This is a genomic window from Pseudomonas sp. MUP55 (assembly GCF_034043515.1).
Taxonomy (GTDB): domain Bacteria; phylum Pseudomonadota; class Gammaproteobacteria; order Pseudomonadales; family Pseudomonadaceae; genus Aquipseudomonas.
Genome location: NZ_CP138214.1, coordinates 1,715,745 through 1,831,087 on the forward strand (window position 1 = coordinate 1,715,745; position 115,343 = coordinate 1,831,087).

Genomic DNA, 115,343 nt, shown 5'->3' on the forward strand with positions numbered 1-115,343 from the left:
TAAAGGAATTCGGGCCTCACAGGTTGATCGCACGTTGCAAGGGCTCGGGCCGCAATGTCTATAGCCTGTCGATTGCCTTGGAGGATGCACCATCCCGTTTGACGGGCATCAGGTGTGTGTGTTCTTGCCCGGTGGCGACCAATTGCAAGCACGCGGCTGCGGTCTTGTTTACGTTGACTGTGCTGTACGAAGAGCTGAACGAGCCGAAAAAGCCGGTGGCTGATCGCCTGAGTCCGCAGCTCGAAAACTGGCTTGAAAGTATCCCCAAGCCCACCCCGCCAGGTGAGGCTGCGCCCAAGAACACCGGTACTTGTTTGCTGTACCAAGTCACTCCCGAGGTTTATTCCAGTGGCTGGACATTCGAGGTGTACCGGGCGCGCGTGACCAAAAAAGGTGAGTACAGCGATATCAAGCCCTTGTACTCGATGGATGAGACATTACGGCGTGCACCAAGCTACATGCATGAGCTGGATACGCGCATTGGTCGATTATTGTTGTTGGGCCGATCTTATGGCAGCTACGGCAGCAGTTTTCAGTTGGCCGGCGAAACGGGGGCCGAAATTCTCCAATTGGCGTTAAAAACCCAACGCCTGTTTCTTGAGCTGGGCCCAAGACTAGCGCTTAATCCCGGTCCGGCTCGCGCCGGTCGTTTCGATTGGGCGGTGACACCCGATGGCGATTACATCCCCCGCTGGACCAGCGATGGCCGTGAGTTGGATGATATGTTTCCGCTCAAACCGCTTCACTATCTTGACCTCGACAACATGGAAGTCGGGGTGCTCGAGCATGGTCTGGATGAGAATCTGGCCATGCATCTTTGCGGCTTGCCGCTCATTCCAGCTGATCAAGCCGCGTTATTCAGTCAACGCATCAGTGCGGTGTCCAAGGTGATTCCTCCACCGCTGGAGCTGACCGAGCGCGTCGTGGATACGTTAGAACCCCAAGGATGTCTTACCTTGGGAAGCGACGAAGCCTACGGTTACGGCCGGTTCCATTGGGAGCATCGCGCTGCGTTGGCTTTCCGCTATGACACCAGCCTGACCAGCGGCAAGGGCACTGAGGATATCCAGCTTCTCAAGGGCACCGAAACCCAGCGTATCCAACGCAAGCCGGCGGCTGAAAAAGCGCTGCGCAAGGCGCTCACCAAGATCGGATTCAAAGCGATCAATCGCCAAACTCGCGCGCTGCCTGAAAGCGCTGGGGAAATGTTCGATCTCCCCACCGATGAAGCCTGGCTGGGTTTCGTTGAAAACGATCTGGCGGCTTTGCGTGAAGCAGGGTGGGACATTGTCGTCCAACCGGGCTTTTACTACGACGTGGACGCGGTGGACCATTGGTATGCGGACATCGAAGAAGCGTCGGATAATGAATGGTTCGATCTTGAGCTGGGCATTGAGGTCAATGGCGAGCGGCATAGCCTGTTGCCAATCATGCTCGACTTGATGCGACGTCAGCCCAAGCTGCTCGATGCCGCCCACTTGGCCGAACGTAACGACGATGAGCGCGTGTTGGTGAGTTTGGGCGCCCGCACTCAAACAAAGGTTGCGTTGCCTTACGGGCGACTCAAGCCCCTGATGGCAACCCTCGGCGAACTCTACCTGGGCGCAACCGAAGGTGATGCATTACGGCTGAGTGCGCCCGATGCGGCTCGGCTCAGTCATCTGGAGACAATGCCCTTGGTGTGGCGGGGTGGCGAGCGACTGCGTGATTTCGCCAGGCGCCTCAAGGACTCCACCCATGCCCAGGTATCTGCTCCGGAGGGCCTGAACGCCGAACTTCGTGGCTATCAGCTCGAAGGCCTGAACTGGATGCAGACTTTGCGCGAGCTGGAAGTCGGCGGGATTCTAGGGGATGACATGGGCCTGGGCAAAACTCTGCAAGCTCTTGCGCACCTGCTCCTGGAAAAACAGGCAGGTCGATTGCAAACGCCCGCATTGGCCGTAATGCCTACCAGCCTGATCCCGAACTGGATCGACGAAGCCGCACGGTTCACGCCACAGCTCAGAGTCCTGGCGCTGCACGGTGCACAGCGTCAGGCTGACTTCGCACGCTTGACCGATTACGACCTGGTACTCACCACCTACGCGCTGCTGCCACGAGACCTTGAAGTCTTGCAGCCTCAGCGCTGGAGCGTGCTGATCCTCGACGAAGCGCAAAATATCAAAAATCCCAACAGCAAGGCGGCCCAGGCCGCTCGCCAACTGGATGCCGGCCAGCGGCTGTGCCTGAGCGGGACGCCGTTGGAAAACCATTTGGGCGAACTCTGGTCGCTGTTTCATTTCCTGTTGCCGGGGTGGCTGGGTGACAGCAAAACCTTCAATCGCAATTACCGCACACCGATTGAAAAGCACGGTAATGCGCAACGCATGCAGCACCTGACGGCGAAGATCAAACCCTTCCTGTTGCGCCGTAAAAAAGAACAGGTCGCCACCGAGTTGCCGCCCAAGACCGAGATCGTGCATTGGGTGGACTTGAGCGACGCCCAGCGTGACGTGTATGAAACCGTGCGCGTGGCGATGGACAAGAAGGTTCGCGACGAGATTGCCCGGCAAGGTGTCGCCCGCAGCCAAATCGTCATTCTCGAAGCGCTGCTCAAGTTGCGCCAGGTCTGCTGCGACTTGCGCCTGGTCAAGACTGCACCAGCGTCCAAACTGGCGCGAGCGGGTACCGGCAAACTTGGCAGTTTGATGGAAATGCTCGAAGAATTGCTCAGCGAAGGGCGGCGCGTCCTGCTGTTCTCGCAGTTCACCTCGATGCTGGCGTTAATCGAAGAGGAACTGAAGCTGCGTGAGGTCGACTATTCAATCCTGACCGGTGAAACCCTGGACCGGCGCACCCCCGTGAAAGACTTTCAGGACGGCAAGACGCCGTTGTTCCTGATCAGTCTGAAAGCGGGCGGAACGGGCTTGAACCTGACGGCGGCGGATACGGTGATTCATTACGACCCGTGGTGGAACCCGGCTGTGGAAAACCAGGCCACGGACCGGGCTTACCGGATCGGGCAGGATAAGCCGGTGTTTGTTTACAAGATGATTGCCAGGGGCACGGTGGAAGAAAAGATTCAGGCGCTGCAATTGGAAAAGGCAGCGCTGGCCGACGGCGTGCTTGAAGGGGGCTCCAGTGCTGGCTGGAAGCTGGAGCAGCGAGATATTGAGGCGCTGTTCGCGCCGTTGCCTTAAGCCATAATGCCAGTAACGCTTTTTGTAGGAGCGAGCTTGCTCGCGAAGAACTCAGGGCCACCGCGTTTATCCAAAATGAACGCGTTGCCTGGATTTTTTTCGCGAGCAAGCTCGCTCCTACAGAAAACCACTTTCGCTTAACTGGCTCAGCGCTTCTCTTGCTTGTTGGGCAGCGGTGCAAACAGCGCCTCGATATCCTCATTGCCCAACTGCCAGTCCCCAGTCGTTCGTCCATCCAGCACGCCCGCAGCCAGATCGGATTTTTCCTTCTGCAGGTGCTGAATTTTCTCCTCCACCGTGCCTCTGGCAATCATCTTGTAGACGAACACCGGCTTCTCTTGCCCGATGCGGTACGCACGGTCGGTGGCCTGATTTTCGGTTGCCGGGTTCCACCAGGGGTCGTAGTGGATCACGGTGTCGGCTTCGGTCAGGTTCAGACCGACGCCGCCCGCTTTCAAGCTGATCAGGAAAATCTGCAGCGTGCCGCTCTGGAACTCCTTGACGGGGGTGCGCCGGTCACGGGTCTGGCCGGTCAGCAGCGCGTAGGCGATCTGGCGTTTCTTCAGTTCAGCCTCGATCAGGCTCAGCATCGAGGTGAACTGCGAGAACAACAGAATGCGCCGCCCCTCGGCGAACAACTCGTCGAGCATCTCCATCAAGCTGTCGAGCTTGCCCGAGCTGCTGCCACGGGCGGGCAGGGTGGCGTCGTTGACCAGGCGCAAATCGCAGCACACCTGGCGCAGCTTGAGCAGCGCCTCAAGGATGATGATCTGGCTGCGCGCCACGCCCTTGCGGGTAATCTCGTCGCGCACCTTTTTATCCATGGCCAGGCGCATGGTTTCGTACACGTCGCGCTGGGCTTCGTTAAGGTCGACCCAGTGGATAATCTCGGTCTTGGGCGGCAGTTCGGTTGCCACCTGTTCCTTGGTGCGGCGCAGCAGGAACGGCTTGATCCGACCGTTGAGGTGCTGCAATCGCACCTCGCTGGCGCGTTTTTCGATGGGGACGCGGTAATCACGGTTGAAGCTTTTCACATCGCCGAGCCAGCCTGGCAGCAGGAAGTGGAACAACGACCATAGCTCACCCAGGTGGTTTTCCAGCGGCGTACCGCTCAGGCACAGGCGCTGGCGCGCATCCAACTCGCGCGCTGCTTGAGCCGCCTTGCTGGTCGGGTTCTTGATGTACTGGGCCTCATCGAGAATCAGCACATGCAAAGGCTGGGCGGCGAGGGTGTCGATGTCTTTGGGCAATAGCGCGTAGGTGGTCAACAGCAGGTCAAAGTCCTGCAGATTGGCGAAGTGTTTCTTACGCCCTGCGCCGTACAGGGCCTGCACTCGCAGTTGCGGGGTGAAATGCGCGGCTTCATCCAGCCAATTGGGAATCAGGCTGGTGGGCATGACCACCATGCACGGCCGATCCAGGCGTCCGGCATTCTTCTCCGTAAGAATATGCGCAAGGGTCTGCAAGGTTTTACCCAGGCCCATGTCGTCCGCGAGAATCCCGCCCACGTCCAGCTGGCGCAGCGACTGCATCCAGCTCAAGCCTTCCAGTTGGTAGGGGCGTAAGGTTGCATTCAGCCCTTCAGGCGCAGCACAGGTGAAATCCTGGATATCGCGCAGGCGCTGGGCGAAATGGCGAATTTTCTCGCCGCCTTCCCATTGCAGCGGCAGGTCTTCCAACGGGTTCAAGCGGATTGCATCGGCCTTGGCCAGGCGCAAGGCCGTGGTGCCCGGTTCCTGCAGGTAGAACTCGCCCAAGGTGGCCAGTACCGGCTTCAAGCGTCCGTAGGGCAGCGCCACTTGCAGCGGGCCGTGGCCGTTGGGCAGGCCGGGAATATTCACCAGGATCAACTCATCATCGCGGCGCCGTGCGAGCTTTTCCGGGTTGAGGATTTCGGTGTGGGAGCGCATCAGGTTCAGCAGGATCGGCAGCAGGCTCAGCCGCTCGCCGTTGACGATAATACCCAGCTCCAGGTCGAACCAGTCGCGCTCGGGGGCTTCATCGACGCTGGCGTACCAGTCGTCCACGGGGCTGAGGTCGAAGCCGAAGTCTTCATCGATTTGCAGCTCCCAACCTTCGGCCCGCAGCGTAGGCGATGAGTTGAGGGTGAAATTCAGCCAGGCGCTGTCATTGACCATCTCGAACAGCTCGCCGGCACTTTCCGGCAAGGCCTTGCTCTGGCGCGTGGCGATCTTGAAGCCGAGCAGGCGCAGTTGCTCGCGATAACGCTGTTCCAGTTCGGGGTGGCGCTTGATCCGCAGGCTCTGGGTTTCCTGGCGCACGATGATATCGGCGTTCTTTTGCCCGCTGACATAATTGCCCAGGTAGTTGAACGACAGCGCCGCACGATGCTGGATGTAACGCTGCATCTTGCCGTTGCGCGGCTCGAACGCGCTGAACTCCACGCTGGCCAGCCACAGGCGCGGCACCGGGTGCACGTCCTCCATGACCACCTGCGGCAGTACCTCGCGCTTATCCAGTACGGCCTGGAGTTTGCCCAGCAGCTCGGCATCCTGGGCCGCCGCCGGGTAGGCGAGGGTTTCCTGGACCTTGAGCAGCACCGCGGCGATATGTTTGCAATTGATGTGCACCGGACAGGTACAGCGGCTGTCGACCAGAATCAGCATGCCCTTGGCCGATTCGCGCAACGAAATGGTCTGCCGGTAAACGTTGCCACCCGAACCTTCGCAGTAGGCCGTGATGGTGCTGTCGCCGGACTCGACGATGCGCACCCGGTTCTCCAGCGCATAACGCCGCCCACGCTCCAGGCTTTGCTCTTTGAAGCGATTGGCCCAGGAAGGCGCCAGGGGTTTGGTCAGTGGCGATGTCAGGGGCATGGCGCTGGATCAGTCCTGCATGTCGGGCGGTGGTGCGCTGGGAGGCTTGGCGGTCAGCGAGGTGATCTTGATCAACAGCGCCAGGTGGCCGCCGTCCAGGTAATTGAGCTGGTTGTTCTTGGTGCGCACGTCCTTTTGGCTCAAATGTTCGCTGGCGATCACGCTGCCGTTGCCGTCGAACTGGTTGATCCAGAAATCGGCGTCGATGTCAGTGAAGCGGCCCAGTTGCAGGTTCAAGACGCCTTCGATGGGGAACTGACCGAATTGCTCCTGGCCGTCGGTGATCGCGATTTTCACTGGCTGCTCGCCCAGGCTCTGTTCCCAGGCTTTGTGCGCGAGCACGGTGTAGTTGGCGTCGGAGCGCAGTTTGTCGACGATGTTGCCCAGGCGTGGCGGGCTCATCCGCTCGCCCAGGCGCTGCGCGCCGCCATCCCAGTCTTCCGGGGCGGCGCGGCTGTTGATCACCGGCTCTGCATTCTGGCGCACCAGGATCATTTCCACCTGGTAAGGGCTGTCGGCAAATGCCGAAGGCGCAATGACCACCAACATCAGGCTCAGAATGCGGAACATGCGCATGGGGCGTCCTTCAAGCAGATTTCGGAATGAGGCGCTCGAACAGCGCCTCCAGGGTGTTGAAGCGTTCTTCGGCGCGTTCCATCGGCACCATGAACTTGAACAGCGTAGCCCCTTCGAACTTGTAACGGTTGGGCTGGCCCTGGATCAATTTGATCAGCACCAACGGGTCCACCGGGGTCTGCGCTTCGAATTCGATACGCCCGCCTTGCGGCCCGGCGTCGACTTTCTTGATGCCCAACTGCTCGGCCTGCAGTTTAAGCAGGGTCAGGCGCACCAGGTTCTTGGTCGGTTCCGGCAGCAGGCCGAAGCGGTCGATCATTTCCACCTGCAAGTCCTTGAGGCCTTCTTCGTCGGTGGCCGACGCGATGCGCTTGTACAGGATCAGTCGTGCGTGCACATCCGGCAGGTAGTTCTCGGGGATCAATGCAGGCAAGCGCAGGTTGATCTCCGGGCCACCGCCCAGCGGTTGATCGAGGTTCGGCTGTTCGCCCTTGCGAATGGCTTTCACCGCGCGCTCGAGCATTTCCATATACAAAGTGAAACCCACCGCCTGGATCTGGCCGCTCTGGCCGTCGCCGAGCAGTTCGCCGGCGCCACGGATTTCCAGGTCGTTGGTGGCCAGCACAAAGCCGGCGCCGAGGTCCTGGGTGTTGGCGATCGCTTCCAGGCGTTTTTCCGCGTCGGAGGTGATCTGCTGGCGCGGTGGCGTCAGCAGGTAGGCATAGGCCTGGTGGTGACTGCGTCCGACCCGGCCGCGCAGTTGATGCAGTTGGGCCAGGCCGAACTTGTCGGCGCGCTCGATGATGATGGTGTTGGCGCTGGGCACGTCGATGCCGGTCTCGATGATGGTCGAGGCGATCAGGACGTTGAAGCGCTTGTGGTAGAAGTCGCTCATCACCTGTTCGAGTTCGCGCTCGCGCATCTGCCCATGGCCGATGGCGATACGCGCTTCGGGCACCAGTTCGGCGAGGTCGGCGGCGCACTTTTCGATGGTCTTCACGTCGTTGTGCAGGTAATACACTTGGCCGCCGCGCAGCAGTTCACGCAGCAGCGCTTCCTTGACCGTGCTTTTGTTCTGCTCCATCACGAAGGTGCGCACCGACAGACGGCGCGCCGGTGGCGTGGCAATGATCGACAAGTCGCGCATGCCCGATACCGCCATGTTCAGCGTGCGCGGAATCGGCGTAGCGGTAAGGGTAAGAATGTCGACTTCGCTGCGCAGGGCCTTGAGCTGTTCTTTCTGGCGCACGCCGAAACGGTGTTCTTCGTCGATGATGACCAGGCCCAGGTTCTTGATCTTCACGTCGTCCGACAGCAGCTTGTGCGTGCCGATCACGATGTCGATCTTGCCTTCGGCCAGATCAGCGACCGCCGCGTTCACCTCCTTGGCGGACTTGAAGCGGCTCATCACTTCCACGGTCACCGGCCAGTCGGCAAAGCGGTCGCGGAAGCTGTTGTAGTGCTGCTGGGCGAGCAGGGTGGTCGGCACCAGGATCGCCACCTGCCGGCCACCGTGCACCGCAATGAAAGCGGCACGCATCGCCACTTCGGTCTTGCCGAAGCCGACGTCGCCACACACCAGGCGGTCCATCGGCTTGGGCGCGAGCATGTCGGCACGCACTGCTTCGATGGTGGTTTGCTGGTCGGGAGTCTCTTCGAAGGCGAAGCCGGCGCTGAATGTGGCGTAGTCGGCTTTCGGGTCGGCGAACGCATAACCTTCCCGCGCCGCACGACGCGCATAAATGTCGAGCAATTCGGCGGCGACGTCGCGCACCTGTTCGGCGGCCTTGCGCTTGGCTTTCTGCCAGGTCTCGGAGCCCAGGCGGTGCAGGGGGGCCAATGCGTCATCGCTGCCGGTGTAGCGCGCGATCAGGTGCAGGCTGGCCACCGGCACGTAGAGTTTGGCGCCCTCGGCGTATTCCATGGTGAGGAATTCGGCGGCCTGGTTGTCGATCTCCAGGGTCTGCAGGCCGAGGTAGCGGCCCACGCCGTGGTCGATGTGCACCACCGGCGCGCCCTCACGCAACTCGGTGAGGTTCTTGATCACCGCGTCGTTGTTGGCGTCGGCGCGTTTTTCGCGACGGCGGCGCTGCATCACGCGCTGGCCGAACAACGGGCTCTCGGCGATCAGCGCCAGGGCCGGGTCGTCCAGCAACAAGCCCTCATCCAATGGCGCGATGGTGATCGCCAGGCGCTCTTTGCTGCTGACAAAGTCCGGCCAGCTATCGACCGTTTTCGGGCGCAGCTTGAGACGTTCCAGCAGCTCCAGCAGCACTTCGCGGCGCCCGGCGGATTCGGCGGTAAACAGCACGCGGCCGGGGAAATCGCCGAGGAAGTTGGACAATGCTTCCAGCGGTTGCGTGGCTTTGGCCTGGATCGCCAGGTCCGGCAACGTGCCGGCCGGGAAGCGCTCGCGGCCACTGCCGGCGTCTACATCCTGCTGGCTGGCGACCACGCGTGGCCAGTTTTTCAGGCGGGCGAAGCAGTCTTCCACCGGCAGGAACAATTCGGCGGGTGGCAATAGAGGCCGAGACGGGTCGACGCGGCGCTCTTCATAGCGGTTGCGCACGTCGTTCCAGAAGTTTTCCGCGGCCTGCTCGATACCCGGCAGCGAGAACACCTGGGTGTCCTGGGGCAAGTAATCGAAAAGGGTCGAGGTTTCATCGAAGAACAGCGGCAGGTAGTACTCGATACCGGCCGGTGTAATCCCGCTGCTCAGGTCCTGGAAGATCGGGCAGCGACGGAAGTCCACATCGAAGCGTTCACGAAAGCGTGCCTTGAAGCGGGTGACCGCATCTTTTTGCAGCGGGAATTCACGCGCCGGCAGCAGCTTGATCGAGTCGACCTTGTCGATGGAGCGCTGGTTTTCCGGATCGAAGGTGCGCAGGGTCTCGATTTCATCATCGAACAGGTCGATGCGGTACGGCAGTTTGCTGCCCATCGGGAACAGGTCGATCAACGCACCGCGTACGGTGAATTCGCCGTGCTCGTACACCGTGTCGACATAGCGGTAGCCGGTGGCTTCCAGGCGCGTGCGCATCTGCTCCACGTCGAGTTTCTGGCCGACATCCAGCACCAGGCTGCTGCCCAGCAGGAACTTGGTCGGCGCCAGGCGGTGCAGCGCCGTGGTGATCGGCACCACCAGCACGCCGTGGGCCAGTTCCGGCAGGCGGTACAGGCTGGCGATGCGCTGGGAAATGATGTCCTGATGCGGCGAAAACAGGTCGTAGGGCAGGGTTTCCCAGTCGGGAAAGTGCAGCACCGGCAAATCCGGGGCGAAGAAGCTCAGCTCCTGCTCCAGCCGTTCGGCGCTTTGGCTGTCGGCGGTGAGCAGCAGGGTAAAGCGCTTGGCTGCGCTGGCAGCCTCGGCAATGGCCAGGCTCAGGGCGGCACCGGGCAGGTTGCCCCAGTGCTGTTTACCTGCCGCGGCAGGGAGTAGCGGTAGACGCAGAACGGGCACGGAAGGTTGAGCTCCAAGCGTTGCGACAAAGTCGGTAATTGTAACGGCCAGAGGTGCCGCCTGTCAGTTGCTGACTGTGCCTATTACGGTTTGTAGGAAATGTAGTGGCTAAGACAAACAATCGTTGGTTTTGACTCAATATGTAGTGCCAAAACGCGCGAATGTTTAGGAGGGTTACGGACAAGTTGGCCGCCTCGCCAAACTAGTGGCCTTCTGGAACCCGCGTGTTTCCTGGGCTGTAGCGTGGTGGTATTTTTTTGCAAGGGCTTTTTGTTGCCTGACGCGCATTGCTCAACCGGCACTCGGGCGACATAATGTAGCCCCTTTTTTCTGCCCCTACATGTGGAAGGTTCCCGTGACTCAGAAGCCCGACCAGTGTCTTGGTGAATGGATCGACCGTGAAGCACTCGCAGAAGCGATGATTCCGCTTATCGGCCAGCTGTACCGCAATAACAATGTGGTGAGCTCGATCTATGGCCGCAGCCTGATCAACCAGTCCGTCATCGCGATTCTCAAGGCTCACCGCTTTGCGCGCCATCGCTCTGCCGACGACAGCGAACTCTCCGTCCACGAAACATTCCCACTGCTTAAAGCCATGAGCGAGCTCAAGCTCGGCGCGGCTTCGGTAGACCTGGGCAAGTTGGCGTACAAATTCCGCAAAGAAGGCGCTGGCCGCAGCGCCGAGCAGTTCGTGCGTGAAGAAATGGCCGATGTGGTCGGCCAGCAGAACGCCGCTGCCCGAAAAGGCACTGACGTGGTGCTGTACGGCTTCGGTCGTATCGGCCGTCTGCTGGCTCGCATCCTGATCGAAAAAACCGGCGGCGGCGACGGCCTGCGCCTGCGGGCCATCGTGGTGCGCAAAGGCGCCGAGAACGACCTGACCAAGCGTGCCAGCCTGCTGCGTCGCGACTCGGTACACGGTCCGTTCAACGGCACCATCGTCATCGACGAAGAAAACAACACCATCACCGCCAACGGTAACCTGATCCAGGTGATCTACGCGAAGAACCCGTCCGAGGTGGACTACACCCAGTACGGCATCAAGGACGCCCTGCTGGTGGACAACACCGGCGTATGGCGTGATGCCGAGGGCCTGGGCCAGCACCTGGCCTGCCCGGGTGTCGACCGCGTCGTGCTGACCGCGCCTGGCAAGGGCAAGCTCAAGAACATCGTGCACGGTATCAACCACGCCGAAATCACCGCTGACGACAAGATCGTGTCCGCCGCTTCCTGCACCACCAACGCCATCGTGCCGGTGCTCAAAGCCGTGAATGATAAGTTCGGTATCGTCAATGGCCACGTCGAAACCGTTCACTCGTACACCAACGACCAGAACCTGATCGACAACTTCCACAAGGGCGACCGCCGTGGTCGCAGTGCCGCGCTGAACATGGTGATCACCGAGACCGGTGCCGCCACTGCTGCCGCCAAGGCGCTGCCTGAGCTGGCCGGCAAGCTGACCGGTAACGCGATCCGTGTGCCGACGCCAAACGTGTCGATGGCCATTCTCAACCTGAACCTTGAAAAAGCCGCCACCCGTGAAGAGATGAACGAGTACCTGCGCTACATGGCGCTGCACTCCGATCTGCACAAGCAGATCGACTTCGTCAATTCGCAGGAAGTGGTGTCCACCGACTTCGTCGGCTCGCGCCACGCCGGTGTGGTGGACGCCGAAGCGACCATCAGCCAGGACAACCGCGTTGTGCTGTACGTGTGGTACGACAACGAGTTCGGCTACAGCTGCCAGGTGGTTCGCGTGATGGAAGACATGGCTGGGGTCAACCCGCCGGCGTTTCCGCGCTAAGCATCAGCAGTAAATGAAAAAGCCCCGACTGGTTCGGGGCTTTTTTATGCTTGGGGTTTGTGCTGTGGCTGAAGGCCCTATCGGGGGCAAGCCCCCTCCCACCTTTGAATGTGTTCACAGATCAAAATGTGGGAGGGGGCTTGCCCCCGATGAGGGTGGTGCAGTCGACTCACTTCAGCAGCTTGCCACGCAACTCATCCGACAACCCCTTGGGCCCCAACCAGATACCCAGATAAGCACGCGCCAGTGCGTCGTTGCGACTGCTGAACACCACCTGCCCATTGATCTGCAAATTCAAGCCCCGGCCCGGCCGAAAATCCAGCGCATAGCGATCGCCACTGCGGATGTTGCGAAAGCTGGCGTGCAGCTGCTCCAGTTCCTGCTTCAATTCGGCGCTGGCCTGCTGGCGCTCCAGGGTGGTGTTGGCGGCCTTGATCACGTCATTACGGTCTATGTCGCGAAAGTAATACAGCTCAAGTCGCAGCGCCTGCTGCTGGTCCCAGGCCTGCTTCGCTGGGGTGGCGGCTGGCGCATACAGCGCAGCGGCGTACACATCCGCCCAAAGATAAGTGAGCACTGCCTGATTTTTCAGGGTCAATTCCTGAGACTGTCTGGGGAAGTTGGCCTGCTTGAGTCGGTCCGCATCGCTGGCGTGCGCGGTGATCGACAGCAACAGCATCAAACAGATAAAGAGTTGTCGCATAATGGCTCATCCTGAAATCGGCGCTGATTTGCGTGCTGTTAGTATGGCAAGACTGGCCTGCGACGCGACCAAGGGTTAATGTGCGCGGCGTTGAGGCTTATATAGACTGTGCCCCGGTTCACACACTTGAGCCAAATTGTCCTTCATGCCCGCTGGCCGCGGCATGATTTAGCCCGGCGTCCAACCGTACGCCTGGCCTGTTCTGAGGAGTACGCATGGCTGTCTACAACTATGACGTGGTGGTACTGGGTTCCGGCCCGGCTGGAGAAGGCGCGGCGATGAACGCTGCAAAGGCAGGGCGCAAGGTGGCGATGGTCGATAGCCGTCGCCAGGTCGGCGGTAACTGCACCCACCTGGGTACCATCCCGTCCAAGGCGTTGCGTCACTCCGTGCGCCAGATCATGCAATTCAACACCAACCCGATGTTTCGGGCCATTGGCGAGCCGCGCTGGTTCTCGTTTCCGGACGTGTTGAAGAGTGCTGAAAAGGTCATCTCCAAGCAAGTCGCTTCGCGTACCGGCTACTACGCCCGTAACCGCGTCGACCTGTTCTTCGGCACCGGCAGCTTCGCCGACGAGCAAACCGTCGAAGTGGTCTGCGCCAACGGCGTGGTCGAGAAACTGGTGGCCAAGCACATCATCATCGCCACCGGTTCGCGCCCGTATCGCCCGGCGGATATCGATTTCCACCACCCGCGTATCTACGATAGCGACACCATCCTGAGCCTGGGCCACACCCCGCGCAAACTGATCATCTACGGCGCCGGCGTGATCGGTTGCGAATACGCGTCGATCTTCAGTGGCCTGGGTGTACTGGTGGAGCTGGTGGACAACCGTGACCAGTTGCTGAGCTTCCTCGACTCGGAAATCTCCCAGGCGTTGAGCTACCACTTCAGCAATAACAACATCACCGTGCGCCACAACGAAGAGTATGAGCGCGTCGAAGGCTTGGACAATGGTGTGATCCTGCACCTCAAATCCGGCAAGAAGATCAAGGCCGACGCCTTGCTGTGGTGCAACGGGCGCACCGGCAACACCGACAAGCTGGGCATGGAAAACATCGGGGTCAAGGTCAACAGCCGTGGCCAGATCGAAGTGGACGAGAACTACCGCACCTGCGTGCCGAACATCTACGGCGCCGGTGACGTGATCGGCTGGCCAAGCCTGGCCAGCGCCGCCCATGACCAGGGCCGCTCAGCCGCCGGCAGCATTGTCGACAACGGCAGCTGGCGCTACGTGAACGACGTGCCGACCGGGATCTACACCATTCCCGAGATCAGCTCGATCGGCAAGAACGAGCATGAACTGACCAAGGCCAAGGTGCCTTACGAAGTGGGCAAGGCGTTCTTCAAGAGCATGGCGCGTGCGCAGATCGCCGGTGAGCCGCAAGGCATGCTGAAGATCCTGTTCCACCGCGAAACCCTGGAAGTGCTCGGTGTGCATTGCTTCGGCTATCAGGCTTCGGAAATCGTGCACATCGGCCAGGCGATCATGAATCAGCCGGGTGAGCAAAATACCCTGAAGTATTTCGTGAACACCACGTTCAACTACCCGACCATGGCGGAAGCCTATCGGGTAGCGGCCTACGACGGCCTCAACCGGCTTTTTTGAGCGGCTCCGGCCGGTGGCCTGAGCCGGCCGGGGAGACCGATTTCAGTAATTCCCGAGGGTGGCAGTGGCCAAACCGGGAAAGTCTGTAATCAGGCTATCTACGCCGAAGTCGGCGAGCCTGCGCATCAGCGCGGGTTCGTTGACCGTCCACACCGACACGTGCAGGCCCTGGCGCTGGGCTTTCTCCAGACGCTCAGGGGTGCACAGCGTCCAGTTCAAGGCCAGGAATTCACAGCCGTAGTTCTGCGCGACCTTCAACGGGTCGAGCCAGGCGTACTCGGCCACCAGCCCGCGTGACAGGTCTGGCGTGAGTTCAACCGCCGCTTTCAGGACTTCCCGCGAACTTGAGGTCACCGTGACCTTGTCCATCAGGCCATAACGCACGGCCATCTCGCGGATCGCCAGCACCGTTGTGGCGGCGCGGGTGCGCGAAGCACTTTTGACTTCCAGCTGCCAGTGATCAAAGTCGCATTTTTCGAACAGCTCTTCCAGGCGCGGGATCGGGCAGGGGCTGACCCAGCCTGGGCCGCCTTTGCGCGCGTCCATCTTCACCAGGTCCGCCGCCGAGTACTCGACGACCTTGCCGCGCCGGTCAGTGGTGCGCTTGAGGGTAGGGTCATGAATGACCATCAGCTCGCCGTCCATGGACAGGTGCAGGTCCAGTTCGCAACGGCGCACGCCGTGTTTGAGGCATTCCTGAAAGCTGGTCAGGGTATTTTCCGGTGCTTCGCCTTTGGCACCGCGATGGCCGTAAATCAGGGTCACAGTTGCTCCTTTGCGCCAGGATGGCTGGCGTCGTGAATACGCATTCAGAGATCGTCGCTTTGTTCTCGTGCCAGGCGGCGTTCCTGGGCCTGTTTCTGCAGGATGTAGCGCGCCAGCAGCTGGCGTTGGGCATCGGTCATGAATTCGAATTCGGTGCCCACGTCAAAGCCGTCGCCCTCGGGGTCGCAATGGGTGACCCGCGCCCGCAGCAGCAGGCCGAGTGCCTGGGGCATCAGCACCAGTTTGACCGCCAGGTGCGTGTCGGGGGCCAGCGGCGCAGGGTGGTGGAAGTCGATGCCGCCTTCGGACAGGATCACCGGCTGCGGCGCGCCGACTTCGCTGAGCAGCCCGCGCGCCATGACCTGGCTGAGCAGGTCCAGGCGTTTGTTCTGCACTTTGAGGAACGCTGCCAGGCTGCGGTCTTTTTCGTTGATCTGGCGCAGCAGGTGCTGGGCTTCGAATTCGCTCAGGTGCAATTCACTGAGCAGATTGAACAGCGGCGAATCATCCAGCAACACTTCCTTGCTCGCCGCATCGGGGGCCGAGAGGCTTTTGATTTGGAGTGCGATCATGTCGTCGATACGGTAGTATTCGCGGCGCTCTTCTTCATCTAATGTCGACATGGCGAACCCCAGGTAACGGTAATGGTCTGAGTGTAAAGCTGCTGACCAGACCCCGCCACCGGGACGTCTTCTTTTCCTCCGAACAAGCCCCGACATGTTCAGACCTCTCTTCGTATTTATCGGCACGCGTTATACCCGTGCAAAGCGTCGCAATCATTTTGTGTCGTTCATTTCCCTGACCTCGATGATCGGTCTCGCCCTGGGCGTGGTCGTGATGATTGTGGTGCTGTCGGTGATGAACGGCTTCGATCATGAGATGCGCACCCGCGTGCTGGGCATGGTGCCCCACGCGACCATCGAGGGCGATGCGCCCATCAGCGACTGGCAAAGCCTGGCCGACAAGGTCAGGCAGAACCCCAAGGTGGTGGCCGTTGCGCCGTTTACCCAGATGCAGGGGTTGCTGACCAACGACGGCAAGGTGCAGAAAATCCTGCTCAATGCGGTCGACCCGGCCCAGGAGCGCAACGTCTCGATCATCGACAAGTTCATGCTGCAGGGCAAACTCGACGCGTTGGCGCCCGGGAGTTTCGGCATCATCATCGGCGACAAGGCCGCGGCCAAGCTCGGTGTGAGTGTCGGCGACAAGCTGACCTTCGTCGCGCCGGAGGTCACCGTGACCCCGGCCGGCATGTTCCCGCGCATGAAGCGGTTTACCGTGGTCGGCACCTTCCATGTCGGCGCCGGCGAGATCGACGGCTACCTCGGCTTGACCAACCTCACTGACCTGGCGCGCCTGCATCGCTGGCAGCCGGACCAGGTGCAGGGCCTGCGCCTGAAGTTCAACGACCTGTTCGACGCCCCGCGCGGCGCCTGGGAAATCGCCCAGCACCTGGGCGAATCGCAGTATTACGCCCGCGACTGGACCCGAACCCACGGCAACCTGTACCAGGCCATTCGCATGGAAAAAGCCATGATCGGCCTGCTGTTGCTGCTGATCGTCGCCGTAGCCGCCTTCAACATCATTTCCACCCTGGTGATGGTGGTGAACGACAAGAAGGGCGACATCGCCATCCTGCGCACCCTTGGCGCCACGCCGGGGCAGATCATGGCGATCTTCATGGTGCAGGGCACGGTGATCGGCGTGGTTGGCACCCTGATCGGCACCGCCGTGGGGATCCTGGCCGCACTGAATGTCAGCGCCGCCATCGCCGCGCTGGAAAACGTGCTCGGCCACAAATTCCTCAACGCCGACGTCTACTTCATCGACTACTTGCCGTCCCAGGTTCAGGCCCAGGACGTGCTGATGGTGGGCGGCGCCGCGTTGGTCCTGAGTTTCCTTGCCACCCTGTATCCAGCCTGGCGCGCGGCACGCACCCAGCCAGCACAGGCATTACGTTATGAGTGAATCGGGCATGAGTGAAAAAGCAATCCTGAGCTGCCGCAACCTGGGCAAATCCTATGAGGAAGGCCCGGAATCCGTGGTGGTGCTGGCCAACCTGCAACTTGAGCTGCACCCCGGCGAGCGCGTGGCGATCGTCGGCAGTTCCGGTTCCGGCAAAAGTACCTTGCTCAACCTGTTGGGCGGCCTCGATACGCCGTCCCAGGGCAGTGTGTGGTTGGCCGGTGAAGAACTGTCGGCCTTGAATGAAAAGGCCCGCGGCCAGTTGCGCAACCGTTCGCTGGGTTTTGTGTACCAATTCCACCACCTGTTGCCGGAATTCACCGCCCTGGAGAACGTGTGCATGCCGCTGTTGATCGGCAAGACCGCCATTGCAGAAGCGCGCCAGCGGGCCACGGCCTTGCTGGAACGCGTCGGCCTGGGCCATCGCCTGGAGCACAAACCGGCCGAGCTGTCCGGTGGCGAGCGTCAGCGCGTGGCAATCGCCCGTGCCTTGGTGAACAACCCGGGCCTGGTGATGCTCGATGAGCCCACCGGCAACCTGGACTCGCACACGGCCCAGGGCATCAAGGACTTGATGCTGGAGCTGAGCACCCAGATGCGCACCGCGTTCCTGGTGGTGACCCATGACATGAGCATGGCCCGTCAGATGGACCGTGTACTGCATCTGCAGGAAGGTCATCTGGTCGCTATCTGACCTGTTGCAAGCCCGTGTTCTGAAACCGGGCTTTTTCATTTTTTCAGGCGGTGCAAGCGAATGTTCAGACCGTTATCGATTTTCATCGGCACGCGCTATACCCGCGCCAAGCGCCGCAACCGTTTTGTCTCGTTTATTTCGATGACCTCGATGATCGGCCTCGCCCTGGGCGTGTTGGCGATGATCGTGGTGCTCTCGGTGATGAACGGCTTTCAGCGTGAAATGAGCTCGCGCATCCTGGGCATGGTGCCCCACGCCACCATCGTGGGCGTGAACCCGATTGACGACTGGCAACCGGTGGCCGCCGCTGCACTGAAGAACCCGCAAGTCACCGCGGCGGTGCCCTTCACACAGATGGACGGTATGTTCTCCTACAAGGGCGCGATGCAGCCGATCGAGATCAGCGGCGTCGACCCGGCCCAGGAAGGCAAGGTGTCGATCGTCGCCCAGCATATCGTGCGCGGCAAACTGGAAGACTTGAAAGCCGGCGAATTCGGCGTGGTGATCGGCGACATCACCGCGCGTCGTTTCCGCCTGAACGTGGGCGACAAACTGACGTTGATCGTGCCGGAAGTCAGCACCGCGCCGGGGGGCATCACCCCGCGCATGCAGCGCTTGAACGTGGTGGGTATCTTCAAGGTGGGCGCCGAGCTGGACGGCTCCATGGCGTTGATCAACAGAGCTGACGCGGCTGAGATACAGCACTGGCAACCGAACCAGGTACAAAGCGTGCGCCTGGCGGTAACGGATCTGTACGCGGCGCCCAAGGTTTCGGCGGACGTCGCTGCCAGCCTCGGCGCCGGGTATAAGGCGGATGACTGGACCCACACCCAGGGCAGCCTGTTCAGCGCCATGAAGATGGAAAAGACCATGATCGGCCTGTTGCTGCTGATGATCGTCGCCGTGGCCGCGTTCAACATCATCGCCACCCTGATCATGGTGGTGAACGACAAGGGCGCGGACATCGCGATCCTGCGCACCATCGGCGCCACGCCGCGCCAGATCATGGCGATCTTCATGGTGCAGGGCACGGTGATCGGCGTGGTCGGCACCTTGATCGGCGGCGTGCTGGGCGTGATTGCGGCGCTGAACGTGAGTGAACTGGTGGGCTGGCTGGAGCGGGTGAGCGGGCAGCATATCTTCAGTTCGGATGTGTACTTTGTCAGCAACCTGCCTTCGGAATTGCAAGGCGGTGACGTGCTGCTGATTTGCTCGGCGGGGTTTGTGTTGAGCTTTCTGGCGACGATTTACCCGGCGTATCGGGCGGCGAAGATTGAGCCGGCGCATGCGTTGAGATATTCGTAATAGTTGAGACCGCTATCGGGGGCAAGCCCCCTCCCACAGTGGCCCTCATTTACAGGAAGAATGAGGTCAATATGTGGGAGGGGGCTTGCCCCCGATAGGGCCGGCCCAGCCAGCATCAATCCCCCTTGGGCAACTCGATCACAAACCGCGCCCAGCCCACCTCGGATTCACAAAAAATCCGCCCCCCATGTGCCCGCACAATCGACTGGGTAATCGCCAACCCCAGCCCCGCATGCTCGCTGCTGCCTTCGCGACGCGCCGGATCGGCCCGGTAAAAGCGATCAAACAACTTCGGCAGCACCTCTGCCGGGATGCCTTTCCCGCTGTTCTCCACCGTCAGCCTCACACCCCGTTCATCCTCTGCCAGGCGCACCCGTACTTCACCGCCCGCCGGGGTAAACCTGAGGGCGTTTTCCAGCAGGTTGGACAAGGCCCGGCGCAACATGCCGCGATCACCCGTTGTGTGGGCCTGGCCTTCGCACCCCAGTGACACCTGCGCGTCTTCGGCCAGCAACGCAAAAAACTCCAGCACTGCCTCAACCTCATCGGCCAACGCCAACGGCTCACTCTTGGGCGTGAGCAAACCGTGATCGGCTTTGGCCAGGTACAGCATGTCGTTCACTAACTGCGCCATCCACTGCAACTCCTCCAGGTTGCTGTGCAGCGCTTCGCGGTAATCCTCCAAGGGGCGCGGCTGGGTGAGGATGACCTGGGTCTGGGTCAGCAGGTTCGACAGCGGTGTGCGCAGTTCGTGGGCGATGTCGGCGGAGAACGCCGAGAGGCGCTGGAACGCGTCGTCCAGCCGGCCCAGCATGGCATTGAAGGTCTGCGCCAGCTCCGCCAGTTCCGCCGGCATTTGCTGCTGCGGCAAGCGCTGCGTCAGGGAGTGCGCGGACACCCCGGCGGCGACTTCGCCCATGCGCCGCAAGGGCCGCAACCCGCTGCGCGCCGCCCAGGCGCCGAGCAGTGCGGTGGCCAGGGCCGAGAGGCCGACGGTCAGCCAGATCAGGCGCTGCATGCGTTGCAGGAAATGCTGGTGGTGGGTGATGTCGAGTATCAGGGTCAATTGCGCTGAGCCGGGTTGCTCAGGGTTCAATGGAGCGTTATACACGCGATAGGCAGTGCCTGCGTTTTGCAGGCTGTGCAGGCCGGGGGCATCGGGCAGCGCCATGCCCGGCGCATCGTCGAGCCAACGCTGGCCGGCCGCGGTGATGCGTAAGGTAAGGTCGGGTTGATGGCTGAGGTCGGCGCGCAGCTGGGGTTCGCGTTGGGCGAAGGCCTGCGGCGAGTCGACGCCCTGCAAGGTACTGCGCAGCGCCACCAGCTTGCTGTCCAGTTGCTGCTGGTCCAGCTCGATGAAGTGCGCCTCACTGGCGTGGTTGAACAGCACGCCGGCCAGCAGCGAGACCACGGCGGTGCAGCCGGCAAACAGCAGCGCCAGGCGGCTGGCGAGGGACAGGCGCTGGATCACGTGAAACGCTCCTCCAGTACGTAGCCCATGCCGCGTACGGTGTGGATCAGCTTGTTGGGATAAGCATCGTCGACTTTCAGGCGCAGGCGGCGAATCGCGACTTCGATGATGTTGGTGTCGCTGTCGAAATTCATGTCCCAGACCTGCGAGGCGATCAGCGACTTGGGCAGCACTTCACCCTGACGGCGCAGCAGCAGCTCCAGCAGGGAGAACTCCTTGGCGGTGAGATCGATACGCTGACCGCTGCGTTCGACACGGCGGCGGATCAGGTCCAGGCGCAGGTCGGCCAGTTGCAGGTGGGTTTCCTGCGGCGCACTGCTGCCACGCCGTAACAGGCTACGCACGCGGGCGAGCAGTTCGGAAAAGGCGAACGGTTTGACCAGGTAATCGTCGGCCCCCAGTTCCAGGCCATGCACGCGGTCCTCCACTGCGTCGCGCGCGGTCAGGAACAATACCGGAATGTCCAGGCCGGCACTGCGCACCGCCTGCAGGATTTGCCAGCCATCGCGACCGGGCAGCATCACATCGAGGATCAACAGGTCATAGTCGCCGGTCAGCGCCAGGTGCTGACCGGTGGTGCCGTCGGCCACCAGTTCCGTGGTAAACCCCGCTTCGGCCAGGCCCTGGCGCAGATAATGGCCGGTCTTCGGTTGGTCTTCGACAATCAGCAGTTTCATTCAAGGCTCTTGGTAGTCGGGTACAGGACTATGTAGGAGCGAGCTTGCTCGCGAAAAACGCCAACGATAACGTGGGCTGTCTGACTTAACGTGTCGTGCTTAAGCCCTTCGCGAGCAAGCTCGCTCCTACAAAAAACATCGGGCTTTATACCGTGGGTTTCAGGGTATGGGCGCAACCTGACAAAGTTGTAATCTAGCAGTCAGTTGGCTGGCAGCGAGGCCATCTTAAAGTGCCATTCAAACGAGTCACCCATTTTGGAGCGTGAAAGATGGCGTTGCGTACACCTCTGTTCCTGGCCGGCTGCCTGTTGGCGCTGAGCTTCGATGCCATGGCCGATGCGGCTCACGCTTATGCATTCGGCCAGCCAGCGGCGGCTGATAAAGCCACGCGCACGGTGGAAGTGGTGCTGCAGGACATTTCTTTTTCGCCCACGTCTCTCGACGTCAAGGCCGGTGAGACGGTGCGTTTTGTGCTGATCAATAAAGGTCGGTTGCTGCACGAGTTCAACCTCGGCGACGCGGCCATGCACGCCGCACACCAGAAGGAAATGTTACAGATGCAGGCCAGCGGCATGCTCACGGCCACCGGTATGGGCGAAATGGACCACAGCAAGATGGACCATGGCGCCATGAAACACGATGACCCGAACAGTGTGCTGGTCGAGCCCGGCAAAACCGCCGAGCTGACCTGGACGTTCTCCAAGGCTACCGGCCTTGAGTTCGCCTGCAACCTCCCTGGGCATTACCAGGCGGGCATGGTCGGCAAACTGACCGTTGAGTAAGGCGTTCCTTAAGGGCGGGAGCAAAGGCTGGTAGACTGGCGCGGTTTATTTAGCCAGGTTTCCGCCATGCATCCCGCAGCCGAACATTCGCCGCTGGGCAAGTCCAGTGAATACATCTCCACTTACACCCCTTCGTTGCTGTTCCCGATCCCTCGCGCCGCCAAGTGGGCTGAGCTGGGCCTGAGCGCCGAGACCTTGCCTTACAAGGGCGTGGACTTCTGGAACTGCTTCGAACTGTCCTGGTTGCTGCCGTCCGGTAAGCCGGTGGTGGCCATCGGTGAATTCAGCATCCCGGCCGACTCGCCGAACATCATCGAGTCCAAGTCGTTCAAGCTGTACCTCAACTCGTTGAACCAGACCGCCTTTGCCGATACGCAGCGCCTGGAAGCGACCTTGCGCGAGGACCTCAGTGCTGCCGCGGGCAAGCCGGTCAGCGTGCGCATTCGCAGCCTGGCCGAGGTCGAGGCTGAAGGGGTGATGGCGCTGCCGGGCGTGTGCATCGACGAATTGGATATCAACGTCAGCAGCTACGAGCACCCGCGTCCGGAATTGCTGCGCTGTGATGATTCGCGCGTGGTGGAGGAGAGCGTGCACAGCCACCTGCTCAAATCCAACTGCCCTGTTACCAGCCAACCCGATTGGGGCAGTGTGGCGGTGGAATATCGCGGTGCGGCGCTGGATCACGCCAGCCTGTTGGAATACCTGGTGAGCTTTCGCCAGCACTCGGATTTCCATGAACAGTGCGTGGAACGCATCTTCCTGGACCTGCAGCGTTTGCTCAAACCTGAGAAATTGACCGTGTATGCGCGGTATGTGCGGCGGGGCGGGTTGGATATCAACCCGTATCGCAGTACCGAAGACGTGGCGTTCCAGAACGTACGCCTGGCGCGTCAGTAGCTTTCACGCAAAACAAATGTGGGAGGGGGCTTGCCCCCGATAGCAGAGGTTCAGGCACAGATACTGTGACTGACACTCCGCTATCGGGGGCAAGCCCCCTCCCACATTTTGCTTTTGTGCCGGACTTGGGTTCAGGTTAGATGCCGATGTTGCCCAGAGTGGTCATGATATTGCGCAATGCCGCAGAAATGACGGGGTGCTCAGCGTCGAACTCTATGGCCGCTTGATTCACGTCGTCGGAGATGCTGGGCGTCTGGGTGGCAGGTTCCAATTCCAGTTGCACGTCGAATCTGGCAATCAGCTCTTCAAGTGCTTGACGTTTTTCAGCGGGCAACTCTGGATTATCTTCCAGCTGCTTGCGCACGATATCGGCCTGCTGTTGTAACTTCTCGCGATCAGGCATGACATTCTTTCCTTTTATCGATAGGCACTGGCATAGACCGCGGCACGCCGAGAAAGGTCTACGGGCTGGATTGTAGATTAATCCACGGCGGCCAAGCGTGCATGATCTCGATCAGGGCTTCTCGCCTTTGAGCCGGCGCAGGCGGATGTCGGCCAGGCAGGTGCCGAGTTCACCGAGGTGATCAATGACAGAGTGCACGCCCAATCCATAGAGTGCCACGGTGGCCTTGCCGCGTTTGTGCTCGCGTTCCTTATCGCTCAGTGCCTGCCACTGCTGCGGTGCCACGCCGCAGAGCGAGCCGCAGGAGGCGAGGCCAATGGTCCACAATCCCGCATTCAGACCCGCTTGCAAAAGGCGCGGCTCGCCGCTGACCAGTACGCAGCCCTCCAGACGTGCGATGTTCAGCTCCATCAAGGCGTGCCAGCAGGCGTGGGGCGCCGGCCAGCGGATGGCGCAGGGCGAGGCGGCCTTGAGCCAGGCGGGCAGGGTGGCGGCCAGCGGCGTTGTGATGGAGGCGGGCAACTCATCCAGCCAGGCGCAGGGCACGCCTTGCTCCTTCAGGCTGCGCAGGATTTTCAGCGCCCCAGGTGTGGCCTGGGAGTCGGGAGAGGGGGCGTCGCTACGGGCCCGGGAACCGAAATCCACCAGGCAGCCACTCAGCCCAAACAACACGGCGGTCAACGCGGGGGCAGTGGCGACGGCTATCTCGGCATGTGGCATCTGAACGTCCCTGAAATAGTTGCAACGCTATCGGGGCGGCATGACAGGTGCATGACATCGGTGGAGTTTGTAGGAATTTTGTGCAAATCATGAAAGTCGTTTCCTTGCGACTGCCTAAATCGACACTTCCGTCATATACTGACGGCCTTATTCAGGGCATAGCGCCCATGACAGACCATCCAAGGAGCAAAAGCTATGCGCTGGAGCCAGTATTTCGCTCAGCTGTCGGTGTGTGCCACCGTCCTGTTGGCACCGTTCGCCGCTCAAGCAGCGACGGAAGACGACCCATGGGAAAGCGTCAACCGCCCGATCTTCACCTTCAACGATACCGTTGACACCTACGCCCTCAAGCCACTCGCCCAGGGCTATCAGTTCGTCACCCCGCAATTCGTGCAGGACGGCGTTCACAACTTCTTCCGCAATATCGGCGATGTCGGCAACCTGGCCAACAACGTTCTGCAGCTCAAGCCGCACAATGCTGGCGTTGACACGGCCCGTCTGCTGGTCAACACCACGTTTGGTGTACTGGGCTTCATTGATGTCGGCACCAAAATGGGGCTGCAGCGCAGCGACGAAGACTTCGGCCAAACCCTCGGCTACTGGGGCGTCGGCAGCGGTCCCTACGTGATGATCCCGTTGCTGGGCCCAAGCACCTTGCGTGACGCGCCGTCCAAGTACGTGGACAGCTACACCCAACCGTACCGCTACATGAACGATATCGGCTGGCGCAACAGCACCTTCGGCCTGAACATCGTTGATGTGCGTGCCAGCCTGCTCGACAGCGAAAAGCTGATCAGCGGCGACAAGTACACCTTTATCCGTAACGCCTACCTGCAGAACCGTGAGTTCAAGGTCAAGGACGGCAAGGTCGTCGACGACTTTTAAGCTGTGACGTTTTGAAATAAAAAAGGCGACCCGTGCAGGTCGCCTTTTTTATGCGCGCTGATCAGCAGACCTCTGATCGTTCCCTCGCTCCGCGTGGGAATGCATCCCGTGACGCTCCGCGTCACCATTGCGCAGAATTTCTGGTTTATGCACTTAAAGCAGGACGCGGAGCGTCCCCGGCGGCATTCCCACGCAGAGCGCGGGAACGATCATGTACTGTCGCCTTTTTTTGTGCGCGCTATCAGCGCATTTTCAGAATCTTCAGGCCCAGGTGCTGCTCATCGCCTGCGGCCTTGGTCCACACCACCTCGGTATCGGCCTCAAGCCCCGTGAGTGCAGCGTGCTCTGAATCGATGCGCACGGTCAGCAAGTCGCCCACGCTGAACTGGCGAGGTGCCTGCACCTGCATGCCGGAGCTGGAAAGGTCCAGGCAGACCCCTGCAATCTCCTGCCCGGCGTGGATCAATGACACATCGGCATCCACCCGCATGCGGATGAAATCGCGTTTTTCGGCGTGGTCGCGCTCATGTTCGCTCACAGCATCCATCCTTACTTTGCGTTGTGGTGGTGAGCGTTCTTATAACTCCCGGTGATTTGCGGTGTAAAGACGTCCGGCGACCATCGGCATGAGCTTGAAACCCCTCACGGATGGGAGTACCGTCTGCGCCTTAGAAGGGCACCTCTGCTTTACCGTTGTGCATGGGCTAAATCCCAATGCTTTGTAGGACAGAGAGGCTAGAAAGCGAATCCAGTACGTGAGCCCGGCCATTGTCGAGCCGCCTACGCCAACCTAATTCTGGCGCCGTTTGCCCACATGCAAAAAACCAGTGCCACGCTGCTGATAATCGATGACGACGAAGTAGTGCGCGCGAGTCTCGCGGCCTATTTGGAAGACAGTGGCTTCAGCGTCCTGCAGGCCGGCAACGGCCAACAGGGTCTCCAGGTATTCGAGCGCGACAAGCCCGACCTTGTGATCTGCGACTTGCGCATGCCCCAAATGGGCGGCCTTGAGCTGATTCGCCAGGTGACCGAGCTCGCCCCGCAGACGCCGGTGATTGTCGTGTCCGGTGCCGGGGTCATGAATGACGCCGTTGAAGCCCTGCGCCTGGGTGCCGCCGATTACCTGATCAAACCCCTGGAAGACCTTGCCGTGCTGGAGCACTCGGTGCGCCGCGCCCTGGACCGTGCACGGCTGCTGGGGGAAAACCAGCGCTACCGCGAAAAGCTCGAAACCGCCAATCGCGAACTCGAAGCCAGCCTGAACCTGCTCCAGGAAGACCAGAACGCCGGTCGCCAGGTGCAGATGAACATGCTGCCGGTCAGCCCGTGGACCATTGACGAGTTCAAGTTTGCCCACCAGATCATCCCGTCGTTGTACCTGTCGGGTGATTTTGTCGACTATTTCCGTGTGGACGAGCGACGTGTGGCGTTCTACCTGGCCGACGTCTCCGGCCACGGTGCTTCCTCAGCTTTTGTTACCGTGTTGTTGAAATTCATGACAACGCGGTTATTGTTTGAATCCAAGCGCAACGGTACCTTGCCGGAGTTCACCCCCTCCGAGGTGCTGGGCCACATCAACCGGGGCCTGATCAGCTGCAAGCTGGGCAAGCACGTGACGATGGTGGGCGGCGTGATCGATGAAGAAACCGGTCTTTTGACCTACAGCATCGGCGGTCACCTGCCGATGCCGGTTTTATACACTCCAGACAGTGTGCGTTACCTGGAAGGGCGTGGTTTGCCGGTGGGCTTGTTCAATGAAGCCACCTACGAAGACCACATCCTGGAACTGCCGCCGACCTTCAGCCTGACGCTGATGTCCGACGGTATCCTGGACCTGCTTCCAGAGCCTACACTCAAAGAGAAAGAAGCCGCCTTGCCCCAAAAGGTCAAGTCGGCGGGCGGCAGCCTGGATGGTCTGCGGCAGGTTTTTGGATTGGCCACGCTAGGGGAGATGCCGGATGATATCGCCCTATTGGTGTTGAGCAGGAATCTTTGATGAGTACCGGAAGAATCCAATTCGCCGAGCAAGACGGGACCTTCGTCCTGAAGTTCGTCGGTGAAGTGCGCCTGACCCTGTGTTCGGCGCTGGATGCGACGATTGAGCGGATCTTCACAGCGCTGAACTTCTCGGCGATTGTGATCGATCTGACCGAAACCCGCAGCATCGATAGCACCACCCTGGGCCTGTTGGCCAAGTTGTCCATTCTGTCTCGGCAGAAGGTTGGCCTGTTGCCGACCGTCGTCACCACCCACGAAGACATCACCCGGCTGCTGCAGTCCATGGGTTTTGACCAGGTGTTCAACATCGTTGACCGCCCGATCCCGTGCCCTGAATGCCTGACCGACCTGCCTTCCCAGGATCAGTCCGAGGAAATCGTACGGGTCAAGGTGCTGGAAGCGCACAAGATTCTGATGGGCTTGAACGAGTCCAACCGCGAAGCCTTCCACGACCTCGTCAACGCCCTCGAACGCCACTGACCCCCACTTTTGAAATGCAATCAAAATGTGGGAGGGGGCTTGCCCCCGATAGCGATGTGTCAGTTATGAATAAGCTGGCTGACACTCTGCCATCGGGGGCAAGCCCCCTCCCACATTAACCTGCGACAGGCTTGAAACCGGCGCCCACAAAAAAGGGCGGCACCCGCCAAGGTGCCGCCCTTTTTGCCGTCTTCGCTTTTACAGCTTGGCCGACAACAACGCCTCCAGCTTCTCCTGGTCCCGAGCAAACTGACGAATCCCCTCCGCCAGCTTCTCAGTCGCCATCGCATCCTCGTTGGACTCCCAACGGAACTGCGCTTCAGTCATGTGCACCCGCGCTTCACCGGCATGGCCTGGCGACAACTTGCGTTCCAGCTTGCCTTCATCGGCCGCCAGCTTCTCCAGCAAGTCCGGGCTGATGGTCAAGCGATCGCAACCGGCCAGCTCCTCGATCTGGCTCAGGTTACGGAAGCTCGCACCCATCACCACGGTCTTATAGCCATTGGCCTTGTAGTAGTTGTAAATACGCGTCACCGACTGCACGCCCGGGTCATCGGAACCGGTGTAGTCGTTGCCGTTGGCCTTCTTGTACCAGTCGTAGATACGGCCCACGAACGGCGAGATCAGGAATACACCCGCTTCAGCACACGCCACGGCCTGAGCGAAGGAGAACAGCAGCGTCAGGTTGGTCTGGATGCCTTCTTTTTCCAGCTTTTCCGCGGCGCGGATACCTTCCCAGGTGGAAGCGATCTTGATCAGCACACGGTCACGGCTAACGCCGGCCTTGTCGTACAGCTCGATCAGACGGTGCGCACGCTTGAGAATCGCGCCTTCGTCGAACGACAAGCGGGCATCCACCTCGGTGGAAATACGGCCCGGCACCACTTTCAGAATTTCCTGACCCACCGCCACCGCAAAGCGGTCGCTGGCCAGACCAACGTCGCCGTTGCAGTCCTGCACACACTCATCCAGCAACTTGGCATAGCCCGAAATCGACGAGGCCTTGAGCAGCAGGGAAGGGTTGGTCGTAGCGTCTTGCGGTTTGAGTTTGGCGAGCGTGGAGAAATCGCCGGTATCGGCTACAACGGTGGTGAGTTGCTTGAGTTGTTCCAGCTTGGAAGTCATGGGCGTGCTCTGTCCTGTGGGTCTGATGACATTACCCGAGCGCTGGCAGGCGCTCAAGGGCGCAAATGCGTTAGGTCGTTTGCGAGGGCAATAACCTGAAAACAGCCGTTTGAATGGCGGCCGTACTGCTCAATAGGAGGCCAAAACCGTTGGCAGGTTCAACCCAATTGCCCGATAGCGCCTTCATAGCCACCGAGATCTCCCCTGGCACACACCGGACCCAATGTGGGAGGGGGCTTGCCCCCGATAGCAATGTGTCAGTCAATCCAAAACTATCTGACCCTCTGCAAGCCAACCATTCACCGCCCTTCCAACAGCTCCCCAGCCTGATCCAGCAATGCCAACGGATCCGCCGCCTTATGAATATCCACCGACAACAACTGCCTGAACTTGCGCGCCCCGGGGAACCCGGTACCCAACCCCAGCACATGCCGAGTAACGTGATGCATCGTCCCACCACCGGCCAAATGCTCAGCAATGTACGGCCGCAACTGCGTCAACGCCTCCGCCCGGCTAATCACCGGCGCCTCACTGCCAAACAACCGCTGATCCACCTCCGCCAGCAGATACGGATTGTGATAAGCCTCCCGCCCCAGCATCACCCCGTCAAACGTCTGCAAATGCTCCTGGCACTGCTCCAACGTCTTGATCCCACCGTTGAGATTGATCTCCAACTCCGGAAAGTCCCGCTTCAACTGCCCCGCCACGTCATACCGCAACGGCGGAATGTCGCGATTCTCCTTCGGCGACAACCCCTCCAGAATCGCAATCCGCGCATGCACGGTAAAACTGGTGCAACCCGCGTCCTTCACCGTGCCGACGAAATCACACAGCTCGGCATAACTGTCCCGGCCATTGATGCCGATACGGTGCTTCACCGTCACCGGAATCGACACCGCATCGCGCATCGCCTTCACGCAATCGGCAACCAGGGTAGGGTGGGCCATCAGGATCGCGCCGATCATGTTGTTCTGCACACGGTCGCTGGGGCAGCCGACGTTCAGGTTCACTTCGTCGTAACCGGCGGCCTCGGCCATGCGGGCGCAGGCGGCCAGATCGGCGGGAACACTGCCGCCCAACTGCAGCGCCAAGGGGTGCTCGGCTTCGTTGTGACGCAGGAAGCGCTCGTGATCGCCATGGAGGATCGCGCCAGTGGTGACCATCTCGGTGTAGAGCAGGGCGTGCTTGGAGAGCAGGCGCAGGAAGTACCGGCAGTGGCGGTCGGTCCAATCCATCATCGGGGCGACGGAGAAGCGGCGGGAGAGAGGAGCGGATTGTAGGGGCATTGGGGGTCTGAGCTAGCGGGCAGAAAGGCGAGCAGTTTATCAGGGATGCTTGTCAGGTACCCGGCGGGTTCTCATGGCTAGTTACTTAATCTTGAGTGACACCTGGAGCGTGTGCCGGGTAGGGTCTCGACGTAAACCTTGTGTTGGCTATTTATTGTGGCTACGATAATTTATGCAGATTACCTATGATCCAGCCAAAGACGCTCGCAACGTTTCAGAGCGTAGTCTTCCATTTGCGCTGGTGCGAGACTTTGAATGGTCTACTGCTTTGATCCTGGAGGATGATCGATTCGACTACGGCGAGCGTCGTTATCGGGCGATGGGGTACATAGGGGATCGGCTGTATGTCGTAGTGTTTACCCCACGGGGTGATGCGGTCCACGTCATCAGCTTTCGTAAAGCCAACAAACGGGAGGTCAAAAATTATGACCAAGAAACCCAGTCCTGAAATGGTCGATACGGCAAACCCCGAATGGTCGGCCGAGGACTTTGCCAAGGCCAAACCAGCCAGCGAAGTGCTTGTTGGGTTGTTTGGCAAGGCTCAGGCGAAGGAAATGCTCAAGCCAAAGCGTGGCCGGCCAAAGTCGGCTGCGCCTAAAGAACACGTGAATGTTCGTTTTGATGCTGAGGTGCTGGAGAAATTCAGGGCTTCTGGACCGGGCTGGCAAACGCGAATGAACGCTGCTTTGGCCGATTGGCTCAAGACGCATACGCCGGATGAATTGAAGGCTTAGTCGCCAGAGATTATTGCCAAAACAATTAGCCGCCTGTGAGAAGGTTTTTGCTGTCTGATGATTAGCTTTGTTTCGGTAATGGGAGAATAGGGTTCAGACCACCATTATTGGAAACGAGAAATAGGGGGCAGACCACCATTATTGAAAACGTGCTCTGACCCTGTTCTCCGAATCGGCCGGTCGCCGTGAGACGTGTCTGGGAGTGAATCGTTTGCTTTTCCTCTGCCAACTCAAAGTCGGGTATCGTGGTCTGACCCCTATATCTGCGGAGCCCCTGTCGTGCGTTGAATATTGTGGTCTGACCCCAATATTCCTCGGGCTTGTGGTTTTTGCTGTTTATGCATACAGTATTTTTGTCTTTTAGGCTATTCTGGATACGTCGCTACTCGCGGTACGCAGCGCTAAGTGACACTCGGCTCCGCTGGCTATGCAGAATTTACTAACGCTCGTATGATGAAGTCTTTTTGCTATCACGCGCTTTCAAAATAAAACGTGATTATCTCATTCGCTAGGAGCACGTATGGATACGAAAGTAAATTTTGCTGTAGTACACGAACTGGTTAAAGAACAATATAAAGATATTCTTGATTCTAATATTCGAAATGTTGTCTTTGATTTAGCTGTCCCAGCGGTATCGAAGCTGATAGAAGGTGCAGTAGGTATATACGGCAAAAAAAATAACAACGCTCACTATGGTACTTTTGCAAAAAAAACTGCAAGCGAGTATCCGAAAGACTTTCATGCATATTTTTCTCGGCCCGATCTTGTAGAAAAGTCATTCATGGAGCTGACGCAATCTGCAATGGCGGAATTGCACGCGACTGCAAAACCACTGCCAGCTGCTTCTGGCGGGTATATTTTGTTTGTAGACTATGAAAGTGCTCAAGGTCGGTTTTTTTTGATAGCTATGCTTAAAAAGCGAGACGGTCTGCGCCTAAATGAGAATTTAGAACCAGAGGAATTGATTGAGCTTGATTTGAACAGCCTTTATCAAGCTGCGCGAATAAATTTCGAGCGTTACGGTAAATATGTGGCAGCTGATGAAGGTGAGCGTCTTGAGTTAAACTACCTAAGTTTCTTAAGTCAGACATCGGGTCGTTCGGCGGCGGGTTATTTTGTTAATTCTTTAGGGTGTATGGTCGGTAGCGCGTCCTCCCAATCGACTAAGAACTTAATTTTGGAAAGCACACAGTTTTTTAGAGAAAGGCCAGATCTTTATCCGCATCGATTGGAGATGAAAGACCAAGTGTTACATTACTTGGACAAGAAAAGGGAGTCAGGTGACTCTGTCAAGCTAACTGAAGTTGAAGCTATAGCCAGGCAGTTTTTCCCCGCTACCTACGAGGGGCAAGCAGATGATCTGGCTGGTGAGTTTGTAGCACATTTAAATAGCGAGGCTGTAGGGGTTCCAGTTGAGTTTCCGCTCAGTAAAGCAATGTTGCAGAAATATACCCATGTTTCTTTTAAGGCTGAGAATTGGCAGTTAAAATTTGATCGAGATGCATTAGGTGAGGATGTCAATTCTGAGGTTCTTTTTTTAGAAAAGGATCGCAAATTGATACTTAATAACTTGTCAGAGGAAGCTGTAGTAGTCATACGTGCTGCCATCAATGAAAAGAAAGATGAAAAGGTGAATAAGTAAAATGGCTTCCTCCGTGAGATTTGCAAAGGCCTATCGTGCTTTGGGTAAACCAAAGCTGCAAACGAAAAGCTCGTTCTGCTTTCTTGCGGAGCAGTTCAACGCGGAGGTAGGTCCTGCAGTATTGGAGCTTGTTGCGTCACAGACCGGTCGGTTTGATGAGATTCTGATTGATGGAAAAGAAATTGATGCCGCTACAATCGAGATTCCAGACGTTTGGTCAAAATTTGAATTTACTTATAAGCTAAGTAGCACTGGCGAGGCTGACGTTTATCAGGGCTTCCAGCAGTTGCTGATTGAGTGTAAGGCAATTGCGCGCGGTAAACTTCCAAAAGAAATATATCTAATTGATGAAGATGTTTGTTCTCAAGGAGAAGAGTTTTTAGATTCCCGTTTAAGGAATCTTAATTCCATTTGTCAGCTGATCGTGTGTCTTGCGGATCTTGCTCATTATCATGATGAGAAGTTGAGAGGTGAAGAGTATAAGCTCATTTTTGTTGAGGATGATGGAGCTAAAGGCGCAAAAACCATAGCTTTGCAACCAAGTATAGATTTAGAGCTATTGAAATATAGCGTAAATTCAGATTTACTTACTACTCTTTTAGAGTCAAATTTTGATAAGAATCCACATCTTGTTAAAGAGCGATCTATTTTCCGAGCTTCGCTTGTGGAGTTTTCTAAAGATTCAGCTGATGCGAGAGAAAGATTTAAGTTTTTGGTTTTAAGGTGGGATGAGTTTTTAAGACTTTATAATAATAATTTGGATACTTACTTGAGTGGCTTTTCCTTTCATAAGGCCAAGCAGGAAGTTGGTTCGGCTGAGTTGAGTATTGCGGATCAATTGTCAAAGCTAATAAGCGATATTAGTGGTAAGGTTTTGAGTATTCCTATTTCGCTAGTTATCTTGATTGCCATTGCAAAAGCTGAAAATGTGTTTGAGAGTACTATTTTGGTACTGGGTGTTACACTCACTTCTTTTATAATGGCTGAGACTATCGCTGCACAGAGACTGCAATATAAACGAATCTGTCACTCAAGAATGCTGTTGTTTTCCTCCCATGAAAAAAAGATTGAAATTTATCCTGAGGATCTTAGGGTTTATTTACGATCAGCTATTCGTGGACTAAAAAAGAACGAAGGGGTGCTGGGGCGATCTCTTTGGGCACTTAGATTTTTGGCTTGGATTCCTGCTATCGCAGCTGTGTCTCTACATTCGTTTATTTATATAAACGAACTTGACGCCTCTTGGCGTAACATAATGGTTGCCGCACAAGAGCTATTTGGAAGGACGTTTTGTTTGTGATGTTTGTGATGTTTGTGATGTTTGTGATGTTTGTAATCGTGCGTGGATGTGCTCAGGTAGACTCAGTAACTATCGCTCTTAAGGTAGAGATGTTCAGTGCCCAAAATTAGTTCGGTAAAACAAGCTGAGTACAGCTCTCTATGATGTATGAGAAACTTCCCACACTTTTCTCAGCTTGCCGCTCAGCCCCCCCCTAGCTAACCTCCTCAAGCCGCTGCCAATCCAGCGGTCGGATGTGGAAGTCCGTACCAAGCTAAGACGCAATCGTCACAAACACCTATCGGCGTTTTTTTACGTCTGTATCATGTGTTTCGGCGGCTGTGCGCGGGGCACTTCGGTGCGCCGGGTCCTTAGCCCTGGTCTTCCACACCTGCGTACAGCTGCCACCTCTCATGTGGAAGTGAGACTGGTAGTTCCTAAATAGTTAAGGAGCTTTGCCATGTACAAGGTCACACCTAATCCGCCTTTTGCTTCAAACGCTGCATCTTCTGATCCCAAGCTTCAAGCCGCAGCCCAGCGGGCAATCCATCATCACCTGCCCCCATCCGACGGCGCTACCTCCGTCGACCGCCCAAGCAACAACCTCTTCCTCGTCAACCCAACCCTCGACCCGGAAACCCTCCTCGCCAACGCCGCTGAAAACCTCGCGTCCGCCACCGAAATGGCCGCCACCTTGGCGTTCAACCTCGACGACTCCCAACGCGCCATCGCCCTGGGCATTCAGCAGCTAATCGAGTTGAGCGCGTTGCTCGTTGACCGAGCCCAAGAGCAAGTCGCCCCTGTAGCCGGTGCGACCGCAGCCTGACAACCCAACCCGCCGCCTTACCCCAAGGCGGCAACCTGAACCCATGCTGTCCCGCAGCGAAGTTTCATAATTCCCTGCGCCGTTGAGGCCTACGATTCCCTGCAAGAGAGGACCCCAGCGTCTCCAGCCTACAGGGAACTGAGACCATGATTTCGAACCTCGTCAAAGTCGTGATGATCACCGGCACGTTGTTGTTGAGCGCTTGTTCCTCTTCACCCGCGGTGAGCAGTGACCCGTGCTTTTCAGGCGGATGTCAGGCATTCGGCGACCACAGCCCCAACAAAGTCACCAGGATGAATTTTGGTGGCAGTGGGCTGGGCAGCAGTTATGGAGAGTATGGATCGGGGTTGTTGCATGATGATTGAGGGGGGTGAGGCAGTCACTGGTGTGGTGACTGGCTCATTGCTATCGGGGGCAAGCCCCCTCCCACATGGGATCTATGATCGGCGCGAGACTTGTGGCGTTAGTTGCCGCCCTTCATACGGCGCGCGATCAGGTAGAGGCCCAATCCGATCAGGGCTGTTACCGCGCCGATGTAGCCGGTGCTGGTCCAGCCAAACCCAGCGGTAATCGCCATGCCGCCAAACCACGGCCCCAGCGCGTTGGCCAGGTTGAACGCGGCGTGGTTGGACGCTGCCGCCAGGCTGGGGGCTTCGTGGGCGATGTCCATCAGACGGATTTGCAAGGGCGCGGCCAGGGCGATCATGGTGCCGACCAGGCCGATGCCCAGCAGTACGCTCCACAGCGAACTGGCGGCGAAGGTGAAGAAGATCAGCACGGCCATCGACCACACCAGAATCCAGCCCACGGCGCGAAATTGCATGCGGTCGAACAATTTGCCGCCGGCGATGTTGCCGATGATGCCGCCCAGGCCAAACGCGGCGAGGCCGAACGGAATCCACTGCGGCGACACTTTGGTCACTTCCAGCAGGGTTGGCGCCAGGTAGCTGAACACGCAGAACATGCCGGCAAACCCGATCGCGCCGATGGACAGTGCCATCCACACTTGGGGTTTGGTGAAGGCGCGCATTTCCTTGCGCGGGTCGCTGCGTTCTTCATCGTGGCGGTGGGGGACGAATTGCCAGACCAGTGCGATGGTGCACAGCGCGATGACGCTGACCAGCGCGAACGCCGAGCGCCAGCCCAGGTGTTGGCCGAGGAAGGTGGCGATGGGGTTGCCCAGCAGCATCGCCAGGGTCAGGCCCATCATCACCCGGGCCACGGCGCCGGCGCGTTTGTCGCTGGGTACCATGCTGGAGGCGACCACGGCGGCGATGCCGAAGTACGCGCCGTGGGGCAGGCCGCTGATAAAGCGGAAGGCTACCAGCGAGCCGAAGCTGGGGGTGAAGGCGGTGGCGAGGTTGCCGAGGGCGTACAGGCCCATCAGCAATAACAGCATGTGTTTGCGCAGCAGTTTGGCGCCGAGGATGGCCAGCAGCGGGGCGCCAACCATCACGCCCAGGGCATAGGCGCTGATGGCGTGGCCGACTTGCGGTTCGCTCAAGCCCAGGTTCTGGGCGATGTCGGGCATCAGGCCCATGATGGCGAATTCGCCGGTGCCGATTGCGAACGCGCCCACGGCCATGGCCGCTTCCATTTTGGCGGCACTGCGCGCGGGCAACACGTGCCCGGGTGTTTGCTGGATAGACATGGATTGCTCTGTTGGATGAGGTGCACGAAAGACAATCGCCGATGCTACGCATGCGACGGTGAGGGTGTCTAGAACAGCCAGGTCCAGCAGAGTTCCAGGCCTGTGACCCCACGTCGCGGCTGGCCGCCTTGACACCCGTGGGACAAATCCCGCGATTTAGCGGTGTCAATTGGCCAAACGGCGCATAAACGCGGTTTGGCGTGATATTCTGCGCGCCGTCCTGGTCTAGTCTTTCCCTGGTGCGTACACCCGTATACGTCCCAGCGGTTGGCTGTCGCCCAGGTAGCTGAAGCCAATAATGATAAGAAGTCAGCGCAGAAGGGACATAACAGTGAGGTCGATCCATCGGCCTTGTGTGCCCACCCTGCGGTCCTCATGTGAATGCGTAGACCCCGCGGTACGTTGCCTGACGTAGCGTGATCGAAGGTCACCCATGATCAGGGGCAGTAGGGCGGATGGCGTTTTATCATAGGTGCTACTGATGTTTAAGAAAGTAAACACTGCCCTGCTGGGGCTGGCTTTGTCGATGGGGATCACGTCCGTTCAAGCGGAAGAGGCAAAGAAAGTCGATGTGCTGCTGATCGGCGGCGGCATCATGAGTGCGACCCTGGGTGTCTGGCTCAACGAGCTGGAACCGGACTGGTCGATGGAAATGGTCGAGCGCCTCGATGGCGTGGCCGAAGAAAGCTCCAACGGCTGGAACAACGCGGGCACCGGTCACTCGGCCCTGGCTGAGCTGAACTACACCCCGGAAGACAAGAACGGCAACGTTGAGATCCCCAAAGCGGTCGAGATCAACGAAGCGTTCCAGATCTCCCGTCAGTTCTGGTCCTGGCAGGTCCAGCAGGGCGTGCTGAAGAACCCGCGTTCGTTCATCAACTCCACGCCGCACATGAGCTTCGTGTGGGGTGATGACAACATCAAGTTCCTGAAAAAACGCTACGAAGCCCTGAAGGCGAGCCCGCTGTTCGCCGGCATGCAGTACTCCGAAGACCCGGCGCAGATCGCCAAGTGGGTTCCGCTGATGATGGAAGGGCGTGACCCGAACCAGAAAATCGCGGCCACCTGGAGCCCGATCGGCACCGACGTGAACTTCGGCGAGATCACCCGCCAGTTCGTTGCCCACTTGCAAACCACCCCCAAGTTTGACCTGAAACTGTCGAGCGAAGTGCAGGACATCACCCGTAACGAAGACGGTTCGTGGCGCGTGAGCTACAAGAACCTCAAGGACGGCACCAAGACTGAAACCGACGCCAAGTTCGTGTTCATCGGCGCCGGCGGCGGTGCACTGCACCTGCTGCAAAAGTCCGGTATTCCTGAAGCCAAGGAATACGCCGGCTTCCCGGTGGGCGGTTCGTTCCTGGTGACCGATAACCCAACCATCGCCGAGCAGCACCTGGCCAAGGCCTACGGCAAGGCATCGGTCGGTTCGCCGCCAATGTCGGTGCCGCACCTGGACACCCGCGTGCTGGATGGCAAGCGCGTGATCCTGTTTGGCCCATTCGCGACCTTCTCCACCAAGTTCCTCAAAGAAGGCTCGTACCTGGACCTGCTGACCAGCACCACCACCCACAACATCTGGCCAATGACCAAAGTCGGTATTCGTGAATACCCACTGGTCGAGTACCTCGCCGGCCAACTGATGCTGTCCGACGACGACCGCTTCAAGGCGTTGCAAGAGTACTTCCCGAACGCCAAGCAGTCCGACTGGCGCCTGTGGCAAGCCGGCCAGCGCGTGCAGATCATCAAGCGTGACGAAGAGCAGGGCGGCGTCCTGAAACTCGGTACCGAAGTGGTCAGCTCCGCCGACAACTCCATGGCAGGCCTGCTGGGTGCATCGCCAGGCGCGTCCACCGCGGCTCCGATCATGCTGACCGTGCTGCAGAAAGTCTTCAAGGACAAGGTTGCAAGCCCTGCCTGGCAGGAAAAACTGCACCAGATCGTGCCAAGCTACGGCACCAAACTGAACGACAGCCCAGAAGCTGTTGCCAAGGAATGGGCCTACACGGCCGGTGTGCTGCAACTGACCCCACCGCCAGCGATCCCGCAACTGGCTGCTCCACAGGCCACCGAGGCTGCCAAGCCTGCGGCTGAGCCGAGCAAGCCGGCGTCCGATCTGGCGCTGTAAGCAACGCTCAAGTAAAAGCCCGCTGAACCGGTGACGGTCAGCGGGCTTTTTTGTGCGCGGCGTTCAGACCCGGAAGTGCCTGACTTGCTCGTACAGGTGCAAGGCCAGCGCGTTGGCGGTGTCGCACATCAGATACAGATGCTGCGCGGGAAGTGCCGGCAGTTCTGTGACGTGCCTCAGCCCTTCACCCATGCGGCTTTGCTCCATCAGGCCGGCAGCCACACCGCTGCGCACGCAGGCTTCTACCGCCGAAGAGTTGGGGCTTTCCAGCAGCACGCGGTGGTAAATTCCGTGGTCTTTCAGTGCCTGTAACGCCGCCGCACGGTACGGGCAACCCGCGATTGGCACGGTGATCGGCAGCGGCGCGTTTGGCGGGTAGTCGAAGTGCTCGGCGGCGACCCACAGCGGTTGCACGGGCCCCAGGCGCTCGCCCTGCGCCAGCGGCTGTGCGCTGACGGTGATGGTCAGGTCCAGTTGGTTTGCCATGAACAGGTTCAACAGTTCGCCACTGGTACGCGCCTCGATTTCCAGCTCCAACAGCGGGTTGTCGGCGATCAGGCGTGGCACAAACTCCTGGATGAAGGCGGGGGCATAGGTGTCGGGCACGCCCAGGCGGATCTTGCCTTGCATGCGCTGGGGCATCAGCGAGATCAGTAGGCGGTCGTGGCTCTTTAGAAACTCGGTGGTTTCGCCTAATAGCTTCCTGCCATACAGCGTCAGGTCAACGCCCTGGTTGCTGCGGCTGAACAGGCGTTGGCCGACCTGGTCTTCCAGTTTCTGGATTTGCGTGGTCACGGTGGAAGCGCTGCGGTGCACATGCTCGGCCGCTTCGTTGAAGCGGCCAAAGCGCGCGACAGCATGAAAGGTGCGCAACAGATCGATGTTCAGCTGTTTGGCCATGATTCTATTTATTCGGATTGATGGTGCGGGTTATTCAAATATACAGAAGCGTCCTCCTTCCTTAGCCTTGAAGTCAACCTATAAGGGCGGGAGGCTGCATGAAGCGATCAACGCTGGGATTGCTGCTGTTACAAGTGGCGTTTGTGCTGTCGTGGAGTTCGGGCTATATCGGCGCGAAGCTGGGCACCCAGGGCGGCGGTGCGTTCAACCTGCTGTTCTGGCGATTCTTGCTGGTGTCGCTATGCCTGGGGATGTTCCTGAACGTCAGGCTGTTGAAGGTGTCATGGGCGCAGGTCCGCCATTACGCGGTTGTCGGCTGCCTGTCGCAGTTTTTGTACCTGAGCTGCCTCTATGTGGCGATTCAGAACGGTTTGCCGCCGGGTATTGCGGCGATCATCGCAGCCTTGCAGCCGTTGATGACAGCAGCCCTGTCGACAGGCAGTGCCACTGAGCGCAGCGGCGGCTGGCAATGGCTGGGGCTGGTGATCAGCTTTATCGGCGTGGGCATCGTGATCGCCGGGCAGTACAGCCACGGCGCAAAAGAGGTTGGCCTGCTCATGTATGGGTTGCCGCTGATGTCGGCGCTGGGGCTGACGCTGGCAACGCTGTACGAGCGCCGTTCGCCGCAGAGCCAGAGTGCCGGTTTGCTGGTGCCGCTGTTTATCCAATCGCTGCTGACGTTGTTCGGCTTCACCGCCGCTGTGCTGTATACCGATACCTTGAGCATTCCCCATGACACCGACGTACTGGTGTCGATTGTGTGGTTGACGGTGTTTTCCACCTTTGCCGCCTATTTGAGCCTCTGGAGGCTGCTTCGCGTGATGACGGCCACCCAGGTTGCGGCGCTGGTTTATCTGGAGCCGCCGGTCACCCTGGTATGGGCGGCGTTGATGTTCGGCGACAGGATTCAGGCCTCGACCTACGCCGGCATCGCCGTCGTTATGGCCGGTCTGCTGCTGCTGCGCCTGAAGCGACCGACCGTCGCCTGCGCTTCTTGAGCCCTCAAGGTTCAGCAATCTGACAGACATCTCCTGTTAAAAATAACCCAAGCCCAGGCAGGAGCCCGGCTGGAACACAGGGGGATTTCTTTCAGATACAGGTACAGGGCGATCACGCCCGAGGGTTTTGTATGTTGCTACGTTACGCGGCAATGGCGGCGGTGGTCGTCGCGGCATCCGGGTGTGTGCAAGAGCGTGTCGTGCATGAACGCAGGCCAGTACAGCATGACTATGTAGAAGTCGTGGCGCCGCAGCCGCCGCCGGTGCAGGTGATCGAAGTCGAGCCGGCGGTGCGCGAAGGTTATATCTGGTCACGCGGTTACTGGCGCTGGGAAGGCGGACGCTATGTGGCGGTACACGGTCATTGGGAGCCGGTGCGCCAGGGCTATCGCTATGTGCATCCGCACTGGGTGCAGCGCAACGATGGTTACCACTGGCAGGTCGGTGGCTGGGTGCGCTGACCGAGCGGCCTCTCCCCTTTGTAGGAGCGAGCTTGCTCGCGAAAAAACCACGGGCGCCGCGTGCTACCTGAATGTTCGCGTAATCGTTGGCGTTTCTCGCGAGCAAGCTCGCTCCTACAAAAGACGGCCTAGCCGATCCGCTTCATGCCCGCTGCCTTGGCCGCGTTGAGGTCGAAGGTGGCGGTGTACTCGCAGCCGGCGGCATGGGCGCAGCGTTCGATCAGGCAATCGGCGAAGTCCGCCTTGTTCGCAACAAACTTGCGCAGTGCCTGCCAGATGATATCGGCGTGCTCAACCGTGAGCTCGCGCGTGTGCAACAGGGTTTCCAGCACCATCACCACATCGCTTTTGGCCGATTGGTAGCAGGACTGCAGTACCCACACCAACTCCACAATGGTCACCAGGCTGACAAAGCCCGGTGACGTAGCCGTCAGTGATTCGATCAGGTGGGACGCCTTGGCTGATTGAGCCGGCTCATCTTGAGTGACATAGCGCACCAGCACGTTGGTATCCAGCCCGATCATCCAGCGCTCGCTCCCCGTGCCGCGATGGCGCGGTTCATGTCCTCGATGGACACGGCATGGGCAGGTTTGTGAATCAACCCCTTGAGGTCCGTGACGGTTTTGCTCGCCGCGATCATGGAAAACTTGCCGTCTTCCATTTCGACGAATTCCACCCGGTCGCCTGTTTCCAGGCCGAGGGCTGTCCTGACCTGGACAGGGATGGTGATTTGCCCTTTTGAAGTAAGTGTGGCGGTCGCCATAGTGAAGATCTCCATCGTAATGCTCCTTACCCTAGGGTAAGGAATGACAGAGGACAATATCCGTTGGTCCATAGGTTGCTCGCAAAGGTGGGGTCGTTACTGGAACCCTAGTCCGGACTCGCGATTCCCACCTCTTCGGCCATGGGCCAAACCGATACAAACTATGACTGATCGCCGCTAGCTCACTGCACTACGCGATAGCACGGCACATACGCCGCTCCGCCAGGCAATTTCATACGGTGCTGAGCGACGAATGCTTTGAGCAGTTCATCCAGCGGTTTCATGATTGCCGGGTCGCCGTGAATCTCGTACGGGCCTTTTTCTTCGATCAGGCGGATCCCTTTGTCCTTCACGTTACCTGCCACGATCCCTGAGAATGCGCGGCGCAGGTTGGCCGCCAGTTCATGGGGCGCCAGCGCATGGTTCAGTTGCAGGCTGGCCATGTTTTCGTGGGTCGGATCGAAGGGGCGCTGGAAGCCTTCGTCAATCTTCAGCAGCCAGTTGAAGTGGAACGCGTCATTGCGCTCGCGCCGGAACTGCTTCACCGCCTTGAGCCCGGCGGTCATCTGGCGTGCGACTTCGGCCGGGTCGTCGATGATGATCTGGTAGTGTTTCTGGGCCGCTTCGCCAAGGGTCGCGCCGACGAAGGCGTGCAGTTGCTCCAGGTAAGGCGCTGCATGTTTGGGCCCGGTAAGCACAACCGGGAACGGCAGGTCGCGGTTGTCCGGGTGCATCAGGATGCCCAGCAGGTAGAGGAATTCCTCGGCAGTACCCGCGCCGCCGGGGAAGATAATGATGCCGTGGCCGACACGCACAAAGGCTTCGAGGCGTTTCTCGATGTCCGGCAGGATCACCAGCTCGTTGACGATCGGGTTTGGCGCTTCGGCGGCGATGATGCCCGGCTCGGTCAGGCCCAGGTAGCGGCCACCGGTGATGCGCTGTTTGGCGTGGGCAATGGTCGCGCCTTTCATCGGCCCTTTCATGACGCCGGGGCCGCAGCCGGTGCACACGTCGAGGCTGCGCAGGCCCAGTTCGTGGCCGACTTTTTTGGTGTATTTGTATTCTTCGGTGTTGATGGAGTGGCCGCCCCAGCACACCACGATCTTCGGCTCGACGCCTGCGCGCAGCGTACGGGCGTTGCGCAGCAGGTGGAACACGTAGTCGGTAATGCCCTGGGAGTCGCTCAGGTCGATGCGCTGGCTGCCCAGTTCGTTCTCGGTGTAGACGATGTCCCGCAGGGCGCTGAACAGCATTTCGCGGGTGCTGGCGATCATTTCGCCATCGACGAAGGCATCGGCTGGGGCGTTGAGCAGTTCCAGGCGTACGCCGCGGTCCTGCTGATGGATACGTACTTCGAAGTCTTTGTAGGCGTCGAGAATGGTCTTGGCGTTGTCGATATGCGCGCCGGTGTTGAGGATGGCCAGGGCGCACTGGCGGAACAGGGTGTAGATACTGCCGCTGCCGGCTTCACTCAGTTGTTGCACTTCACGTTGGGACAGGGTTTCGAGGCTGCCCTTGGGGCTGACGGAGGCATTGATCACTTGACGTTGGGGCATTCTGATTCCTTGAAAGCACAGCCACCGCCGCCATGAAGGCGCGATGGCTTGAGAATGAGGCGCGCCGTATAAGGTCGCACGAGACAGTATTTACCTCAGGCGCAACGCCGAGCGCAAATACCGTCCAGCACCATCATGCCGCAGAACTTACTGGATCAGCTTCCAGTTTTTGTAGAAAACCCGACGCAGGGTAAACACCAGGCCGGCAAAGCCGGAGATCACGGCGTTCAACACGGCGGGCACGCGGCTCGGTCGAACGATATCGATGAACAGGCAGTAGCGTTTCGCGTCGTTCTTGTTGAAGGACGCATGCATCAATGTGTCATCGAAGATAAACAGTGGGTCGTTGTGCCAATAGTGCTTGTGCTTGCCCACCTGGATATACACACCCTCGTGGTGCGGCGCCGGCGCCATGTTGTAGAGCACGCGAAACATCATGCGCAGCGGGCCGAAATGGAAGGACGTGGAGCGGTTCTCGTTGAACACCGACACGCCGATGGTCTTCACAAATGGCAGTTTCTTGCGCAGTTGCGGGATGTCCAGCGTGGTTTCGATCGGCCGACCGTACCACTGGAAAAACAACATGCCGCGTTTCTTCTCGGCCATGCGCTCATCCAGGTAACCGATGATTTCTTCCTTGCGCGCCATGGCGTCGTCGATGACCTGTTGCAGGTCTTCGCGCCAGGCGGGCGGCAGGTCGCGCATCGTGTAGACATGGCGGTTGCGGCTGCTCACCAGGTCGAACAGGGTATTGAACGGCGCCAGAATCCAAGTGTTGCGGCCGTTGCCGATGAAATATTTCTTGATGGTGTCGCGGTCATACAGGCCATTACGCAGGAAGTCATAAAGGCCGCAAACCACCACCAGCAGCAAAAATACCAGGCTGGAACGCGGGAAACAGGCGATGAACAGTAAAACGCCGAGCACCCAGGCGAGGGATATCAGCTTTTTACCAACGGCACTTTTGCTCATGAAACGCGGCTCCACCTTGAAACATAATGAAACAATATCGTCATGATAAGGGTTTATCGCGAGCGCAGGCGTTTTAAATAGTTCGAAAATTGTGAAGCCGCTGCACAATTTGTAACCGCGGCCAGGCACGACCCGGGTCGGGGGTGGATTGAATTTTGAGAACAGAAGATTTGCGACTATCGTGACGCTTCGGTTTTTCAGACGTCATAGACCGGTACGATTGAAGTTGAATGGCCACCACTGGCCTTCGGCACCTTGGAAGAGGCAGAATTTTTATGATCATCAAACCGCGGGTTCGTGGCTTTATCTGTGTGACGGCTCACCCTGTTGGCTGTGAAGCGAACGTCAAGCAGCAGATCGACTACGTCACCCAGCACGGCGCCATCGAAGGCGGCCCAAAGAAGGTGCTGGTCCTCGGCGCTTCCACCGGTTACGGCCTGGCCGCGCGCATCAGTGCCGCGTTTGGCTGCGGCGCCGATACCCTGGGCGTGTTTTTTGAGAAAGAAGGCGAAGAAGGCAAACTGAGCTCCGCCGGCTGGTACAACAGCGCGGCGTTCGAGAAGTTTGCCGTGGAAAAAGGCCTGTACGCCAAGAGCATCAATGGCGACGCGTTCTCCGATGAGATCAAGCGCCTGACCATCGAAACCATCAAGAAAGACCTGGGCAAAATCGACCTGGTGGTCTACAGCCTGGCCGCGCCACGCCGTACCGACCCGCAAGGCGTGGTGCACACCTCCACCCTCAAGCCGATCGGTAAGGCTGTGACCCTGCGCGGCATCAACACCGACAAGGGCGTCGTGGTCGACACCACCCTTGAGCCAGCCAACCAGGAAGAAATCGACGGCACCGTCAAAGTGATGGGCGGCGAAGACTGGCAACTGTGGATCGACGCCCTGCGTGACGCCGATGTACTGGCCGAAGGCGCCAAGACCACGGCGTTCACCTACCTCGGTGAGAAGCTGACCCAGGACATCTACTGGAACGGTTCCATTGGCGAAGCCAAGAAAGACCTGGACAAGAAAGTCCTGACCCTGCGCGAAAACCTCGCCGCACTGAAGGGCGACGCGCGCGTATCGGTGCTCAAGGCCGTGGTCACCCAGGCCAGCTCGGCGATCCCGATCATGCCGTTGTACCTGTCGCTGCTGTTTCGCGTGATGAAAGAGCAGGGCACCCACGAAGGTTGCATCGAGCAAGTCTACGGCCTGTTCAAGGACAGCCTGTACGGCAGCGAGCCGAAGCTGGACGCCGACGGCCGCCTGCGCGCCGACCTCGCCGAGCTGGAGCCGAAAGTCCAGGACGCCGTGGCCGCGCTGTGGAATCAGGTGACCGATGAAAACGTCAACGAAATCAGCGATTTTGCCGGTTACAAGGCTGAGTTCCTGCGTTTGTTCGGTTTTGAAATCGAGGGCGTGGACTACGAGGCGGACGTGAACCCGACCGTCAAGATCAACGGTCTGGTCCAGGCGTAAATGCCCCACGGTAGCGGCTTCGGTAAGCGAATTACCGGGCCGCTGTCTGACCGACTCTGAATTGAATAGGGAGCGGTGAATTTTCAGACCGTTCCTACTCTTGCTTACCTTCTGCTGTGGGTCATGAGCGTGCCAAACTGGCTGACTCATCTTGCGCAAACGGGAGCACATCCATGACGATTCGCGCAGTAGTGTTTGATTTCGGCGGTGTGTTGTTTGACTGGAACCCGCAGCATCTGTACCGCAAGCTCATCGCCGACGAGCAGGAGCGGCAATGGTTTCTCGACAATATCTGCACCCAGGCCTGGAACACCGAGCAGGACGCCGGCCGCACCCTCGCTGAAGCCACCCGCAGCCTGATTGAGCAACACCCCCAACATCAAACCTTGATCCAGGCGTATTACGAGCGCTGGCACGAGATGTTGCGTGGTGAATTGCCCGAAGGTGTCGCGATTCTCACCGCGTTGCACCAAGCGAATATGCCATTGTTCGGGTTGACCAACTGGTCGGCGCAAACCTTTCCCTACGCCCGCGAACATTACCCGTTCCTGGAATGTTTCCGCGATATCGTCGTCTCGGGCCAGTTGAAACTGATCAAGCCTGACCCGGCGATCTACCATGCCAGCCTCGCTCAGGTGCGCGCCCATTTGCCGGATATCCAGCCAGATGAAGTGGTGTTCATCGATGACGTCGCCGGTAATGTCGAAGCGGCCATGGCCCTTGGCTGGCAGGGCATTCACCATGTGTCGGCCGAGCGGACTGCCGCCCATCTGCGCGAGTTGGGGGTGAGCACCTAGCGCGCCCACTTCTCCATGGCGAAGTCGACGAAAGCGCGCAGCTTGGGCAAGCGATAACGGTCCTGGCGATACAGCAAGTGCATCGGGCGGCTGGACAGTTGATAGTGGGTCAGCAAGGCCACCAGCTTGCCGCTCTCCAGGTCCGGTTGCACCAGGGCATCGGCCAGCATGATCACGCCCATGCCGTTTATGGCTGCCTGGCGCAAGCCTTGCGAGCTGTTGATGGTCAGGGAGCCGCTCACCGGAACCTCCACCTCGCCTTCCGCACCGGTCATGCGCCAAAGCTTGCTGGTGTCGCGCCAGTTGTCGGTTGCAGGGTAGGCAAACGCCAGGCAGTCGTGCTGGCGCAGGTCATCGGGCGTTGATGGGGTGCCACGTCGCGCCAGGTAGGCCGGTGATGCGCAAAGGGTAAGCGTGTAGGCCTGCATGGGCCTGGCGATCAGGCTGGAGGGTTCCAGTTCGCCAAGACGGATCGCTACGTCGAAGCCGCTGTCGACCAGGTCCATCCGTTCGTTGCTCAGCTTCACGTGCAGGTCGATCAGCGGGTAGCGCTGGGAAAATTCGCTCAGGGCCGGTGCCAGGCGTTCGGTGCCGAACACCGGGGGGGCGGTGATACGCAAACTGCCTTTAGGGGTTTCGCTGTGGATCTGCTCTGCCAGTAGCTCGGAGTCCGCCACCAGCCCCAGCACCTCCAGGCAGCGCTGGTAGTACTGCCCGCCAAATTCCGTGAGGCTTTGTTTGCGCGTGGTGCGTATCAGCAGGCTGACGCCCAGGCGTTGCTCCAGGGCGCGCAGGTGATTGCCGACCATGGTGGTCGACATCCCGCATTCCTGCGCGGCGGCGGTCATGCTGCCGGCCTCTACCACTTTGACGTACACCGACATCGCCTGGAACACGTCCATTATCAATCCCTGCTTCAAGGTCATTGCATCAAAGCGCAGTTTATCTACTCAGGGTGGCTAACGATACTGACGCTCTCTCACTGATTGACTGGAGCCTGCCACCATGACCGCCGCCTGCCTGATGAGCACGTATCAACCCTTGGCCCTGAGCTTCAGCCGTGGCTTGGGCACGCGTCTGTGGGACCAGCAGGGCCGCGAATACCTGGACGCGGTTGCCGGCGTGGCGGTGACCAACGTCGGCCATTCCCACCCCCGGCTGGTCACGGCCATCCGCGAGCAGGCCGGGTTGCTGCTGCACACCTCCAACCTCTACAACATCGACTGGCAGCAGCGCCTTGCCCTGCGCCTGACCCAGTTATCCGGGCTGGACCGCGTGTTTTTCAATAACTCCGGGGCTGAAGCCAACGAGACGGCGTTGAAACTGGCGCGGTTGCATGGCTGGAAAAAAGGCATCGAGGAGCCGTTGGTGGTGGTGATGGAAAACGCCTTTCACGGGCGCACCCTGGGCACCATGGCGGCCAGTGACGGGCCTTCGGTGCGCTTGGGTTTTCAGCGCTTGCCGGGTGATTTCATCAAGGTGGGGTTTGGCGATATCGACGCATTGGAACGCATCACCCGGCAGTTCGGGCCGCGCATCGCCGCCGTGCTGTTGGAGCCGATCCAGGGCGAAAGTGGCGTGTTGCCCGCACCTCCCGGTTACCTGCAAGCCTTGCGCGATCACTGCACGCGCCACGGCTGGCTGATGATGCTTGATGAAATACAAACGGGCATTGGCCGGACCGGGACCTGGTTCGCCTTCCAGCACGACGGCATCGTCCCCGACGTGATGACCCTGGCCAAAGGGCTCGGCAACGGCGTGCCGATTGGCGCCTGCCTGGCCCGCGCCGCCGTGGCCCAGTTGTTCACGCCCGGCAGTCACGGCAGCACCTTCGGCGGCAACCCGCTGGCGTGTCGTGTCGGTTGCACGGTGCTGGACATCATCCAAGAGCAGGGCTTGTTGCACAACGCCGCGCAGCAGGGCGAACGCTTGCTGGCGCGGCTGCGGGTGGAATTGAGCGAGCACCCGCAGGTCGTGGCGATTCGTGGGCAGGGCTTGATGATTGGCATCGAACTGGCCAGCGCCCACCGTGACCTGGCCCAACGCGCGGCGCACGAACATGGGCTGCTGATCAACGTGACGCGGGGCAAAGTGATCCGGCTGTTGCCGCCGCTCACGCTGGATGCCAAGGAAGTCGAGATGATCGTGCGGGCTATCACGCGTCTATTGGACTGAAACCCGATCCATATGTAGGAGCTGGCTTGCCTGCGAAGGCGGAGTGTCAGTCACCCGATTCATTGGCGGGTCTACCGATATCGGGAGCAAGCCCCCTCCCACAGGGGATGCGTCACTTCTAGAGGTCATTACCGTTCAGCCATTCCTGGTTCAGGGTCTCTGTGTCTCCCAGGTATTCCAACAACCAGGCCATGGCCGGGGACAGTTTGTTCTGCGCCCAGGCCACGCAGGACGGGCTGGCTGGGAAGGGCCGGTGCAGCTGCAGCGCCACCAGCTCACCGCGTTCTATCCACGGCAGCACCTGATGCGCCGGAGCCATGCCTACGCACAGCCCATCGCGCAGGCAGTCGATGGCCGAGGACCAGTTGGGTACCACCAGGCGGCGCTGGTTATCCAGGGTCCAGGTGTCGCGCTTGGGCAGGTTGCGCGAGGTGTCGGTCATGCACAGGGAGGCGAACGGGCGCAGTTGATCGTCACTGAGCAGGCCGCTGACGCTGGCCAGGGAATGCTTGGCGCTGACCACGCACAACCAGTTCAACAAGCCCATGTCGCGAAAGGTGAAGTGGCTGGCCACCGGCACCGCGCTGGTGGCGCCGATCACGATGTCGGTGCGCTCGTCCGCCAAGGCATCCCATACGCCGTTGTACACCTCGTATTCGAGCAGCAATTCCACTTCGGGAAACTGCCGATAGAAATCCAGCACCAACTGCCGACAGCGCTGCGGCTTGACGATGGAGTCAACCGCCACCTTCAGTTGACCGCTCCAGCCATTGGCCACTTGCTGGCACAGGCGCCGTGTGCCGAGCATTTTTTTCATCACGCCACGGGCTTCGTCTATAAACAGGCGGCCGGCGGGCGTCAGCTCCACGTCGCGGTGGCGCCGTATAAACAGGGGGACCGCCAGCCACTCCTCAATCTGACGCACCGTATAGCTGATGGCCGACGGTACGCGATGCAGTTCCTGCGCGGCGGCGCTGAAGCTGCCGTGGCGTGCGACGGCATCCACTACATCCAGCGAGTATTCGGACCACATGGCGGCTGCCTTCAAAATTATTGATAGGAATGTCCAATTATTATCGCTTCACAGGGAAACTGTCGGCTTCATAATGGGCCCCAGTCAGCAAATAGTTTGATGGCAGGATCTACAAGGCTTCAATGAAAAATTCTTTTGGTTTCACAGGGTATCTGGCGGGGCTGAGCATGCTCGGTTATCTCGCCATGGACATGTATCTGCCGGCGTTTGGCGCCATGGGCACGCAGTTGCAGATTGGCGCCGGCGCCGTGGGCGCCAGCTTGAGTATTTTCCTGGCCGGTTTTGCCGTAGGGCAATTGCTCTGGGGCCCATTGTCCGACCGGCTCGGGCGCAAGCCGGTGCTGCTCACCGGGTTGAGCCTGTTTGTGTTGGGGTGCCTCGGCATGTTCTGGGTGCAGACTGCGCCGCAACTCTGGGCGTTGCGTTTTATCCAGGCGATCGGCGTGTGTTCCGCCGCCGTGAGCTGGCAGGCACTGGTGATTGATCGCTACCCGGCCGACAAGGCTCACCGCGTGTTCGCCAGTATCATGCCGCTGATGTCGCTGTCGCCGGCATTGGCGCCGTTGTTGGGCGCGATGGTGCTGAACCACTTTGGCTGGCAGGCGATTTTTGGCGTGTTGCTGGGCGTGTCGTTGCTCTTGCTGCTGCCAACCGTGTTTCTGCGCAGCCCGCCCAAGCGTGAGGCCGACGAACCTGTGCGCCTGGGCTATGGGCAGTTGCTCACCTCAAGGATATTCACGGGCAATGTGATGATATTCGCCGCCTGCTCCGCCAGTTTCTTTGCCTGGCTGACCGCGTCGCCGTTCATCCTTGGCGCCATGGGTTACAGCCCGAACGACATCGGCCTCAGTTACTTATTGCCGACCCTGGCGTTTCTCATTGGCGGCTACAGTTGCCGCAGCGCCTTGCAGCGCCTGCCGGGCAAGACCCTGCTGCCGTGGCTGCTCGGCTTCTATTGCCTGAGCATGGTGGCGTTGTATCTGGTTGCGACCCTGACAGTGCCGACCCTTACTACCTTGCTTATTCCGTTCTGCCTGATGGCGCTGTGCAACGGTGCCAGCTACCCCATCGTAGTGGCGAATGCACTGATGCCGTTTGCGGAAAATTCCGGCAAGGCGGCGGCGCTGCAAAATACCCTGCAGCTGGGCCTGTGCTTTCTCGCCAGCCTGGTGGTGTCTTCAATGATCGAGCAACCGCTGTTGATTACTGCGATCGTGATGCTGGCGACCGCGCCGCTGGCGGTGCTGGGTTATTGGCTGGCACGTCCGAAGGCCGGGCGTTCGGCGCTGGCAAACGCTTAAGCTGATAACGGGGTCAAAAATGTGGGAGGGGGCTTGCCCCCGATAACGGAGTGTCAGTGCCAGCTAGGCTAGCTGATCCACCGCTATCGGGGGCAAGCCCCCTCCCACATTTGGATTGAGTTAATTCAGTGATTTAAGTGGACGCCTAGAACGTCACTTCGATATTCACCGTCGGCGTCGATGTGCGGCTACCCCGGCCACCGTCCACGCCGAACTTGTTGTGCCAGTACTCGTAGCCCACGCCCAGGTAGAGGTTCGGCTTGACGCTCTTGCCCGGCCGCACCGCCACCATCAGCGCGGTGCGCATCAGGGCCTCCGGCGCGGTATCGCGGCCGTGATAGTCCTCGCCTTTGTCCCCCACGTAATTGATGAAACCCTGGAATTTGGCCGCATGGTTGGCGATCTCGAAAGGGCGCATCCACGTCAGATTGAGCATGTAGGTGTCGTCGAAGGTGTGGTTCGATTCCTTCGCCCCGGGAATGCCGGTGTGGTTCTTTTCCTTGTAGTACATCAGGCTCAGGTCCAGCACACCGACGGTGTTGAATTTCAAGGTGGGGCCGATCACCAGTGCGCGTTTTTTGGCGGAGGCAAAATTGTTGTTGCGGTTGGCGTCGAAGCCCAGCGTCAGCGCGTAGTCCTTGATCAGCCCGGTGCCCAGCGGCGTGTCCAATACCCGTGAGGCATACAGCTGGTGCCGGTACACCGCGTACACCTCGCTGCCACCGTGGTCGGTGCCCTTGCGCGGGTCTTTGCTGTCGGACAGGAACACATCCAGGTTGAGAAAGTTGCTGCCGTACTGGTAGCCGCTGGCGTGGGTGAAGCTGTAGATGCGCTTGCTGAAGTCGTCGGGGTTGTTGGGGTTGGTGAAGTGCTGGCCGTAGCGAAACCCTACGCTGTTGTTCATCCATTCCACTGCGACTGCCTCCCCGCCGCCGAGGAGGGTCAATGCGACGGTGGCGCCCTGCAATGCCTTTTTCATTCTGTTGGGTCCTTTGGCGTTCTGGCTTATAGCGGCCGGATTGTTTTTGTAACGCCGCGGCAGGGTATCTTGTTCGATTGATTGTATACAACTCTATGGACATACAGTCTCGACATTGCATACAGTGAGCGCACAACAAAAACAGAGAACCCCTCACCATGACTATCCCTAAGGCGTCACCGCAGCGGCCCGAAGATGAAAATCTCGGCGTCGCCGCCAACATGGCTTACGGCCTGCAGCATGTGCTCACCATGTATGGCGGTATCGTTGCCGTACCCTTGATCGTCGGCCAAGCGGCCGGGTTGTCGCCAGCGGATATCGGCCTGCTGATCGCCGCATCGTTGTTTGCCGGTGGCCTGGCCACGTTGTTGCAAACCCTGGGTTTGCCGTTCTTCGGTTGTCAGTTGCCGCTGGTACAGGGTGTGTCATTCGCCGGTGTGGCGACGATGGTGGCGATCGTTGGCAGCGACGGGGCAGGGGGCGTGCCGGCGATTCTCGGCGCGGTCATGGCCGCCTCGTTCATTGGTTTATTGATTACTCCGGTGTTCTCGCGCATCACCAAATTCTTCCCGCCGTTGGTGACGGGCATCGTGATTACCACCATCGGCCTGACCCTGATGCCCGTGGCGGCGCGCTGGGCCATGGGCGGCAACAGTCGCGCGGCGGATTTCGGCAGCATGCCAAATATCGGCCTGGCGGCGCTGACGCTGGTGCTGGTGCTGTTGCTGAGCAAAATCGGCAGTGCAGCCATTTCGCGCTTGTCGATTTTGCTCGCGATGGTGATTGGCACCGTGATCGCGGTGTTCCTGGGCATGGCTGACTTCTCTGCGGTCACCCAGGGGCCCATGTTCGGTTTCCCCACGCCTTTCCATTTCGGCATGCCGACCTTTCACGTGGCGGCGATCATTTCCATGTGCATCGTGGTGATGGTCACGCTGGTGGAAACCTCGGCGGACATCCTGGCGGTGGGCGAGATCATCGACACTAAAGTCGACTCCAAACGCCTCGGCAACGGCCTGCGCGCCGACATGCTGTCGAGCATGTTCGCGCCGATCTTCGGTTCATTCACGCAAAGTGCCTTCGCCCAGAACGTCGGCCTGGTGGCGGTTACCGGGGTGAAGAGTCGATTTGTGGTGGCAACCGGCGGGGTATTTCTGGTGGTGCTTGGCCTGCTGCCGTTCATGGGCCGGGTGATTGCCGCCGTGCCCACCTCGGTGCTAGGCGGTGCCGGCATTGTGCTGTTCGGCACGGTGGCGGCCAGCGGCATTCGCACGCTGTCCAAGGTGGATTACCGCAACAACATGAACCTGATCATCGTGGCCACGAGTATCGGTTTCGGCATGATCCCCATCGCCGCACCCAGCTTCTATGACCAGTTTCCCAGCTGGTTCGCGACCATTTTCCATTCGGGCATCAGCTCGTCGGCGATCATGGCGATCTTGCTGAACCTGACGTTCAACCATTTCACCGCCGGCAACTCGGACCAGCAATCGGTATTCGTGGCGGGCACCGAGCGCAGTTTGTGCTTTCGTGACGTCGCGGCGTTGCGCGATGGCGATTACTACCGAGGCGGGAAGTTGTTCGATGCCGAGGGCAAGGAGATTCCGTTGGTGGCAGATGCTTTGAGAAAAACATCAAAGCCTGAGCCTACCGAAGTCTAAATGTGGGAGGGGGCTTGCTCCCGATAGCGGTGTGTCAGTGTCAGCTAGGCTAGCTGATCCACCGCTATCGGGGGCAAGCCCCCTCCCACATTTGCAATTCAGCTGGCTTTGAGGGCTGTGTGCTGCATTGAACACACCTCATCCAGAAACTTCACCACGGTGCCCATGCACGCTTGGCGTTCTTCCACATGGGGCATGTGGCTGGAGTCTTCAAACAGCGCCCAGCGCACATCCGCGATTTCATCCAGGAACGGCTTGACCACCAGCGGCGTGGCTTCGTCATGACGACCGGAGATCACCAGGGTCGGCACCTGGATGGCCGACAGGCGACCTATCACGTTCCAATCCTTCAAGCTGCCGATCACATGGAACTCGGTCGGGCCGCTCATGGCGTGGTACACGGTCGGGTCGGCGTCGACCTGGGCAAAGGTGCGCGCCACTTCTTCCGGCCACGGGTTGACCCGGCATACGTGCTGATCGTAGAAAATCCGCGAGGCGGCCTGGTATTCGGGGTCCTGGTAGTTGCCGGTGGCTTCATGCTTGAGCAAGGTTTCATGCACGCCTTCTGGCAACAACTGGCGCAGCCGATTGGCCTCGCTGACCCAGGTGCGCATGCACGTCGGGGAATTGGCCGGGATAAACGCGCGCAGGCCCTTGGGCTGCAAGATGGCATGCTCGCTGCCGAGCATGCCGCCCCAGGACTGCCCGAGGATCGCGTAGTTGTCGCTGATTTGCAGGTGGTCGAGCAGGTTGTTCAACTCGTCGAGGAACAGGCTGATGGTCCAGAACGCGGAGGGTTTTTCAGGCAAGTGCGTAGAGCGACCGTTGCCCAATTGGTCGTAATGAATGACCGCATGGCCGCTGGCGGCCACATCCTTGAATGCGTCGACGTAATCGTGGGTGCAGCCAGGGCCGCCATGGATGATCACCAGCGGTGTGCGGCCTGTGCTCAGGTCACCGGTGATGCGATACCAGGTCTGATAGGCGCCGAAGGGCGCGTAGCCTTCGCGGACTTTGTCGATGAATTCCATTTCGTACCCTGCTTTGAAAAAAAGGATCAGGGCTACGATAGTCTGCACGCCACGTTTAGGTAACTAGCAAAACAGCTAGGTTTTTGCGAAGGATCATTCGTCCAGTAGCCGGTAGTGCGTGGCGCGTACCACCGCCTGCACGCGGTTCTTGGCCCCCAATTTGTGCATGGCGGACGCCAGGTGCAGGGTGACCACCGCCAGCGAACGGCTCAATTGCGTGGCGATCTCGGCTGCAGTGAGGCCGTCGGCGGCCCATTTCAGGCATTCGCGCTCGCGTTTGGTCAGGTGGATATGCGGGTAGGTGCGCAACGCTTTGTTAAACAAAGGATAAGCCGCTTCCTGTAACGCATGGCTGATCACGCTGAAGTCCGACAGGGTGTGCTGCGCATCCTTCAATACGGTGCTCGCCTTGCCGGTGCGCAAGCCGGTCAGCGAGGCGAAGCCTCCGCGGGGCAGGTGGATCGGTACGCTGACGCCACAGGTCAGCTGCTGTTCGTGCAGGTAGGAAGAAACCGGTGCGTGGCACGGGTCGATAATCTTCTGCAGTGCCGTCTCGGCCTTGGCCTCATAAGACCAGACGAAGGGCGACACGCTGCTCAAGGCCAGGTGTTGCACCGGATCGATCTGGTAGAACCCTTCGCTGCACCACAAGGCGTGCCAGTCGGTCGGCGTGTTGCGCAGTTGCAGCACCGAGGGCGTGATCAGCGCACCATTGAGGTCGATGGGCACCGGCGTGTAGTCGTACACCAGCGCATCGAAGCCCAGCTGCTGGGCGAGGATAAACGTATTGTCCATCTGCTCGTCCAGGCTCCTGCCTGGCATCAGACGATTATTGAAGGCAGTTAGCTTGGCCAGCATCCGTTCTGCTCCCGAATTCATTTGAATCTCGACTTGCTGCAAGTAGAATGCCACGCCCCGGCGAAGGACTGCCAGGCCAAACCTATAAGAAGTACTAGGTTATGGACGCGCGGCATCCTCGGTAGTGTTGACGTGATAAACGGCCACTACCTGCCAGGCCGATACAACACAAGGAATGTATGCATGTGGCGTGAAATTGCCCCCGACCAGCAGTACAACGTGCAAGTCGACGGCCATAACCTCGTGGTCTACAGCTTTGGCGAAGGCGATGAGGTGCTGCTGTGCCTCAACGGCGGCCCGGGCCTGCCGTGTGACTACTTGCGCGACGCCCACGGCTGGCTCAAAGACCATAACCTGCGAGTGGTTGCATTCGACCAGCTAGGCACGGGCGCATCAGCCAGACCGGACGACGTTTCCCTGTGGGAAATCGGCCGTTATGTCGAAGAAGTCGAAACCGTTCGCCAGGCCCTGGACCTGGGCCGTGTGCACCTGCTCGGGCATTCCTGGGGCGGTTGGCTGGGCATCGAGTACGCCATCCATTACCCCGACCGCCTGAAAAGCCTGATCCTGGAAAACACCGTCGGCGATATTCCCCACCTGTCCCAGGAGCTGGAGCGCCTGCGCGGCGCCCTCGGCAGCGAAACCGTGGCCATGATGCAGCGTCATGAAGCCATGGGTACCCTCGATCATCCGCAGTACCAAGCCGCCATCACCTTGCTCAACTATCGCCACGTGTGCCGCCTGGATGAATGGCCGGAACCGGTCAAACGCTCCCTCGGCGACTGGAACATGGGGCCTTACCAAACCATGCAGGGGCCCAACGAATTCCTGTATGTCGGCAACCTCAAGGACTGGAACCGCATCCCCGAAATGGCCGATTTCAGCATGCCGATGCTGATCACCACCGGCCAGCACGACGAACTCACGCCGGCCTGCGCCATGCGCATGAAGATGGCGGCCCGGCACGCCGAATTGCACGTATTTCCCAACAGCAGCCATATGCCGTTCTACGAAGAACCCCAGGCGTATTTCCCGGTGCTGCTGGACTTTCTCGCCCGCCACCGAGGCTGACGGATGAACCTGGCGCGCTACCGTTTTGTGCTGTCCCGGCCCCTGCAATTGTTGCCGGTGCTGCTGGGCATCAGTTTGATCACCTTCGCGCTGGTGCGCTCGATCCCGGGCGATCCGGCGCGTGCGCTGCTGGGCTCGCGCAGCACGCCGGACGCGTTGCTGAAAATCCGCGCCCAGTACGGCCTCGATGAGCCGTTGTGGCTGCAGTACTTCTACTTCCTGAAGAACCTGCTCAAGGGCGACCTCGGCCAATCGCTGCTGTACAAGGTCGACGCGCTCAAGCTGATCGCCACCCGTATCGAACCGACCCTGGTGCTGGTGTTGGGCAGCGTGGTGCTGGCGCTGCTGATCGCGGTACCGCTGGCGACCCTGGCGGCGCGCAATAAAGGCGGCTGGACAGACAACCTGATCCGCGTCTTCACCACGGTCGGCCTGGGCATGCCGGCGTTCTGGCTGGGCCTGATGCTGATTCTGCTGCTGAGCGTGCAATGGGGCCTGTTTCCGGTGTCTGGCTATGGCCGCACCTGGCTGGACAAGGCCCACCACATGGTGCTGCCATGCCTGACAATTGCCCTGGCGCTGTCGGCGGTGCTGGTGCGTAACCTGCGCGCCAGCATGCTGGTGGAGCTGCAGGCTGACCACGTCACCGCAGCGCGGGCGCGGGGGCTGTCCGAAGCCGCGGTATTTCGCCGCCATGTCATGCCCAACTCGCTGGTGCCTGCGGTCAATCTGCTGGCCGTGAATATCGGCTGGCTGATCAGCGGCACGGTGGTCATCGAAAGCCTGTTCGCCATTCCCGGCATCGGCCAGTTGCTGGTGCGCGGGATATTTACCCGCGATTACATGGTGGTGCAGGGCGTGGCGATGGTGCTGGCCTGCGCGACGGTGGTGGTCAACTTCGTTGCCGATGTGGTTACGGTGGCCCTCGACCCACGGGTGAAGATGCAATGAGTGGTCGCCTACTGATAGCTCCCTGGCGCCTGCGCCTGCGCTTTGGGTTTCGCAATGGTCGGCTGACGGCCGCGTGGGGCCTCTTGATACTGCTCGCCTGGTTGGCCCTGGCGCTGTTCGCGCCGTGGATCGCGCCGTACGACCCGATTGCGCAGAACACCGACATGAGCCTGCTGGCCCCCGGTGCTGCGCACCCGTTCGGCACGGATAACTACGGTCGCGACATTCTTTCGCGGGTGATCTGGGGCGCGCGCATCGACCTGCAACTGGCGATTGTCGGGGTGATCTTCCCGTTCATGATCGGCACATTCGTCGGTGCGGTGTCCGGCTATGTCGGCGGGCGCTTCGACACGGTGTGCATGCGCGTGATCGATGTGGTCCTGGCGTTTCCGTTTTTGGTGCTGATGCTGGCGATCATGGCCATTCTTGGGCCTGGACTGCAGAGCTTTTACATCGCCATGGCGCTGGTGGGCTGGGTGTCGTATGCGCGGTTGATCCGCTCGCAGATCCTGGTGCTCAAGGAAAGCGATTTTGCCCTGGCCGCCAAGAGCCTGGGGTTTGGCCATGGGCGCATCCTGTTCCGGCATTTGCTGCCCAATGCGTTGTTTGGCTCGATTGTGTTTTCCATGTCCGACGCGGTGCTGGTGCTGCTCAACGGGGCTGCCGTGAGTTACCTGGGCCTGGGCGTGCAACCACCCACCGCTGAATGGGGGACGATGGTCGCCGAGGGCCAGGCCTTTATCACCACCGCCTGGTGGATTTGCACGTTTCCGGGGTTGGCGATTGTGACCCTGGCCATGGGCTTCAGCCTGCTGGCCGACGGTGTGGCCCAGGTGCTGGGGGATCGGGCATGAGCCTGCTGCAGGTGCGCGACTTTAGCGTGATCGCCGATAACGCCGGGCGCGAGCTGAGCCTGGTCGACCGCGTGTCCTTTGACCTGGCCGAAGGCGAAATCCTGGGCCTGGTCGGCGAAAGCGGTTCGGGCAAGACCATGGCCTGTCGCGGTCTGATGCGCCTGTTGCCTTCGCCCAGCCTGCGCGTGCAAGGCGGCGCGGTAGAACTGGCCGGCCAGGACCTGTTGCGCCTGGATGAAGCCGGCATGCGCGCCGTTCGTGGCGGGCAACTGGGCATGATTTTTCAGAACCCCAGCAGTCACCTGGACCCCTTGATGCGTATCGGCGAGCAGATCGCCGAGGGTATCCGCCTGCATCAAGGCGCCTCGAAAAAAGACGCACGCCGGCAGGCCATCGACGTGCTGCGCCAAGTGGGCATTCCCGACCCGCAGGCGCGGGTTGACAACTACCCCCATGAGTTTTCCGGCGGCATGCGCCAGCGCGCGATGATTGCCGTGGCGCTGGGGTGCAACCCGCAGGTGCTGATCGCGGACGAGCCCACCACCGCCCTCGACGTGACGGTGCAGGCGCAAATCCTGCGGCTGTTGCTCGACCTTCGCGACCGGCGTGGCCTGGCGATCATCATGATCACCCACGACCTCGGCGTGGTCGCGCAAAGCTGCGACTCCATCGCGGTGATGTATGCCGGACGCCTGTGCGAACACGGCAGCAAATACGAACTGCTGGCCCATCCGCAGCATCCGTACACCGCTGGCCTGATCGACTGTCAGCCGGCCCATAGCAGCGGGCATGCCTTGCTGCGCACGATCCCAGGCCAGCCACCGCTGCTCGACGCATTGCCTGGCGGTTGCCGCTTCAACCCCCGCTGCCCGCAGGCCGGCGCCCTGTGTACCGAGCTTTTGCCCGAAGGCGCGCGGGTCGCCTGCCACTATCCCCTCGGAGGGCGCCCATGAGCCTGTTGCAGATCAAGGACCTGGAGGTGCGCTTTGCGGCGTCCGGCAGCGGCCTGTTTGGGTTGAACAGGCAGTGGGTGAGGGCGGTGAACGGGGTTTCGCTGAACCTGGCGGCGGGGCAAACCCTTGGGCTGGTGGGCGAGTCCGGCAGCGGTAAAAGCACCTTGGGGCGGGCGATTTTGCACCTGAACCCGATCAGCGCCGGGCAGGTGTTGTTTGACGGTGTCGACATGGCTCAGGGCAGCGCCATGGATATCGCGCGGTTGCGCCAGGAAACCGCGATGATCTTCCAGGACCCGTATGCGGCCCTGAACCCGCGTCACACCGTCGGCGAAACCCTGGCCGAAGTGTTGCGGGTGCAGCGCAAGGTTGCGCCGCAGCACATCCGCGCCCGTGTCGATGAACTGCTGGAGCTGGTGGGCCTGCGGCCCGAATTCGCTTCGCGCAAGCCGGGCTCCCTCAGCGGCGGCCAGTGCCAACGCGTGGGGATTGCCCGAGCGCTGGCGGTGGAGCCGCGCTTGATCGTCGCCGACGAATGCGTGGCCGCGTTGGACGTGTCGATCCAGGGCCAGATCATCAACCTGCTGCTGCAACTGCAACAGCGCATGAACCTGGCGATTCTATTTATCGCCCATGACCTGGCCATCGTGCGCCGCCTGTGCGACCGCGTGGCGGTGATGTACCTGGGCCGGATCGTCGAGGAAGGCCCGGTGGAGGCGGTGTTCACCGCACCGCGTCATCCGTATACGGCGGCGTTGATCCAGGCGATTCCGCAGATTGACCCGCATCGTCCGTTACCGGCGCAGCCGCTGCCCGGTGAGCCACCCAGCCCACTGAATCTGCCCAGCGGGTGCGCGTTTCACCCCCGTTGCCAGTATGCCCAAGCCATGTGTTCCGAGGTGTTGCCGCCCACCCATTCATTGCACGAGCATCGATACAGTTGCGTGCTTGAACAACCGTTGACCCTTCCTGCCCATCATGAACAAGGAGTTATGACATGCAATCGCGCCATCTGAAGTTGCTCGCCGCCGCCACGCTGACCGCCTGGTCCCTCACTGCCGGCCTGGCCCAGGCCGCCGGCGTGCTGACCATCGGCTGCCGAGAGGACAGCACCACCTTTGACCCGATCAAGAGCGCGCAGAACCGCGACACCTGGGTGTTCGCCAACGTCTACGACACCCTGGTGCGCGTGGACAACCTGGGCACCAAGATGGAACCGGGCCTGGCTGAGAGTTGGGACATCTCCAAGGACGGCCTGACCTACACCTTCAAGCTGCGCGAGGCGAAATTTTCCGACGGTTCGCCGATCACCGCCAGCGATGCGGCATTCAGCCTGTTGCGCATCCGCGATAACAAGGCGTCGCTGTGGAGCGACCCGTTCAGCCTGATCGACACCGCCAAGGCCAGCGATGCGAAGACGCTGGTGGTCACCCTGAAAACCCCGGCGGTGGCGTTTCTCTCGCAACTGGCGTCGCCAACGGTGTCGATCCTGTCGGAAAAAGCCATGACAACCATGGGCGAAGACGCCTACTCGGAAAACCCGGTGACCTCCGGCGCGTTCACCGTGGACGAATGGCGCAAGGGCGACCGCGTGATCCTGAAGAAGAACCCGAACTTCTGGCAGGCCAGGAACGTGAGCCTGGATGGCGTGGAATGGGTGTCGGTGACCGACGACAACACCCGCATGCGCATGGTGCAGAACAACGAGTTGGACACGGCGATCTTCGTACCTTTCTCCCGCGTTGAAGAGCTGAAGAAAGACCAGAACGTGGTGATCCATGCCGACCCTTCCACCCGCGAAGATCACTTGCTGATCAACCACGCTCACGGCCTGTTGGCCAAGCCTGAGGTGCGTGAAGCGCTGGACATGGCCATCGACAAGCAATCGCTGGTCAAGACCGCCACTTACGGTCAAGGCACCGTGGCTTATTCCTACATTCCAAAGGGCTCGCTCTACCACTACGCCAACAACCTGCAGCGCCCGTATGACCCGACTGCCGCGAAAAAACTGCTGGAGCAGGCCGGTGCCAAGGATTTGAAGCTCAACTACGTGGTCAACGCCGGCAATGAAGCCGACGAGCAGATTGCGGTGATCATCAAGGATCAACTGGCCAAGGTCGGCGTCACCGCCAACCTGCAGAAGGTTGATCCGACCCAGAGCTGGCAGATGCTGGTGGACGGTGAGTACGATATTTCGGTGATGTACTGGACCAACGACATCCTCGACCCGGACCAGAAGACCACCTTCGTGCTGGGCCACGACACCAACCAGAACTACATGACCCGCTACAAGAACGACAAGGTCAAGGCGCTGGTGGCCCAGGCCCGCATCGAGGCCGACCCGGCCAAGCGTGAACAGATGTATGTGGAGTTGCAGAAGCTGGCGAAACAGGACGTGAACTGGATCGACCTGTATTACAGCCCTTACATCAACATCTCACGCAAGAATGTCAGCAACTTCCTGCAGAACCCGCTGGGGCGCTTCACCCTTGAGGAAGTCGTGAAAAACTAACTTTCGCAGAACGCTGCAATACCAATGTGGGAGGGGGCTTGCCCCCGATAGCGGCGAGTCAGTCAATACATGCATTGACTGACACACCGCATCGGGGGCAAGCCCCCTCCCACATTTTGTTCCACTTGTGTCGGCGGTTACTGCGCGTCAAATGCCTGCCCGTTGATACCCGCACTGTCCGGCCCCATCAGGTACAGGTACACCGGCATGATCTCTTCCGGCGCCGGCCGCTCCATCGGGTTTTCCCCTGGGTACGCCTGAGCCCGCATGCTGGTGCGGGTACCGCCCGGGTTGATGCTATTGGCGCGCACTGCGGCCACATCTTCCAGTTCATCGGCCAGGGTTTGCATCAAGCCTTCGGTGGCGAATTTGGACACGCCATAGGCGCCCCAATAGGCACGGCCCTTGCGCCCGACGCTGCTGGACGTGAACACCACCGACGCATCCTGAGACAGCTTGAGCAGCGGCAGCAAGGTGCTGGTCAGCATGAACATCGCGTTGACGTTGATGTGCATCACCCGCATGAAATTCTCGCCGGACAACTGTTCGATAGGCGTACGCGGGCCGATGATCGAGGCGTTGTGCAGCAGGCCGTCGAGGTGGCCGAATTCCTTTTCGATCATCGCCGCCAGCTCATCGTATTGATGGGGCAGGGCGGTCTCCAGATTGAACGGGATCACCACCGGTTGCGGGTGGCCGGCGGCTTCGATTTCGTCATACACCTGGGCCAGGTTGGCTTCGGTCTTGCCCAGCAACAGCACGGTGGCGCCGTGGGCGGCGAAGGTTTTCGCCGCGGCCGCGCCGATCCCACGGCCGGCGCCGGTCACCAGGATGATGCGGCCTTTGAGCAGTTCTGGAGGTGCAGCGTAATCAAACATAAATAGCCTCGACAAAATTCAGTATGTGGCTAAAACCCAAACAGTACACAAATCCAAATGTGGGAGGGGGCTTGCTCCCGATAGCTGAGGGTCAGTCACTGTATGTATTGACTGGCCCACTGCTATCGGGAGCAAGCCCCCTCCCATATTTTGTATTTTCATCGGTCAGCAGCATCGCGAACAATCAGCAACTGCACAGTGCGTTATCCAGCACCTTGCGCAGTTCCAGCGGATGGTCCACCACCACATCCGCGCCCCAGTGACGAGGATTGTCATCCGGGTGAATGTAGCCGTAGGTCACCGCCGCCGTGCGCGTACCCGCATTGCGACCGGACTCGATGTCACGCAGGTCATCGCCCACGAAAAGCACGCTGGCCGGGTCCAGGTCGAGCATCTTGCACGCCAGGAGCATCGGTTCCGGGTCCGGCTTGCTGTTTTTCACGTGGTCCGGGCAGATCAGCACGGCCGAGCGCTCGGCCAGGCCCAGTCGCTGCATGATCGGCTCGGCAAAGCGCACCGGCTTGTTGGTGACCACGCCCCAGATCAGCTTGGCTTTCTCGATGTCTTCCAGCAGTTCGGCCATACCGTCGAACAGCTTGCTGTGGACCGCGCAGTCCTTGAGGTAGCGCTTGAGGAATTCCTGGCGCAGTTCCTCAAAGCCTGGCGACTCCGGGTCCATCGAGAAGGTCACGGCGACCATCGCCCGCGCGCCACCGGAGATTTCGTCGCGAATGTGCTGCGGGTTGACCGGTGCCAGGCCGCGGTCGGCGCGCATGGCCTGGCAGATGGCGATAAAGTCCGGCGCGGTGTCCAGCAGGGTACCGTCCATATCGAAGAGAACCGCTCGCAACTTCACAGGCTTACTCCTCGCGCAGGGTCTGGATCATGTAGTTGACGTCAACATCGTTGGCCAGCTTGTAGTGCTTGGTCAGCGGGTTGTAGGTCAGGCCGATGATGTCTTTGACGGTGAGGCCGGCCTGGCGGCTCCAGGCACCCAGCTCGGAGGGGCGGATGAATTTCTTGAAGTCGTGGGTGCCGCGCGGCAGCAGCTTCATGATGTATTCGGCGCCGATGATCGCGAACAGGTAAGCCTTGGGGTTGCGGTTGATGGTGGAGAAGAACACCTGGCCGCCTGGCTTGACCATGCGAAAGCAAGCGCGAATCACCGAGGACGGGTCCGGCACGTGCTCGAGCATTTCCAGGCAGGTGACCACGTCGAATTGCTCGGGCATTTCCTCGGCCAGGGCTTCGGCGGTGATCTGGCGGTATTCGACGCTCACGCCGGATTCCAGCTGGTGCAACTGGGCCACGGCCAGCGGCGCTTCGCCCATGTCGATGCCCATCACGGTAGCGCCACGCAGGGCCATGGCTTCGCTGAGGATACCGCCGCCGCAACCCACATCCAGCACTTTCTTGCCGGCCAGGTTGACGCGTTCGTCAATCCAGTTGACCCGCAGCGGGTTGATGTCGTGCAGGGGCTTGAACTCGCTTTCACGGTCCCACCAGCGGTGGGCCAGGGCTTCGAATTTGGCGATTTCGGCGTGGTCGACGTTGCTCATGGTGAATCCTCTGAATCTGATAAGTCGGTTTGTCGCGGCTGAACGCACCGGTTCAGCCGCGGCGTTATTCGCTGTGCCCGCTGATGCGTTGACCCCAGGCAATGGCCGTGGCGGTCAACTGGGGTTCGTCCATGCGGGTCAATTGTCGGTCGTCGAGCAGTTGCTTGCCCGCGACCCAAAGGTGTTTCACGCAGTCGCGTCCGGTGGCATAGATAAGTTGTGAGACCGGATCGTAGATCGGTTGTTGCGCCAGGCCGGAAAGATCAAACGCCACGATGTCCGCAGCTTTACCCACTTCCAGTGAGCCAATCTGCTGTTCCAGGCCCATGGCCCTGGCCCCGTTGAGCGTCGCCATGCGCAGGGCACGGTGGGCATCCAGTGCGGTCGCCGAACCTGCGACCGCCTTGGCCAGCATCGCTGCCGTACGGGTTTCGCCGAGCAGGTCCAGGTCATTGTTGCTGGCGGCGCCGTCGGTGCCGATGGCCACGTTGACGCCAGCCTGCCACAGGCGCTCCACCGGGCAAAAGCCGCTGGCCAGTTTCAGGTTCGATTCCGGGCAATGGATGACGCTGGTGTTGCTTTCTACCAGCAAAGCCAGGTCATCCTCGCTGATTTGGGTCATATGAACCGCCTGGAAGCGCGGGCCCAGCAAACCAAGGCGACCGAGGCGGGCCAATGGCCGCTCGCCGGTCTGTTCCACGGCTTGTTGCACTTCGAAGGCGGTCTCGTGCACATGCATATGAATGGCAGCGTCCAGCTCTTCGGCGATGATCCGGATCTTTTCCAGGTTGTCATCGTTCACGGTGTAAGGCGCGTGGGGGCCGAAGGTGATCTTGATGCGCGGATGATGCTTGAGGTCGCCGAACAGCTCGATGCCCTGGCGAATCGCCTCATCGGCGCTGCTGGCGCCGGGAATCGGGAAGTCGAGGATCGGGATGGCGATCTGCGCGCGCATGCCGCTTTTATGCACGCAATCGCTGGCGACCTTGGGGTAGAAATACATGTCGGAGAAGCAGGTGATGCCGCCCTTGAGCTGCTCGGCGATGGCCAGATCGGTGCCGTCGCGCACGAAGGCTTCATCGACCCACTTGGCCTCGGCGGGCCAGATGTGTTTTTCCAGCCACGTCATCAGCGGCAGGTCATCGGCCAGGCCCCGAAACAGGCTCATCGCCGCATGCCCGTGGGCGTTGATCAGGCCCGGGCTGAGCAACATGCCGGGCAGCTCGCGCACTTCGCTGGCCTCAAGCTTGAGTGCCGCCGCACGCGGTCCGATAAACACGATGCAGCCGTCGCGGATACCCAGGCCGTGCTCCTTGAGCACCACGCCGGCGGGTTCGACGGGGACCAGCCAGGTCGGCAGGAGCAATAAGTCGAGCGGGGCGGCAGTAGGCGTCATCGCAGGCTTCTTCCTGGGCAGCTATAAAAGAAGGGCGAAGTATACCCGAGCGTCCTGGCTGGCGGATCGCTATAATCGGCGGCTTTTGTTCATGAGTACGGGGTAAGGGATGCGCGACCGACTGTTGGCTGCAGAGAAGGTGAAGGCCATCGAGTGGCGTGATGGCGTGCTGCACCTGCTCGATCAGCGCGCGCTGCCGGCCCTTGAACGTTGGGTGGTCTGCTCGACCGCAGGCGAGGTGGCCGCCGCCATTCGCTCGATGGTGGTGCGCGGCGCGCCGGCCATCGGCATCAGCGCCGCCTATGGCCTGGTGCTGGCTGCTCGCGAGCACATGGCTGAAGGCGGCGACTGGCAAGCGGCGTGGGAAGAAGACTACGCATTGCTGGCCGATAGCCGTCCCACTGCCGCGAACCTGTTCTGGGCGCTCAAGTGCATGCGCGATCGCCTCGACCGTCTGAAGCCGCACGCCGATCCGTTGGCGGTGCTGGAAGCCGAAGCCATCGCCATCCATGAAAGCGACCGCGAAGCCAATGTCGTCATGGCCCAGTTGGGCATGGAGCGGATTCGCAAGCATCAAGGCAATGCCCAGGCGATCCTCACGCATGGCAATGCCGGTGCGTTGGCCTCGGGTGGTGTTGGCACGGCCCTCGGGGTGATCCGCGCGGCGTTCCTGGAGGGGCTGGTCGAGCAGGTTTATGCCAACGAAACCCGTCCCTGGCTGCAAGGCTCGCGCCTGACGGCGTGGGAACTGGCGGGCGAGGGCATCCCGGTGACGGTCAATGCCGACTCCGCCGGGGCGCACATCCTCAAGACCAAAGGCGTGACGTGGGTGGTCGTCGGCGCTGACTGCATCGCGGCCAATGGTGACGTGATCAGCAAGATCGGCACCTATCAGTTGGCGGTGTGTGCGATGCACCACGGCGTGCGCTTCATGGTGGTGGCGTCGAGCTCGACCCTCGATCTGATGATAGCCACTGGCGATGATGTTGCCCTGGAAGAGCGTGATGTGGGTGAGTTGCTGGAGATCAATGGCCAGCGGCTGGAGGTGCAGGCCTTCAATCCGGTTTTCGATGTCACTCCGGCCGATCTGATCGATGTGATCGTTACCGAGAAAGGCGTGGTGGAGCGGCCGGATGCGGCCAAGTTGGCCAGGTTGATGTGCCGTAAGCGGCTGCATTAACGGCTGTGTCGCTGATGAAATTGCTATCGGGGGCAAGCCCCCTCCAACATTTGATTTGTGAACACATTCAACGTGTGGGAGGGGGCTCGCCCCCGATTGGCCCTCAAAGTCAATGAACCCCTCGGATTTACCCCCAAAAAACAGCACCACCCCACCTCTGAGCCTCTCTCGTCCCCCTCAAGCCTGTCATTCATCAAATTACTATCCTCCATGCGCATCAGGGGGATAGGTGCGTGGCGGCGATTGTGATAACATCCGGCGGTTTCCAGGGCCGCCCCCAGGGGTTGCCCATAACGTGCAGATCCGTGTCATAACTCGTTGATTTGTCGTAAGTCGTTGTCAGGCACCGTGCCGGCAGCGGCGAGCTTCGTTCGTCCCATATGGATGTGACGAGGTTTCACCCGAAAAAGGAATCAGGCTTCTCATGGGCGAACTGGCCAAAGAAATCCTCCCGGTCAATATCGAAGACGAGCTGAAACAGTCCTACCTCGACTACGCGATGAGCGTAATTGTCGGTCGGGCACTGCCTGATGCGCGCGATGGCTTGAAGCCCGTGCACCGGCGTGTGCTGTTCGCGATGAGCGAGCTGGGTAACGACTGGAACAAGCCGTACAAGAAATCTGCCCGTGTTGTCGGTGACGTGATCGGTAAGTATCACCCTCACGGCGACACTGCGGTGTACGACACCATCGTTCGGATGGCCCAGCCGTTTTCCCTGCGCTACCTGCTGGTAGACGGCCAGGGCAACTTCGGTTCGGTCGACGGCGACAACGCCGCGGCCATGCGATACACCGAAGTGCGCATGACCAAGCTGGCGCACGAGCTGCTGGCCGACCTGCACAAAGAAACCGTGGACTGGGTGCCGAACTACGACGGCACCGAAATGATCCCGGCTGTCATGCCTACCAAGATCCCCAACCTGCTGGTCAACGGTTCCAGCGGTATCGCCGTGGGCATGGCGACCAACATCCCGCCGCACAACCTCGGTGAAGTCATCGACGGTTGCCTGGCCCTCATCGATAACCCGGAGCTGACCGTCGATGAGCTGATGCAATACATCCCCGGCCCGGACTTCCCGACCGCTGCGATCATCAACGGTCGCGCCGGCATCATCGAAGCCTACCGCACCGGCCGTGGCCGCATTTACATGCGCGCCCGCTCGATGATCGAAGACATCGACAAGGTCGGTGGCCGCCAGCAGATCGTCATCACCGAACTCCCGTACCAGCTGAACAAGGCGCGCCTGATCGAGAAGATCGCCGAGCTGGTCAAGGAGAAGAAGCTCGAAGGCATCACCGAGCTGCGCGACGAGTCCGACAAAGACGGTATGCGTGTGGTGATCGAGCTGCGCCGTGGCGAAGTGCCTGAGGTGATCCTCAACAACCTCTACGCCCAGACCCAACTGCAAAGCGTGTTTGGTATCAACGTTGTCGCACTGATCGACGGTCGCCCGCGCATCCTGAACCTCAAGGATCTGCTGGAAGCCTTCGTGCGTCACCGTCGCGAAGTGGTCACCCGCCGTACCGTGTTCGAACTGCGCAAGGCCCGCGAGCGCGGCCACATCCTGGAAGGCCAGGCGGTTGCGCTGTCGAACATCGACCCGGTGATCGCCCTGATCAAAGCCTCGCCAACCCCGTCGGAAGCCAAGGAAGCGCTGATCAGCACGCCTTGGGAATCCAGCGCCGTGGTGGCCATGGTTGAACGTGCCGGCGCCGACTCGTGCCGTCCGGAGACCCTGGACCCGCAATACGGTCTGCGCGAAGGCAAGTACTTCCTCTCGCCTGAACAGGCCCAGGCCATCCTGGAACTGCGTCTGCACCGCCTCACCGGTCTGGAGCACGAGAAGCTGCTGGCCGAGTATCAGGAGATCCTCAACCAGATCGGCGAGTTGATCCGCATCCTCAGCAGCGCCGTGCGCCTGATGGAAGTGATCCGCGAAGAACTCGAAGTGATCCGCGCCGAATACGGCGACGTGCGTCGCACCGAAATCCTCGATGCACGCCTCGACCTGACCCTGGGTGACATGATCCCGGAAGAAGAACGCGTGGTGACCATCTCCCACGGCGGCTATGCCAAGACCCAGCCACTGGCGGCCTACCAGGCCCAGCGTCGTGGCGGCAAAGGCAAATCGGCTACCGGCGTGAAGGATGAGGACTACATCGCTCACCTGCTGGTCGCCAACAGCCACACCACGCTGCTGCTGTTCTCCAGCAAGGGCAAGGTGTACTGGCTGAAGACCTACGAGATTCCTGAAGCCTCCCGTGCTGCCCGTGGTCGCCCACTGGTCAACCTGCTGCCGCTGGACAGTGATGAATACATCACCACCATGCTGCCGGTCGAGGAATACACCGAAGGTCACTTCATCTTCATGGCCACCGCCAAAGGCACCGTGAAGAAGACCCCGCTGGAATCCTTCAGCCGCCAACGCAGCGTGGGCCTGATCGCCCTGGAGCTGGATGAAGGCGATGTGCTGATCTCGGCAGCCATTACCGACGGCGAGCGCGAAGTGATGCTGTTCTCCGACGGCGGCAAGGTCACCCGCTTCAAGGAATCCGACGTGCGCGCCATGGGCCGTACTGCCCGCGGTGTACGCGGCATGCGCCTGCCAGAAGGGCAGAAGCTGATTTCCATGCTGATCCCGGAAGAAGGCAGCCAGATCCTCACCGCTTCCGAGCGTGGCTACGGCAAGCGCACCGCCATCAGCGAGTTCCCGGAGTACAAGCGTGGCGGCCAGGGCGTGATCGCCATGGTCAGCAACGACCGCAACGGCCGTCTGGTCGGCGCGGTGCAGGTGCTCGACGGCGAGGAAATCATGCTGATTTCCGACCAGGGCACCCTGGTACGTACTCGTGTGGCAGAAGTGTCGAGCCTGGGCCGTAACACCCAGGGCGTGACCTTGATCAAGCTGGCCAAGGACGAAAAACTGGTCGGCCTGGAACGTGTGCAGGAGCCTTCGGAAGTCGAAGGTGAAGAGCTCGAAGGCGAGGAATTTGACGACGAGGTGATCGCAACCGGCGATGACAACGTCGACGAGCCAACCCTCGATGCTGCCGCAGACGAAGAAGAACCGCAGGAATAAGCGGACACACAGGGGGCGGATGAAGATTCGCCCCCTTGTTGTTTGTCCGGATGGAAATATCGACAGCGATGAAAATCCAACTGTGGGAGGGGGCTTGCTCCCGATTGCGGAGTGTCAGCGGCACATAAGCTGACTGACCCACCGCTTTCGCGAGCAAGCCCGCTCCCACCCGGGATCCGGTGTCGGCTGATATGTTTGCGTGACTACCACCAGACCAGACCAGAGTGAGATTGGATGTGAGCAAGAGAGCCTATAACTTCTGTGCCGGTCCCGCGGCGCTTCCTGAAGCAGTCCTGCAGCGCGCGCAGACTGAACTCCTCGACTGGCATGGAAAAGGCCTCTCCGTGATGGAAATGAGCCATCGCAGTGATGAGTTCGTCTCCATCGCCACCAAGGCCGAGCAGGACCTGCGCGACTTGCTGGGCATCCCGTCCAACTACAAAGTGCTGTTCCTGCAGGGCGGCGCGAGCCAGCAGTTCGCCCAGATCCCGCTGAACCTGCTGCCGGAAGGCGGCACGGCCGACTATATCGACACCGGTATCTGGGGGCAGAAGGCCATTGAAGAGGCCTCCCGCTACGGCCATGTCAACGTGGCAGGCACCGCCAAGCCTCACGACTACTTCGCCATTCCCGGTCAGAACGAATGGAAGTTGTCGAAGGACGCGGCCTACGTGCACTACGTCGCCAACGAAACCATCGGTGGCCTGCAATTCGATTGGGTGCCGCAAGTCGGCGACGTGCCGTTGGTGTGCGACATGTCTTCGGACATCCTCTCGCGCCCGATCGATGTGTCCAAATACGGCATGATCTACGCCGGTGCGCAGAAAAACATCGGCCCGAGCGGCATCCTGGTCAACATCATTCGCGAAGACCTGTTGGGCCGCGCCCGTTCGGTGTGCCCGACCATGCTCAACTACAAGGTCGCGGCCGATAATGGCTCGATGTACAACACCCCGCCGGCGTTCGCCTGGTACCTGTCGGGCCTGGTGTTCGAATGGCTCAAGGAGCAGGGCGGCGTGGCTGCCATTGGCAAGCTCAACGAAGTTAAAAAGCGCACGCTGTATGACTTCATCGACGCCAGCGGCCTGTACAGCAACCCGATCAACCTGACCGATCGCTCGTGGATGAACGTGCCGTTCCGCCTGGCTGACGACCGTCTGGACAAGCCATTCCTGGCCGGCGCCGACGAGCGTGGCCTGCTGAACCTCAAGGGCCACCGTTCGGTCGGCGGCATGCGAGCCTCCATCTATAACGCTGTCGACATCCACGCGATCAACGCGCTGGTTGCCTACATGGCAGAGTTCGAAAAGGAACACGGCTAATGTCTGAGCAAGAACTCAAGGCCCTGCGTGTACGCATCGACAGCCTGGACGAGAAAGTTCTGGAGCTGATCAGTGAGCGCGCACGCTGCGCCCAGGAAGTGGCGCGGGTGAAGATGGCGTCCCTGGCGGAAGGTGAGGTGCCGGTGTTCTACCGGCCCGAGCGTGAAGCCCAGGTGCTCAAGCGTGTGATGGAACGCAACAAGGGCCCGCTGGGTAACGAAGAGATGGCGCGGTTGTTCCGTGAAATCATGTCCTCGTGCCTGGCCCTCGAGCAGCCGCTGAAAGTGGCTTACCTCGGCCCGGAAGGCACCTTCACCCAAGCGGCTGCCATGAAGCATTTTGGCCATGCCGTGATCAGCAAGCCGATGGCGGCCATCGACGAAGTGTTCCGCGAAGTGGCGGCCGGTGCGGTGAATTTCGGCGTGGTGCCGGTGGAAAACTCCACCGAAGGTGCGGTCAACCACACGCTGGACAGCTTTCTCGAGCACGACATGGTCATCTGTGGCGAAGTCGAACTGCGCATCCACCACCACTTGCTGGTGGGCGAGAACACCAAGACCGACAGCATCAGCCGTATCTACTCCCACGCCCAGTCGCTGGCCCAGTGCCGCAAGTGGCTGGATGCGCATTACCCGAATGTCGAGCGCGTGGCGGTCGCCAGCAATGCCGAAGCGGCCAAGCGGGTCAAGGGCGAGTGGAATTCGGCGGCGATTGCCGGTGATATGGCGGCGGGCCTGTATGGCCTGACGCGCCTGGCCGAGAAAATCGAGGACCGTCCGGACAACTCCACGCGCTTTTTGATGATCGGTAGCCAGGAAGTGCCGCCCACTGGCGATGACAAGACGTCGATCATCGTGTCCATGAGCAACAAGCCGGGCGCGCTGCATGAACTGCTGGTGCCGTTCCATGACAACGGGATCGACCTGACGCGCATCGAGACGCGTCCTTCGCGCAGCGGTAAATGGACCTACGTGTTCTTTATCGACTTCGTCGGGCATCACCGCGACCCACTGGTCAAAGGTGTGCTGGAGAAAATCAGCCAGGAGGCCGTGGCACTCAAGGTGCTGGGCTCTTACCCGAAAGCGGTTTTGTGAGGCTTTAACATGAGTGGCAACTTCCTCGCCCTGGCGCAGCCGGGCGTGCAACAACTGTCGCCTTACGTTCCGGGCAAGCCTGTGGACGAGTTGGCGCGCGAGTTGAATCTGGACCCGGCAAAAATCGTCAAGCTGGCCAGCAACGAGAACCCGCTGGGCCCAAGTCCCAAGGTGCTGGCGGCGATTCGCGAAGAGCTGGCTGAGCTGACGCGTTATCCCGATGGCAATGGCTTTGCCCTCAAGTCCCTGCTGGCGCAGAAATGCCGGGTGGAGCTGAGCCAGGTGACCCTGGGCAACGGCTCCAACGACATCCTTGAGCTGGTCGGTCGCGCCTATCTGGCGCCGGGCCTGAATGCCGTGTTCAGTGAACACGCATTCGCGGTCTACCCGATCGTTACCCAGGCCGTAGGCGCGGATGCCCGGGTTATCCCGGCAAAAGACTGGGGCCATGACCTGCCCGCGATGCTGGCGGCCATCGACGCGCAGACGCGCGTGGTGTTCATCGCCAACCCGAACAACCCCACCGGCACCTGGTTCGACGCGCGGGCGCTGCACGACTTCCTGCAAGCGGTGCCCGAGCACGTGCTGGTGGTGCTGGACGAGGCCTACATCGAGTACGCCGAAGGCGGCGACCTGCCCGATGGTCTGGACTTCCTGGCGACCTACCCGAATCTGCTGGTGTCGCGCACGTTCTCCAAGGCCTACGGCCTGGCGTCGCTGCGGGTTGGCTATGGCTTGTCCACGGCGATAGTCGCCGATGTGCTGAACCGCGTGCGTCAGCCGTTCAACGTCAACAGTCTCGCTTTGGCGGCGGCCTGTGCGGCGCTCAAGGATGCCGACTACCTGGCAGAAAGCCGTCGCCTCAACGAAAGCGGCATGCAGCAGTTGCAGGAAGGCGTTCGCGAGCTGGGCCTGGGCTGGATTGCGTCCAAGGGCAACTTCATTTGCGTCGACCTCGGCAAGGAAGCTGCACCGGTGTTCCAGGGCTTGCTGCGCGAAGGCGTGATCGTGCGCCCGGTGGCCAATTACGGCATGCCCAACCACCTGCGTGTCACCATCGGCTTGCCGGCCGAGAACAGCCGCTTCCTGGAGGCGTTGGCCAAGGTTCTGGCCCGTGGTTGATGTCACTGCATTGCAACCTGCTGTGCCTATGATCGGTCGCCTGGTGGTGGTCGGTCTCGGGTTGATCGGTGGTTCCTTCGCCAAAGGCCTGCGCGAGAGCGGCCTGTGTGGTGAAGTGGTAGGTGTGGACCTGGACCCGCAATCACGTAAGTTGGCGGTGGAGCTGGGGGTGGTGGACCGCTGTGAGGCGGATCTGGCCATCGCTTGCCAGGGCGCCGACGTGATTCAGTTGGCCGTGCCGATTCTGGCCATGGAAAAGCTTTTGGCGATTCTGGCCGGCCTGGAGTTGGGCGGCGCGATCCTTACGGATGTCGGCAGTGCCAAGGGCAACGTGGTGCGCGCGGCGCAACTGGCGTTTGGCCAGATGCCGCCGCGCTTCGTGCCGGGTCATCCGATTGCCGGTTCCGAGCAGAGCGGGGTGGAGGCGTCCAATGCGCAGCTGTTTCGCCGGCACAAAGTGATTCTGACGCCGCACGCGCAGACCGACCCTGCGGCGCTGGCCGTGGTGGATCGCCTGTGGCGTGAGCTGGGTGCTGATGTGGAGCACATGCAGGTCGAGCGTCACGACGAAGTGCTCGCGGCCACCAGTCATCTGCCGCATTTGCTGGCATTCGGCCTGGTGGATTCGTTGGCCAAGCGCAACGAAAACCTGGAGATTTTCCGCTATGCCGCCGGTGGTTTTCGCGATTTTACGCGCATTGCCGGCAGCGATCCGGTGATGTGGCACGACATCTTCCTCGCCAACCGCGAAGCGGTGTTGCGCACCCTGGACACCTTCCGCAGCGACCTCGATGCCCTGCGCGATGCGGTGGATGCGGGCGATGGTCATCAACTATTGGGCGTGTTCACCCGCGCGCGGGTGGCGCGTGAACACTTCAGCAAGATCCTGGCGCGCCGTGCCTATATGGAAACCGCAGTGAACGCCGATGACCTGACCTTCATCGCCAGCCCCGGTGGCCGCTTGAGCGGGCGCATTCGGGTGCCGGGTGACAAGTCGATCTCCCATCGGTCGATCATGCTGGGCTCATTGGCCGATGGCGTCACCGAAGTCGAAGGTTTTCTTGAAGGTGAGGACGCTTTGGCGACCTTGCAGGCCTTTCGCGACATGGGTGTGGTGATTGAAGGGCCGCACCATGGTCGAGTGACCATTCATGGTGTGGGCTTGCACGGCTTGAAGCCTGCGCCTGGGCCGATCTATCTGGGCAATTCCGGTACGTCCATGCGCCTGTTGTCCGGTTTGCTGGCGGCGCAAAGCTTCGACAGCGTACTGACCGGCGATGCGTCGCTGTCCAGGCGCCCGATGAGTCGCGTGGCCAAGCCGCTGCAGGAAATGGGCGCGGTGATCGAGACCGGGCCGCAAGGGCGCCCTCCGCTGACCATTCGCGGTGGCCAGGCGCTCAAAGGCTTGAATTATGTACTGCCAATGGCCAGCGCCCAGGTGAAATCCTGCCTGTTGTTGGCCGGACTCTACGCCGAAGGCAAAACCTCGCTCACCGAACCTGCACCGACTCGGGACCACACCGAGCGTATGTTGCGCGGTTTTGGTTATCCGGTGGTGGTGCAGGGCGCGACGGCGTCGGTTGAGTCCGGGCATGGGCTGACCGCTACCCATATAGAAGTACCGGGAGATATTTCCTCTTCGGCATTTTTCCTGGTGGCGGCAACTATTGCCGAGGGTTCCGAGTTGTTGCTGGAGCATGTCGGTATCAATCCGACCCGCACCGGGGTGATCGATATCCTGCGCCTGATGGGGGCGGATATCACCTTGGAAAACCCTCGCGAAGTGGGCGGCGAGCCGGTTGCGGACTTGCGGGTGCGCGCCGCGGTACTCAAGGGTATCGAGATTCCCGAGGCGCTGGTGCCCTTGGCGATCGACGAGTTCCCGGTACTGTTCGTTGCCGCCGCCTGCGCGCAGGGGCGAACCGTACTGCGCGGTGCCGAGGAGCTGCGAGTGAAGGAGTCCGATCGAATCCAGGTCATGGCCGACGGTCTGTTGGCGCTGGGTGTGAAGTGTGAACCGACGCCTGATGGGATTATCATTGACGGTGGCCCGATAGGCGGTGGCGACGTAGATGCCCAGGGTGATCACCGGATTGCCATGGCATTCAGCGTGGCGTCCCTGCAGGCGGCGGCGCCGATTCGTATCCATGACTGTGCCAACGTCGCTACATCTTTTCCGAATTTTCTTACACTGTGTGCCCACGTCGGCATGCGTGTAGCCCAAGAGGCTCAATTGTGAATATCAAAGCACCGGTGATTACCATCGACGGGCCAAGCGGCTCGGGCAAAGGCACGATCGCTGGCATCCTGGCCAAGCGCCTGGGCTGGTGCCTGCTGGATTCGGGCGCGCTGTATCGCCTGCTGGCGTTCGCCGCGCACAACCATGGCGTCGACCTGACCAACGAAGAGTTGCTGACCAAAATCGCCGCCCATCTGGATGTGCAATTCATCGCGGCGACCGACGGTCAATTGCAGCGCATCATTCTTGAAGGGGATGAGGTCAGTGATGTGATTCGCACCGAGAGTATCGGTGCCGGCGCTTCTCAAGTGGCGGCTCTGCCGGCAGTGCGTGAAGCGTTGCTGCAGCGCCAGCGCGCGTTTCAGGAGCCGCCAGGCCTGGTGGCCGATGGCCGCGACATGGGCACCGTGGTGTTTCCCGAGGCACCGCTGAAGATTTTCCTGACCGCCAGCGCCGAGGAGCGTGCCCGTCGCCGCTACTTGCAGTTGAAGGGCAAAGTCGATGGTGTTAGTCTGTCGAGTCTGCTAGATGAGATCCGTGCACGCGATGAGCGTGATACCCAGCGTGCGGTAGCCCCGCTCAAGCCGGCGGCTGACGCCATACAGCTGGATTCCACGGAGTTGTCCATCGAGCAGGTGTTGCAACGCATCATGAGCGAGATCGCAATTCGCGATATCGCCGGGTGACCAAGAAGGCTGCAGGGGACCAGTCATAGTCCTGCGGTGCTTCTTTTAATTGAAACTGACCCACGCCGTCTGGGGTGTGGAGATGGGCGTATTCTTCGCCCTTATCAACAGGAATTAAAATGAGCGAAAGCTTTGCGGAACTCTTTGAAGAAAGCCTAAAAACCCTGAACCTTCAGGCAGGCTCCATCATCACCGGTGTTATCGTTGATATCGATTACCAAGCTCGCTGGGTAACCGTTCACGCTGGTCTGAAGTCTGAAGCTCTGATCCCGCTGGAACAGTTCTACAACGATGCTGGTGATCTGACAATCAATGTCGGTGACGAAGTTCACGTTGCTCTGGACTCGGTTGAAGACGGTTTCGGTGAAACCAAGCTGTCCCGTGAAAAAGCCAAGCGCGCTGAATGCTGGATTGTTCTCGAAGCAGCCTTCGCAGCTGAAGAAGTGGTCAAGGGCGTTATCAACGGTAAGGTTAAAGGCGGCTTCACTGTCGACGTTAACGGCATCCGTGCGTTCCTGCCAGGTTCTTTGGTCGACGTTCGTCCAGTGCGCGATACCACGCACCTGGAAGGCAAAGAACTCGAATTCAAAGTCATCAAGCTCGACCAGAAGCGCAACAACGTTGTCGTTTCCCGTCGCAGCGTGCTGGAAGCAGAGAACTCCGCCGAGCGTGAAGCTCTGCTGGAATCCCTGCAGGAAGGCCAACAAGTCAAAGGTATCGTCAAGAACCTCACCGATTACGGCGCATTCGTCGATCTGGGTGGCGTCGATGGCCTGCTGCACATTACCGACATGGCTTGGAAGCGTATCAAGCATCCTTCCGAAATCGTCAACGTTGGCGACGAGATCGATGTCAAGGTTCTGAAATACGATCGCGAACGCAACCGTGTTTCCCTGGGCCTGAAGCAGCTGGGTGAAGATCCATGGGTCGCTATCAAAGCCCGTTACCCAGAAGGCACTCGTGTTACTGCACGTGTTACCAACCTGACCGACTACGGCTGCTTCGCTGAGCTGGAAGAAGGCGTTGAAGGCCTGGTACACGTTTCCGAAATGGACTGGACCAACAAGAACATCCACCCTTCGAAAGTCGTACAAGTCGGCGACGAAGTGGAAGTTATGGTTCTGGACATCGACGAAGAGCGTCGTCGTATCTCCCTGGGCATCAAGCAGTGCAAATCTAACCCATGGGAAGATTTCTCTGGCCAGTTCAACAAGGGCGATAAAATCTCCGGCACCATCAAGTCGATCACCGATTTCGGTATCTTCATTGGTCTGGACGGCGGCATCGACGGCCTGGTTCACCTGTCCGACATCTCCTGGAACGAAGTTGGCGAAGAAGCTGTTCGTCGTTTCAAGAAGGGCGACGAGCTGGACACCGTTATCCTGTCGGTTGACCCAGAGCGCGAGCGCATCTCCCTGGGCATCAAGCAACTGGAAAGCGATCCGTTCTCCGAATACGTTCAAGAGAACGACAAAGGCGCCATCGTTAAAGGTACAGTGAAAGAAGTTGACGCCAAAGGCGCCATCATCACTCTGGCCGACGATATCGAAGCGACTCTGAAAGCCTCCGAAATCAGCCGTGACCGCGTTGAAGACGCGCGCAACGTTCTGAAAGAAGGCCAGGAAGTAGAAGCCAAGATCATCAGCGTTGACCGCAAGAGCCGCGTAATCCAACTTTCCATCAAGTCGAAAGACGAAGTGGAAGAGAAGGAAGCTATCCAGAGCCTGAAAGAAGCTCCGGAAGCAGCTGCTGATACCACCATGGCGGCACTGCTGCGCCAGGCAATGGCTAAGCAGAACTAAGTTCTGTAAAGCTGTAGAGAAAGGGCGACTTCGGTCGCCCTTTTTTGTGCCTGAAATTTGATGAATCAACAACGCCGAACCAAGGCATTCAGCCCGCGGTCAGAACTGGCTATAGTCTTTAAAAAGACAATTCGCGTTACTGATTTAATAAGGGTTTAAATGAACAGGATTCTCGTTGTACTCGCGTTAGCGATACTCGCGGGTTGCTCAAGCACCAGCGCCAAGACCCACGTCAAGCGAGGTGTCAGCGGCATTGAGGTCGACTGCTCTGGGCTTGGCAACAAGTGGGAGAAATGCGAGAAGCGCGCCGCTCGCGAGTGCAAGATGCAGGGTTACAAAGTCATCACTCGTTCCAGCGATGCGGCCGATGAAGAAGGGGACTTCCCGTTCGGCTGGAATCCTGCCGGCGCGGTAACACGCACCATGCTGGTGATCTGCAAATGATGTGCTTAGGCTTGGGTAGATGGTGTTTATCCAGCCAGAAAATAAGTTGTTATACGGGCTGTTCAAATTCATCAACTCGTGCTAAAACCTTCGGAGCGCTTTTCCTAGCTGCTTGAAAAAGAAGGGAAAAATATGACGAAGTCGGAGTTGATCGAACGAATTGTCACCCATCAAGGGCTGCTCTCATCCAAGGATGTGGAGTTGGCTATCAAGACCATGCTCGAGCAAATGTCCCAATGCCTGGCCACCGGAGATCGCATCGAAATCCGCGGCTTCGGCAGCTTCTCCCTCCACTACCGCGCCCCGCGCGTAGGCCGCAACCCCAAAACCGGCCAATCCGTCAGCCTCGACGGCAAGTTCGTTCCCCACTTCAAGCCGGGCAAGGAATTGCGTGATCGGGTGAACGAAGAAGAGGAAGAGGGCGTCTGAGTGTTTTTGGTGTAGGAGAAGGATATGCGTGGTGTTAAGCGCGTTGTGGCGGTATTGATTGCAGTGTTTGCGGCGTTGGTGGTCTTGGCATTTGTGCTGGAGAACCAGCAGGGTGTGGCGCTGTCGTTCCTGGGTTGGAGTACTGCGCAGATGCCGGTGGCGGTGTTTGTGGTGGTGGCTTTGATTGTGGGGATGTTGATTGGGCCTCTGTTGGGGGTGGTTGTGCGTAGGCGTCGGCATAAGGCGATCGCATAGAGGATGGTCCGACTAGCCAACGCGATCGAATGAGTGGCACGGTAGACCGTTTGTCAGAAATTCCAGTGTGCTAAACGGTCTCAGTCTACAGATCTCCCTGCCTACGTTGCTTCCCCCCTATTTTGCGACGCCTTCCTCAAAAAGTCAGATTTGTCTGACATACATGTCAAGTCTTGTAATATGCCAGAGAGATGGCAGAATGGAATCTGTTCTCGATAACAGGCATTTTGTGCGCTCGAAATTTGGCAGAGACGCTGGGTTTTGGCGGTTATCCAATTAAAATAAAAAATACGCAATTTTGTCTGCATAACGAGCCCGCAGTTTCTCTTTGAAGGCAGGTTTTTGTTGTGAGTAGTAGCTTTCGTGTCCCCATGGACTCTTCGTCCGCCGAAATTGATCTAGCAGTGATTTTCAACGCTGTCTGGCAACAAAAAAAGCTGATCGTGTTCGTAGCTTTTAGCATTACGCTGCTTTCGGTGGCCTATGCCTACTGGGTTACGCCCGAATATCAAGTCAGCAGTGTTTTGCGGCCCGCAGCGATCAACGAACTAGACGCCCTGAACCGCTCTGAGGTCTACAGGCTTCCACCTAATGAAGCGCTGACCAGAGTTGGAGCTGCGCTGGAGTCTTATGATACTAGATTGGGTTTTTTTCGAGAAAATCGAAATTTGTTCAGTAAATTCGAACAGCCTGGTCGTACCTTAGAGCAGAGTTTTGAAGAGTTTAATCGGAACTCAATTAGTGTAGTGTTGCCGGACCCTAAGAAGTCAGACTTATTGAGTACGTATATTCGATTGGAGATGACGTATCCGAAAGGTATCAACGGTGTGGCTATTCTTAATGGTTTCGTAAAGTATGCAATTGATGCCGAGAGGGCTCAAGTTGCTGCTGATATGAATGTAATTATTAAAAATCGGTTGATGGAGCTAAAAGGTAAGCTGGATGCTGCGCGCGCAAATTACGAAAACGATAAAGAAGCTAAAATTGCTACATTGCTTGAGGCAGATAATCTTAAGCAAGCCCAGTTACAGGATGAACTGAAAGCTCTTCGTTTGCAGCTTAGGACCCTACGTGTTGACCGTATTGCTCAACTAGATGAAGCAATTGTCATTGCTAAGTCTTTAGGCATAAAAAAGCCCACCACCCCTTCTGCCCTAAGTGAATCTGATCACTCAGGATCGTCAAGTGTAATGCGCACAGAAATCAATAACCAACAAATTCCCCTCTATTTTATGGGTGTTGAGACGCTGGAAGCTGAGCGTACGGCCCTAAAGCAGCGAAAGTCAGATGATTTTACCGAAGGGCGTATTGCCCAGATAGCTAGAGAATTACAGCTGCTGAAAGAAAATCGGCAAATCGAAATGCTGAATCGTCGTGAAAACGAAGATCTTTTTTTGAGCGGCATAGAACCTCTGCGGGCAGAAATGGCACGTTTGAATAGCCTGAATAATATTGATTTGAGCGCACTTAAGCTTGTTGCTATAGATCAGGAAGCGCTTGAGCCGTTGTATCCTATTAAACCACAGAAACGTTTAATTGTTTTGGCTGGGCTATTCATTGGTATTTGTTTGGGGGTCGCTCTTGCGCTGTTGATAAGTATCATTCGCCCCGCTCGTAAGTCGATAAAACTAGCCGAACAATGTCAAATCGGTCTTCAATAAACTCATTTTTACCATTCAAGAAGCATCAGCGTCATCAAAGTTATGGGCAGTTGATAACTCGTTGACGTCGATTAGGGAAAATCGGCCCATAAGGTGTATCATAATCCCGGTAAGAAATTTTTTAAAATTGGTGGTAAGGGGCATTTATGGGTAAGCGTCAATTTTTGACGATTTCTATATGGCTAAATTTAGGAGGCGTTGCTCTCGGTATCATTTTGGAGTCTGATGATCGAAAGCTGGGTTTTGTTGCGGAAAAGGTAGATGAAGGCATTTTGGTATCGGCGTAACCCGCTGAAGGTTTGAAGGACTGCGATGTTGTGAAGGGTGAGATTCTTTTTCATTCGGGGGCATATCGGAGCATATGTTGAGAATAATTAGCCACCTTCTGGTGGATAAATGAGTATCTTGGGGTAGTGTGAGTCGCGAAATGTACTATGATTAAGTCCATAATCAATATTGGTTCTCAGGCGCTTGCGAAGCTGATGTTTTCCATCGTCTCACTAAAAGTAATAGCCTATTACGCAGGACCTTCTGGCATGGCAGCACTAGGCCAGTTGCAAGCTTTTTTGCAAATTGCCAGCGCCGGGGCATCCTCGGTAACATCGACAGGGGTAGTCAAGCTAGTATCTGAAGGTAAAGTACGGCAAGAAAAGGTCATTGCTTGTTCGTTCTTTCTTTTGTTGGTGTATAGCGCAATTTTGTTTTTAGTTTTCTCCGCTTTTGTCGACGTAATATCCGACTTTTTCTTTGGGAAGCAGTGGCGTTATGCACTACTTACATTGCCGCTAGCAGCTTTTTTTCTCGGTGTTAACAGTCTTTTTGTTTCTTACTATAATGGGGTCCAGAATTACCGTCTGTACTTTTTATATTCAATATCGTTATCGTTTTTGACTTCGATTACAACGATTGTCATTACTGTGTATTTTCACTTGGAAGGCGCTATTTATTCTGTCGTATTTGCTCCAGTAATTGCGGGAGGGGCATTGCTGTTTTTTTTCAGGGGATGGGGTCGGATAAAAAGCTCAAGTAATCTCGAAGATTTTAAACCCATTGCAAAAACACTCCTGCAATTTTCCTTAATGGCGTTGGTTTCTGCTGTCGTAGTATACGGTGGACAAATTTATCTGAGGTACTTTATTTCGGATAACGTATCTGTGTCAGCTTCAGGCCTTTGGTATTCCGCTACCCGGCTTTCGGATATCTACATCGGAATAGCGAGTGTATTGTTTTCTACTATATTGCTACCGAGGTATTCGAGCATTAATGGAGAAGATTTGACTTTTGAGGTTTGGAAGGTTTTTAAGGTTGCAATTGCCTTTGCATTTTTAATGGTTGTATGTGTAAGGCTTTTATCGGGAATAGTTGTTGGGCTTATATATGGTGCGGATTTTAGCGCAGCAGCGAATGTTCTTGACTTATATGTTATCGGCGATGCGCTAAAAGTTCTCACCTGGGTGTTCTTATACGTTTTTATAGCGAAACAGAAGGTTTTATTCTATCTTGTCTATGAGGTGATTACAGCATTAATGTATGTTGGTTTTTCAATAATGGCTTTTCGATATTTTGAGTTTTCCAATATGGCGCTTGGCTATATTGTTCAGTCTGCTTTTTCCTTAGGGGTGTTGTTGTGTTGGTTTTTAAAATTTTCCGATAAGTTAACGCCGCACGCTGAGACAACTAATGTTTGACTATAATTTAGTATACCTCGCTGTCTGGGGACTTGCCTTTATATCGATTCTGGTTCGGAATTTAAAGGTCGATTACCTCTATGTAATGCAGATCAGTATTTTAACCTTGTTTTTGGCTCTGAAATTTGAGACTGGTTATGATTGGCCGGTTTACGAGGCCCATTTCTTCAATGTTTCAGCAGGAGAATCCTTTAATCTTAATTTTGAAATTGGCTACGAGCTTTTAGTCCATATGTTTTCGGCTATGGGCTTCAAGTTTCACCAATTTATAGCGATTGTGAGTATTTTAGAAGTTATATTAGTTGCTGCAGCTGTACGATTTTTCTTCCCGAACTATCGCCTCTGGGTTATGGCAATAATTTTTGCCATTCCTGATTTTTATTTGATCCCCTATTTTTCACTCGTACGGCAGGGTTTGGCTGCCAGTTTATTTTTTTATGGGGTGCGTTACTATGCGGAGAATAAAAGATTTTTATCATGGCTTATTTTCGGTTTGGCTGTATCTCTACATTACTCGGTTGTTGGAGCGTTAATTTTATTTTCTTTGGCATTCAAAATAAAATTAAGTAAAAATGTATTTTTGACTCTCTTTGCATTGTCGGTTTTCTTTTACCTTTCGTCGATAGACGTTGTCCGCTCTTTCGTCGAACAAATAGTTGTCTACTTGGATCCCAAGTATATGATCTACCTAGATCGAGATGTTTATAATGCTTCGATGCTCTATCGGGGCGTTTATGCTTGCGTTTCGGCGATTATATTTGCATTGATATACATGTCCTGGCGGCGCCAGGATTTCGAATCATCTGATCCAAAGTTGTCGCCGAGTATTCATCGTTTAGCAATGTTCGGTATACTTATCCCTTTGGTTGTGTATGGTTTTCCGACGTTTTCAACGCGGTATCAGTTTTTCTTTTGTATTTTTACCGTAGGTATTAGTTTTACTTCTCTTGCGCGCTTTAATGCTCGTGATCGCTTTGCGGTTCTAATGGTGACTTGTTTCTTGGCTTATATTCCCTTTTATCGTTTCTTGAGTAACCCTCTATCTATTGTTTATATTCCATATCAAAGCCAAATATTTTTTGATAAGAGCAACTCAACTGGTCAGCAGCGAACCGATGACTTATTAAATCAACTTGATGTCCTATGGTCGAAGTGACGGTAGCTTATGAAAAAAAATGTAGTTTTACTCACAACTAAATACGCTGAACACAAGTCAGATGCTTGGCTGACGAATGAGATGGCATATTCGTTCAGAGACGATGGATACAGCATGTGCGCTGTGGTATTTTCTTGGCTTCGAGATGACCCAAAATCATCAGTTAAAGAAATAGATGGTGTAAAAGTTGTCAGGATTAGGTTATTCGATTTTTTTTATACAACAGGTTTTATTGGTACTGCTTTAAAGGTTTTTTTGTTCCCATATTGGGCGCGAATAATTATTAGAAAACATATTAAAGAGTGTGACCTGCTAATTGCCAACACGCCTTGCGTTACCATTGTTGGGTTGTCGAATTTTTTTAAGCGTAACTACCAAGCTAAGTCTTACCTTGTATTGTGGGATTTTTTTCCGTTCTATCTTAAAGATTTGGGTGCTATCAGGAACAAGTTTTTCTTCGGGTTTTTTCAACGCCTAGAAACTAAGATGTATCGTACCTTTGACCGTATTGGTTGTATGACTAAGGGGAATATTAAGTTTCTACTGGAGAACTATCCAGGTGTTGATCGGTCTCGCGTAGAAATACTTCCGCTTTGGGCTAAGGTAAAAATCGTAGAGCCGGTGGATAAAGCCGCTGTCAGAGCGAAGTACAACCTGCCAATGGACAAAGTTATTGCTGTGTATGGCGGTGCAATGTCCATAGTTCAAGAGCTTGAAAATATCTTGGAGTTGGCAAGGTTGAGTTTTGAAGCAAAAGATAACGTCTGCTTTCTATTTATAGGTAAAGGTACTGAGCGTGAGCGTTTGGAGAGTAGTGCCTTAAATCAGGGTCTAACGAATGTGACATTCTTAGACTACGTACCTCGTGACGAATATCAAAACGTCGTCCAGGCTAGTGATATCGGATTGATTTCTCTGTCGAGTAAACTAAGCGTGCCAAGCTTTCCCTCTAAGTCCGTCGACTACTTTAAAGTATCTTTGCCGATCTTGGCGTCACTTGACGCGGTAACCGATTTTGGGAGCATTCTGCAAAACGATATCAAAGCAGGATTTTCCGTCTTGGCAGGTAAAAGCCATGAGCTACATGACAAGCTGAAAAAATTATCTTCAGACCCGTTATTACGAAAAGCAATGGGAGATGCTGGACGGCTATATTATGAAGAGTGCCTGACAGTTGAAAAGGCAAAAGAAAAAATTATTTCTATATTGTAAGGAGACGCATGTATGACTAATGTTTTTAAAAATGCCACTTTGATGATTACTGGTGGTACTGGTTCTTTCGGAAACGCCGTATTAAAGCGATTTCTAGACTCTGATTTGAAAGAAATCCGTGTTTTCAGCCGCGATGAGAAAAAGCAAGATGATATGCGTAAGCGTTATAATAGCGCTAAGCTGAAGTTTTATATTGGCGATGTTCGCGACTTTCAAAGTGTTTTGAATGCTAGTCGCGGTGTTGACTTTATCTATCACGCGGCAGCGCTTAAGCAAGTCCCTTCTTGTGAATTTCATCCTATGGAAGCGGTGAAAACCAATGTCTTAGGAACTGATAACGTATTAGAGGCCGCTATTCAGAATAATATCAAACGCGTTGTTTGTCTTAGCACAGATAAGGCGGTCTATCCTATTAATGCCATGGGTATTTCCAAGGCAATGATGGAAAAAGTTATGGTTGCAAAGTCACGTAATGACAACTCTACAGTTATCTGTGGAACTCGTTACGGTAATGTCATGGCGTCTCGCGGTTCTGTAATTCCTCTTTTTATTGAGCAGATTCGTGCTGGCCAGTCACTATCTATTACAGACCCGAATATGACGCGTTTCATGATGACGTTGTCAGACGCGGTTGACTTGGTTCTGTATGCGTTTGAACATGGGAATAATGGCGATATTTTTGTACAGAAAGCGCCTGCTGCGACGGTTGAGACGCTTGCTCGTGCTTTAACTTCTCTCGTTGGTAAACCCGACCATCCTATCCAAGTAATTGGCACCCGTCATGGTGAGAAGTTGTACGAGGCTCTCCTGAGCCGAGAGGAAATGGCCTGCGCTGAAGATATGGGCGATTACTTCCGTGTGCCGCCTGATTTGCGCGACTTGAATTACAGTAAGTTCGTAGACCAGGGAGAAGAAAAAATTTCTCATACCGAGGACTATAATTCACACAACACGGAACGTCTTGATGTCGAAGGGATGAAGCATTTGTTGCTTAAGTTGGACTTTATGCAAGCGATCCAACGCGGTGAACACGCTGCACCTGAGGAATGATGATGAAAGTATTAATTACGGGCGCTAATGGATTTGTCGGGCAAAACTTGGCTGTTCATTTGTCAGAGCGAAAAGACATTGAAGTTTTTCGCTTTTCTCGTGACGACGATCATCATTGTCTCTTTGAGAAAGTAAAGCAGGTAGATTTTATTTTTCATCTGGCTGGCGTAAATCGTCCAAAAGATGCTGAGGAGTTCAAAGCGGGAAATACTGATCTCACTCGTTTACTTGCAGATGCTGTTATTGCTAGCGGACGTAGAATTCCGATTGTATATACTTCTTCAATACAGGCAGAGCAAGACAACGCCTATGGGTCAAGTAAACGTGCGGCAGAAGATATTCTAAAACAACTAGCCTCTGTTCACGGATCTGCAGTTTATTTGTTTCGACTGCCTAATGTATTTGGTAAATGGGCTCGTCCTAATTACAATTCGGCGGTTGCGACGTTCTGCTTCAATATTGCTAGAGGATTGCCCATACAGATCAATGATTCGTCCGCGCAAGTTACGCTCGTATATATTGATGATGTGGTCAAGAGATTTTTAGCCGTGATGGATGGTCTGGTGACGGCGAGTCTATATGTAGAGGTTAGCCCGCAATATCAAATAACTGTGGGTGATTTGTCTGCAACGCTGAATGCATTTCGTGAGAGCCGTGCTACATTGATCACCGAACAAGTGGGCACTGGTCTCACTCGTGCGCTCTATTCGACCTATCTCAGCTATCTACCGCCAGAGAACTTTACTTATGAGGTGCCTAAATATGGCGATCCTCGCGGCGTATTTGTTGAAATGCTTAAGACACCGAATGCCGGACAGTTTTCATATTTTACTGCACATCCTGGCGTAACGCGAGGTGGTCACTATCATCATAGTAAAACCGAAAAGTTTTTGGTGATACGTGGCGAAGCGAGCTTTAAATTCCGTAATATTATAACGGGTGAGTTTTATGAGCTGCGTACGAATGGCGAGAAGCCGATAATTGTTGAAACGGTTCCTGGTTGGACTCATGACGTTACTAATGTCGGCCAAGATGAAATGATTGTTATGCTCTGGGCGAATGAGATATTTGACCGAGCTCAACCGGATACTTACGCGCTTGCTGTGGGTAATGCATAACAACTGGCTATAATGGTAAGGAGTTATTATGAAGAAGATGAAGGTTTTGACTGTTGTAGGTACTCGGCCTGAGATTATCCGTCTGTCTCGTGTTATGGCGGCTCTGGATGAACACTGTGAACATATTATCGTTCATACTGGCCAAAATTATGATTATGAACTGAACCAAATATTTTTCGACGATTTGGGTATTCGTAAGCCTGACCATTTTCTTAATGCCGCCGGTGCCAATGGAGCGGAAACGATAGGTAATGTGATCATTGCCGTTGACCGAGTGCTTGCAGAGGAATCCCCAGAGGCGCTGTTGGTATTAGGAGATACAAACAGTTGTATGGCTGTTATACCTGCAAAACGCCGCAAAATTCCTACGTTTCACATGGAGGCGGGTAATCGTTGTTTTGATATGCGCGTGCCAGAAGAAATTAACCGTCGCATAGTCGATCATACGGCTGATATCAACCTCACTTATAGCACTATCGCTAGGGACTACCTGTTGCGCGAAGGATTGTCGCCAGATATGGTAATCAAAACGGGGAGTCCGATGTTTGAGGTTTTGTCTCATTATCGTGCTGGTATTGATAGTTCAGACGTACTTGAAAGACTTTCTTTAAAAGCAGGAAATTTTTTTGTTGTAAGTGCCCATCGTGAAGAAAACATTGATTCCGATAAAAATTTCTTAAAATTAGTGCAGGTTCTAAATACTGTCGCGGAACACTATGGATATCCCGTCATTGTTTCAACCCACCCGCGTACTCAGAAGCGCGTAGACGCAATGGGCGTGGTCTTTCACGAAAACGTACAATTACTAAAACCTTTAGGATTTAAAGACTATAATAAGTTACAGCTTTCAGCCAAAGCGGTCCTCTCTGACAGTGGAACAATCAATGAGGAGTCGTCAATTCTGAATTTTCCTGCTCTAAATATCCGTGAAGCTCACGAACGCCCCGAAGGCATGGAGGAGGCAGCGGTAATGATGGTCGGTCTGGAGGTAAACCGGGTTTTGCAAGCGTTGAACTTGCTGGAAAGCCAGGGTGTCGGGCAAGATCGCACGTTGCGTTTGGTTGCTGATTACAGTATGCCAAATGTATCTCAGAAGGTAGCGAGAATTATTCATAGCTACACAGATTATGTAAATCGTATCGTTTGGAAACGCTATTGAGTGATAGATTCATGCCCGCTAGTAAACTAAAAATTCTCGTGGTTACTCAGTATTTTTGGCCTGAGAACATGCGTATTAATGATCTCGTTCGAGATTTTGTTGAAAGGGGGCATGAAGTCACGGTTTTGACTGGTTTGCCCAATTATCCAGAAGGTGCGATATACGAACCTTTTCGTAACTGTCCGAGTGAATTCGAAAATTATTCAGGTGCTCAGGTAGTCAGAGTGCCGTTAATACCACGCGGGACACGTAGTTTTAGTCTGATCTTAAATTATTTCTCTTTTTTTGTTGCTGCGTCTGTGCTTGGCCCATGGAAATTACGCAATAAAAAAATTGACGTTGTGTTTGTGTATGCGGTCTCGCCGATAATGGCAGCGATACCAGCCCTTGTGATTGGCCGTATAAAAAAAGCGCCTGTGTTTATTTGGGTACTTGATCTTTGGCCTGAGACACTTAGAGCTGTAGGGGTCTTAAAAAATACAGCGCTGCTTTCGTTAGTAGGGAAATTGGTTTCTTGGATCTATAATCGTGCTGATTATTTACTGCTTCAATCTCACGGCTTCCTTGAAAGCGTCAAACGTTACTGTACACGTGATATGCCTTCTGAGCGATTGGTATATTTTCCAAGTTGGGCTGAGGATGAGTTTTCTAAAAGTTCCTTCCCAATCACATCATTGTTGCAGCCAGACGGTGCGTTCTTTACTATTTTATTCGCGGGTAACTTAGGTGAGGCCCAAGACTTTCCTGCAATTGCTCAAGCTGTTCAGTCACTGCAGAATAAAATTTCTATTCGGTGGGTGTTTGTGGGCGACGGGCGAATGAGTCAGTGGTTAGCAGATGAAGTGAGGGCTCGCGAACTCGGAAATGTTCTTTTGCTTGGGCGCCACCCCTTAGAGGAAATGCCCGCATTATTCGCATGTGCTGATGCCTTGCTGGTTTCTCTGAAGACGAATGATGTATTCGAGAAAACTATTCCCGGTAAGGTCCAGGCCTATTTGGCTTCTGGTAAGCCGATTTTGGGGATGATTGATGGTGAAGCCGCTCGGGTTATTGACGACTCAGGTGCTGGTTTGTCGTGCGCATCCGGCGATGCTGAAGCACTCGCACGTATTACGCTCGAATTGGCTACCATGACGTCTGAGCGACGCGCGAGCATGGGCAATTCTGGTCGCGAGTATTATTTGAAAAACTATTCGAAGCCCACGTTGCTGACTCGTTTGGAACAGCTGTTTCGCGACGCAACGTTACGCAAAGGACGACGCTAATGCCACAATCTGTTTTTCTAACCGGCGCAACCGGTTTTGTGGGCGGTGCCGTGATGCGCCGCTTGGTAGCCGACGGGTTTATCGTAAAAGCGGCTCTCCGTAACATCGATGATCGAGTTGAGGAGGGAGTGCAGGCCGTTCGTTTCTGTACTTTCGAAACAACTGACTGGAGTGGGTGTTTCGTCGGTGTCGATTCAGTCGTCCATTGTGCAGCTCGTGTACACGTAATGAACGACAAGGAGATCGATCCTTTAGCGGCGTTTCGCAAGGTCAATGTCGAGGGTACCTTGCGCCTCGCCCGGCAAGCAGCTGAAGCAGGTGTTCGACGTTTTGTTTTCATAAGCTCCATCAAAGTCAATGGTGAAGGCACGAAACTTGGTAGACCTTACACAGCAGATGACTGCCCTCAGCCATGTGATCCGTATGGTATTTCTAAAATGGAGGCGGAGCAGGGGTTGAGAGAGTTGGCCAGTCGCACGTCCATGGATGTTGTTATTATTCGTCCGGTATTGGTTTACGGTCCGGGGGTGAAAGCGAATTTTCTGAACATGATGCGTTGGCTGGACAAGGGAGTACCTCTTCCGTTCGGTGCTATACACAACGCCCGGAGTTTGGTCGCATTGGACAACTTGGTTGATCTGATCATTACTTCGCTGGTACATCCTGGCGCTGCTAACCAGATATTTTTGGTCAGCGATGGTGAGGATCTCTCTACAACTCAACTTTTGCGTCGTATGGCTATTGCACTAAGCAAGTCGGCGCGGCTTCTACCAGTCCCCAGTTGGACGCTTATCGCTGCTGCCAATATAATGGGTAAACGCTCATTATCCCAGCGGTTGTGTGGGTCGCTGGCGGTAGACATCGGCAAAACCCGCTCTTTACTGCAATGGGCTCCTCCAGTAAGCGTTGACCGTGCATTAGAAGCGGCTGCGAAACACTATATGGAATATGAAAAAAAATGACTTATTGGTGGCTGATCGTCATAGTTGTTTTTATCATCTCCTTTTTAATGACTGCGGGATTACGGCGTTATGCATTGGCACGCAGCATCATCGATATTCCAAATGCGCGTAGCTCTCATTCAGTGCCCACCCCTCGGGGAGGGGGCGTTTCCATCGTTTTGTCTTTCTTATTGACGTTGCCGTTTTTGAGTTGGCTGCATATTGGTTCATCTAACGGGTCGATTGCTGTGGGGGGGGCCGGAGCGCTGATTGCTATAATAGGTTTTGCGGACGATCATGGTCATATCGCTGCGCGCTGGCGTTTGCTAGGCCATTTCGTCGCGGCAATCTGGGCATTGTTCTGGTTGGGGGGGATGCCATCTGTCGTAGTATTTGGAATGACAGTCAATCTAGGTTTGGTAGGCGACGTTTTGGCTGCGTTTTATCTCGTATGGTTGCTTAACCTTTATAATTTCATGGACGGTATTGACGGAATTGCCAGCGTGGAGGCTATTTGTGTGAGCCTATGCGCATGTTTGATCTATTGGATAAGTGGCTTCGAGAGCCTCATCTGGCCACCTCTCCTGCTCGCGATGGCAGTAGCGGGGTTCCTTTTCTGGAATTTTCCTCCGGCCCGCATCTTCATGGGAGACGCAGGCAGCGGCTTTCTGGGGATGGTCCTGGGAGTCATCTCTATCCAAGCTGCTTGGGCATCTGCCCAGTTGCTATGGGTCTGGCTTATCCTTCTTGGGGTATTCATTGTGGATGCGACATATACTCTTGTTCGCAGGCTATTACGCGGTGATAAGGTTTACGAAGCGCATCGTAGTCATGCCTATCAATTTGCGTCCCGAAAGTTTGGAAAGCATTTACCAGTGACCTTAGCGGTAGCAGTGCTCAATCTATTTTGGTTGCTTCCGATGGCGTTATGCGTGACGTTGCTTGGGCTGGATGGAATCACGGGTCTAATTATTGCCTACGTGCCGTTGATACTTTTGGCGGGTAAATATCACGCAGGCGCGTTGGAAGCGTCAACGAGCTGAATGTCGATAGAGACGACGCTAGCAACTATCCATTGCGGTGTGTCGAAACGCCAAAAAAATTTGGGAGCAGTCTGAGGTGGGCGAAGGGGTTATGGACAGATTACGTGCGTTCTTGGTGGGTCTACCTCGCCGGAAGAAGAGACTGATTCAGGTAGGAACAGACGTGTTCGTAGTCTGGGCTGCCCTATGGCTCGCATTTATCGTGCGCCTTGGCGTAGATGACGTGGCCAATCCTTTCTTGGACCATTCATGGTTGTTTCTTGCCGCGCCGGTCGTTGCTATTCCTCTTTTTATCCGTTTTGGCATGTACCGTGCTGTTATGCGATATTTCGGTAACGATGCGCTTATTGCGATTATCAAAGCTGTCAGTCTTTCGTCTTTGATACTAGGCGTTGTTGTGTACTGGTACAGCAACCATCAAAATGTCGTCCCGCGCTCTATCATCTTCAACTATTGGTGGCTCAGCCTAATTATGGTCGGTGGTCTACGCCTGGCTATGCGTCAATATTTCCTGGGCGATTGGTTCGCAGCATCGCAGCACGTACCGTTCACAAGTCGCGATGACGGTTTGCCCCGGGTGGCTATCTACGGTGCAGGTGCTGCCGGCAACCAACTAGTCGCGGCATTGCGTATGGGCAGAGTGATGCGTCCAGTGGCTTTCATCGATGATGACGTGAGTATCACTGACCGTGTTATTTCAGGCCTCCAAGTTTACAAACCCAAACATATCCAGCGCATGATCGACGCCACCGGTGCCCAAGAGATCCTTCTGGCCATACCGTCCTCGAACCGCGGCCGTCGGCGCGAAATCCTAGGGTTTCTGGAAGGCTTCCCACTCCACGTACGAAGCGTCCCAGGTTTCATGGATTTGGCCAGTGGTCGCGTCAAGGTAGATGATATTCAGGAAGTCGACATCGCCGATTTGCTGGGCCGTGATGCCGTGCCTGCCCAGGACGAGCTTTTGGAGCACTGCATCAAGGGCCAGACTGTCCTAGTGACCGGTGCGGGCGGTTCCATCGGTTCTGAGCTTTGTCGGCAGATTTTATCGCTGCGTCCAACTACCTTGCTGTTGTTTGAACACAGCGAATTCAATCTCTACAGCATACTTTCGGAACTCGAACAACGCGTCATTCGTGAGTCATTGCCGGTCAAGCTATTGCCTATCCTTGGATCCGTGCGTAACCAGTCCAAACTGCTGGATGTCATGAAAACCTGGCGCGTAGACACGGTTTATCATGCCGCAGCGTACAAGCATGTACCGATGGTCGAGCACAACATTGCAGAAGGTGTGCTGAACAACGTTATCGGGACGTTGAATACTGCCCAGGCCGCGCTTCAAGTTGGTGTTTCCAACTTTGTTCTGATCTCTACGGACAAAGCAGTACGCCCTACCAATGTCATGGGCAGTACCAAGCGCTTGGCCGAACTGACGCTGCAGGCCCTCAGTCATGAGTTGGCGCCGGTGTTGTTCGGAGACAAATCGAACATCTCGCACGTCAATAAAACTCGATTCACGATGGTTCGTTTCGGGAATGTCTTGGGTTCTTCGGGTTCAGTCATTCCGCTTTTCCATAAACAAATCAAGTCTGGCGGCCCGCTGACGGTTACCCATCCAAAGATCACTCGCTACTTTATGACGATCCCTGAAGCGGCCCAGTTGGTGATTCAGGCAGGCTCCATGGGATTGGGGGGGGATGTGTTTGTGCTGGACATGGGCGAGCCGGTGAAGATCGTTGAATTGGCCGAAAAAATGATTCATCTTTCCGGCCTCAGTGTGCGTTCTGAGAAGAATCCACACGGTGATATCGCTATAGAGTTCTCTGGCTTACGTCCCGGTGAAAAGCTTTACGAAGAGTTACTGATTGGTGACAACGTTGTTGCTACGCAGCACCCAATGATTATGAGTGCCAACGAAGATCATCTGTCATGGGAAGTACTCAAAGGCAAGCTCACTGAGTTGCTCGCTGCAGTTGATGAGGATGACTACACCCGCGTCCGCCAGCTTCTGCGTGACACCGTCAGCGGTTATGCGCCCGACGGCGAAATCGTCGATTGGATTTACCAGCAACGTCGTCTGGAGCCGTGAGTTAACACCCTGTTACTCACCCATTTTTGACACCCTCCAACCATCGCCTAAATTAGAAAAGCAGCTTCGGAAAAGCTGCTTTTTTTCTTATCGATGTCATGGAGCGTCACCAATGCAAAACACCTACATTTCCTCCCTCATCTTCGCCTTCCTCACCACTCTCTCTGTCGCGACAACCGCAGCCCCATCTGCCAAACCTGAGGCCCCAACCCCCATCTCCACGCAGATGACCAAAACCGAAAAAACTGCCAAGGTCAATCTCAACGCCGCTGACGCCGAAACCCTGCGACGCGATCTGTTCGGTATTGGTGCTTCCAAGGCAAAGGCGATCGTCGCTTTTCGCGAAAGCAATGGTCCCTTCACGGCGGTGGATGAGCTGCTGGAGGTAAAGGGCATTGGCAAGGCTTTGCTGGAGAAGAATCGTGAGAGGCTGGTGATCAACTAAACGGACGTAGCGCAGAAGGCCGATCGTTGATCGGCCTTTTTTATCGCATTGATCTCTACGACCTGACTCACCTGGCATGAAAAGTGGTTACCTCAAGAATAGTGATTGTTCAACAATCTTGAGGTGTGAATGAAGTTCAATGTGTCACTGGCCGACCAGATCGCCCTGGAACTACGCGCCGATATCATCGGCGGGCTGCTGTTACCGGGTATGCCGTTGATTGAGGCCGACCTGGTCAGCGCCTACAACGCATCACGCAATACGATTCGCGAAGCCCTGCATCGGTTAGGGCAGGAAGGGCTGACTCGGTATGTGCGTAACAAGGGCGTAATGGTGCGCCGCCTGGAACGTGACGAAGTGCGCGATCTATTTGTGGTCCGCCGCACCTTGGAGCTGCAAGCCATTGCCCAAAGTGGCGCTCTGACTTACGACCAATCCGAGCGGATGCAAAACGCAATCGACGCCACCACTCTGGCGCGGGAACGTGAGGACTGGCGTGCCGTGGCCACTCACAGTCTGGCGTTTCACCAACAAGTTGTCGGGCTGATGCACAGTCCCCTGTTCGATGAATTTTTCGCTCAGGTGATCGCCCAATTGCGTCTTGTGTTCTGCGCAGCGCCTGACGAGCAATGTTTCCAATCGCCCTGGTTGGAGCGCGATCGTGAGATTTACGCACTCTTGGTTAACGACGACAAACCAGCCGCCTGCGAGGCGATGAGCCTGTATCTGGACGATTCGGAACACCTTTCCCTCGCCTTGTTTGATCACCATTGATGGAGGATTGCCTCATTTACAAAGACTATCCAGCCGCTTACCAGGTCAGCAAAGGTTCGGCGTTGCAGGTAAATACAGCGTTCTATGAACGCATCCGTGACAGCAAGAACCAGCGCACCCTGATCGAGCAGTTCGAGGTGCCAATCCGCACGGGCAGGGCGTGGAAAGTGCCGGCCGGGCATGTGTTTCGTGTGACGACGCCGGTGGGGCCGCAGGTAGGTGATTTTAACGTGTGGAACGCCAATGATCCACGCGAGCGCTTATGGGCGGCGCGTACTCGGCAGCTTCAAGGCGCCCATGTCAGCACCCATGACCGTTTGTGGTCGAACCTGCCGTTTTTACGGCCGCTGGTCACGATTACCGACGACAGCCTGGCAAGCTACGGCATCGATGAGCACGGCGGAAGGCTGCACGATTTGCTCGGTACGCGTTGCGACCCCTACGTGAACCGTATGCTGACCGGGGAGGACTTTCATCATCACTGCCACTCGAACCTGACACGCGCGGTATTGCCCCACGGCCTGACGGAGTTCGATGTGCATGACGTGCTGAATATTTTCCAGTGCACCGGCCTCAATCACGACGACATGTATTTCATGAAAGCCTGTCCGGCGCAGAAGGGGGATTACCTGGAGTTCTTTGCCGAGATTGATTTGCTGTGTGCGCTGTCGACGTGCCCAGGTGGGGATTTGTCACTGCCGATGTGGGGGCCGGATGCGCAGGATCCACTGACGGTGTGTCGTCCGTTGGGGGTTGAGATCTACAGGCTGGAGGATGAATTGCTGAGTGGCTGGAGCCAGCCGGAGCGAGCGGCCTACAAGGGGCAACATGGGTTGCATATTGCCAAGGCGCAATGGGAGTAGGGCTGCTTCGCAGCCCAGCGGGAGCAAGCTCCCTCGCCACAGGGTTGTAAGCGATTTAGCGGTCTTGCGCATCCTTGGCGTCCGCTTGCGCATTGCGCTCGGCCACGCGTTTGCGTTGTTCGTCGGTGAGTTCGACTTTGTTGGCGCTGTCGCGCAGCATCATCAGTCCACCGACGATCGACCCGATCGCGACTACCATAATCAACCATGCATACCACGGCATAAGGCTCTCCTTGAGGCAGCTGCCCGTGGGGAAATTTCCCACGGGAATGACTGCTTTGAGTGACGGGCGCTCTGAGTAGTTCAGTGTACGCCCGTTCTGCCTCGCAGGCCTTATAGTCCCGTCAACATTGCGTCCGCCGGGGCGTCGGCGCGGTCTTGTGCAGTCAGTTGGAAGTAGATGAAGCCCACCACCATAAAGCCCAGGAAGATCAGCCCGATCAAGGCATTGAACCAGGCCATCGCTACCAGGCACACCACCGCCAGTACCAGCGCGATACCGGGCACGATGGGGTAGCCCGGTGCGCGGAAGGTGCGTTCCAGCAGCGGTTCGGTTTTGCGCAGTTTGAACAGGCTGAGCATGCTCATGATGTACATGACGATGGCACCGAACACGGCCATGGTGATCATGGCGGCGGTCAGGGTCATGCCGCCCAGGTTGATCAGGCCGTCGCTGTAGATCGCGGCGATACCGACTACGCCGCCAGCAATGATGGCGCGGTGGGGTGTCTGGAATCGTGACAGTTTGGCCAGGAAGGAGGGCAGGTAACCGGCGCGGGCCAGGGCGAAGAATTGGCGCGAGTAGCCGAGGATGATGCCGTGAAAGCTCGCCACCAGGCCGAACAGGCCGATCCATACCAGCATGTGCAGCCAGCCGGAGTGTGTACCCACTACGGTTTTCATGGCTTGGGGCAGCGGGTCGTTGATGTTCGACAGGGTGCGCCAGTCGCCTACGCCGCCGGCGAAGAACATCACGCCCATGGCCAGGATCACCAGGGTCAGGATGCCGCTGATGTAGGCTTTTGGAATCGTACGCTTGGGATCTTTCGCTTCTTCGGCTGCCATGGCTGCGCCTTCGATGGCGAGGAAGAACCAGATGGCGAAGGGGATCGCCGCGAACATGCCGGCAATCGCCGGGGCACCGAAGGTGTCGGAGCCGGCCCAGCCGTTCAGGGCGAAGTTGCTGAAGCTGAACGCCGGGGCAACGACGCCCATGAACACCAGCAGCTCGGCGACGGCGAGTACGCAGACCACCAGCTCGAAGGTGGCGGCGAGTTTCACGCCGAGTATGTTCAGGCCCATGAACACGATGTAGGCGCCGACGGCGGCGTGTTTCGGATCCAGTGCCGGAAACTGCACGTTGAGGTAGGCGCCGATAGCCAGAGCAATGGCCGGTGGGGCGAAGACGAATTCGATCAGAGTCGCCAGGCCGGCAATCAGGCCGCCTTTTTCACCAAAGGCGCGGCGGCTGTAGGCAAAGGGGCCGCCCGCATGGGGAATCGCGGTGGTCAGTTCGGTGAAGCTGAATATGAAGCAGGTGTACATCGCGGCGACCATCAATGAGGTCACCAGAAAGCCCAGCGTGCCGGCCACGCCCCAGCCATAGCTCCAGCCGAAGTACTCGCCGGAAATCACCAGGCCGACAGCGATGCCCCATAGATGCAGGGTGCCCAAAGTGGGTTTGAGTTGTGTGTTCATTGTGAAGCGCTCCCTGAACGGTTTGGAATGATTCAGGGTGTTGCAGTGGACATGCCAGCCTGAGAATCATTGTCGTAAAGCTGCACGACTGTCGTTTGGGAGATGGTTTGGCGTTTGAATGTTGGCGGCGGTGCACCAGTTGAGTGCGAGGGGGGCTTGGCTGGCGACATCGGGGGCGAGCCCCCTCCCACAGGTTGAACGGTGCTCGGCGTGACACCTCGGTCAAGCGCGGGGAGGGGCATGCTCTTAATAGCCCGTGCCCGGCGCCGAAATCCCAGGTGTAAACCCCGCATAAAGCCACTCTTTACGCCATCTTTACGCCCCGCGCACCGCCTCGCTCTCGTTCCTTTACACCCCTCCTGCGGACAATTGCTCCACACGCGGCACTCGCCGTTAAACGGAGAAACTTCCATGAGCGTTCTGGACGGGGTGTCACTGCTATTGGCCGTGGCGCTGTTCATTTATCTGCTGGTTGCGCTGTTACGCGCGGATCGGAACTAGGAGCAGGCTATGCACAGTTATGACTATTGGCTGATCATCGCCTTCTTCGCCGTGGTACTGGTGCCGGCACCGTTTCTGGGGCGGTTCTACTACAAGGTGATGGAAGGCCAGCGCACTTGGCTGACGCCGGTGTTGGGGCCTGTCGAGAAAGCCTGTTATCGCCTCTCGGGTGTGGACGATCAGCAGGAGCAAAGCTGGCAGAAATACATGCTGGCCTTGCTCGCGTTCAACCTCGCGGGCTTCCTGCTGTTGTTCGCAATCCTGTTGTTTCAAAACTATCTGCCACTCAACCCGCAGAAATTGCCGGGCCAGGAGTGGACGCTGGCCTTCAACACGGCGGTCAGTTTCATGACCAACACCAACTGGCAGAACTACAGCGGCGAAGCCTCCCTGAGCTACCTCAGTCAAATGGTCGGCCTCACCGTGCAGAACTTCGTCAGCGCCGCCACTGGCCTGGCGGTCCTGGTCGCGCTTTGCCGTGGGATCGGTCGCAAATCCACCCAGACGTTGGGTAACTTCTGGGTCGACATGACCCGCGCCACCCTCTACGGCTTGCTGCCGTTATGCCTGGTGCTGGCGCTGTTTCTGGTATGGCAGGGCGTGCCGCAGACCTTCGCCCATTACGTTGACGCCGTGACCATGCAGGGCGTGGATCAAGTCATCCCACTGGGCCCGGCGGCCAGCCAGATTGCGATCAAGCAACTGGGCACCAATGGCGGCGGCTTCTTTGGGGTGAACTCGGCGCATCCATTCGAAGACCCGACCGCATGGGCCAACCTGTTTGAGCTGGCGTCGATCATCCTGATCCCGGTGGCCCTGGTGTTTACCTTCGGTCACTACGTCAAAGACCTGCGCCAGAGCCGGGCGATCCTCGCCTGCATGCTGGCCTTGTTCCTGATTGGCGGTGCGACCTCGCTATGGGCCGAGTACCAGCCCAACCCAACCCTGAACAACCCGGCCGTTGAACAAACCGCGCCACTGGAAGGCAAGGAAGCACGTTTCGGCACCACCGGCACGGTGCTCTGGTCGGTCACCACCACCGCCGCGTCCAACGGTTCGGTCAATGGCATGCAGGACAGCCTCAACCCCCTGAGCGGGATGGTGGCGCTGGTCAACATGATGGTCGGCGAAGTGATCTTCGGCGGCGTCGGCGCCGGTATGTACGGCATGCTGCTCAACGTGTTGATTGCGGTGTTCCTCGCCGGCCTGATGATAGGCCGCACCCCGGAATACCTGGGCAAGAAGCTCCAGGCCAAGGAAGTGCAATTGCTGGTGGTGACCCTGCTGGTGATGCCGGTGGGTGTGCTCGTGCTGGGCGCCATCGCCGCCAGCCTGCCAGGCCCGGCCGGTGCCATCAGCAACCCTGGCCCTCACGGCTTCAGCCAGTTGCTCTACGCCTACACCTCGGCCAGTGCCAACAACGGTTCGGCATTCGGCGGTTTCAGCGGCAATACCGCGTTCCACAACCTGATGCTCGGCCTGGGCATGTTGATCGGCCGTTTCGGCTACATCCTTCCCGTACTGGCCCTGGCCGGTAGCCTGGCGATGAAGAAGACCGCGCCGATTGGCCAGAACAGTTTCCCGACCCACGGCCCGTTATTCGTGACCCTGTTGACCGTGACTATTTTGTTGGTCGGCGGCCTGACTTTCCTGCCGACGCTGGCGCTGGGTCCTATTGCTGAACACCTAAGCATGGGCTTCTAAAGGGGATATGAACATGAATATGCCTGTAAAAAATGCGGCCCCGGTCAAACCCCAGGAACCCGCTAAAACCGCGATGTCCGCCCTGTGGCGCCCGGCGCTGATCCAGGCGTTCGTCAAGCTGGACCCACGCCAGCTGCAGCGCTCTCCGGTCATGTTGGTGGTCGAGCTGACCGCCATCCTCACCACCGTGCTGTGCTTTGTGCCGGACACCGCCGTGCCAACCTTCGTGGCCGTGCAAATCGCTGTGTGGCTGTGGTTCACCGTGCTGTTCGCCAACTTCGCCGAAGCCTTGGCCGAAGGCCGTGGCAAGGCCCGCGCCGACAGCCTCAAGGCTGGCAGTGAAGGCCTGAGCGCACGCCGCAAGGAGGCCGACGGCAGCTTCAAGGTGGTTCCGGCCGCAAGCCTGCGCAAAGGTGATGTGGTGCGCGTCGCCGCTGGTGAAATGATTCCGGGCGACGGCGAGGTGGTCGAAGGTATCGCCGCCGTCAACGAAGCCGCGATCACTGGCGAATCCGCTCCGGTGATTCGCGAATCCGGCGGCGACCGTTCGGCCGTCACCGGCAACACCCGCCTGGTGTCGGACTGGCTGCTGATCCGCATCACCGCCAACCCGGGTGAGTCCACGCTGGACCGCATGATCGCCCTGGTGGAAGGCGCCAAACGCCAGAAAACCCCCAACGAAGTCGCGCTGGATATCCTGCTGATCGGCCTCACGCTGATCTTCCTGTTGGTGGTGATCACCCTGCAGCCGTTCGCCCACTTCGCCAATGGCAGCCTGCCTCTGGTGTTCCTGGTCGCACTGCTGGTGACGCTGATTCCTACAACCATCGGCGGCTTGCTGTCGGCCATCGGCATCGCCGGCATGGACCGTCTGGTGCGTCTCAACGTGATTGCCAAGTCCGGTCGCGCGGTGGAAGCGGCGGGGGACGTGCATGTGCTGCTGTTGGACAAGACCGGCACCATCACCTTCGGCAATCGTCGTTGCACGGCAGTGGTGGCGGCGCCGGGCGTCAGTGGCCGGGAAGTGGCCGAAGGTGCGCTGTTCGCCTCCCTGGCCGATGACACGGCGGAAGGCAAGTCCATCGTCGAATACCTGCGCGCCCTGCACCCCCAGGCAGAGCCGACGCTGGACGAACTGACCGCAGTCCCTTTCAGTGCCGAAACCCGGCTGTCTGGCGTGGACTATCAGGGCCGCGTTTTCCGCAAGGGCGCGGTGGATTCGCTGCTGGCGTTTATCGGCCAGCAACGTGGCGACCTGCAGCCGGCGTTGTCGCGGGAAATCGACAAGATCGCCCAAAGTGGCGGCACACCTCTGTTGGTGTGCGCCGATGGCAAGTTGCTTGGTGCGATCCACCTCAAAGACGTGGTCAAGCCTGGTATCCGCGAGCGTTTTGCCGAGCTGCGCAAGTTGGGCATTCGTACCGTGATGGTCACCGGCGACAACCCGTTGACCGCCGCCGCGATTGCCGCTGAAGCGGGCGTGGATGACGTACTGGCTGAAGCCACCCCGGAGAAGAAACTCGCGCGTATCCGCCATGAGCAGAACGACGGCCGCCTGGTCGCCATGTGCGGCGACGGCGCCAACGACGCGCCGGCGCTGGCCCAGGCTGACGTCGGTATGGCGATGAACGATGGCACCCAGGCTGCCCGCGAAGCCGCCAACATGGTCGACCTCGACAGCGATCCGACCAAGCTGCTGGACGTGGTCCAGATCGGCAAGGAATTGCTGGTGACCCGTGGCGCGCTGACCACCTTTTCCATCGCCAACGACGTGGCCAAATACTTCGCGATCCTGCCAGCACTGTTCGCCGCGATTTACCCGCAATTGGGCGTGCTCAACGTCATGCATTTGCAGAGCCCGCAGAGCGCGATCCTGTCGGCCATCGTGTTCAACGCGCTGATCATCGTGGTGCTGATTCCCCTGGCTCTGCGCGGCGTGCGGGTGCAGGCGGCGAGTGCGGCGGCGTTGTTGCGACGCAATCTGCTGATCTACGGCCTGGGCGGGCTGCTGGTGCCGTTTGTTGGCATCAAGGCGATCGACATGCTGCTGACGGCGCTGCACCTGGTTTGACCCTGCGGTCCATGGTGAGCGCACTTTGATCGTTCCCACGCTCCGCGCTGATCGTTCCCACGCTCCGCGTGGGAATGACGCCCCGGACGCTCTGCGTCCTGCATCTATCCAGTCAATGTGAGGAGTTTGAAATGACCAACATAATCCGCCCGGCCCTGAGCCTGCTGGTGCTCATGACCCTGATCACCGGCGTGGCCTATCCATTGGTGGTGACCGGCGTCGCGCAAGTCGCTTTCCCGGACCAGGCCAACGGCAGCCTGGTGCGCGATGCCAGCGGCAAGGTGCGCGGCTCCAGCCTGATCGCCCAGGATTTCAGCGGTGATGGCTGGTTCCATCCACGCCCCTCGGCCGGGGCATTCGCGACCGTTTCCAGCAGCGCCAGCAACCTGGGGCCGAGCAACCCCGCGCTGGCCACGCGTATCTTCGATGACGCAAATAAACAACAGGTGCCTGGCCAGGGGCCGGTGCCGTTGGCCTCGCTCACAACCTCCGGCAGCGGGCTCGATCCGCACTTGCCACCGCCGGCAATTGCCTATCAACTGGCGCGAGTGGCAGCCGCGCGAAATGTGCCAGTGTCGACCTTGCAGCGGTTGCTGGACGAACACATCGAAAGCCCGCTGGTGGGGCCACCCGTCGTCAACGTACTGGCACTGAACATGGCCTTGGAAAAACTCTAAAACCCTGTGGGAGGGGGTTTGCTCCCGATAGCGGAGTATCAGCAAACACTATTTCAGCTGAACCACCGTTATCGGGAGCAAGCCCCCTCCCACATGTGATTTGCATTGAGCCTGACTACTTTGATACCTGAAGGACACTATCCGCATGAGCGACTCCGGCCGCGCCGATGCCCTGCTAGCCGATCTGCCCCGCAACGGCCGTGGCCGGCTCAAAGTTTTCCTCGGCGCCGCCCCCGGCGTGGGCAAGACCTACGCCATGCTCCAGGCGGCCCACACCCAGCTGCGCCAGGGTGTGCCACTGATTGCCGGGGTCGTCGAAACCCACGGCCGTGCGGAAACCGAAGCGCTGCTCAGCGGCCTGCCGCAACAACCGCTGCTGCGCAGCGAATACCGTGGCGTGATGCTCGAAGAAATGGACCTCGACGGCCTGCTCGCCGCCAAGCCCAAACTGGTGCTGGTCGACGAACTGGCCCATAGCAACGCCCCCGGCAGCCGGCATGAAAAGCGCTGGCAGGACATTCAGGAGCTGCTCGCTGCCGGCATCAACGTGTTCACCACCGTCAACGTCCAGCACCTGGAAAGTCTGAATGACCAGGTGCGCGGCATCACCGGCGTGCAGGTGCGTGAAACCCTGCCGGACTGGGTGCTGCAAGAGGCTGACGAGTTACTGCTGATCGACCTGCCGTCCCGCGAGTTGTTGGAGCGTTTGCGCGACGGCAAGGTGTATGTGCCCGAACAGGCGCGCGCGGCCATCGATGCGTTTTTCACCCAAACCAACTTGATGGCCCTGCGCGAGCTGGCCATGCAAACGGCTGCAGCCCATGTCGATGACGACCTGGCCCAAGGGTATCGCCAACTCGGCCAGGCTGCCCCGGCGGTACGTGGTCGTTTGCTGGTGGGTATAGATGGCGACGCTCAAGCCGAACGTCTGGTGCGCCACGCCAGTCGAGTCGCCCAGCGTCGGCATTTGCCCTGGAGCCTGGTGCATGTCGACAACGGCCGTGCACGCGATGAGCAGTCGCGCCTGCGCCTGCAAAACGCCCAGCAACTGGCCGAGCGGCTGGGTGGGGAAGTGGTGTTGCTGCGCGCTGGAGAAGTGGCCAAGACGCTGATCCAGCATGCCGGCGAACGCCGCGCCAGCCTGGTGCTGGTCGGTCAGTCGCGTATGCGCTGGCGTCGACGGCTGTTCGGCGGTGGCCTCGCCGCACGCTTGTTGCGCAACGCGCGGGGCCTGGAAATCAACGTGCTCGACAGCGACGATATTCCCGCACCGCCGCGCCTGCCGGATGCGCGTGGGCTGCGCTGGTTCGACTACGCCTTGGCCGTGGTGGCGACCGTTGTCGCGGCCGGCGTGGCCTGGGGCGTGTCCAGCGTATTGCCGTTGCCGAATATCTCGCTGGTGTTTCTTGCAGCGGTCCTGCTGGTGGCGGTGCGCAGCAGCCTGGGGCCTTCGCTGGTGTGTGCGGCCTTGTCGTTCATGACCTACGACTTTCTGTTTATCCCGCCGAATTTTTCCTTTGCCATCCAGCGTGAGGAGGATGTCCTCACCCTGTTGTTTTTCCTGTTGATGGCGGCGCTCACCGGCAACCTGGCCGCCCGCCAGCGTCGGCAACTGCAGGCGCTGCGCGATACTCAGGAAGAAACCAGCGAACTGCTCGACCTGTCACGCAAGCTCACTGCGGCCACAGATCGCCAGGCCGTTGTCAGTGCGGCGGCTCATCACCTGCAAGGCTGGAATGACTTGGATGTGTGCCTGATCAATCGCGACAGCCAGGGCGGGTGGATGATCGAGACCGGCGGCCCGCTGACCCTTAGCGAGGCCGAACGTGCCGCTGCCGACTGGGCTTGGCAGCACGATCAACCGGCAGGCAAAGGCACCGGCACCTTGCCATTTGGGCGTTGGTGGTGGTGGCCGTTGTCGGGTGAAGAGGGCCCGCTCGGCTTGCTGGGCGTCAGCGCGAAGGCCGGCATGGACTTGAGCGGCCAACGTCGCCGTCTGCTCACGGCCTTGAGCCAGCCGCTGGCCCAGGCGCTGGCGCGGGCACAGCTGGGGCAGGAGTTGGAGTCCGCGCGTTTGCACGGCGAAACCGAACAACTGCGCAGCGCCTTGCTCGCCTCCGTATCCCACGATTTGCGCACGCCGCTGACCTCCATGCGCGGCAGTATCGACAGCCTGCTGGCGCTGGGCGAGGCGATCCCTTTGGAGGATCGTCGCGAATTGCTCGAAGGCACCCGCGACGAGGCCGAGCGTCTCGACCGCTATATCCAGAACCTGCTGGACATGACCCGCCTGGGCCACGGCGCGCTGAAGCTGGCCCGCGATTGGGTCTCGCCCGGCGATATCGTCGGCAGCGCCCTTGGCCGATTGCGCGCGGTGCTGGCACCGTTGCAGGTGAGTACCGATGTACCGCCGGAGCTGCCGCTGCTCTACGTGCATGCGGCATTGATCGAGCAGGCTTTGGTCAATGTCATGGAAAACGCTGCGCGCTTTTCGCCGCCCCAGGGCCGTTTGCAATTGAGCGCCGGGGTGGTGGACAGCCAGCTGTTTTTTGCCGTGGCCGATGAGGGGCCGGGGATTCCCGAGGATGAGCGGGCAAAGATCTTTGACATGTTCTACACCGCTGCCCGCGGTGATCGGGGCGGGCAAGGCACCGGTCTTGGCTTGGCGATCTGCCAGGGCATGGTCGGCGCGCACGGTGGGCATATCAGCGTGGCGGATGGCATTGATGGGCGGGGCACCTGCATCACCCTGTTTCTGCCGCTACAATCTCAGCCGGGTTTGGATACTGACCTTTGAACCGGTAGATCTTCGCCTATTGTGGCGAGGGAGCTTGCTCCCGCTGGGCTGCGCAGCAGCGCCAAAACCAATCGGTCGCGACACGTCAGATGCACCTGCCTGACCAGTTTGGGAGCGCTTCGCACTCCAGCGGGAGCAAGCTCCCTCGCCACAACAAGCTCGCTCCTACAATGGTTTGTTTTTTACGGATTTTGATTGGACACCATGAGCCAGACCGCGACGATTCTAGTCATTGATGACGAACCGCAGATCCGCAAATTCCTGCGCATCAGCCTGGCCTCCCAGGGCTATAAGGTGATCGAAGCCGGCACCGGCAACGAAGGCCTCGCCCAGGCGGCATTGAGCAAGCCGGATTTACTCGTGCTCGACCTGGGCCTGCCCGATATGGACGGCCAGCAAGTGCTGCGCGAGTTTCGCGAATGGTCGACGGTGCCGGTACTGGTGCTGTCGGTGCGGGCCAGCGAAGGCCAGAAGGTCGAAGCCCTTGATGGCGGCGCCAACGACTACGTGACCAAGCCCTTCGGCATCCAGGAATTCCTCGCCCGCGTACGCGCGCTGTTGCGTCAGGCACCGGCGGGCGAGGCCCAGGAAGCGGCGCTGAATTTCGGCCCGCTGACGGTTGACCTGGCCTACCGCCGCGTCCTGCTGGACGGCGCCGAAGTGGCGTTGACCCGCAAGGAATACGCAGTGCTGGCGCAACTGGCGCGGCATCCTGGGCGGGTGATTACCCAGCAGCAATTGCTCAAGGACATCTGGGGCCCGACTCATACCGAAGACAGCCACTACCTGCGTATCGTGGTGGGGCATTTGCGCCAGAAGCTGGCGGATGATCCGACCCAGCCGCGGTTTATCGTGACGGAGGCGGGGGTGGGGTATCGGTTGCTGAATGCTTAGGGCGAATAGCGTTTCGCTGCCTGAACTGGCCCCATCGCGGGCAAGCCCACTCCCACATTCGACCCCATGCTCATGTTGAAACCCGGTCCAATTGTGGGAGTGGGCTTGCCCTCGATGGGGCCATCAGCAACGCCTACACTCTCAAGACTGCTCACTCTCATACCGATCCAACGTATCGCTGGCAATTTCCCGTCCCAGCGCGATCAATTCCGGCGCCTTGTAGAACTCGAAAAACCGGCACACCCGCTTTGGCACGTTGATCAGCACGTCTGGCGGGTAGCCGGCGATTTTGTACTGTGCCAATGATGTCTGCATCACCTCGAAGCTCTGGTTAATCAAGTCCAGCAGGGAGGCCGGCCCCACGTTGTCGATGATGAACGAGCCCGTGGCCGACTTTGGCGCACCGGGTTTTTCCGGCGCGGCGGCGGGTTGCTGGGATTCGGGCTCGGCGGACTCCAGCCACGGGTTGATCTCGGCGGCCTGGGCCTGCAAGGCTTCCTGTTCGAGCTTCATCAACTGCTCTGCCTGTTTGCGCCGAAACGGCAGGTGCGAACCCAATGATTTGGCCAGGCTGTTAAAGCGGCTTTTGAAGGCTGGCGGGCGCTGGATCACCGGCAAATGGTAGTGCTTCTGGTTGGTGGCGTTGAGGTTGACGGCAATGATCAAGTCGCAATGGCTCGACACCACCGGCACGATGGGCAGCGGGTTGAGCAAGCCGCCATCCACCAGCATGCGGTTGCCCTGCATCACCGGTGTGAACAGGCTGGGGATCGCTGCCGAGGCGCGCATGGCCTGGTGCAGGCAGCCTTCCTGGAACCAGATTTCCTGTTGGTTGGTGAGGTCGGTGGCCACAGCGGTGTAGGGGATGCGCAGCGCTTCGATATTGATTTCGCCGACGATCTTGCGGATCTGCCCGAATACCTTTTCGCCGCGAATCGCGCCCAGACGAAAGCTCACATCCACCAGGCGCAAGACGTCGAGGTAATCAAGGCTTTCGATCCAGTTCCGGTACTCGTCCAGCTTGCCGGCCGCATAGATCCCGCCGACCACGGCGCCCATGGAGCAGCCGGCAATACAGGCGATGTCATAGCCGCGTCGTTCGATTTCCTCGATCACCCCGATATGGGCATAGCCCCTGGCTCCGCCGGAGCCCAGCACTAAGGCAACACGTTTCTTCATAACCAGACCCTTCGCAAAACAGATGCCCACAATGCACCCATCCAGGGGGCTGCTTCAATCCTCGGTGAGCCCTGGCAATATTTTTCCAGAATCGCGCCTGGGCTCGGGTATGCTCTGGCAATAGGTACTGCGGTTTTCAGGCCAGGGACAAGGCACTTTTCCCTGTAGGTAACGTCTACAGGCTACGACAGATTTTGTATATTTTGAGGTGTCATCAATGAAAGCCTGGATGTGTGTGCCTGTGATCCTGTTGGCCCTGGCTGGCTGTGCCGGGAAAACCGCGTACCGCGACAGCTGCGGGTCGCAGTTGGATGCCGCCTGGAAAGAACTGGACCTGGCCAAGGCCGAGGGTTTTGCCGGCACCGTCAGCTACTCCAAGGCTCTGTCGCTGCTGACCGGGGCCAAGACCCAGCAGCAATTCGAAGCGTTCGAAGGGTGCGCCAACAAGGCCGAGAAGGCACGCTTCTATATTCGTGAGTCACGTGCAGGGCGTTGATGCGCCAGCCCGCGACTGAGGTTTTACATCACAAGGGGAGGGCAGGATGTCAGCGCTGGTCAATCAGTTAGTCGCTCAGGTCATTGGCCTGGAAGTAGGGTTACTGAGCTGCCAGGCTCGTCTTGCTGCCGTCACCGACGATGAAGCGTTGCACGATCTGCGCACCACAGTGCGCCGCCTGCGCAGCCTGTTGCGCCCTTTACGTGGGCTTGCGGGTGTGGAACAGCTGGAAGCGGCCGCCAGCGCCGTCGGCCAATTGACTACGCCGCTGCGTGACCGTGAGGTGCTGGCGGCGTACTTGCATCGGCAAGGTCACGATGCCGCGGCTGATCGGCGTCTGCGCCTGCAACCGGACGCCTATCGCCAGGTGGCGCAGAGCCCTGAGCTGGCGCACCTGCTGCTGATCCTCGATGCGTTTCCACGGTTCCTTCGCGCCTCCCAGCATCAGAAGTTGCTCAAGGGGTTGCGTTCGCGCATTCAGAAGCGCCTGGCCAAGCAATGCAAGGCCCTCGATCACGCGCTGAAGGATCCGGAGCATGATCGCCATCGTTTGCGCCTGCTGATCAAACGCGTGCGCTACGCCGCTGAAGCCTATCCCGAGCTGGACAAACTGCCGGCCAACGCCTTGTCAGGCTTGAAAAAAGCCCAGGGCGCCCTGGGAGATTGGCATGACTGCTGGCAGTGGCTGATCCAGGCCGAGCACCAGGCTGACCTGCAACCCTGTGTGGCGACCTGGCGCGCAACCATGGTCAAGGCCGAGGCGCGGGCCGATCGGGTGCTGGACAAGCTCAGCGCCAATTGTTTCTGAACCGGTCCGGCTTTTGGCCGGAATAGGCGCTGTACCTGACGGGGGTGGTGGTTAAGATCCCTCATCGATTTTCTTGATGTGAGGTCGCCATGCGCTTTAGTGATTTGCTCGACGCTGCTCGCAGCGAACCGCTGGATGTCACCATTCCCGCCGATTGGGCCCAAGGCCGCGCCACCTTTGGTGGTCTGGTCGCTGCATTGCAATACGAAGCCTTGCGTGCACAAGTGCCGGCGGACCGACCGCTGCGCTCCTTGGCGATCACCTTCGTTGGCCCGGTAGCGCCCGATGTACCCGCCAGCTATCAAGTTGAAGTGTTGCGCGAAGGCAAGGCCGTCAGCCAATTGCTGGGCCGGGTGGTGCAGAACGGTGAAGTAGCGACCTTGGTCCAGGCCAGTTTCGGTGCGTCCCGCGAGTCGGCAATCGACGTCAAGAGCGAGCCGCCACCTGCGTTCAAGCATTGGGATCAATGCCAGGAACTGCCTTATATCAAAGGCGTCACGCCCGAATTCATGCGCCACCTGGCAATGCGTTGGAGCGTCGGCGGCCTGCCGTTTACCGGCACTCAATCCCGCGAGATGGGCGGTTGGGTGCGTTTGCGTGGGGATGTGAAAGAAGAGGCGCTGACCGAGGCGCACATTCTTGCGCTGGTCGATGCCTGGCCGCCGGCTCTGCTCCCCTACCTCAAGAAACCGGCGCCGGGCAGCACCCTGACCTGGACCATCGAATTCATCCAGCCACTGCAGCACCTGACCACCCTCGACTGGTGCCAATACCACGTCAACATCGAACACGCCCGCGACGGCTACGGCCATGCCGCCGCGGCGCTCTGGAGCCCGACCGGCGAGTTGATTGCCCTCAGCCGCCAGACGGTGGTGGTCTTCGCCTGATCCTCAATATCGGTGGCGCTGGCGCCAGGCACGCCACCAGCCACCGCTGAACACAAAGTGCGGAAAGGTCACGAACTGCTCGACCACCAGGCGTTGCATCGCATCTTTGCGGTCACTGAACGGCTCACTCGCCTGAGCTTCCAGGCTGTGGCCGTGACGCTGCAGCGCAAGGCCTGCCAGGATACCGATCACGCCGACAGCCAAACTGACCAGACTCAGGCTGAACACACCGGAAACGATCAACAGAAAACCGATGATGAACAGCGGCACGGCGATCAGGTGCAAGGCCAGGTTGGTGGGGTGTTGATGGTTCTGTGGGTAGTTACGCCATTGCCAGGCGGGGAGATTGGGGTGACGTTTGCCCATGGTGGTGAATCCTCTGTCCGTTGAAACAACTTGGAGGGAGTTTAGGTGTAGATGGGCAAGGGTACGAATTAAGGCTAACTATGGAGTTCATAGGGGGGCGCACGCAGAATTTTTAGGGCTAGAAAAAATAGTCATCTGGTCCATTTATGTATACATTCGGATCGCAAATTGAAATTGATTTGGCCTTGAATTCAATTAAAGAGCTTTCGTTGGTCGCTTTAAAGTGGAAATGATTATTTTCTTTGGTAATAACGACAGAGAATACTTCTCTAACGGGAATGTTGTGTATTTTTAACTCGCGAATGCCATGACAATCAATGCCCATTCTGCAGATGTTGTAGCCTTTTCCTTCCCATTTTTTTGGCAAAATATCTGGAAACTCGGGTATGTCGAATCCTAACCCCACAGAAGGTCGATCATTTTCTATTTGCAAAGAAAAAAGAGCGATTTTTCCGATCTCTATGGGCATACTAAAAATCTTTTCAAAAAAAATATTATGATCTAGTTCATTCCAATACTTCATCAGTTTTTCCTAAAGTTGTAATGATCCCTGCCGCCTTCTACGGTTCCGTTTCGAGGCTTTGCAATTGGTCGCAAATTGAAGTGCGCTTTTTGGTCTCCTATTCCGTCCGCCCTACCAAATTTATGCCCGGCAGAATGGTCTTGAATAAGAACCTTAGAACCGTCTGCTCTCGTGAATTGATACACCCTTGAGTATATGGGTCTACCACCCTCATCCAATATGTTCTCATCATTCAAATCAGTCATTTTTTCTATTTTGTACTGTTTCGTCCTTCCGGACTTCGGATTTTTAATCAAATCAGGATTTTGGGTTATCGGTATATTGGCGTCCCTTTTTGCTTGCCTAAACGCACCTTTGCGAGAGTGGTCAGGTATATCCGGTTCAGCAGGTAAAGAGCAGGTCGGTTTTTTCTCGCCTGGGCCGGGACAATTCGCGTTCAGTCCCAGGGGATCAATCCACCCCGTAGGATTGGGCACGTACTGGTATGCGTTGATCCCACCCGCCAGCTTCACCGGATCAGGTGTCAGGTATCGACCAACATCCGGATTGTAGTAGCGATGGCGGTTGTAATGCAGACCGCTTTCCTGGTCGAAGTATTGGCCCTGGAAACGTAGCGGGTTGTCGATTTTGCCTACATCGAGCCGGCTGATTTCGCCGTAGGCACGGTAGTGGGCGGACCAGACGATGTCGCCTTCAGGCGTGGTGAGTTCCTGCGGGGTGCCGAGGTGGTCGAGTTGGTAGTGATAGGGCTTGGTTTCTTGTGGGCCAAAGCCCTCCAGCAGTGCCAGCGGGCGGAAGCTGTCCGGTTCGTAGAGGTAGCTTCGGTGACGTTCCGCATGGTGTTCTGCGATCAGCTTGTCACCTTGCCAGAAGAACTCCGTCGTGATGCCGTCGACGGTTTTGCTGATGCGCCGGCCGAATGGGTCATAGCGATAATTGGCGGTTTGGCCGTTGGGCCTGGTGATTCCAATCAGCCTGTGCTGGCAGTCATAGCGATACTCAGTAACGAGTGAGCGGCCTTTGCCTCGCCGCTCACGGATGAGGTTGCCGAAAGCGTCATAGTCGTAATGATGATCCCCCTGAATCATCAGGCGATTACCCGCAACGATGTCCGGCCCCGGCCGGTTTTGCATGAGCAGATTGCCCGCCGGGTTGTGGCCGAAGCGCTCCTGTACGTCTTGCGAGTGATTGGCGCGGGTCAGGCGCTGGAGCGGGTCGTAGTGGTAAAGGTGTTCGCCTTTGCGGGTGTCGTGCAGGCGGGTGAGGTTGCCGGCTTTGTCGTAGTCGTAGTGGCGTTGGTAAAGGTGGTTTTGTTGCTGGGTGACGGCGTGGGCGTGCAGGCGGTTTTGGTCGTCGTAGTGGTAGTGGCTGAGCAGTTGGCCTTGTTGACGTTGTTGTTCGCGGCCGGCTTTGAACAGGTGGGAAGTCAGTAACGAACCGTTCAGCTCGACGGTGGCGAGGTGGCCGCCTTTGTCGTGGTTGAAGGTGAGGCGGTTGTTGTCGGGCAGGCGTAAATGTTGAAGCTGGCCGCAGGCGTCGTAGCCGTAGCGCAAGGTGCCCCAACCCTGGTGTTCGGCGGTGAGGCGGTTTTGTTTGTCGTATTCGTAGGCCAGGAACCAGTGGCCGTCGTCGACGCTGAGGAGGTTGCCTTGGCGGTCGTAGGCATAGTCGACGGTGCTGCCATCGGGCAGGGTTTTTCGTACGAGGCGACCGGCGTGGTCGCGCTGGTATTGGGTGACTAGCTGACGGCCGTCGTCGCCGTGTTCGGTCTTTTCCTGCAGGTTGCCGTTGAGGTCGTAGGCGTAGGCGGTGCGTTGGCCGTCAAAACCGGTTTCCTGTTGGATCAGGCCGTTGGGGTGGTAGTCGAGCTGGTAGGTTTCGCCGACTTCGTTTTCGATGGTGGTCAGCAGTAAGCGGGCGTTGTCGTAGCGGTACTTGACCTGTGTGCCGTCGGCGTTGATGCGACGGCTGATCAGGTGCAGGCCGTCGGCGTATTCGTAGCGGGTGACGTGGCCCAGTTCATCGCGTTCGGCGATGATTTTTCCGTAGGGGTTGTAGCTGAATTCCCGTGCGGCACCGTCCGGCAGCACCAGGCGCGTTAACCGACCTAAGCCGTCCCATTGATACTGGGTCAGCGCGCCATGCTCATCCTCTCGGGCAATCTGCCGGCCCAAGTCGTCATAGCGATAACGCTTGATCCCACCATTGGGCAGCTGTTCTTCAACGAGTTGCCCGCGCTCATTCCACACCAGCCGATGGCAGCTGTTATCGGGGTACCAAACGCCGGTGAGTTGCCCTTGCTTGTCGTAGCTGTAGTCGGTCGCATGGCCATCCGGATCGATCTGGCGAATGACATCGCCCTGGTCATTACGCTCGTATGTCCAGACCGCCTCACCCCGGCGCATAACCCGTACGAAGCCGTTGTCATGCTCGTAGGACGTCGGCTCGTCATCCCCCGGAAACAGCGCCACCAGGCGCCCGGCGTCGTCGTACTGATAGGCCGTCACCGCGCCCAGCGGGTCTTGCTCGACGGTCAGGCGGCCTTTGTCATCGTAGGATTTGAAGTGCCGGGCGCCGTCCGGGTCGATGCGCTGTACCAGTCGCGCTCGGTCGTCATGGACATAAACCTCTTGGCTGCCATCGGCGTTGTACACGGTGACGCGGCCGTCGTCGCCCCAGGCATAGCGCGTGTCCATCTGCGAAAAGCTGGCCCAGTGCCGGACGCAGCGTGCGGCCTTGCCAGTGCGCTCCCATTCCCAGAAAAAGCTCGCACCACCGGCCAGTTGCCGCTCGAGAATGACGTGTTGCTCGTCGTACCGATAAACCTCGCGTTCACCGACAGCGTTGGTCGCACATTCCAGTCGTCCACTGTCGTCATAGGCGTAGGAAACGACGTTCTGCTCGGTCACCCAAACGAAGGGTTCATGGCCCTTGGCGCGATGAACCTGGTAGTCCACCGCCACAATGCGGTCGAATTCATAACGTAGTAAAAGCGAACGGCCGGCACCGTTATCCAGCCGCTCAATCCGCCCCAACCGATCCCGGAAAATGCGCAACCGGTTGTCATACGCATCGCTGATCGCCGTCAGCACACCGTCGCAAAAGTGGTAGAACCGCGACCCCTGAGCCAGCACCAGTTCATCCGGCAACGACCCCAGGTAAATCGCCGCTTCCGCCAGGCTGTTGGTGATCGCCGGCCGAGCCACCGTCGGCAAGGGCAGGGTGGTCGAGCGGTTTTCATGGTCGGTCCACACCACCGAATCGCCCGACACCACCAGCCGCTGGGCCAGCGCATGACTCCAGCCAAACCCCAACCCGCAATCCACTTCCACCGCACTGGTGCGATACAGCCGCGTCCACTCGAACGGCAAAACTCCATCCAGCGCGCCATCGGTGAGGGTCAGCAGTTCCTCGCCGGTGACCATCGACACCGGGCAACCGTGGGTGACGGTTTTGTCCGCAGAAGCCGCCGCATCCCCCTTCGGGTTCGATGCCACGGCAGGCACATCATCCACCGCCTCCTGGCGAACCAACGCCGTGCGCTGGGTCTTGCGGCGCACCGCCGGCACCGGGTTGGCAACCAACTCCTCACCCGCCTTCAACGACGCCACCGGCACAGCCTTGACCGGCACCGCCGCACTGCTGAGCAACACCGGCTTGGCGGCCTCCACATGCGTTTCCAGCCGCGGCCCTGCAACCTGCCTGGCGAGCGACTCCAACAACGCCCGCGCCCGCCCGGATTTGACATGACTGAGTACCTGGGCCCCCAGCCGAAGCTGGACCCCAATCCCCCGCGTCGCCCAGATCAGCAACAGGTTGATCAGGATTTCACCGGTTATCTCACCCACCAGCTCGTACATTTCGGGCGGCGGCAGCAGGCGTAGCCAGGCCACCACCGCCGAGAGATAAATGAACAGCAGCGGCTCATCACTGAGCACCAGCAACCCCTGGGCAAGCGTGTCTTTGCCCAGCTTGAGTAACTGATCGAGTTCGGCTTGGGAGAGGTACTTCAGCAGCTTTTCGCTGTTGGACTTGAGGTTCGCCAGCAGGTCGACCAGCTCGGTAAGGTTGTCCCACAGGTTGTAGACGGCCTTGCCAATCCCGGTCGCAAAAGCCAAGCCTTGCTTCGCGCTGCGTTTGTAGGCCGCAGCTTTTGCAAAGTCGGCCCACTGAGGTTCGAAGTGCCCACGCCATTGCTGGCGCAGGTCTGCTTCCAGCCCGGCGATCACCGACTGGTAGGACACGTAAAGCGCCTTGACGTGATCTTTGGAAACGTTGGGGTAAAACGTGATCTGGTACTGCTGGTCGCGGGTGCACTCGGGCACTGTAAGAATGCCGCTGGGGCCGATGGTTCGCTGCAGCGGCGCGTCCATGGGCGCGCCGTCCTGGGCGATGGGCTGCAGCGTGACCGGCGTGTTGCCGATCGGCACGAACCGGGTGCTCTCGAACAGATGCACCAGGGTCAGCCCACCCTGGGCCTTGCACTGGGCGACGGTGCGACTGGGCGTGTCGGAAGAGATCGGCGCAACCAGTGCGACGTCGTCACCGACCTTGAACACCTGCTCCACTTGCAGCGCCGAGCCACTTAGAAAGCTGTCGGCCCACTTATCGAAAGTGTTCAGGCAATGGCGGAAATCGCGAAGAACCCGTTCAGCGTCCGGCGCTTCGGGATCCATCGGCGCCAGTACAAAGCTGGCAATCACCGGAATCAAAAGACGCCCCGGACAACCTGGGCGCTAACGAAAAGAACCATCTGCAATCCCTCGCACTGTTTGATCAGGCGAGGGACTTTGCAGCGGTTCGTAGGTAAAAGAAGTCGGCGTTAATCGCGAGGATGAGGAGGAAGTTTCGTCTTGATCTCAGGCAAACTGCGCCTTGGTCGTAGGACTTGGATTAGGGGCTGAACGGTCCTACAGCTTCAACTGCCCAATCGCTTTGCTCAGCTCTGCGGCCAAGGTCGCCAGCTCATTGCTGGTGGTGGCTGAGTCCACTGTCTGCTGCACGGTGTTTTCGGTTACATCACGAATACTCACCACTGCACGGTTCATCTCTTCGGCGACATGGCTCTGCTGTTCGGCGGCCACTGCGATCTGGGTGTTGCTCTCGCGCATCTGCGCCACGGCACCGGTGATTTCGCCGAGCGCGGCACCGGCTTCCTGGGCCTGTTGAACGCAGTCATCGGCCTTGAACGAGCTTTCCTGCATGAAGTCCACCGCATCGCGGGTACCGGCTTGCAACGCCGAGACCATGCGTGTGATTTCGTCGGTGGAGCTTTGTACGCGCTTAGCCAGGTTGCGCACTTCGTCGGCCACCACCGCAAAGCCACGGCCCATTTCTCCGGCGCGGGCGGCTTCGATGGCGGCGTTGAGGGCGAGCAAGTTGGTCTGTTCGGCGATGCTGTGGATCACCCCGACCACGCCGTTGATTTTCTGGCTGTCTTCGGCGAGTTTCTGGATCATTTCAGCGGTCTGTTGCACACCGGTGGACAGTCCGGCAATGGAACGTTGCACGCGGATAACCACTTCCCGGCCGCTGCCGGCGAGGGTGTCAGCGGTTTGCGAGAGATCGCGGGTGGCGCCGGCGTGCTGGGCAATATGGTGAACGGTCGCGGTCATTTCG

At 58.2% G+C, this 115,343-nt stretch carries 101 protein-coding genes (2 of these 101 cut by a window edge); 66 read left to right on the forward strand and 35 right to left on the reverse strand.

The window, feature by feature from the left end:
* A protein-coding gene (locus tag SC318_RS07735) for a DEAD/DEAH box helicase (protein ID WP_320430277.1) crosses the window boundary here: on the forward strand, positions 1-3,179 show its 3' portion. The gene continues 106 nt to the left of window position 1, outside the view; the window shows 3,179 of its 3,285 coding nt (coding positions 107-3,285); its start codon lies off the left edge, out of view; its stop codon occupies positions 3,177-3,179.
* 146 nt (positions 3,180-3,325) lie between these two features.
* On the opposite strand, the gene SC318_RS07740 is transcribed toward SC318_RS07735, so the two are convergent.
* From SC318_RS07740 to mfd, 3 genes are read right to left on the reverse strand one after another with little or no spacing between them, the layout of a single operon-like run.
* Complete coding sequence (locus tag SC318_RS07740) at positions 3,326-6,016, reverse strand: DEAD/DEAH box helicase (RefSeq protein ID WP_320430278.1); 2,691 nt, start codon at positions 6,014-6,016, stop codon at positions 3,326-3,328.
* Between the two features lie 9 nt (positions 6,017-6,025).
* Entirely contained in the window at positions 6,026-6,592 is a 567-nt protein-coding gene (locus SC318_RS07745) for a CsiV family protein (RefSeq protein WP_320430279.1), read from the reverse strand.
* 10 nt (positions 6,593-6,602) lie between these two features.
* On the reverse strand, positions 6,603-10,052 hold the full coding sequence (mfd, locus tag SC318_RS07750) for a transcription-repair coupling factor (protein ID WP_320430280.1): 3,450 nt from the start codon (positions 10,050-10,052) through the stop codon (positions 6,603-6,605).
* A 340-nt stretch (positions 10,053-10,392) separates the two neighbouring features.
* Between mfd and SC318_RS07755 the strand changes: the two genes are divergently transcribed.
* Positions 10,393-11,856 (forward strand): glyceraldehyde-3-phosphate dehydrogenase, encoded by a 1,464-nt coding sequence (locus SC318_RS07755; RefSeq protein ID WP_306492099.1) that lies wholly within the window; start codon positions 10,393-10,395, stop codon positions 11,854-11,856.
* Between the two features lie 169 nt (positions 11,857-12,025).
* On the opposite strand, the gene SC318_RS07760 is transcribed toward SC318_RS07755, so the two are convergent.
* Complete coding sequence (locus SC318_RS07760; RefSeq protein ID WP_320430281.1) at positions 12,026-12,559, reverse strand: chalcone isomerase family protein; 534 nt, start codon at positions 12,557-12,559, stop codon at positions 12,026-12,028.
* A gap of 215 nt (positions 12,560-12,774) precedes the next feature.
* Between SC318_RS07760 and sthA the strand changes: the two genes are divergently transcribed.
* Positions 12,775-14,169 (forward strand): Si-specific NAD(P)(+) transhydrogenase, encoded by a 1,395-nt coding sequence (sthA, locus tag SC318_RS07765; protein ID WP_003189670.1) that lies wholly within the window; start codon positions 12,775-12,777, stop codon positions 14,167-14,169.
* A gap of 42 nt (positions 14,170-14,211) precedes the next feature.
* Here the strand turns inward: sthA and SC318_RS07770 are convergent, their stop codons facing one another.
* Together SC318_RS07770 and SC318_RS07775 are read right to left on the reverse strand one after the other, a co-directional pair.
* A complete protein-coding gene (locus SC318_RS07770) occupies positions 14,212-14,934 on the reverse strand; it encodes a glycerophosphodiester phosphodiesterase (protein WP_306492101.1) in 723 nt (240 codons plus the stop codon).
* A gap of 44 nt (positions 14,935-14,978) precedes the next feature.
* Entirely contained in the window at positions 14,979-15,557 is a 579-nt protein-coding gene (locus tag SC318_RS07775; RefSeq protein WP_320430282.1) for a PilZ domain-containing protein, read from the reverse strand.
* Between the two features lie 94 nt (positions 15,558-15,651).
* On the opposite strand from SC318_RS07775, the gene SC318_RS07780 reads away from it, so the two are divergent.
* From SC318_RS07780 to SC318_RS07790, 3 genes are read left to right on the forward strand one after another with little or no spacing between them, the layout of a single operon-like run.
* Positions 15,652-16,902 carry a lipoprotein-releasing ABC transporter permease subunit gene (locus SC318_RS07780; protein ID WP_320430283.1) on the forward strand — a complete coding sequence of 417 codons (1,251 nt, stop codon included), beginning with the start codon at positions 15,652-15,654 and terminating at the stop codon, positions 16,900-16,902.
* Between the two features lie 7 nt (positions 16,903-16,909).
* A complete protein-coding gene (lolD, locus tag SC318_RS07785) occupies positions 16,910-17,593 on the forward strand; it encodes a lipoprotein-releasing ABC transporter ATP-binding protein LolD (protein ID WP_320430284.1) in 684 nt (227 codons plus the stop codon).
* A 60-nt stretch (positions 17,594-17,653) separates the two neighbouring features.
* Positions 17,654-18,898, forward strand: a complete 1,245-nt coding sequence (locus tag SC318_RS07790) for a lipoprotein-releasing ABC transporter permease subunit (protein ID WP_320430285.1) — start codon at positions 17,654-17,656, stop codon at positions 18,896-18,898.
* A 115-nt stretch (positions 18,899-19,013) separates the two neighbouring features.
* Here the strand turns inward: SC318_RS07790 and SC318_RS07795 are convergent, their stop codons facing one another.
* Both SC318_RS07795 and SC318_RS07800 read right to left on the reverse strand, forming a co-directional pair.
* Entirely contained in the window at positions 19,014-20,369 is a 1,356-nt protein-coding gene (locus tag SC318_RS07795) for a heavy metal sensor histidine kinase (RefSeq protein WP_320430286.1), read from the reverse strand.
* Positions 20,366-21,046 carry a heavy metal response regulator transcription factor gene (locus tag SC318_RS07800; protein WP_320430287.1) on the reverse strand — a complete coding sequence of 227 codons (681 nt, stop codon included), beginning with the start codon at positions 21,044-21,046 and terminating at the stop codon, positions 20,366-20,368. The genes SC318_RS07795 and SC318_RS07800 overlap by 4 nt, the downstream gene beginning before the upstream one ends.
* A 269-nt stretch (positions 21,047-21,315) precedes the next feature.
* Here SC318_RS07800 and SC318_RS07805 point away from each other — a divergent pair, with 269 nt between their 5' ends.
* Both SC318_RS07805 and queF read left to right on the forward strand, forming a co-directional pair.
* On the forward strand, positions 21,316-21,828 hold the full coding sequence (locus SC318_RS07805; protein ID WP_320430288.1) for a copper-resistant cuproprotein CopI: 513 nt from the start codon (positions 21,316-21,318) through the stop codon (positions 21,826-21,828).
* Positions 21,829-21,894: 66 nt separating this feature from the next.
* Positions 21,895-22,725, forward strand: coding sequence for an NADPH-dependent 7-cyano-7-deazaguanine reductase QueF (queF, locus tag SC318_RS07810; protein WP_320430289.1), 831 nt, complete (start codon positions 21,895-21,897; stop codon positions 22,723-22,725).
* A 136-nt stretch (positions 22,726-22,861) separates the two neighbouring features.
* Here the strand turns inward: queF and SC318_RS07815 are convergent, their stop codons facing one another.
* Both SC318_RS07815 and SC318_RS07820 read right to left on the reverse strand, forming a co-directional pair.
* Entirely contained in the window at positions 22,862-23,128 is a 267-nt protein-coding gene (locus tag SC318_RS07815; protein ID WP_320430290.1) for a DUF4404 family protein, read from the reverse strand.
* A 111-nt stretch (positions 23,129-23,239) separates the two neighbouring features.
* Positions 23,240-23,848, reverse strand: coding sequence for an HAD superfamily inactivated hydrolase PcrP (locus SC318_RS07820; RefSeq protein WP_320430291.1), 609 nt, complete (start codon positions 23,846-23,848; stop codon positions 23,240-23,242).
* Between the two features lie 195 nt (positions 23,849-24,043).
* Between SC318_RS07820 and SC318_RS07825 the strand changes: the two genes are divergently transcribed.
* Positions 24,044-24,733, forward strand: a complete 690-nt coding sequence (locus tag SC318_RS07825) for an MlaA family lipoprotein (RefSeq protein ID WP_320430292.1) — start codon at positions 24,044-24,046, stop codon at positions 24,731-24,733.
* 241 nt (positions 24,734-24,974) lie between these two features.
* Here the strand turns inward: SC318_RS07825 and SC318_RS07830 are convergent, their stop codons facing one another.
* Positions 24,975-25,271, reverse strand: a complete 297-nt coding sequence (locus SC318_RS07830) for a PilZ domain-containing protein (RefSeq protein ID WP_320430293.1) — start codon at positions 25,269-25,271, stop codon at positions 24,975-24,977.
* Positions 25,272-25,547: 276 nt separating this feature from the next.
* Between SC318_RS07830 and rssB the strand changes: the two genes are divergently transcribed.
* Entirely contained in the window at positions 25,548-26,729 is a 1,182-nt protein-coding gene (rssB, locus tag SC318_RS07835) for a two-component system response regulator RssB (RefSeq protein ID WP_320430294.1), read from the forward strand.
* Entirely contained in the window at positions 26,729-27,211 is a 483-nt protein-coding gene (gene rssC / locus SC318_RS07840) for an anti-sigma factor antagonist RssC (RefSeq protein WP_010212025.1), read from the forward strand. The genes rssB and rssC overlap by 1 nt, the downstream gene beginning before the upstream one ends.
* Before the next feature lie 198 nt (positions 27,212-27,409).
* Here the strand turns inward: rssC and tal are convergent, their stop codons facing one another.
* Both tal and dusA read right to left on the reverse strand, forming a co-directional pair.
* Positions 27,410-28,336 carry a transaldolase gene (gene tal / locus SC318_RS07845; protein WP_320430295.1) on the reverse strand — a complete coding sequence of 309 codons (927 nt, stop codon included), beginning with the start codon at positions 28,334-28,336 and terminating at the stop codon, positions 27,410-27,412.
* Positions 28,337-28,635: 299 nt separating this feature from the next.
* Positions 28,636-29,622 carry a tRNA dihydrouridine(20/20a) synthase DusA gene (gene dusA, locus SC318_RS07850; RefSeq protein WP_320430296.1) on the reverse strand — a complete coding sequence of 329 codons (987 nt, stop codon included), beginning with the start codon at positions 29,620-29,622 and terminating at the stop codon, positions 28,636-28,638.
* A gap of 172 nt (positions 29,623-29,794) precedes the next feature.
* On the opposite strand from dusA, the gene SC318_RS07855 reads away from it, so the two are divergent.
* The 6 genes from SC318_RS07855 (at position 29,795) to SC318_RS07880 (ending at position 34,468) form a co-directional block, all read left to right on the forward strand.
* Positions 29,795-30,070: a BrnT family toxin gene (locus tag SC318_RS07855; protein WP_320430297.1), complete on the forward strand. Its 276-nt coding sequence runs from the start codon at positions 29,795-29,797 to the stop codon at positions 30,068-30,070.
* Entirely contained in the window at positions 30,048-30,356 is a 309-nt protein-coding gene (locus tag SC318_RS07860; RefSeq protein WP_320430298.1) for a BrnA antitoxin family protein, read from the forward strand. Before SC318_RS07855 ends, SC318_RS07860 begins: the two co-directional genes overlap by 23 nt.
* A 520-nt stretch (positions 30,357-30,876) precedes the next feature.
* Positions 30,877-31,998, forward strand: coding sequence for a nucleoid-associated protein (locus SC318_RS07865; RefSeq protein WP_320430299.1), 1,122 nt, complete (start codon positions 30,877-30,879; stop codon positions 31,996-31,998).
* A 1-nt stretch (position 31,999) separates the two neighbouring features.
* Positions 32,000-33,298, forward strand: coding sequence for a hypothetical protein (locus SC318_RS07870; RefSeq protein WP_320430300.1), 1,299 nt, complete (start codon positions 32,000-32,002; stop codon positions 33,296-33,298).
* A 439-nt stretch (positions 33,299-33,737) separates the two neighbouring features.
* Positions 33,738-34,103: a DUF6124 family protein gene (locus tag SC318_RS07875; RefSeq protein ID WP_320430301.1), complete on the forward strand. Its 366-nt coding sequence runs from the start codon at positions 33,738-33,740 to the stop codon at positions 34,101-34,103.
* Positions 34,104-34,249: 146 nt separating this feature from the next.
* Positions 34,250-34,468: a hypothetical protein gene (locus SC318_RS07880; protein ID WP_320430302.1), complete on the forward strand. Its 219-nt coding sequence runs from the start codon at positions 34,250-34,252 to the stop codon at positions 34,466-34,468.
* Positions 34,469-34,566: 98 nt separating this feature from the next.
* Here the strand turns inward: SC318_RS07880 and SC318_RS07885 are convergent, their stop codons facing one another.
* Positions 34,567-35,754 carry an MFS transporter gene (locus SC318_RS07885; RefSeq protein WP_320430303.1) on the reverse strand — a complete coding sequence of 396 codons (1,188 nt, stop codon included), beginning with the start codon at positions 35,752-35,754 and terminating at the stop codon, positions 34,567-34,569.
* Between the two features lie 481 nt (positions 35,755-36,235).
* Here SC318_RS07885 and mqo point away from each other — a divergent pair, with 481 nt between their 5' ends.
* Complete coding sequence (gene mqo, locus SC318_RS07890; RefSeq protein ID WP_320430304.1) at positions 36,236-37,882, forward strand: malate dehydrogenase (quinone); 1,647 nt, start codon at positions 36,236-36,238, stop codon at positions 37,880-37,882.
* A 63-nt stretch (positions 37,883-37,945) separates the two neighbouring features.
* Here the strand turns inward: mqo and SC318_RS07895 are convergent, their stop codons facing one another.
* The gene (locus SC318_RS07895; protein ID WP_320430305.1) at positions 37,946-38,782 is read right to left on the reverse strand and encodes a LysR family transcriptional regulator; all 837 of its coding nucleotides are present in this window, start codon (positions 38,780-38,782) and stop codon (positions 37,946-37,948) included.
* Positions 38,783-38,880: 98 nt separating this feature from the next.
* Between SC318_RS07895 and SC318_RS07900 the strand changes: the two genes are divergently transcribed.
* Both SC318_RS07900 and SC318_RS07905 read left to right on the forward strand, forming a co-directional pair.
* Positions 38,881-39,780, forward strand: coding sequence for a DMT family transporter (locus tag SC318_RS07900; RefSeq protein ID WP_320430306.1), 900 nt, complete (start codon positions 38,881-38,883; stop codon positions 39,778-39,780).
* Between the two features lie 131 nt (positions 39,781-39,911).
* Positions 39,912-40,241, forward strand: coding sequence for a hypothetical protein (locus SC318_RS07905; protein WP_320430307.1), 330 nt, complete (start codon positions 39,912-39,914; stop codon positions 40,239-40,241).
* A 128-nt stretch (positions 40,242-40,369) separates the two neighbouring features.
* Here SC318_RS07905 and SC318_RS07910 read toward each other — a convergent pair whose 3' ends face one another.
* From SC318_RS07910 to SC318_RS07925, 4 genes are all read right to left on the reverse strand, one after another.
* A complete protein-coding gene (locus SC318_RS07910) occupies positions 40,370-40,765 on the reverse strand; it encodes a type II toxin-antitoxin system VapC family toxin (protein WP_320430308.1) in 396 nt (131 codons plus the stop codon).
* Positions 40,762-41,019, reverse strand: a complete 258-nt coding sequence (locus SC318_RS07915) for an AbrB/MazE/SpoVT family DNA-binding domain-containing protein (protein ID WP_320430309.1) — start codon at positions 41,017-41,019, stop codon at positions 40,762-40,764. Before SC318_RS07915 ends, SC318_RS07910 begins: the two co-directional genes overlap by 4 nt.
* Before the next feature lie 167 nt (positions 41,020-41,186).
* Positions 41,187-42,560 (reverse strand): nucleotide 5'-monophosphate nucleosidase PpnN, encoded by a 1,374-nt coding sequence (ppnN, locus tag SC318_RS07920; protein WP_320430310.1) that lies wholly within the window; start codon positions 42,558-42,560, stop codon positions 41,187-41,189.
* A 147-nt stretch (positions 42,561-42,707) separates the two neighbouring features.
* Complete coding sequence (locus SC318_RS07925) at positions 42,708-43,532, reverse strand: aspartyl/asparaginyl beta-hydroxylase domain-containing protein (protein WP_320430311.1); 825 nt, start codon at positions 43,530-43,532, stop codon at positions 42,708-42,710.
* 275 nt (positions 43,533-43,807) lie between these two features.
* On the opposite strand from SC318_RS07925, the gene fabV reads away from it, so the two are divergent.
* Both fabV and SC318_RS07935 read left to right on the forward strand, forming a co-directional pair.
* Positions 43,808-45,001 (forward strand): enoyl-ACP reductase FabV, encoded by a 1,194-nt coding sequence (gene fabV, locus SC318_RS07930; RefSeq protein WP_320430312.1) that lies wholly within the window; start codon positions 43,808-43,810, stop codon positions 44,999-45,001.
* 173 nt (positions 45,002-45,174) lie between these two features.
* Positions 45,175-45,798 carry an HAD family hydrolase gene (locus tag SC318_RS07935; protein ID WP_320430313.1) on the forward strand — a complete coding sequence of 208 codons (624 nt, stop codon included), beginning with the start codon at positions 45,175-45,177 and terminating at the stop codon, positions 45,796-45,798.
* Here SC318_RS07935 and SC318_RS07940 read toward each other — a convergent pair.
* Positions 45,795-46,700 carry a LysR family transcriptional regulator gene (locus SC318_RS07940; RefSeq protein WP_320430314.1) on the reverse strand — a complete coding sequence of 302 codons (906 nt, stop codon included), beginning with the start codon at positions 46,698-46,700 and terminating at the stop codon, positions 45,795-45,797. The genes SC318_RS07935 and SC318_RS07940 overlap by 4 nt on opposite strands.
* Positions 46,701-46,803: 103 nt before the next feature.
* Between SC318_RS07940 and SC318_RS07945 the strand changes: the two genes are divergently transcribed.
* Positions 46,804-47,973: an aspartate aminotransferase family protein gene (locus SC318_RS07945; protein WP_320430315.1), complete on the forward strand. Its 1,170-nt coding sequence runs from the start codon at positions 46,804-46,806 to the stop codon at positions 47,971-47,973.
* A gap of 118 nt (positions 47,974-48,091) precedes the next feature.
* On the opposite strand, the gene punR is transcribed toward SC318_RS07945, so the two are convergent.
* Positions 48,092-49,006 carry a DNA-binding transcriptional activator PunR gene (gene punR / locus SC318_RS07950; protein ID WP_306492170.1) on the reverse strand — a complete coding sequence of 305 codons (915 nt, stop codon included), beginning with the start codon at positions 49,004-49,006 and terminating at the stop codon, positions 48,092-48,094.
* Positions 49,007-49,128: 122 nt separating this feature from the next.
* Here punR and punC point away from each other — a divergent pair, with 122 nt between their 5' ends.
* The gene (gene punC, locus SC318_RS07955; RefSeq protein WP_320430316.1) at positions 49,129-50,307 is read left to right on the forward strand and encodes a purine nucleoside transporter PunC; all 1,179 of its coding nucleotides are present in this window, start codon (positions 49,129-49,131) and stop codon (positions 50,305-50,307) included.
* Between the two features lie 145 nt (positions 50,308-50,452).
* On the opposite strand, the gene SC318_RS07960 is transcribed toward punC, so the two are convergent.
* On the reverse strand, positions 50,453-51,286 hold the full coding sequence (locus SC318_RS07960) for a nucleoside-binding protein (protein WP_320430317.1): 834 nt from the start codon (positions 51,284-51,286) through the stop codon (positions 50,453-50,455).
* 158 nt (positions 51,287-51,444) lie between these two features.
* On the opposite strand from SC318_RS07960, the gene SC318_RS07965 reads away from it, so the two are divergent.
* Complete coding sequence (locus tag SC318_RS07965; RefSeq protein WP_320430318.1) at positions 51,445-52,947, forward strand: nucleobase:cation symporter-2 family protein; 1,503 nt, start codon at positions 51,445-51,447, stop codon at positions 52,945-52,947.
* A 98-nt stretch (positions 52,948-53,045) separates the two neighbouring features.
* On the opposite strand, the gene SC318_RS07970 is transcribed toward SC318_RS07965, so the two are convergent.
* Together SC318_RS07970 and SC318_RS07975 are read right to left on the reverse strand one after the other, a co-directional pair.
* A complete protein-coding gene (locus tag SC318_RS07970; protein ID WP_320430319.1) occupies positions 53,046-53,978 on the reverse strand; it encodes a proline iminopeptidase-family hydrolase in 933 nt (310 codons plus the stop codon).
* A gap of 93 nt (positions 53,979-54,071) precedes the next feature.
* Positions 54,072-54,836: a LuxR family transcriptional regulator gene (locus tag SC318_RS07975; protein ID WP_320430320.1), complete on the reverse strand. Its 765-nt coding sequence runs from the start codon at positions 54,834-54,836 to the stop codon at positions 54,072-54,074.
* Between the two features lie 183 nt (positions 54,837-55,019).
* Between SC318_RS07975 and SC318_RS07980 the strand changes: the two genes are divergently transcribed.
* The 6 genes from SC318_RS07980 to SC318_RS08005 are packed head-to-tail and all read left to right on the forward strand — an operon-like array spanning position 55,020 to position 61,177.
* Entirely contained in the window at positions 55,020-55,907 is an 888-nt protein-coding gene (locus SC318_RS07980; RefSeq protein WP_320430321.1) for a proline iminopeptidase-family hydrolase, read from the forward strand.
* A gap of 3 nt (positions 55,908-55,910) precedes the next feature.
* Positions 55,911-56,858, forward strand: a complete 948-nt coding sequence (locus SC318_RS07985; RefSeq protein ID WP_320430322.1) for an ABC transporter permease — start codon at positions 55,911-55,913, stop codon at positions 56,856-56,858.
* Entirely contained in the window at positions 56,855-57,712 is an 858-nt protein-coding gene (locus SC318_RS07990; RefSeq protein ID WP_320430323.1) for an ABC transporter permease, read from the forward strand. The genes SC318_RS07985 and SC318_RS07990 overlap by 4 nt, the downstream gene beginning before the upstream one ends.
* Positions 57,709-58,665 (forward strand): ABC transporter ATP-binding protein, encoded by a 957-nt coding sequence (locus SC318_RS07995; protein ID WP_320430324.1) that lies wholly within the window; start codon positions 57,709-57,711, stop codon positions 58,663-58,665. The genes SC318_RS07990 and SC318_RS07995 overlap by 4 nt, the downstream gene beginning before the upstream one ends.
* Positions 58,662-59,681 carry an ABC transporter ATP-binding protein gene (locus SC318_RS08000; RefSeq protein ID WP_320430325.1) on the forward strand — a complete coding sequence of 340 codons (1,020 nt, stop codon included), beginning with the start codon at positions 58,662-58,664 and terminating at the stop codon, positions 59,679-59,681. Before SC318_RS07995 ends, SC318_RS08000 begins: the two co-directional genes overlap by 4 nt.
* The gene (locus SC318_RS08005; RefSeq protein ID WP_320430326.1) at positions 59,663-61,177 is read left to right on the forward strand and encodes an ABC transporter substrate-binding protein; all 1,515 of its coding nucleotides are present in this window, start codon (positions 59,663-59,665) and stop codon (positions 61,175-61,177) included. Before SC318_RS08000 ends, SC318_RS08005 begins: the two co-directional genes overlap by 19 nt.
* 137 nt (positions 61,178-61,314) lie before the next feature.
* Here SC318_RS08005 and SC318_RS08010 read toward each other — a convergent pair whose 3' ends face one another.
* The 4 genes from SC318_RS08010 to SC318_RS08025 all read right to left on the reverse strand — a co-directional run bounded on the left by SC318_RS08010 (position 61,315) and on the right by SC318_RS08025 (position 65,010).
* Positions 61,315-62,055: a YciK family oxidoreductase gene (locus SC318_RS08010; protein ID WP_320430327.1), complete on the reverse strand. Its 741-nt coding sequence runs from the start codon at positions 62,053-62,055 to the stop codon at positions 61,315-61,317.
* Positions 62,056-62,239: 184 nt separating this feature from the next.
* Complete coding sequence (gene mupP, locus SC318_RS08015; RefSeq protein WP_320430328.1) at positions 62,240-62,911, reverse strand: N-acetylmuramic acid 6-phosphate phosphatase MupP; 672 nt, start codon at positions 62,909-62,911, stop codon at positions 62,240-62,242.
* Positions 62,912-62,915: 4 nt separating this feature from the next.
* Positions 62,916-63,614 (reverse strand): bifunctional 2-polyprenyl-6-hydroxyphenol methylase/3-demethylubiquinol 3-O-methyltransferase UbiG, encoded by a 699-nt coding sequence (gene ubiG, locus SC318_RS08020; RefSeq protein ID WP_124385712.1) that lies wholly within the window; start codon positions 63,612-63,614, stop codon positions 62,916-62,918.
* A 64-nt stretch (positions 63,615-63,678) separates the two neighbouring features.
* Complete coding sequence (locus SC318_RS08025) at positions 63,679-65,010, reverse strand: TRZ/ATZ family hydrolase (protein ID WP_320430329.1); 1,332 nt, start codon at positions 65,008-65,010, stop codon at positions 63,679-63,681.
* 109 nt (positions 65,011-65,119) lie between these two features.
* Between SC318_RS08025 and mtnA the strand changes: the two genes are divergently transcribed.
* From mtnA to SC318_RS08155, 26 genes are all read left to right on the forward strand, one after another.
* Complete coding sequence (mtnA, locus tag SC318_RS08030; protein ID WP_320430330.1) at positions 65,120-66,190, forward strand: S-methyl-5-thioribose-1-phosphate isomerase; 1,071 nt, start codon at positions 65,120-65,122, stop codon at positions 66,188-66,190.
* Between the two features lie 424 nt (positions 66,191-66,614).
* Positions 66,615-69,269, forward strand: coding sequence for a DNA gyrase subunit A (gene gyrA / locus SC318_RS08035; RefSeq protein ID WP_320430331.1), 2,655 nt, complete (start codon positions 66,615-66,617; stop codon positions 69,267-69,269).
* Positions 69,270-69,505: 236 nt separating this feature from the next.
* Positions 69,506-70,591 carry a 3-phosphoserine/phosphohydroxythreonine transaminase gene (serC, locus tag SC318_RS08040; protein WP_320430332.1) on the forward strand — a complete coding sequence of 362 codons (1,086 nt, stop codon included), beginning with the start codon at positions 69,506-69,508 and terminating at the stop codon, positions 70,589-70,591.
* Positions 70,591-71,685 carry a prephenate dehydratase gene (pheA, locus tag SC318_RS08045; RefSeq protein WP_320430333.1) on the forward strand — a complete coding sequence of 365 codons (1,095 nt, stop codon included), beginning with the start codon at positions 70,591-70,593 and terminating at the stop codon, positions 71,683-71,685. The genes serC and pheA overlap by 1 nt, the downstream gene beginning before the upstream one ends.
* A gap of 9 nt (positions 71,686-71,694) precedes the next feature.
* Entirely contained in the window at positions 71,695-72,807 is a 1,113-nt protein-coding gene (gene hisC / locus SC318_RS08050) for a histidinol-phosphate transaminase (RefSeq protein WP_320430334.1), read from the forward strand.
* A 28-nt stretch (positions 72,808-72,835) separates the two neighbouring features.
* Positions 72,836-75,046 (forward strand): bifunctional prephenate dehydrogenase/3-phosphoshikimate 1-carboxyvinyltransferase, encoded by a 2,211-nt coding sequence (locus SC318_RS08055; RefSeq protein ID WP_320431200.1) that lies wholly within the window; start codon positions 72,836-72,838, stop codon positions 75,044-75,046.
* A complete protein-coding gene (gene cmk / locus SC318_RS08060; protein WP_320430335.1) occupies positions 75,043-75,732 on the forward strand; it encodes a (d)CMP kinase in 690 nt (229 codons plus the stop codon). Before SC318_RS08055 ends, cmk begins: the two co-directional genes overlap by 4 nt.
* A 119-nt stretch (positions 75,733-75,851) precedes the next feature.
* Positions 75,852-77,534: a 30S ribosomal protein S1 gene (gene rpsA / locus SC318_RS08065; RefSeq protein ID WP_306492189.1), complete on the forward strand. Its 1,683-nt coding sequence runs from the start codon at positions 75,852-75,854 to the stop codon at positions 77,532-77,534.
* A 159-nt stretch (positions 77,535-77,693) separates the two neighbouring features.
* Positions 77,694-77,978: a hypothetical protein gene (locus SC318_RS08070; RefSeq protein ID WP_320430336.1), complete on the forward strand. Its 285-nt coding sequence runs from the start codon at positions 77,694-77,696 to the stop codon at positions 77,976-77,978.
* 132 nt (positions 77,979-78,110) lie between these two features.
* Positions 78,111-78,407, forward strand: coding sequence for an integration host factor subunit beta (ihfB, locus tag SC318_RS08075; RefSeq protein WP_003189779.1), 297 nt, complete (start codon positions 78,111-78,113; stop codon positions 78,405-78,407).
* Positions 78,408-78,431: 24 nt separating this feature from the next.
* Positions 78,432-78,662: a lipopolysaccharide assembly protein LapA domain-containing protein gene (locus SC318_RS08080; RefSeq protein WP_320430337.1), complete on the forward strand. Its 231-nt coding sequence runs from the start codon at positions 78,432-78,434 to the stop codon at positions 78,660-78,662.
* Positions 78,663-79,009: 347 nt separating this feature from the next.
* Complete coding sequence (locus SC318_RS08085) at positions 79,010-80,323, forward strand: Wzz/FepE/Etk N-terminal domain-containing protein (protein ID WP_320430338.1); 1,314 nt, start codon at positions 79,010-79,012, stop codon at positions 80,321-80,323.
* A 146-nt stretch (positions 80,324-80,469) separates the two neighbouring features.
* Entirely contained in the window at positions 80,470-80,610 is a 141-nt protein-coding gene (locus SC318_RS08090; RefSeq protein ID WP_320430339.1) for a hypothetical protein, read from the forward strand.
* Between the two features lie 147 nt (positions 80,611-80,757).
* Complete coding sequence (locus SC318_RS08095) at positions 80,758-82,011, forward strand: oligosaccharide flippase family protein (protein WP_320430340.1); 1,254 nt, start codon at positions 80,758-80,760, stop codon at positions 82,009-82,011.
* Positions 82,004-83,167: an EpsG family protein gene (locus SC318_RS08100; RefSeq protein ID WP_320430341.1), complete on the forward strand. Its 1,164-nt coding sequence runs from the start codon at positions 82,004-82,006 to the stop codon at positions 83,165-83,167. Before SC318_RS08095 ends, SC318_RS08100 begins: the two co-directional genes overlap by 8 nt.
* 9 nt (positions 83,168-83,176) lie before the next feature.
* Positions 83,177-84,379, forward strand: a complete 1,203-nt coding sequence (locus SC318_RS08105; RefSeq protein WP_320430342.1) for a glycosyltransferase family 4 protein — start codon at positions 83,177-83,179, stop codon at positions 84,377-84,379.
* Positions 84,380-84,391: 12 nt separating this feature from the next.
* Entirely contained in the window at positions 84,392-85,429 is a 1,038-nt protein-coding gene (locus SC318_RS08110) for a polysaccharide biosynthesis protein (RefSeq protein WP_320430343.1), read from the forward strand.
* A 2-nt stretch (positions 85,430-85,431) separates the two neighbouring features.
* The gene (gene wbjC, locus SC318_RS08115) at positions 85,432-86,547 is read left to right on the forward strand and encodes a UDP-2-acetamido-2,6-beta-L-arabino-hexul-4-ose reductase (protein ID WP_320430344.1); all 1,116 of its coding nucleotides are present in this window, start codon (positions 85,432-85,434) and stop codon (positions 86,545-86,547) included.
* Positions 86,548-86,575: 28 nt separating this feature from the next.
* Positions 86,576-87,706, forward strand: coding sequence for a non-hydrolyzing UDP-N-acetylglucosamine 2-epimerase (gene wecB, locus SC318_RS08120; RefSeq protein ID WP_320430345.1), 1,131 nt, complete (start codon positions 86,576-86,578; stop codon positions 87,704-87,706).
* An 11-nt stretch (positions 87,707-87,717) separates the two neighbouring features.
* Positions 87,718-88,971, forward strand: a complete 1,254-nt coding sequence (locus tag SC318_RS08125; RefSeq protein ID WP_320430346.1) for a glycosyltransferase family 4 protein — start codon at positions 87,718-87,720, stop codon at positions 88,969-88,971.
* The gene (locus tag SC318_RS08130; RefSeq protein WP_320430347.1) at positions 88,971-89,933 is read left to right on the forward strand and encodes a UDP-glucose 4-epimerase family protein; all 963 of its coding nucleotides are present in this window, start codon (positions 88,971-88,973) and stop codon (positions 89,931-89,933) included. The genes SC318_RS08125 and SC318_RS08130 overlap by 1 nt, the downstream gene beginning before the upstream one ends.
* Entirely contained in the window at positions 89,930-90,955 is a 1,026-nt protein-coding gene (locus SC318_RS08135) for an MraY family glycosyltransferase (protein ID WP_320430348.1), read from the forward strand. The genes SC318_RS08130 and SC318_RS08135 overlap by 4 nt, the downstream gene beginning before the upstream one ends.
* Positions 90,956-91,046: 91 nt before the next feature.
* Positions 91,047-93,041 (forward strand): polysaccharide biosynthesis protein, encoded by a 1,995-nt coding sequence (locus SC318_RS08140; RefSeq protein WP_320430349.1) that lies wholly within the window; start codon positions 91,047-91,049, stop codon positions 93,039-93,041.
* A gap of 112 nt (positions 93,042-93,153) precedes the next feature.
* A complete protein-coding gene (locus tag SC318_RS08145) occupies positions 93,154-93,486 on the forward strand; it encodes a ComEA family DNA-binding protein (RefSeq protein WP_320430350.1) in 333 nt (110 codons plus the stop codon).
* A 129-nt stretch (positions 93,487-93,615) separates the two neighbouring features.
* The gene (locus SC318_RS08150; RefSeq protein WP_320430351.1) at positions 93,616-94,260 is read left to right on the forward strand and encodes a GntR family transcriptional regulator; all 645 of its coding nucleotides are present in this window, start codon (positions 93,616-93,618) and stop codon (positions 94,258-94,260) included.
* 14 nt (positions 94,261-94,274) lie between these two features.
* Positions 94,275-95,123, forward strand: coding sequence for an urea carboxylase-associated family protein (locus tag SC318_RS08155; protein WP_320431201.1), 849 nt, complete (start codon positions 94,275-94,277; stop codon positions 95,121-95,123).
* A 55-nt stretch (positions 95,124-95,178) separates the two neighbouring features.
* On the opposite strand, the gene SC318_RS08160 is transcribed toward SC318_RS08155, so the two are convergent.
* Together SC318_RS08160 and eat are read right to left on the reverse strand one after the other, a co-directional pair.
* The gene (locus SC318_RS08160; RefSeq protein ID WP_003172675.1) at positions 95,179-95,346 is read right to left on the reverse strand and encodes a DUF2897 family protein; all 168 of its coding nucleotides are present in this window, start codon (positions 95,344-95,346) and stop codon (positions 95,179-95,181) included.
* 110 nt (positions 95,347-95,456) lie between these two features.
* Positions 95,457-96,821: an ethanolamine permease gene (gene eat, locus SC318_RS08165; protein WP_320430352.1), complete on the reverse strand. Its 1,365-nt coding sequence runs from the start codon at positions 96,819-96,821 to the stop codon at positions 95,457-95,459.
* 411 nt (positions 96,822-97,232) lie between these two features.
* Between eat and kdpF the strand changes: the two genes are divergently transcribed.
* From kdpF to SC318_RS08195, 6 genes are all read left to right on the forward strand, one after another.
* Positions 97,233-97,322 carry a K(+)-transporting ATPase subunit F gene (gene kdpF / locus SC318_RS08170; protein ID WP_003218754.1) on the forward strand — a complete coding sequence of 30 codons (90 nt, stop codon included), beginning with the start codon at positions 97,233-97,235 and terminating at the stop codon, positions 97,320-97,322.
* Positions 97,323-97,331: 9 nt separating this feature from the next.
* Positions 97,332-99,026, forward strand: a complete 1,695-nt coding sequence (gene kdpA / locus SC318_RS08175) for a potassium-transporting ATPase subunit KdpA (protein ID WP_320430353.1) — start codon at positions 97,332-97,334, stop codon at positions 99,024-99,026.
* Positions 99,027-99,033: 7 nt separating this feature from the next.
* Positions 99,034-101,097 carry a potassium-transporting ATPase subunit KdpB gene (kdpB, locus tag SC318_RS08180; RefSeq protein ID WP_320430354.1) on the forward strand — a complete coding sequence of 688 codons (2,064 nt, stop codon included), beginning with the start codon at positions 99,034-99,036 and terminating at the stop codon, positions 101,095-101,097.
* A 131-nt stretch (positions 101,098-101,228) separates the two neighbouring features.
* The gene (gene kdpC, locus SC318_RS08185; protein ID WP_320430355.1) at positions 101,229-101,774 is read left to right on the forward strand and encodes a potassium-transporting ATPase subunit KdpC; all 546 of its coding nucleotides are present in this window, start codon (positions 101,229-101,231) and stop codon (positions 101,772-101,774) included.
* 145 nt (positions 101,775-101,919) lie between these two features.
* Positions 101,920-104,571 (forward strand): DUF4118 domain-containing protein, encoded by a 2,652-nt coding sequence (locus SC318_RS08190; protein WP_320430356.1) that lies wholly within the window; start codon positions 101,920-101,922, stop codon positions 104,569-104,571.
* A gap of 204 nt (positions 104,572-104,775) precedes the next feature.
* Positions 104,776-105,465, forward strand: coding sequence for a response regulator (locus tag SC318_RS08195; RefSeq protein WP_134659778.1), 690 nt, complete (start codon positions 104,776-104,778; stop codon positions 105,463-105,465).
* Between the two features lie 141 nt (positions 105,466-105,606).
* Here the strand turns inward: SC318_RS08195 and SC318_RS08200 are convergent, their stop codons facing one another.
* Complete coding sequence (locus SC318_RS08200) at positions 105,607-106,644, reverse strand: patatin-like phospholipase family protein (protein WP_306492214.1); 1,038 nt, start codon at positions 106,642-106,644, stop codon at positions 105,607-105,609.
* A 217-nt stretch (positions 106,645-106,861) separates the two neighbouring features.
* On the opposite strand from SC318_RS08200, the gene SC318_RS08205 reads away from it, so the two are divergent.
* From SC318_RS08205 to SC318_RS08215, 3 genes are all read left to right on the forward strand, one after another.
* Positions 106,862-107,140: a hypothetical protein gene (locus tag SC318_RS08205; protein ID WP_124385743.1), complete on the forward strand. Its 279-nt coding sequence runs from the start codon at positions 106,862-106,864 to the stop codon at positions 107,138-107,140.
* A 46-nt stretch (positions 107,141-107,186) separates the two neighbouring features.
* Positions 107,187-107,948 carry a CHAD domain-containing protein gene (locus tag SC318_RS08210; RefSeq protein WP_320430357.1) on the forward strand — a complete coding sequence of 254 codons (762 nt, stop codon included), beginning with the start codon at positions 107,187-107,189 and terminating at the stop codon, positions 107,946-107,948.
* Positions 107,949-108,037: 89 nt separating this feature from the next.
* A complete protein-coding gene (locus SC318_RS08215; RefSeq protein WP_320430358.1) occupies positions 108,038-108,835 on the forward strand; it encodes an acyl-CoA thioesterase in 798 nt (265 codons plus the stop codon).
* Between the two features lie 3 nt (positions 108,836-108,838).
* Here the strand turns inward: SC318_RS08215 and SC318_RS08220 are convergent, their stop codons facing one another.
* The 4 genes from SC318_RS08220 to SC318_RS08235 form a co-directional block, all read right to left on the reverse strand.
* Entirely contained in the window at positions 108,839-109,201 is a 363-nt protein-coding gene (locus tag SC318_RS08220; protein ID WP_320430359.1) for a DUF962 domain-containing protein, read from the reverse strand.
* A gap of 118 nt (positions 109,202-109,319) precedes the next feature.
* Complete coding sequence (locus SC318_RS08225) at positions 109,320-109,724, reverse strand: Imm50 family immunity protein (RefSeq protein WP_320430360.1); 405 nt, start codon at positions 109,722-109,724, stop codon at positions 109,320-109,322.
* Positions 109,724-114,436: an RHS repeat-associated core domain-containing protein gene (locus tag SC318_RS08230; protein WP_320430361.1), complete on the reverse strand. Its 4,713-nt coding sequence runs from the start codon at positions 114,434-114,436 to the stop codon at positions 109,724-109,726. The genes SC318_RS08225 and SC318_RS08230 overlap by 1 nt, the downstream gene beginning before the upstream one ends.
* Positions 114,437-114,634: 198 nt before the next feature.
* Positions 114,635-115,343 carry the 3' end of a methyl-accepting chemotaxis protein gene (locus SC318_RS08235; protein WP_320430362.1) on the reverse strand. The gene runs 773 nt beyond the window's last position, so 709 of the gene's 1,482 nt are visible here — the last part of the coding sequence; the start codon falls outside the window, past its right edge; it ends in the stop codon at positions 114,635-114,637.

Excerpts from the sequence above, each read along its gene's own strand:
- SC318_RS07740 (WP_320430278.1), bottom strand. The coding sequence starts at position 6,016 with ATGCCCCTGACATCGCCACTGACCAAACCCCTGGCGCCTTCCTGGGCC.
- SC318_RS07745 (WP_320430279.1), bottom strand. The coding sequence starts at position 6,592 with ATGCGCATGTTCCGCATTCTGAGCCTGATGTTGGTGGTCATTGCGCCT.
- SC318_RS07755 (WP_306492099.1), top strand. The coding sequence starts at position 10,393 with ATGTGGAAGGTTCCCGTGACTCAGAAGCCCGACCAGTGTCTTGGTGAA.
- SC318_RS07760 (WP_320430281.1), bottom strand. The coding sequence starts at position 12,559 with ATGCGACAACTCTTTATCTGTTTGATGCTGTTGCTGTCGATCACCGCG.
- sthA (WP_003189670.1), top strand. The coding sequence starts at position 12,775 with ATGGCTGTCTACAACTATGACGTGGTGGTACTGGGTTCCGGCCCGGCT.
- SC318_RS07775 (WP_320430282.1), bottom strand. The coding sequence starts at position 15,557 with ATGTCGACATTAGATGAAGAAGAGCGCCGCGAATACTACCGTATCGAC.
- SC318_RS07780 (WP_320430283.1), top strand. The coding sequence starts at position 15,652 with ATGTTCAGACCTCTCTTCGTATTTATCGGCACGCGTTATACCCGTGCA.
- lolD (WP_320430284.1), top strand. The coding sequence starts at position 16,910 with ATGAGTGAAAAAGCAATCCTGAGCTGCCGCAACCTGGGCAAATCCTAT.
- SC318_RS07790 (WP_320430285.1), top strand. The coding sequence starts at position 17,654 with ATGTTCAGACCGTTATCGATTTTCATCGGCACGCGCTATACCCGCGCC.
- SC318_RS07800 (WP_320430287.1), bottom strand. The coding sequence starts at position 21,046 with ATGAAACTGCTGATTGTCGAAGACCAACCGAAGACCGGCCATTATCTG.
- SC318_RS07805 (WP_320430288.1), top strand. The coding sequence starts at position 21,316 with ATGGCGTTGCGTACACCTCTGTTCCTGGCCGGCTGCCTGTTGGCGCTG.
- queF (WP_320430289.1), top strand. The coding sequence starts at position 21,895 with ATGCATCCCGCAGCCGAACATTCGCCGCTGGGCAAGTCCAGTGAATAC.
- SC318_RS07815 (WP_320430290.1), bottom strand. The coding sequence starts at position 23,128 with ATGCCTGATCGCGAGAAGTTACAACAGCAGGCCGATATCGTGCGCAAG.
- SC318_RS07820 (WP_320430291.1), bottom strand. The coding sequence starts at position 23,848 with ATGCCACATGCCGAGATAGCCGTCGCCACTGCCCCCGCGTTGACCGCC.
- SC318_RS07825 (WP_320430292.1), top strand. The coding sequence starts at position 24,044 with ATGCGCTGGAGCCAGTATTTCGCTCAGCTGTCGGTGTGTGCCACCGTC.
- rssB (WP_320430294.1), top strand. The coding sequence starts at position 25,548 with ATGCAAAAAACCAGTGCCACGCTGCTGATAATCGATGACGACGAAGTA.
- rssC (WP_010212025.1), top strand. The coding sequence starts at position 26,729 with ATGAGTACCGGAAGAATCCAATTCGCCGAGCAAGACGGGACCTTCGTC.
- tal (WP_320430295.1), bottom strand. The coding sequence starts at position 28,336 with ATGACTTCCAAGCTGGAACAACTCAAGCAACTCACCACCGTTGTAGCC.
- dusA (WP_320430296.1), bottom strand. The coding sequence starts at position 29,622 with ATGCCCCTACAATCCGCTCCTCTCTCCCGCCGCTTCTCCGTCGCCCCG.
- SC318_RS07855 (WP_320430297.1), top strand. The coding sequence starts at position 29,795 with ATGCAGATTACCTATGATCCAGCCAAAGACGCTCGCAACGTTTCAGAG.
- SC318_RS07860 (WP_320430298.1), top strand. The coding sequence starts at position 30,048 with ATGACCAAGAAACCCAGTCCTGAAATGGTCGATACGGCAAACCCCGAA.
- SC318_RS07865 (WP_320430299.1), top strand. The coding sequence starts at position 30,877 with ATGGATACGAAAGTAAATTTTGCTGTAGTACACGAACTGGTTAAAGAA.
- SC318_RS07870 (WP_320430300.1), top strand. The coding sequence starts at position 32,000 with ATGGCTTCCTCCGTGAGATTTGCAAAGGCCTATCGTGCTTTGGGTAAA.
- SC318_RS07875 (WP_320430301.1), top strand. The coding sequence starts at position 33,738 with ATGTACAAGGTCACACCTAATCCGCCTTTTGCTTCAAACGCTGCATCT.
- SC318_RS07880 (WP_320430302.1), top strand. The coding sequence starts at position 34,250 with ATGATTTCGAACCTCGTCAAAGTCGTGATGATCACCGGCACGTTGTTG.
- SC318_RS07885 (WP_320430303.1), bottom strand. The coding sequence starts at position 35,754 with ATGTCTATCCAGCAAACACCCGGGCACGTGTTGCCCGCGCGCAGTGCC.
- mqo (WP_320430304.1), top strand. The coding sequence starts at position 36,236 with ATGTTTAAGAAAGTAAACACTGCCCTGCTGGGGCTGGCTTTGTCGATG.
- SC318_RS07895 (WP_320430305.1), bottom strand. The coding sequence starts at position 38,782 with ATGGCCAAACAGCTGAACATCGATCTGTTGCGCACCTTTCATGCTGTC.
- SC318_RS07900 (WP_320430306.1), top strand. The coding sequence starts at position 38,881 with ATGAAGCGATCAACGCTGGGATTGCTGCTGTTACAAGTGGCGTTTGTG.
- SC318_RS07905 (WP_320430307.1), top strand. The coding sequence starts at position 39,912 with ATGTTGCTACGTTACGCGGCAATGGCGGCGGTGGTCGTCGCGGCATCC.
- SC318_RS07910 (WP_320430308.1), bottom strand. The coding sequence starts at position 40,765 with ATGATCGGGCTGGATACCAACGTGCTGGTGCGCTATGTCACTCAAGAT.
- SC318_RS07915 (WP_320430309.1), bottom strand. The coding sequence starts at position 41,019 with ATGGAGATCTTCACTATGGCGACCGCCACACTTACTTCAAAAGGGCAA.
- ppnN (WP_320430310.1), bottom strand. The coding sequence starts at position 42,560 with ATGCCCCAACGTCAAGTGATCAATGCCTCCGTCAGCCCCAAGGGCAGC.
- SC318_RS07925 (WP_320430311.1), bottom strand. The coding sequence starts at position 43,532 with ATGAGCAAAAGTGCCGTTGGTAAAAAGCTGATATCCCTCGCCTGGGTG.
- fabV (WP_320430312.1), top strand. The coding sequence starts at position 43,808 with ATGATCATCAAACCGCGGGTTCGTGGCTTTATCTGTGTGACGGCTCAC.
- SC318_RS07935 (WP_320430313.1), top strand. The coding sequence starts at position 45,175 with ATGACGATTCGCGCAGTAGTGTTTGATTTCGGCGGTGTGTTGTTTGAC.
- SC318_RS07940 (WP_320430314.1), bottom strand. The coding sequence starts at position 46,700 with ATGGACGTGTTCCAGGCGATGTCGGTGTACGTCAAAGTGGTAGAGGCC.
- SC318_RS07945 (WP_320430315.1), top strand. The coding sequence starts at position 46,804 with ATGACCGCCGCCTGCCTGATGAGCACGTATCAACCCTTGGCCCTGAGC.
- punR (WP_306492170.1), bottom strand. The coding sequence starts at position 49,006 with ATGTGGTCCGAATACTCGCTGGATGTAGTGGATGCCGTCGCACGCCAC.
- punC (WP_320430316.1), top strand. The coding sequence starts at position 49,129 with ATGAAAAATTCTTTTGGTTTCACAGGGTATCTGGCGGGGCTGAGCATG.
- SC318_RS07960 (WP_320430317.1), bottom strand. The coding sequence starts at position 51,286 with ATGAAAAAGGCATTGCAGGGCGCCACCGTCGCATTGACCCTCCTCGGC.
- SC318_RS07965 (WP_320430318.1), top strand. The coding sequence starts at position 51,445 with ATGACTATCCCTAAGGCGTCACCGCAGCGGCCCGAAGATGAAAATCTC.
- SC318_RS07970 (WP_320430319.1), bottom strand. The coding sequence starts at position 53,978 with ATGGAATTCATCGACAAAGTCCGCGAAGGCTACGCGCCCTTCGGCGCC.
- SC318_RS07975 (WP_320430320.1), bottom strand. The coding sequence starts at position 54,836 with ATGCTGGCCAAGCTAACTGCCTTCAATAATCGTCTGATGCCAGGCAGG.
- SC318_RS07980 (WP_320430321.1), top strand. The coding sequence starts at position 55,020 with ATGTGGCGTGAAATTGCCCCCGACCAGCAGTACAACGTGCAAGTCGAC.
- SC318_RS07985 (WP_320430322.1), top strand. The coding sequence starts at position 55,911 with ATGAACCTGGCGCGCTACCGTTTTGTGCTGTCCCGGCCCCTGCAATTG.
- SC318_RS07990 (WP_320430323.1), top strand. The coding sequence starts at position 56,855 with ATGAGTGGTCGCCTACTGATAGCTCCCTGGCGCCTGCGCCTGCGCTTT.
- SC318_RS07995 (WP_320430324.1), top strand. The coding sequence starts at position 57,709 with ATGAGCCTGCTGCAGGTGCGCGACTTTAGCGTGATCGCCGATAACGCC.
- SC318_RS08000 (WP_320430325.1), top strand. The coding sequence starts at position 58,662 with ATGAGCCTGTTGCAGATCAAGGACCTGGAGGTGCGCTTTGCGGCGTCC.
- SC318_RS08005 (WP_320430326.1), top strand. The coding sequence starts at position 59,663 with ATGCAATCGCGCCATCTGAAGTTGCTCGCCGCCGCCACGCTGACCGCC.
- SC318_RS08010 (WP_320430327.1), bottom strand. The coding sequence starts at position 62,055 with ATGTTTGATTACGCTGCACCTCCAGAACTGCTCAAAGGCCGCATCATC.
- ubiG (WP_124385712.1), bottom strand. The coding sequence starts at position 63,614 with ATGAGCAACGTCGACCACGCCGAAATCGCCAAATTCGAAGCCCTGGCC.
- SC318_RS08025 (WP_320430329.1), bottom strand. The coding sequence starts at position 65,010 with ATGACGCCTACTGCCGCCCCGCTCGACTTATTGCTCCTGCCGACCTGG.
- mtnA (WP_320430330.1), top strand. The coding sequence starts at position 65,120 with ATGCGCGACCGACTGTTGGCTGCAGAGAAGGTGAAGGCCATCGAGTGG.
- gyrA (WP_320430331.1), top strand. The coding sequence starts at position 66,615 with ATGGGCGAACTGGCCAAAGAAATCCTCCCGGTCAATATCGAAGACGAG.
- pheA (WP_320430333.1), top strand. The coding sequence starts at position 70,591 with ATGTCTGAGCAAGAACTCAAGGCCCTGCGTGTACGCATCGACAGCCTG.
- hisC (WP_320430334.1), top strand. The coding sequence starts at position 71,695 with ATGAGTGGCAACTTCCTCGCCCTGGCGCAGCCGGGCGTGCAACAACTG.
- SC318_RS08055 (WP_320431200.1), top strand. The coding sequence starts at position 72,836 with ATGATCGGTCGCCTGGTGGTGGTCGGTCTCGGGTTGATCGGTGGTTCC.
- rpsA (WP_306492189.1), top strand. The coding sequence starts at position 75,852 with ATGAGCGAAAGCTTTGCGGAACTCTTTGAAGAAAGCCTAAAAACCCTG.
- SC318_RS08070 (WP_320430336.1), top strand. The coding sequence starts at position 77,694 with ATGAACAGGATTCTCGTTGTACTCGCGTTAGCGATACTCGCGGGTTGC.
- ihfB (WP_003189779.1), top strand. The coding sequence starts at position 78,111 with ATGACGAAGTCGGAGTTGATCGAACGAATTGTCACCCATCAAGGGCTG.
- SC318_RS08080 (WP_320430337.1), top strand. The coding sequence starts at position 78,432 with ATGCGTGGTGTTAAGCGCGTTGTGGCGGTATTGATTGCAGTGTTTGCG.
- SC318_RS08090 (WP_320430339.1), top strand. The coding sequence starts at position 80,470 with ATGGGTAAGCGTCAATTTTTGACGATTTCTATATGGCTAAATTTAGGA.
- SC318_RS08095 (WP_320430340.1), top strand. The coding sequence starts at position 80,758 with ATGATTAAGTCCATAATCAATATTGGTTCTCAGGCGCTTGCGAAGCTG.
- SC318_RS08100 (WP_320430341.1), top strand. The coding sequence starts at position 82,004 with ATGTTTGACTATAATTTAGTATACCTCGCTGTCTGGGGACTTGCCTTT.
- SC318_RS08105 (WP_320430342.1), top strand. The coding sequence starts at position 83,177 with ATGAAAAAAAATGTAGTTTTACTCACAACTAAATACGCTGAACACAAG.
- SC318_RS08110 (WP_320430343.1), top strand. The coding sequence starts at position 84,392 with ATGACTAATGTTTTTAAAAATGCCACTTTGATGATTACTGGTGGTACT.
- wbjC (WP_320430344.1), top strand. The coding sequence starts at position 85,432 with ATGAAAGTATTAATTACGGGCGCTAATGGATTTGTCGGGCAAAACTTG.
- wecB (WP_320430345.1), top strand. The coding sequence starts at position 86,576 with ATGAAGAAGATGAAGGTTTTGACTGTTGTAGGTACTCGGCCTGAGATT.
- SC318_RS08125 (WP_320430346.1), top strand. The coding sequence starts at position 87,718 with ATGCCCGCTAGTAAACTAAAAATTCTCGTGGTTACTCAGTATTTTTGG.
- SC318_RS08130 (WP_320430347.1), top strand. The coding sequence starts at position 88,971 with ATGCCACAATCTGTTTTTCTAACCGGCGCAACCGGTTTTGTGGGCGGT.
- SC318_RS08135 (WP_320430348.1), top strand. The coding sequence starts at position 89,930 with ATGACTTATTGGTGGCTGATCGTCATAGTTGTTTTTATCATCTCCTTT.
- SC318_RS08140 (WP_320430349.1), top strand. The coding sequence starts at position 91,047 with ATGGACAGATTACGTGCGTTCTTGGTGGGTCTACCTCGCCGGAAGAAG.
- SC318_RS08145 (WP_320430350.1), top strand. The coding sequence starts at position 93,154 with ATGCAAAACACCTACATTTCCTCCCTCATCTTCGCCTTCCTCACCACT.
- SC318_RS08150 (WP_320430351.1), top strand. The coding sequence starts at position 93,616 with ATGAAGTTCAATGTGTCACTGGCCGACCAGATCGCCCTGGAACTACGC.
- SC318_RS08160 (WP_003172675.1), bottom strand. The coding sequence starts at position 95,346 with ATGCCGTGGTATGCATGGTTGATTATGGTAGTCGCGATCGGGTCGATC.
- eat (WP_320430352.1), bottom strand. The coding sequence starts at position 96,821 with ATGAACACACAACTCAAACCCACTTTGGGCACCCTGCATCTATGGGGC.
- kdpF (WP_003218754.1), top strand. The coding sequence starts at position 97,233 with ATGAGCGTTCTGGACGGGGTGTCACTGCTATTGGCCGTGGCGCTGTTC.
- kdpA (WP_320430353.1), top strand. The coding sequence starts at position 97,332 with ATGCACAGTTATGACTATTGGCTGATCATCGCCTTCTTCGCCGTGGTA.
- kdpB (WP_320430354.1), top strand. The coding sequence starts at position 99,034 with ATGAACATGAATATGCCTGTAAAAAATGCGGCCCCGGTCAAACCCCAG.
- kdpC (WP_320430355.1), top strand. The coding sequence starts at position 101,229 with ATGACCAACATAATCCGCCCGGCCCTGAGCCTGCTGGTGCTCATGACC.
- SC318_RS08190 (WP_320430356.1), top strand. The coding sequence starts at position 101,920 with ATGAGCGACTCCGGCCGCGCCGATGCCCTGCTAGCCGATCTGCCCCGC.
- SC318_RS08195 (WP_134659778.1), top strand. The coding sequence starts at position 104,776 with ATGAGCCAGACCGCGACGATTCTAGTCATTGATGACGAACCGCAGATC.
- SC318_RS08200 (WP_306492214.1), bottom strand. The coding sequence starts at position 106,644 with ATGAAGAAACGTGTTGCCTTAGTGCTGGGCTCCGGCGGAGCCAGGGGC.
- SC318_RS08205 (WP_124385743.1), top strand. The coding sequence starts at position 106,862 with ATGAAAGCCTGGATGTGTGTGCCTGTGATCCTGTTGGCCCTGGCTGGC.
- SC318_RS08210 (WP_320430357.1), top strand. The coding sequence starts at position 107,187 with ATGTCAGCGCTGGTCAATCAGTTAGTCGCTCAGGTCATTGGCCTGGAA.
- SC318_RS08215 (WP_320430358.1), top strand. The coding sequence starts at position 108,038 with ATGCGCTTTAGTGATTTGCTCGACGCTGCTCGCAGCGAACCGCTGGAT.
- SC318_RS08220 (WP_320430359.1), bottom strand. The coding sequence starts at position 109,201 with ATGGGCAAACGTCACCCCAATCTCCCCGCCTGGCAATGGCGTAACTAC.
- SC318_RS08225 (WP_320430360.1), bottom strand. The coding sequence starts at position 109,724 with ATGAAGTATTGGAATGAACTAGATCATAATATTTTTTTTGAAAAGATT.